Here is a 113,127-nt window from a genome sequence, read left to right as displayed (position 1 = left end):
GGGCCTGGACGGGCTCGGGGGGCAGTGGTTCGCCGATCCCTCCACCGTGATGGCCACCCTGTTCCTGGTCATGACCTGGAAGTACTTCGGCTTCCACATGATGCTCTACCTGGCCGGACTCCAGTCCATCCCGGCCGAGTTGACCGAGGCCGCGCTGATCGACGGGGCCGGGCCCTGGCAGCGGTTCCGCAGCGTCACCCTGCCGCTGCTCGCGCCCACCCTGCGGATCAGCGTGTTCCTGTCGGTGATCGGCTCCATCCAGCTCTTCGACCTCGTGTGGATCGTCACGGCCGGCGGCCCCGACCATCACTCCGAGACGATGGCCGTGACCATGTTCCAGTACGGCTTCAAGCGCTACCAGGTCGGCTACGCCAGCGCGATCAGCGTGGTCATCTTCGGCATCAGCCTCGTCTTCGCCCTCGCCTACCAGCGGTTCGTGCTCCGCCGCGATCTCCAGGGCGCCACCACGACCCTGCGAGGAGGCGGCTCGTGAGCGTCCGCAGAAGAGGCCGGACCCTTCCCGTGCACGCCGTGCTGGTGGTCGTCGGCGCCGTGATGGCCGTACCGCTGCTGTACGCCGTCCTGTCCGGCTTCAAGTCGACCGACCAGCTCTCCCGCAACCCCTTCGGGCTGCCCGACCCATGGGTGACCTCCAACTACACCGACATCCTCGGCTCGGGCTCCTTCTGGCGACTGCTCGGCAGCAGCACCGTGATCGCGGTCGGTACGACGGTGGTGGTGGTCGCGGTGTCCGCGCTCGCCGCGTTCTCCTTCGCCCGGTTCGCCTTCCGGGGCCGCGAACTGCTGTTCACGCTGTTCACGATGGGGCTGATGTTCCCGTTCGCGGTGGCGGTCCTGCCGCTGTTCCTGCTGCTGCGCTCGATGGACCTGCTCGACAACCCGCTCGGAGTGATCCTGCCGCAGGCGGCCTTCGGGGTGCCGATGACGATCGTCATCCTGCGCGGCTTCTTCCGGGAGATACCGGCCGAGCTGGAGGAGGCGGCGACCCTCGACGGCTGCGGGCCGTTCGGCTTCTTCTGGCGGATCCTGCTGCCGATGGCCCGGCCCGCGCTCGGCACGGTCTCCGTGCTCGCCGTCGTCGCCAGCTGGAACAACTTCCTGCTGCCGCTGCTGGTCTTCAACGAGCCCTCCTGGTGGACGCTCCCGATCGGCGTGCAGCAGTTCCAAGGCCAGTACTCCTCCGAGTACGCCCGGATCTTCGCCTATCTCGTCCTCGCCATGGTTCCCGCCCTGGCCTTCTACTCCGTCGCCGAGCGCCAGCTCGTCGGCGGTCTCGCCGCCGGCGCCACCAAGGGATGACCGGCGCCTGCCCCTACCCATGTCCCGCGCCTGCCCACGCCCCAACGACCGTGAGGAGTCGCACCATGCCCAGCACCGTCCGCACCCGGCTGAGACTCGCCGGAGCACTCGCCGCCGTCCTGGTCGCCGCCGGGATCGCCCAGGGCCCCGCCGCCCAAGCGCACGAGAAACCGCATCGGACCACCCTCGCGGACCTGGCCCAGCGCCACGGCCGCTACTTCGGCAGCGCCACCGACAACCCCGAACTCACCGACACCGCCTACACACGGATCCTCGGCGACGAGTTCGACATGATCACCCCCGGCAACGGCATGAAGTGGTACGCCACCGAGCCCCAGCAGGGCGTCTTCGACTGGACCAAGGGCGACGAGATCGTGAACCTCGCCCGGGCGAACCACCAGAAGGTCCGCGCCCACACCCTGGTCTGGCACAGCCAGGTGCCCGGCTGGCTCACGGGCAGGGAGTGGACGGCCGACGAGCTGCGCGCCGTGCTGAAGAACCACATCCAGACCGAGGTGCGCCACTACCGCGGCAAGGTCTACGCCTGGGACGTCGTCAACGAGGCGTTCAACGAGGACGGCACCTACCGTGAGACGGTCTTCTACAAGACCCTCGGCCCCGGCTACATCGCCGACGCCCTGCGCTGGGCCCACCAGGCCGACCCCAAGGCCAAGCTGTACCTCAACGACTACAACATCGAGGCCGTCGGCGCGAAGAGCGACGCCTACTACCACCTGGCCAGGGAACTGAAGGCGCAGGGCGTCCCGCTGCACGGCATCGGCCTCCAGGCCCATCTCGCCCTGCAGTACGGCTATCCGACGACCCTGGAGGACAACCTCCGCCGCTTCGCCCGCCTCGGCCTCGACACCGCGCTCACCGAGGTCGACATCCGGATGCTGCTCCCCGCGACCGAGGAGAAGCTGGCCCAGCAGGCCGAGTGGTACGGCGATCTGACCGAGGCGTGCCTCGCGGTGCGGCGGTGTGTGGGCATCACCGTCTGGGACTACACCGACAAGTACAGCTGGATTCCGGCCTTCTTCCCCGGTCAGGGGGCCGCCCTGCCCTGGGACGAGCAGCTCGCGCCGAAGCCGGCGTACACCGCGATCAGGGAGGCGCTCAGCTAGCGCTCCGGGGTGGTGCGGTGCTCGACCGGACCACCAACTCCGTGCCCAGTTCCACCCGCGGTGAGTCGGGGCGCTCACCGCGGGCCAGGCGCAGGACCGTGCGGACGGCCAGTTTGCCCATGTCGGCGAGGGGTTGGCGGACGGTGGTCAGGGGCGGCGCCGACCAGCGGACCTCCGGAAGGTCGTCGAAGCCGACCACGCTCATGTCCTCCGGGACGCGCAGACCGCGCCGGCGCAGCGCCTCGATCGCGCCGAGGGCCATCTGGTCGCTGGCGGCGAAGAGCGCGGTGGGCGGCTCGGGCAGGTCGAGGAGGGCCGTGCAGCCGGTGAAGCCCGACTCGGGGTGGAAGTCGCCGGGGACGACGAGGGTCTCGTCGACGCAGAGGCCGGCCGCCTCCAGAGCGGCGCGGTAGCCGTCGTGGCGGGCGCGGGAGCACAGCAGCCGGGGCGGGCCCGCGATCAGGCCGATGCGGCGGTGGCCGAGGGCCAGCAGATGCTGGGTGGCGGCGAGGCCGCCGGACCAGTTGGCGGCGCCGATCGTCGGGGTGTCGAGGGCGGGGGAGCCCATCGGGTCGACGACCACCAGCGGGACGCTCAGGATGCGCAACTGCTCGTGCAGCGTGGGTTCCAGGGCCGAGGTGACCAGGATGACGCCGTCGGAGGCCCGGGCGCGCAGATTGCGCATCCACTCGCGGGCGTCCCCGGAGCGGCCGTGGATCGCCGAGACGACGGTGCCCACCCCGGCCGCGTGGGCGACCTCCTCGACCCCGCGGATGATCTCCACCGCCCAGGGGCTGTCGAGGTCGTTGAAGACCAGGTCGAGCAGGGCCGCGCGGGTCGCGGAGGGGGCGGTGGGGCGCTTGCGGTAGCCGTGTTCCCGCAGCAGCTCCTCGACGCGGGCGCGGGTGCGCGGGGAGACGTCGGAGCGGCCGTTGACCACCCGGGAGACGGTCGGCACCGAGACGCCGGCCCGGCGGGCGATCTCCGTGATGGTGACCTTGCCCGTCACCGCGGGTGCCGTGCCCTCCGCCGTCACGGCCGTGCCTTCCGCCCTCGCAGCCGGGTCGTCCGCGGTCATTCCCCCACCTCCGTCGCCTGTTCCGGGCGCGGTGCCGAAACTTCCAGGAGTCTTCCGGAAAACGGGTGCGTACGGAAGGGAAGACGGGCGCTACGAGGAGTGAGCGGCCCCGGACACGCGTCGGGGCCGGTTCGCAGCGACTGGCTGCGGTCCGGCCCCTCGAAGTCCCCGGACGGCGGTCCCGCGCCGTCCGGTGCTGCTCAGGCTGCGGTCGTGACCCGGTGCGGGGCGATGACCTGGCCGTCCGGCAGGAGCTCACCGGTGTCCTCGAAGAGGAGGACGCCGTTGCACAGCAGGCTCCAGCCCTGTTCCGGGTGGTGCGCCACGAGCCGGGCGGACTCCCGGTCGGCGGAGGTTGCTGTCGGGCACGGCGGCTGGTGCTGGCACATGGATGGGTTCTTCCGCTCTGGCGTGATGTGTGAGGTGGATGTTTTCGAGTCTGTCCCGCGGCGTGAAGCGTCGTGTACGTCGTTCATGGCCGCCCCCCGTTGTGATAAGTCGGTCGGAACCCAGTGTTGCCCCACGGACGTCGTTCCGCAGGGATTTCGCGGCACCGCCTCTCACAGGTTCATGACGCATCACCCGCGCGGGCGGTTCATCTCAACTGCACTGTCACTTCGGGTGGTTTCCAGTGGCCGGATAGGGCTAGTCCGGACGGGGACGTGGGGACGAACACCGCGAACACCGCGGACGGCACCGTACCCCGGCACCGGGGTCGTGGTGCCGGGGTACGGAGGTCCGCCGTGCGCGTGTCCGCGGTTACGGCGTCAGGCGGGCGAGCCCAGCAGGGGCGGCGGCGCCGACGGGGTCACCCTGAGGGTGAGCACGGGGAGCAACTCGGCGACGCGGTGGGCGCGATGGGCGGCGATCCCGGGCGGCGCCGGGGCCAGCGGCACCAGCAGATCGGTCGCGGCGGGGTGACCGGTGCTGCCGTCGCCGTCGGTGTCGCCGTGCAGCCAGAGCGTGAGCATGTAGAGCCCGGGGACCGACAGCAGCCGTGCCTGGTACGGCTGGGTCGCCGACTCGGCCTGCCGCAGGGCGCGTTCGGTGGAGGCGATGTAGGGGCCCTCGAAGAAATGGGAGAACGCCCAGCCGTCCGGGGTCAGCCGGGTCTCGGCCGCCGCCACGGCCCGGTCGCCGCAGCGGATCAGGAAGCGCCAGCCGGCCAGCCGGGTCGCGGACACGCCCTCGGGGGTGATCCGGTCCAGGACGTGCAGCGGCAACGGCAGTTCGGGGGTGGCCTCGTCCTGGGCGGAGCGCAGGGACGGAGTTCGGGCCTCGCGGACCGCGGTGGGGGAACCGAGGGCCGTGAGGACGGAGCGAAGGGCGGGCGCGGGAGCCGGAGGGACGTGCAGCGGCATGATGGGTCGCCTCTCATTCACAGGCGGTGGCGCGAGGGCGGGGGCGGACGGCGCTGTCAGCTAGCTCTCGTGAAGGTCGCAGAGGCAGGGGCCGGGGTCTTCGGACAGCCGGGGTGCGCGAGCGGCCTGCCGCCACCTGGACGACAGGCTCCTTCGGCCACCGGGCCCACCTTCTCCGCCTTGTGCGAGGAGTTTATACGACACGTGTTCAGACTGTGTTTCGTCTAGCCGATTCCGGGACACCCGGCAAGAGTCCATTCGGTCGGCGATACGTGTGAATCATCCCGATTCAGAGCGACCCGCGCCGCGATGACCTCGGGATATGCGAGCGCGATGGTCGGCCCATTCTCGTCGGATTTTTTCACGAGTTCCCGGGCACGAGTTCCGGAGTTCGTGAAAGAGCGGTCTGCCGCTTGCCCCGTGAATGTGCCTCCGGTCAGCCCGGACGCTTCCGGTCAGAGTAGCGGGTGGCGGGAACCGGCGGGGACGTTATCGATCGGCTCGGTTGGGCATCATCCCACCTGACCCGGGAGACCGGCGGCCGGATCACCGGCCCGCCCATGCGAGGAGGGACGCTTCGATGGGGGAGAAGGTCGTGGCGGGCGGGTTCGACCTGTCCGATCGGCAGCAGTACCGCGACAAGCTCCGAAGGTGCCTGACGGGGCTGGAGCGGCTTCTGGCCCAGGAGCGCTTCGACCGGCCGAAGAACCTCATGGGGCTCGAGATCGAGCTGAATCTCGCGGGCGCCGACGGCCTGCCGAAAATGCTGAATGGCGAAGTGCTCGAACGGATCGCGAGCCGAGATTTCCAAACAGAACTCGCCATGTTCAACCTGGAAGTCAACATAGCTCCACACCGATTGGGCGGCAGGGTATTCGACCGGCTCGCCGAGGAACTCCGTACGTCACTGGCATATGCCCATCGAAAGGCGGGCGAGGTCGACGCGGGAATCGTGATGATCGGTATTCTGCCGACCCTCGACCGTGACGATCTGGTCTCCACCAATCTTTCCGACGTCGACCGCTACACCCTTCTCAACGACCAGATCGTGGCCGCCCGGGGCGAGGACTTCGCCCTCGACATCGAGGGCGTGGAGCACCTGTCGTGCACCTCCAAGTCGATCGTCCCCGAGGCCGCCTGCACCTCCGTGCAACTGCACCTCCAGGTCACCCCGGCCCGCTTCGCCGACGTGTGGAACGCGGCGCAGGCCGTCACCGCCGCGCAGATCGCCGTGGGCGCCAACTCGCCCTTCCTGTTCGGCCGCGAGCTGTGGCGCGAGTCCCGGCCCCCGCTGTTCATGCAGGCCACGGACACCCGCCCGCCCGAGCTCCAGGCGCAGGGCGTACGGCCGCGGACCTGGTTCGGGGAGCGGTGGATCAGCTCGGCATACGAGCTGTTCGAGGAGAACCTGCGCTTCTTCCCGGCGCTGCTGCCCCTGTGCGACGAGGAGGACCCGCTGGAGGCGCTGGAGGCGGGCCGCATCCCGTCCCTCGCCGAGCTGGTCCTGCACAACGGCACCGTCTACCGGTGGAACCGGCCGGTGTACGGCATCGCCGACGGCGTCCCCCACCTTCGGGTGGAGAACCGGGTGCTGCCCGCCGGGCCCACCGTGACCGACGTGATCGCCAACGCGGCCTTCTACTACGGCGTCGTCCGCGCCCTCGCCGAGGACACCCGGCCGGTGTGGTCCCGGCTGCCGTTCGAGGCGGCCGAGGCGAACTTCGACGCGGCCTGCCGGTACGGCATCGACGCGCGCCTGCAGTGGCCGCGGCGCGGGCGGCTGGGGGGTGTGGGCGAGGTGGACGCGGTGAGTCTCGTACGGGAGGAGTTGCTGCCGCTCGCCGAGGCCGGGCTGGACGCGTGGGGAGTGGAGCCGGCCGACCGGGACTACTACCTCGGGATCATCGAGGAACGGTGCCGGCGGCGGGTGAACGGGGCGACGTGGCAGGTCGCGACGTTTCGGCGGGCCGTGGAGGCGGGGTTGTCCCGGGACGCTGCGCTGGCTGCGACCACGCGGCGGTATGCGGAGCTCATGCATGTGGGGGAGCCGGTGCATACGTGGCCTGTGGGGTTGCCGGTGCCCGTCGGGTGAGGTCCGGGATGGCGCGGTGGTGTGCCGGGTGCGGTCCGGTGGGGGCCGATCGCGCAGTTCCCCGCGCCCCTTAGGCCGGGGTGGTGGTCGTGGCTTTCGTGGCATCGGGCAAGCTGTTGTGTCCCTTGAACGGAAGCGGGTGTGCGGGTGGGCGAGGTGTATGACGAGCGGCCGTCTCGGCGGATCTTTCGGGACGAGACGCTGCTTGTGCTGGGGCTGTCGCTCGGCGCCAGCGGTGTGTCCGCGCTCATCAGCTTCATCGGGTCGGTCACCAAGCCGGGTGGGCTCAAGGACCAGGCGGCCACGCTCAACGCCTCGGCCGCGCCGGGGCGGCCCTGGCTGGATCTCGCCTGGCAGCTCTTCGGGATCGCCTCGGCGCTGGTCCCGGTGGCGCTCGTCGCGCATCTGCTGATGCGGGAGGGGCAGAGCGGGCTGCGCACGCTCGGCTTCGACCGCACCCGTCCCTGGTTCGACCTGGGCCGCGGTGCCGGGATCGCCGCCGTCATCGGCAGCACCGGCATCGCCTTCTATCTGCTGGCCCGCGAGCTCGGCTTCAACCTCACCGTCGTCCCCGAGGCGCTCCCGGACGTGTGGTGGAAGTACCCCGTGCTGATCATGTCGGCGCTGCAGAACGCGATCCTCGAAGAGGTCATCGTGGTCGGCTATCTGCTGCGCCGACTCGGCCAGCTGGGCTGGACCCCGGGCACGGCGCTGGTGGCCAGTGCCGTGCTGCGCGGGTCGTACCACCTCTACCAGGGCATCGGCGGGTTCATCGGCAACATGGTGATGGGCGTGGTGTTCGTCTACCTGTACCGGCGCTGGGGGCGGGTGGGGCCGCTGGTGGCGGCCCATTCGCTGCTCGACATCGGCGCCTTCGTGGGGTACGCGCTGCTGGCCGGGAGGGTGCCCTGGCTGCCGACCCACTGAGCCGCCGGGCGTTCACCAGGCCAGCAGTTCGCCCTCGACGACCGTCACCGCGCGGCCGGTCAGCACGGTCCGCTCGCCGCGCAGTTCGGTGCCGACCCGGCCGGAGCGGGGGGATGCCTGCAGACCGGTGAGCCGGGTACGGCCGAGCCGTTCGGTCCAGTACGGGGCCAGGGCGGTGTGGGCGCTGCCGGTGACCGGGTCCTCGTCGATGCCGACGTTCGGGAAGAAGCAGCGGGAGACGAAGTCGTAGCCGAGGGCGGGGTTCTCCGCGCGGGCGGTGGCGATGATGCCGCGCCGGGAGTGGGCGGCGAGCGCCCTGTGGTCCGGACGCAGGGCGTGCACGGTCTTCTCGTCGGCCAGCTCGACCAGCAGGTCGCCCAGGTGCGGACCGGTGTCGAAGGCGGTGAGCGGCTCGGCGCCCAGGGCCTCGGCGACCCCGGCCGGGAGCGCTACCGGGGTGAGCGGAGCGGTCGGGAAGTCCAGGGTGATCGAGCCGTCCTCGGCCGGGCTCGCGATCAGCACGCCGCTGCGGGTGGCGAACCGGACCGGACCGGTGTGGGCGCCCGTGCTGTGCAGGACGTGGGCCGTGGCCAGTGTGGCGTGGCCGCACTGGTCGACCTCGGCGACGGGCGTGAACCAGCGCAGCGCCCAGTCCGCCTCGCCGCCCGGCGGGAGGGGGTGGGCGAAGGCCGTCTCGGCGTGGTTGACCTCCAGAGCCACGTTCTGGAGCCGGTCGTCGCCCGGGAAGGCGTCGAGGAGCAGGACCCCGGCCGGGTTTCCGGCGAAGGGGCGGTCGGTGAAGGCGTCGACGATTCGAATCCGCATGGCGGTGACGGTAGGTGGTCGGCGGAACGGCCGGCCAAGGCCAATCCACGAGTCCTGGACCGGTTCTCCCGGGCCACCGGGAACCTGCGCCTTCGTCGCGGACGGCGGCAAGCACCCGGTGAGGAGTATCTGACCTGCGGTTTCCTCCCGCTGCGCGGGAGCGCGGTCCCTGCGATGCTGGAGGAGGCGAGCGCTACCCACGATCGACGCCGGGCGGTGAGCGCATGGCTGGATTCGAGGAAGACGGTGCGGAGTCGAAGGCTCCGGGGGCCGATCCGCAAGGGGATCCGTATCTGCGGACGCGGTTCGCGATCCCCGCGCGGCCTGCGACGTTCCTGCGCCGGACACGGCTCCTGCGGCATCTCGACGAGGCCCTGGGCACCCCGCTGACCATGGTGAACGGCTCCGCCGGAGCGGGGAAGACCCTGCTGGTCGCCGACTGGGCCGCCGAGCGGGAGCCGTCCGTCGCCTGGTTCACCACCGAGGCCGCCGACCAGGGCCCCGGAATGTTCTGGGCCTATCTGCTCCAGGCGCTGCGGGCCGCCGGGGTGCCGCCGCCCGCCGGGGTCGGCAGCCCGGCGGACGCCAGCCGGGTCACCCGCACCCTGCTGGCGCGGCTCGCCGCCGATCTCAGCGCGCGCGAACGGCCCGTCACCCTGGTCCTCGACGAGTACGACCAGGTGCGCGACCCCGACATCGCACAGCAACTGGAGTTCGTACTGCACCACGCGGGCGGCGGTCTGCGCCTGATCCTCGTCACCCGCACGGAACCCCTGCTGCCGCTGCACCGCTACCGGGCCGCCGGGCAGCTGACCGAGATCCGGGGCGCGGAGCTGGCCTTCACCCCGCGGGAGACGGCCGAACTGCTCGCGCTGCACGGACTGAACCTTCCCCTGCCCGCGGCGGGTGCGCTGGTGGAGCGCACCCGGGGCTGGGCCGCCGGCCTGCGGCTGTGCGCCCTCGCCGCGCAGGAGAGCCCGGATCCGCAGACGTATCTGAAGGAGTTCGAGGCCGACCGCAGCACCGTCGCCGACTTCCTGCTGGCGGAGGTGCTCAAGCAGCAGAGCCCCGAGGTCCAGGACCTTCTGCTGCGGGTCAGCGTCCTCGAACGGCTCTGTCCCGAGCTCGCCAACGCCCTGACCGAGCGCGCCGACTCCGAGCCGATCCTGGCCGGACTGCACCGGGAGAACGCGTTCGTCGAGGACCTGGGGCACGCCTGGTACCGCCTCCACCCGCTGTTCGGCGAGATCCTGCGGGCCCATCTGCGGGTGCGCGCGCCCGGTCTGGAGCCGGAGCTGCACCGGCGGGCCGCCCACTGGTTCGGGCGTTCCGGACTGCTCACCGAGACGCTCGGGCACGGGGCCGCCGCGGGCGACTGGGAGTTCACCGCGAGCGCCCTCGTCGAGGACCTCGCCATCGGCCAGCTCTTCACCGGGCTGCGCTCCGACGAGCTCGTCGAGCTGTTCTCCCACATGGGGCCCGAGGCCGGCAGCCCGGCGACGGAGCTCGTCCGGGCCGCGCGGGATCTGTCGCGCTGCGATCTGGAGCACGGTCTGGCGCATCTGCGCGAGGCCCAACGGGGGTTGGCGGAGAGGGAGGGGGTGGCGGGGGCGGACCTGCCGGGTGCGGACGCTCCCGATGCGGGTGCGGGTGCCGCTTCGCTCGCGGACGCTCTGGAGGCAGGCACCTCGGTGGGGCAGGGCGCCGCTTCGCGCGATGCCTCCGGCCCCGGAGATCCCGCCGCCCGGCTCAGCTGTGCCCTGCTGGAGGCCTCCGCCGCCCGGCTGACCGGCTCGCCCGCGCGCGCGGAGGCGGCCGCGGCGGACGCCGAGAAGGTACGCGGACAGGTCCCCGCCCATCTGCTGGACAAGCACCCCGAACTCACCGCCCTGCTGCTGACCCATCTGGGCTCGACCCGGCTGTGGGCGGGGCGGTTCGAGGAGGCGCGGGAAGCCCTCGCCCCCGCCGCCGACTGCCCCGGCGGTGCCTCGACGGCGCTGCTGCGCGAGGACGCCCTCGGCCGGCTGGCTTTGATCGACTGCCTGGACGGCTGGGCCGGCCGCGCCGAGCGCAAGGCCCGCGCGGCGATGGCCGAGACGGAACGGTTCGGGCTGCCCCGGTCGGCCGGCTCCGGCATCGGACTGCTCGTCCTGGCCGCGGTGGCCGTCGACCGCAACGAACTGGACGAGGCGCAGGCAATGCTCGACGCGGCGGCCGAGTCGCACCCCGCGCTGCGGGACCCGGTGCGGGAGGCCGGCCGTGCCCTCGCCACCGCCCGGCTCCATCTGGCCCGGGGCGACACACGGGGCGCGCTCGCGGCGGTGGAGCCGACCGTCGCCGCCGAGGTCGTCTCGCCCTGGGCGGCGGGGCAGTCGGCGGTGGTCGCCTCCGCCGCGCATCTCGCGGAGGGACGGCCCGAGGCCGCCGTACGCCTGCTGCGGGAGGTGCCGGAGGACCAGGTGGCCTGTGCCGTGGAGGAGGCCCGGGCCCGGCTGGCCGCGGGCGAGCCGGGCGCGGCGGTCGATCTGCTCGACCGGACGCACCCCGAGGACCGCTGCGGGCCCGCGGTCACCGTCCGGGCCGCGCTGGTGCGGGCCCGGGCCGCCGAACGGAGCGGCGATCCCGCCGCCGCGCGCCGGCTCGTCGCCCGGGCCCTGCGCGAGGCGCGCCGCGACCGGCTGCGCCGGCCCTTCCTCGAGACCGGCCCCTGGCTCCGGCCCCTCCTGCGCACCGACCCCCTGCGGGAACTGGCCGGCGGCTGGCTCACCCCCGGCGCGCCCCCGCCGCCCGCCGAGGAGGCGTCCCCGGTGGTCGTGGAGGACCTGAGCGGACGCGAGCGCGATGTGCTGCAACGGCTGGCGATGATGATGTCCACCGAGGAGATCGCGGCCGATCTGTATGTGTCGGTGAACACGGTCAAGACCCACCTCAAGAGCGCCTATCGCAAGCTGGGCGTCAACCGCCGTCACGACGCGGTACGCCGGGCACGCGAACTCGGGCTGCTTTGATGATCAATTAATAAAGTCGGGTTGTCGGGTAGTTGTGCGGATTGACGTCGGCTAATCACGGAAATCACGATGAGTGGTTGACCCTGACGCTGTGTGCATGTTACTTATGGTGTCGGTCGATATAGGTCGACCAAATCTCTCGGGGGAGGGGTACGGGGCAGGGGAATCTTCTTTCGGGTGTCGCTTCCATTCGCGTATTCGCGTCGCATATTCGTGTGCGATTTTTCAATGCATTGCCTGGGGGGCATAGCTGGGTGCCTCCATGCCTAAATCACAAGGAATGGAGAGGGTATGGCGACGTCCGTCTCGTATCCCGGGGTTTACATCGAGGAGCTGTCGAGCGCGGTTCGCACGATCACCGCGGTGACGACGTCGGTCACCGCGTTCGTGGGCGCGACCCGGCGCGGGCCGATCGACGAGGCGGTGACGATCACCAGCTTCGCCGACTTCGAGCGGCAGTACGGCGGCCTGGACGCGAAGAGCCTGGTCAGCTACGCGGTGCAGCAGTTCTTCCTGGCAGGCGGCTCGGTCGCGGTCGTCGTCCGGGTCGCGAAGGGCGCCGCGCCGGCGTCGAAGGACATCGCGGCGGGCGGCGAGCCGAAGGCGCTGACCGTGACCTCGCGGGACGCCAGCGACTGGGGCAACGGGCTGCGGGTGGCGATCGACCCGGGCGCGGCCGACGACACGTTCGGCCTGCGCGTGCTGGACGCCTCCGGAGCGGTGCTGGAGCGGTACCGCAACCTGTCGATGAGCCCCGACGCGCCCCGCTTCGTCGAGGCGGTCGTCAACGAGTCGTCGTACATCGACGTCAAGGCGACCGGTGACGCCGTGCCGGACTTCTCCGGCACGGTCTCGGGACCGGTCGACCGGCTGCCGGACCTGGCCGGCAAGAAGCTCACCGCGACCGTCGAGGGCGTCCCCGCGGTCGAGATCACGCTCTACACCCCCACCGAAACCAAGCCCGCGTCGCTGACCGCGCTCGGCCTGCTGCTGGAGCGCAAACTGCGAGCGGCGTCCCCCAACAAGGCCTTCACCAGGGCGGACGTCGATGTGGCCGGCAAACGGCTCCAGGTGCTGGCCGGGACGGCGGGCGCCACGATGACGCTCACCGGCGAGGTGGCGAACGCGCTCGGCCTGACCACCGCGCATGCGACCGCCTACGCGCTGGAGGGCGGCGACGACGGCGACCCGCCGACGGACGCCGAGTTCCGCGGCAGCGAGGCCGACAAGACCGGCCTGCAGGCACTGCGGGAGGTGCCGGACGTCAACCTCCTCTGCCTCCCCGACCTGGCCGGGCCGGACTACACGGGGGACGCGATCGGCGTGATCGCCATCGCCGAGGAGCTCTGCGAGGACAAGCGGATGCTGCTGATCGTCGACAGCCCGCCGGAGTGGACCGGCATCGAACAGGCCCGCGCCGGTCTGCCGGCGTACGACGCCGTCCGCAGCGACCACGCGGCGCTGTACTTCCCGCACATCACGATGACCGACCCGCTGACCGGACGGCTGCGCACCTTCCCGCCGTCGGGAATGGTCGCCGGGCTGATGGCCAGGACCGACGCCGAGCGCGGCGTCTGGAAGGCGCCGGCCGGCACCGACGTGCGGCTGACCGGAGTGCGCTCCATGAGCGTCAGGATGTCCGACACCGAGAACGGCCTGCTCAACCCGCTCGGGGTGAACTGCCTGCGGAGCTTCCCGATCGTCGGCCCGGTGATCTGGGGCGCGCGCACCCTCCTCGGCGCGGACGCGCTCACGTCGGAATGGAAGTACGTCCCCGTCCGGCGGCTGGCGTTCATGCTCGAGGAGAGCCTCTACCGCGGCCTGAAGTGGGTGGTGTTCGAGCCGAACGACGAGCCGCTGTGGGGCCAGATCCGGCTGAACGTCGGAGCCTTCCTGCACACCCTGTTCACCCAGGGCGCGTTCCAGGGCACGTCGTCGCGCGAAGCCTATTTTGTGAAGTGCGACAAGGACACCACGACCCAGGACGACATCAACCGCGGCATCGTCAATGTGATCGTCGGTTTCGCGCCGCTGAAGCCGGCCGAGTTCGTCGTGGTGAAGATCGAGCAGATGGCCGGCCGGATCGAGGTCTGAGGAATTAAAAATGGCAGAGTTCACTGTCAACGCGCAGCGGTTCGACCCTTACAAGAACTTCAAGTTCCTGGTGCTCTGGGACGGCAAGACCGTCGCCGGGTGCAGCAAGATCAGCCCGCTGAAAAGAACGACCGAGGTGATCAAACACCGTAACGGCGGCGATCCCAGCTCACCCAGGAAATCCGCCGGCCGGACCGAGTTCGAGGCGATCACGATCGAGCGCGGCGTCACGCACGACCCGGAGTTCGACCGCTGGGCGAACAAGGTCTGGATGGTCGGCCAGGGCCTCGGCAGCGAGTCCTCGCTGAAGGACTTCCGCAAGGACATCGTGATCCAGGTCCTCAACGAGGCCGGACAGGTGGCGCTCGCCTACAAGGTGTACCGCGCGTTCCCGTCGGAGTACCAGGTGCTCGGTGAGATGGACGCGAACGCGAACGCGGTCGCGATCCAGCACCTGAAGCTCGAGTGCGAGGGCTGGGAGCGGGACCTGGAGGTCGCCGAGCCGGACGAGCCGTCGTACCGGATTCCGTAAGGGGCGCGAGGTGGCTGCCCCGACGGAACTGCTCGCCGCCTGGGAGATCGGGCTCACGCTGCCCGCCTCCTCGGCCCAGCGGGCGGTACTCCTGCACGCGCTCGCCCGGCCCGGGCGGGCGGCCGACGACCTGCTCGGTGTCCCGGTCGGGACCAGGGACGCCGACCTGCTCGGCCTGCGCGCCGAACTGTTCGGCGATGTCCTGTCGGTCAGGATCGGCTGCCCGGCGTGCGGAGCGGACCTGGAGTTCGACGTCGACACGACCGGCCTGGCGGCCGCCGCGCCCGCGGCCGAGCCGAAACCGCTGACCGACGGCGACTGGACCGTGCGGTTCCGGCTGCCGACCCCCGCCGATCTGCTCGCGGTGCACGACCGGGCCGCGCAGGATCCACGGAGCGGGCTCGCGGCCCGGCTGGTGCTCGAGGCGCGGCGCGGTGACCGGGCGGTCCCCGCGGACCTGCTGCCGGAGCGCGTCGTGCACCTCCTCGCCGAGGCGGTCGCGGCGGCGGATCCGGCCGCCGACATCTCGTTCGCCATGGCGTGCCCGGACTGCGGCGCCCAGGTGCGGGCACAGCTCGACATCGCGACCTACCTGTGGGACGAGCTCGACTCGTGGGCCCGTACGACGCTCGCCGACGTGCACGCGCTGGCCTCGAGCTACGGGTGGACCGAACCCGAAGTGCTGGCGCTCTCACCGCTGCGCCGCCGCTACTACCTGGAGCTGGCCGGACATGGCTGAGACACGGACACCGGACCTGTTCGACCGGCTCCTCGCCCGCACGGGGGCGGCCAGCCGACCGGACGCCGTGGTGCCGCTGGCACGGCCGCGGCTGGCGATGCCGTTCGAGCGGCTGCCCGCGGCGGCGCCGACCGAGACCGAGGTCGAGATCGACGCCGCCGCCCCGGCGCGGCCGGAGACTTTCCCCGTACCAAGGCCGACGGCGCAGGCCGCTCCGCAGGGGGCGCCGGCGCCACCAGCCTCGGTGCTGAGCCGCATCGAGCGGACCGTGCGGTCGATCGAGACGGTGCGCACCCTGTCCGCGGAGTCGCCGAGAGCGGCGCAGCCGGCCGCGCCGCCCGTCCTGCACAGCGACGTGGAGCGGCTGGTGCCGGCGGCGGAGGCGGTGGCGCGGGCCGTCGAGCAGCCGGTGGATCGGCGACCCGCCGCGGACATGCCGGCGCCAACCCCGTCCGTCCGGACCGCGCCCGCCGCGCGGACGGGGTCCGCGGCGCTTCGCTCCGTGCCGCGGAGCGCCGGTGAGGTCCGGCGGCGCGAGCCGCAGACCGCGCCGGCCGAGCCGTCGGTCCAGGTCACCATCGGCCGGCTCGAGGTGACGACAGCGCCGCACGAACCGAAGCGGGAACGGAACGGCCGGACCGGACGGCCCCAGCCGGCCGTCGGCCTTGATGCCTTCCTCGACCGGCGGGAGGCGACGTGAGCAACTACCTGGCGATCGCCCAGGCCACCGAGGCGCTGCGCGGCCTGCTGGCCCGCTCGGTGCAGTCCGACGTGCCCTACGCCGTGCAGGTCGAGGCGCGCAAGCCGCCGAGCGAGCCGGTGACGGAGCCGACCATCACGGTGTTCTGTTACCGGATCACCCCGAACGCCTCCCGGCGCAACGCCGACACGCCCACCCGCGACGGTGCCGGGCTGCTGCTGCGGACGCCCACCGCGGCCTACGACGTCCACTACCTGATCAGCTGCTACGGCAACGAGACCCAGCTGGTGCCGCAGGCGCTGCTCGGCTCGGTGGCGCGCACGCTGCACGAGCAGCCGGCGCTGTCCGCGCAGGACCTGGAGACGGCCGCCGGGCAGGCGTTCCTGGCCGGCGCCGACCTCGCGGCCTCACCGCAGGCGGTCCGGCTGACGCCGTCGAAGATGGATGTCGACGACCTGTCGAAGCTGTGGTCGATGCTGATCCAGACGCCGTACACGCCGTCGATCGCGTTCGAGGCGTCCCTGCTGCTGCTCGAGAGCCGACAGACCCCCGCCGCCGGCCGCCCGGTCCGGGAGCACCGGATCCGGGTGGTCCCGGGCCGCCGCCCGGTGGTGGAGGAACTGCGCGGCCGCCCCGCCGGCTCGGACGCCGAACCGCGCCCCGGCCCGGTGCCGCTGGGCCACGAGGTGGTGCTGACCGGGCACGACCTGAACGGCGAGAAGGTCACCGTCGACGTCGGCGGCGAGCCGGTGGAACCGTCCGCCGTCGACGACGGCCGGGTGGTGTTCACCCCGCCCGCCGACCTGGCGCCGGGAGTGCACCCGGTACGGGTCCTGCACGCGATCGCGCTCGGCGACTCGGTCCGGATCCTCGACTCGAACGAGATCGCGCTGGCCCGGCAGGCCACCGTGACGGCGTCCGAGGTCACCGCCGGCCGGGTCGTCGCCACCCTGGACCTCGCGGTCGGCGACCGGCAGCGGGTGTCGGTGCTCCTGGACGAGCTGGACGGGCCCGGCAGCCACCGGTTCGACGCGGAGTACCCGCTGCCCGGTCCGCGGGACCCGAGGACGGTCGCGGTCACCGCGCCGGGCGTCGCCGCCGGCAGCTATCTGCTGCGGGTGCGGATCGACGGCGTCGACACCGTGGTCGGCGAGGACCTGCGCACGCCGGCGGTGGAGTTCTGATGGACGACGACGGGCGCGAGGCCGACGCGGCGGTCATGGCCAGGGCCGTGGCCGATGTCCTCGCACGCCTTGACGCGCACGCCCGGGCCGCCGCCGACCGCGCGGCCGACACCGGCACCGCCGGACGGCTGCGGCGCCGGTCCCGGCACCCGGCGGCGGACGCCGGTGAGGGAGCGGCCCGGGAGGACGACGGTCGCGGCGGGGCGTCGTACGACGAAGGCTCGCTGGCGACGGTGGTCGCCTGCTTCGGGCTGACGTCGTTCGAACGGGACCTGCTGGTGCTGTGCGCGGCGATGGAGCTGGGGCCGACGGCGGCGGCGCGCTGTGCGGCGGTGAGCGGGCGGGCGTTCCCGACCTTCTCGCTGGCCCTCGCCGCGCTGGCCGAGCCGCACTGGAGCGCGCTGACGCCGGACGCGCCGCTGCGCCGGTACCGGCTCGTCGAGGTCGCCGACGACGGGGTGCTGACCACCGCGCGGCTGCGGATCGACGAGCGGGTGCTGCACTTCCTGCTGGGGGTCTCGCAGGTCGAGCCGCGGCTCCAGGGACTGGTCGCGCGCACCGCCGTACCCGGCCGCCTGCCCGAGTCGCAGGAGCGGCTGGCGGCGGAACTGGCGGCGGCGGTGAGCACCGACCGGGTGGCGGCGCTGTCCGGAGGCGATCTGCAGACCCGGCGGGAAGTGACGGTCACCGCGGCGCGGGCGGCCGGTTTCGCGACGTTCACGCTGGCAGCGGCCGACCTGCCGGCCGAGCCCGCCGACCGCGCGGTGCTGGCCCGGCTCTGGGAGCGCGAGGGCGTGCTGCTGCCCGCCGCGCTGCTCGTCGAGGTCTCCGAGACGACGCAGGCGGCGGCCGTGGAGGCGTTCGTGGCGATGCTCGGCGTGCCGGTGGTGCTGTCCAGCCAGGACCCGCTCGCCGCAGCCGCGACGCACCGCGCGCAGCTGGTCGTCGAGCCGCTGGAGCAGGCGGAGCAGCGCGAGCTGTGGCGCGCCGCGCTGGACGGCCGCGGCGACGACGTCGACGTGGCGGGACTCGTGGCCCAGTTCAGCCTGCCGGGGCATGTGATCCGGTCCGCCGGCGCGGTCGCCCGCGAGGCCGACGGCGATGTGCGGGCCGCGGCCTGGCGTGCGGGCCTGGCGCACGCGCGCATCGCGCTCGACGAGCTCGGCCGCCGGGTGGAGCCGGGGGCCGGCTGGGACGACCTGGTGGTGCCGGAGCGGCAGCGCAGGATCCTGCGCGAGATCGTCGCGCACGTCCGGCAGCGCGCCACCGTCCACCAGGACTGGGGCTTCGAGGACGTGCTGCGGCGCGGGCTCGGCGTCACCGCGCTGTTCGCGGGCAGCAGCGGCACCGGCAAGACGCTGGCCGCCGAGGTGGTGGCGGGCGAACTCGGGCTGGACCTGTTCGTCATCGACCTGTCCCAGGTGGTCAGCAAGTACATCGGGGAGACCGAGAAGAACCTGCGCCGGATCTTCGACGCGGCCGAGCGCGGCGGCGCGGTGCTGCTCTTCGACGAGGCGGACGCGCTGTTCGGCAAGCGGAGCGAGGTGAAGGACTCGCACGACCGGTACGCGAACCTCGAGGTCAGCTATCTGCTGATGCGGATGGAGTCGTACCGGGGCCTGGCGATCCTGACCACGAACCAGAAGAAGGCCCTGGACCACGCGTTCATGCGGCGACTGCGGTTCGTGGTGGACTTCCCGTTCCCGGACGCGGCCGAGCGGGCCGAGATCTGGCGGCGGGTGATCCCGCCGCGGGTCCCGGTCGACGGGGTCGCGGTCGAACGGCTGGCGCAGCTGACGGTGGCCGGCGGGAGCATCCGGAACGTCGCGCTGTCGGCCGCCTTCCTGGCCGCCGACGAGGGCACCGAGCTGCAGATGCGGCATCTGCTCGCCGCCGCGCACACCGAGTACGCCAAGCTCGAGCGCTCGGTGACGTCCACGGAGGTGGCCGGATGGGTGTGAGCCTGCACGTGGACGAGCTGGTGATCCGCGGCGTCGACGGCGTACGACGCGCCGACGCGGACCGGATCGCGAGCGCGTTCACCCGTGAGCTCACCCGGCTGCTGACCGAGCAGCCGCCGGCCGCCGAGGCCGCGTCGTACGACGTGCTGAGCGGCCTGCGTCCGTTGCCCGCCACCACCTCCCCGCGCCGCCTCGGGCGCGAGCTGGCCCGTGCCGTGCACCGGGAGCTGATGCGATGAGCGCCGTCACGCCGGTCCGGCAGCAGCAGCCGGAGCCGCCGCGCCGCAAGCGCGCCAATCGGTCCGTGCCGCTGCGGGACCGGTGGGCACGGCGCACGCCGCCGGCGCCGGACGCGGTGCTCGCGCAGGCCGGGAAGCCGCTGGAGCCGGGGGTCGGGCGCGCGATGGAGGAGTGGCTCGGCCACGACTTCAGCGCGGTCCGGATCCACAGCGACCGGGACGCGGCCGCGCTGGCCGAGCTGGTCGGCGCGGACGCCGTTGCCGTGGGCCAGGACATCTTCTTCGCCGCGGGCGCCTACCGCCCGGAGACCGCCCAGGGGCTGCGGCTGCTCGCGCACGAGCTGCTGCACACCGTGCAGGTGCCGGACGCGCCCGGCCGGCTGCGGCTGGGCCGGCAGGACGGCTTGCTGAGCCGGCCGCTGGACGGGGTCGAGCGCGAGGCCGAGGCGCGGGTGGACCGTGCCTTCGGCGACCGGGGCGCGGCGGCGGCCGGGGGCGGCGGCGAGCGGGCGGTGGCGCGGCGGGGCGCGCAGCCGGTGTCGTGGCTGCGGTTCATCAGCGTCGACGTGTCCCAGCTGCGGGCCGAGCAGCTGGACCCGGCGGCGCTGGTGGACCGGATCGTCGCCGGGGTGGTGCGTACGCTGCGCGGTGACCCGGCGGACGCGGCGGGGCGCGTGCGGCAGCAGCTGGTACGGCTGGCGCCGGAGCTGCGGACCGCCGTACTGGACCGGCTGCGGCAGCGGCTGCCGTCGGCCGACTGTCTGCGGGTCGAACAGCTGGTGGTCGCGGCCGAGACGTCCGCGGGCCCGCCGGTGGACACCGCCGTCGTACCGGAGCCCGTGGTGGAGCCGGCCGAGCGGGAGCGGACCGAGCGGCGCGACCGGGCCGAGCAGAAGGCGGCCGACGAGCGCGGCCGCGCGGACCGGGAGCGCGACGCCGGCGACGAGGAGCGGCAGGGCGCGGAGGACCGGGACCGGGAGCGGGCCGACGAGGACGCGGCGAACAAGGACGAGCGGAACAAAAGGGACGCCGAGCGCGAGAAGGGTGCGGCGCTCGACGACCAGCGCCGCAAGGACTCCGCCGAGGAGGACGAGCAGAAGAGCCAGGACGAGGAGCACCGCAAGGCCACCGAGAAAGGTGCGAAGCCGGGGGCGGAGGGTGCGGAGGGTGCGGAGGGCAAGGAACAGCCCGCCGCCGAGGGTGCACCGGCTTCGGTGAGCAGTACACCCGCGCCGTCGGCGGTGGCCGAGCCCGGGGCCGCGGCGGGCGGGGCCGGGGCGGAGCCGATCGGTCGGGCGCCGGTGGTCGGGGCCCAGGTCGCAACGGCTGCCCCGGTCGGCAGCGGGGGTGCGGACCCGGTGCGCGAGGACCGCGCGGAGGCGGTCGCCGACGACCCGCAGGGCCCGCTGGCCCAGCACGGCCTGGTGAAGGAACAGGGCAGGCGGGACGAACCGCCGGAACAGGAGAAGCCGCTCGACACCGAGGCCGGTGCGGAGTCCGAGGTACCGGCGCCGGAGGCGGCCGCCGAGCCCGAACCGCCGCAGCGGGCCGCCGACCGGGCCGAGCAGGAGGCCGGGGCGGACAGGCCGGCGCCGGACCCGGTCCCGAAGACCGACCCGGACCTGTCCGCGGTGCCGACCGCCGACGACGAACTGAAGGCCGCGCAGGGGACCACGCCGCCGAAGCCGCGAGAGCTGCCGAGCATGCCCGCGCCGCCGCCGGTCGAGGCGGAGCCGCAGGATCTGGACCTCGCCGAGCAGGCCGAGCGGGCCGCCGAGCCGGAGCTGGAGCGCGCGGACGCGGAGGGCCCACAGGGCAGGGCGGTCGAGGCCGAGGGCGCACCGGCCGCAGGTGAAGAGGCCCCGGGTGACCGGGCCGAGTCCGACACACCGGGGACGACGTCCGAGGCCGACGCCACCGTGACCGCGGGCGCGCCCGGCGGGTCGGCCGAAGCCGCATCGGCCACCACGACCGCCTCTCGGGAGCCCGCCGCCGCGAACCCGGCCGCCGCCCCGGCCCCGGCCGCCGCCGCGCCCGCCATGGCCGAGCCCGCAGCCGCCGGGGACGCCGTCGGCCCGGCGACCGGACCCGACCCCCTCGGCCGGGAAGCGGACGGCGCCGGCCCCGGTTCCGCCGGCTCCTCGGCCGTATCGGGCGGTACGGCGCTCGGGCCGGGCGCGCGCGTCCCGGGGGAACCAGGGCCGGCCGAAGCGATGCCCGGCGACCCGCAGCTCGCGGAGGCCGCACCCGGCGGCGGCGCGGCGGCGGCGCAGTCGGCGGCGCCCGGACGGCCGGGACCCGAAGGCGCCGCTCCCGGCGCCGGACCCGAGGGCTCGCTCGAGACCGGTGGCGGGGGATGCGCAGGCGCGCCGGCGGCCACTACGGAGGCCGACGCCCAGGGCGGTGAGGGCGGCGGAGGCGGCTGCGGCGGTGGCGCGCCGGCCCCGGCCGCGGTCGGGAAGACGCCACCGGCACAGCCGCCGGACGTCTCCGCCCAGGAGCCGACGGCCGCGCTCGCGACGATCTCGTCCCAGCCGCCGGCCCGGATGCCGCAGGCCCTCGGCGGCGTCGACCAGGCCGTGGGCACCACGGTCGGCAAGGAGCACCAGGACCTCCGGGGCGCCCCGCCGACGCTCGAACGCCCGAGTGGCGCCCCCCGGACACAGGCCGGCGCCCCGCAGACCGGTGGGCCGGTGTCCACCGCGGTCGAGCCGATGACGGAGGTGACCCCGCAGACGCTCGCCCGGCAGCGCGAGGCCAACCCGCCGCCGACCGCGAACACCCCGAACCCCGCGACCAGGGTCAAGGACCCGGTCGTCGCCGGGGGCAGTGAGGAGAAGGCGAGCGACGCCGAGATCCAGCAGCTCCAGGGCGCGGTCAACGGCGTACCCACCAGTGACGACCGGCTGTACACCACCGTCGGTGCCGCGCCCAGGGTCAGGCTGGAGGGCGAGACCGACCCGGCGCTCGCCGACGAGCAGCACCGGCAGACCGAGGACCGGATCAACCGGACGCACGCGCTCGGCCGGCAGGACGCGGCGGTCGGGCTCGGCGAGGACCAGGTCTACCCGGACGCGCCCGCCGAGACGCTCACCGCCTCGGTGCCCGGCCGCACCCCCGCCGGCGGCGCGCCCGCCGCGCCGGGTGCGCCGGGCGCCGGCGGGACGGATCCGGACACGGTGTCGGCGGTCGCCGTTCAGGAGCGCGGCCCGCAGATCCGGGCGGGCTTCGACGACGGCCAGGGCCGGATGGGCCAGGCCCGGCAGGACAGGCAGACGCAGTCCGACCAGGCGAAGGCGGACAACCGGGCCCAGGTCCGGCAGGCGATCGCGGAGAACGGCGACCAGCAGGCCGCCGTACGCCAGGAAGCGCGCGAGGACGCCGCCGGCAGGCGCGGCGAGTGGCGTGACGAGCAGGACAGGGCGGTCGAGGACCACACCAGGACCGCGACCGGCGCGCACACGAAGGCCCGCGAGGACACGGGCGCGAAGAAGACCGAGGCCGACGCCGACATCGACCGGCGCAGGAACGAGGACAACGACCGGATCGGGAGGGAGCGCAAGGCCGCCGAGGAGAAGGCCCGCAAGGAGCGCCAGGCCAAGAAGGAGGAGTCCTCCGGCTGGTGGGGCTGGGTCAAGTCCAAGGTCAAGGCCGCGTTCGACGCGCTGGTCTCGGTGATCAAGGGTCTGTTCGACCTGGCGGTCAAGGCGATCGACGCGATCAAGGAAGGCTTCAAGAAGGCGGTCGACGGTCTGATCGACCTGGCCGCGAAGGCGATCACCGGCATCATCAAGGGCCTCGCGAACGTGCTGCTGGCCGTGGTGAGCGTGATCGGCACGGTCTTCCCCGGCATCGCGGAGAAGATGCGCAAGGCGATCGTCTCGCTGCGCGACGCCGCCGTCGCCAAGGTGCAGCAGCTCGCCGACCGGCTGAAGAAGGCGGTCAACGCGCTCATCGACGCGCTGGCCGGCGCGTTGGTCGCGGTGCTGCGGTTGTACGAGAAACTGCTGCTCGCGGCCGTCGAGGTGGTCCGCGGCGCGGTGATGAAGGCGATCGAGTTCGTCGATTCCGCGATCAAGCTGCTGGGTGAACTGGCGGCCCTGGTCAAGGACATCGCGCCGGACCCGATCGGCTGGATCCGCAAGCTCGGCGGCGCGGCCAGGGAGGGTGTCCGCACCTTCCTCTGGGGCGCGATCAAGACCGCGGTCAAGGCGTGGTTCAACGAGAAGGTCGAATCCGTCGTCGGCATCGGCAAGCTGCTGTGGAACGTGCTGGTGAAGGGCTGTATGTCGGTCGCGCAGATCGGCAGGATGGCCTGGCAGGCGATCGTCAAGTCGCTGCCCGCGATGATCATCTCGATCGTCGTCGAGAAGCTGATCGGGCTGATCGTCCCGGCCGCCGGCGGGATCGTCGCGATCGCCCAGGGCGTGATGGCGGCCTACCGGAGCATCAGCAGGATCATCGCCGTGTTCAGCGCGTTCCTGACCTTCCTGAAGGCGGTGAAGGCCGGTGGTGTGACGGCGGCGTGCCTTTTCGCGAAGGCCGTCGCGGCCGGTGCGGTGGCGCTGCTGGAGTTCATCACGAACTTCCTGACGGCGCGTATCGCGGGGGCCCTGAAGGGCGTCGGCACGAAGCTCAAGGGCATCGCCGAGAAGATCATGAAGGGCCTCGGCCGCGGCGCCCGTTCCGTCAAGCAGGCCGCCGGCCGTGCGGTCAACGCCGCCCGTGAGGCGCTACGACGCGGGGGCGCGGCCGTCAAGGGTGGCGCCGTCGCGACTGCTCGCGCGGTCAGACGCGGGGTCACCGCGGGTGCGCGGGCGGTGCGTTCGGGCGCGCGCCGGGTGGGCGCCGCGGCCAGGAGCGGGCTGCGCGGGGCGGCCGACGGCGTACGACGTGCGGCGGGCGCGGTCGGCCGGGTGGTCGGGCCCGCGCTGAAGACGGTCAACCGGACGATCAGGCGGTTGGGCGGGAAGCTCGCGAACAGCAGGCTCGGCCGCGCGCTGAGGGGGAGCGCCCGCAGGCTGAAGAACCTGGTGGCCAAGGGCAGGGAGAAATTCAAGGACTGGCGCAGGAAAGTCGCCGACCGCCGCAAGCAGAACCGCCAGAACCGGAAGAAGAAGCCTCAGGAGTCCAAGGACGTCCGGCTGGAGCGGATCGTGGAGCGGATCAGGCCGCTCGTGCGGGGCCGCCTCGTGAAGGGCGTCAGGGCGGGGCTGCTCCGAGCCGTGCTCGCCGGCCTGCGGCTGTGGTACCGGATGACCGGCCTCGCGCGCGAGGGCGGCGACGCGTTCCGGGTCCGGGGGTGGCTCAACCCGAGCCGGTCGGTGATCGACGGTGTCGATTCGGACTTCGCCAACCGGCTGCTGCACTACATCCACCAGCTCGGCGCAGAGCTCAAGGACGAGGCGGAGCGCCGGGCCGAGACCATGACGGACCGCGACGGCAGACCGATCGAGCTGGGCGAGCCGGGCATCAACGTGCAAGCGGCGATGCGTGCCCAGCCGACGAAGGGCCCGCGCGGCACGAACATCATGAGTTACAAGGCGGACGACGGAAAGATCGTCGACGTCCACTCGATGCAGATGATGGGGCCGCGGACGAACCCGCACGCGACCGATCCGAGTAATCAGCTGGTCGGTTGGACGGTCGAGAAGAACGGTAAACCGATCCGCAAATATCTGAGCTATCCGGATTTCGACAAATTGTTGCAGGGAATGACGCCCGAACAGCGCTCCAGTATTGCCCATCATGCCGGGCAGGCGATGCAGGGGAAGGTGACGTCGACGCTGAGCGGCACGAATGGCGCGGAGTTGGTCCAGTGGTTCGTCCACCAGGAGGGCCGGCGTTCGGCGGCGACGTTCGTGACCGGTGCCATGTCGATGGATCTCGCGGCGCGTGGAAAGAAGGATCTGCTGGAGGTGGCGGCGGAGTATCCGATGCGGCCCGTCGGGGCGAAGAAGACCGCGGAGCGCGTGAGTGCGCACTTGCGGGACGTCGAGGCGCATCGGCAGGACCCCGCTTCAGGACGTCGGCCGCGCGTGCTGGCGTCCGGCCGGAAGCCGGACCAGATGCGCCGCCGTGAGCTCGCGGTCGTGCGCGGCTGGCTCGCGCACACCGCGGGACTGGAGGCATGGGTGCGCACGCTCGAAAATATCGACTTCACGGACAAGGCGGCTGCCGATGCTAAATTGGATTACGTCAAAAAGGTGATCCGAGAGCGACTTTTCAAAGCGTGGGGTATCGACCCGGCTGCACGCCAGGGTGATTGACATGCCAGGAGTGAAAATGCCGGTTGAAAAATCGTACCAGACACGGAATGTCGTTCTCCGTCATTACCCCGCGCGTAACGACATATTGCGCCGGGTCGAGGCCTTGCGGGCGACATTCCTGGACGAGAGCCTGGACGATCAGTGGTACGAGGCGCGCTGGATCATCAGTGCCGCGGCGACGTTCCACTATGTGGAGGACGTGGTGGCGTCCGAGTGCTACGTCTCGGTGTCCGGCGACGTGCCCACCGTCGTCGAGGGAACCCTCCGGATGGTCGTCGAGGATCTCGACGTGTGGTCACGGGACGAGCTGATCGCCGCGGTGGACGACGCGACCGATCCGGTCGGACGCGGATCGGCGCTGATCCGCCTGGCCATCGGTTCGCCGGTCCACTACGACGCGGAGATCGCCGAGCGTATGTACGCCGGCTTCGACGATCCGGATCACCGGGTACGCGAGATGACCGTCTGGGCGTCGTCGTACCGCGCCTTCCCCCGCTATCGCTCGCAGTTGCGCGAACTCGCCGAGCGTGATCCGGAAGGCAGCGTGCGAGACAGCGCGCGGGAGATGCTCGAGTTCTACGACCAGGCGGGGGTTGCGCAGTCATGACCCGGTACGCGGATCTCCCCAAACCGGTCCAGGCCGGGATCGTGATCGTGGACCCCGAGCGGGGGACGCCGCAGCGGGTGGTCGTGCTGCAGTTCAATCCGGACTCGCTGGAGCGCAGCATCGCGCCGCAGGCGGGCGGCGGGGAGCAGCAGGGGGACCGGACCGAGGCGCTGCGGCTGAAGGGGCCGGCGGTCGAGTCGTGGAAGTTCACCGCCGAGCTGGACGCCACCGACCAGCCGGCCGTGCCCTCGCCGCTCGGCATCCACCCGCATCTGGCGGCACTGGAGATGCTGATCCAGCCGCCGGCCGCGCAGGTGCGTGCGAACAGTCGGCTGTCCGGCCTGGGCATGCTCGAGATCACGCCCGTCGAGCAGCCGCTGACGCTGTTCGTCTGGGGCCCGCGGCGGGTCGTACCGGTCCGGCTGACCGAGCTCTCGGTCACCGAGGAGGCGTTCGACCAGCAGTTGCAGCCGATCCGGGCCACGCTCGCGGTCGGTCTGCGGCTGCTGACGGTCAGCGACCTGCCCGCGGGGCACCGCGGCGCGGAGCTGTACCTCGCCCATCTGGCACAGAAGGAACGCCTGGCGGGGCAGCTCGCCGGGGGCCGGCTCGCGCAGCTCGGACTGACCGGCATCTGAGCGTCGTACGACCGAGGACGACGGACGACGCACGACGCACGAAGGACGAAGGACGAAGGGGGAAGCACATGGCAGGGGTGCTGGACGGCATTCCGGCGCCGGACCCGTATCCGCGGACCAGCAGGTACCACGGCATCGGGCAGTCGGTGCACACGACGGCGGACGGGCGGGAGATCCCGTACACACCGCGGCGGATCCTGCCGCGGCCGGAGCGGCTGGTGCAGATCGACGAGCACGTGGTGGCCGACGGGGACCGCGCCGACAACCTGGCGAACCGGTACCTGGGCGACGCCGAGCAGTGGTGGCGGATCGCGGACGCGAACCCCGTCATGGACCCGGCCGACCTGACCCGGACCCCGGGCCGGGTGCTGCGGATCACGCTGCCGGACCAGACCGGCTGACGAGGGCGACGGCGGCACGCCGGGTCGCGACGGCCCGGTGAACGGAGAGGGAGGGGACGGATGGCTGAGGCGCCCGTTCGGTTGTTGCTGATGATGGGGCGGCAGATCGCGGTGCCGGCGCCCGAGGCGGTGACCGAGGCGTTGCTGTCGGCGCAGATCACGGTCAGCGCGGGGCAGCGCAGCGGGTTCCAGCTGGCGTTCGACCTGTCGAAGAGCGGGCTGATCGGACGGACCCTGCTGCCGTCCGGGTTCTTCGACCCGCCGACCCGGGTGGTGCTGACCGCCATCGTGCGGGGGACGCCGACGGTGCTGATGGACGGGATCATCCTGCGGCACGAGGTCGGCGTCAGCGGGGTGCCGGGGCAGTCGACGCTGACGCTGACCGGCGAGGACCTCACGGTGCTGATGGATCTCGAGGAGCGCGAGGGTGTGCCCTATCCGGCGATGGGTCCGGCGATCCGGGTGGCGACGATCGTCGCGCAGTACGCGCAGTACGGGATCGTGCCGCTGATCGTCCCCGAGCTGGTGCCGCAGACTCCGCTGCCGACGCAGCGGGTGGACTTCCAGAAGGGCACCGACCTCGGGTACCTCAACGAGCTGGCCAAGGCGAACGGGTACGTGTTCTACCTCGACCCCGGTCCGGTGCCGGGTATCAGCAAGGGCTACTGGGGACCCGAGGTGCGGCTCGGCGTCCCGCAGCACGCGCTGACCGTGAACTCCGACCATCTGTCGAACGTGGACCAGATGACGTTCGGGTTCGACGGCTCGGCCAGGGAGCAACCGGTCGCCCGCATCCAGATCCCCGCCACCAAGGTGGCGCTGCTGCTGCCGGTGCCCGAGGTGAGCGTGCTGCGGCCGCCCCTCGCGGCCCGGCCGGCGCCGGCGCTGAAGAAGAAGGTGATCGCGGACACCGCGAAGAAGGAGCCGGCGCAGGCGGTCGCCGAGGCGCTCGCCAAGGCGGTCGAGTCGTCCGACGCGGTGAGCGGCTCCGGCCAGCTGGACGTCACGCGGTACGGGCATGTGCTGCGGCCGCGCGAGCTGGTCGGCGTGCGCGGGGCGGGCCTGACATACGACGGCCTCTACTACGTGAAGTCCGTGACGCACAACCTGCAGCGCGGCTCGTACACCCAGAACTTCACCCTGGCCCGTGAGGGCCTGGTGTCCCTGACCCCGGCCGTGCTCCCGTGAGGACGACAGATGCCAGAAGCGACGAAGTACCTCGGCAAGTACCGCGGCACGGTGGTGAACAACGTCGACCCGTTGCAGCAGGGCCGGATCCAGGCGGTGGTGCCGGACGTGCTCGGCGACACACCGTGCACGTTCGCGATGCCGTGCCTTCCGGTGGCCGGTCCGCAGACCGGGGTGTACGTCGTGCCGGTGGTCGGGGCCGGGGTGTGGATCGAGTTCGAGCAGGGCGACCCCAGCTACCCGATCTGGACGGGCTGCTGGTTCGGCTCGGTGGCCGAGGTGCCGCCGGCCGCGCTGGCCGGTCCGCCGGGGCAGCCGAACATCGTCCTGCAGACCCGCGGCCAGTACAGCGTCCTCATGTCCGACCTGCCCGGCGGCCCGGGCATCACGCTGCGCTCACCGGGCGGGGCGGTGATCACGGTCAACGACGCCGGGATCCTGATCAGCAACGGCAAGGGCGCGACGATCTCGCTGGTCGGCAATGTGGTGGACGTCAACACCGGCGGGCTCACGGTGACTTGACCATGACGAACATGCTGCACGTGAACGCGACCGTGAGCTGCCCGCACGGCGGGCGGGCGTCGTACCTGCCCGCGTCCCCCCGGGTGATCCTGTCCGGCCAGCCGGCCGCCACCGTGGCCGGCGCCTGGCTGATCGCGGGCTGCCCGTTCACCGTCGGGCCCAAGCCGCAGCCGTGCGTGACGATCCGCTGGGTGACACCGGCGGCGCGGGTGACGGTGGCGGGGGCGCCGGTGGTGACCCAGGCGTCGACCGGGCTGTGCCTCAGCGCGGAGCAGGTCCCGCAGGGGCCGCCGCTGGTGACGGTCGTACAGCAACGAACCAAGGGGGTCTGAGCAAGTGACCGAGCGGATCGACATCGACTTCCCGTTCCGGGTGGACAGACGGGGGCGGACCGCCGACGTCGGGTACGACGGCCACATCGGGGACCTGATCGAGCTGGTGCTGTTCACCAGCCCGGGCGAACGCGTGATGCGGCCGGACTTCGGCTGCGGCCTGCTGGACCTGGTGTTCGAGCCGAACAGCCCGGAGCTGGCGGCCACCCTGCAACTGGCCGTCCACGCCCAGCTGGAGCGCTGGCTGGGGGACGTGATCCAGATCGAGGCGGTGGTGGTCGAGAGCGACGACAACGTGCTGCGGGTCCGGGTGGCGTACGTCGTCAGGGCGACCGGAGACCGCCGTACCGAGACGTTCGAGGGGAGGACCGCATGAACACCGGGGAGACGGCACCGTGCGGGACCGGGCACCGGCGCCGGGACGTCCGGGCCGCTCGGCTCAACGGCGTCGATGCCGTGGAGGCCCAGGACGACGGGCTGACGCTGGTGGTGACGTTCCTCGGCAAGGCGCCGAAGCGGCTCGCCCCGGGGAACGTCCGGATCGACGGCGGTCGCCGGATCACCGGCGTGCACGTCACCGAGGTCACCATCGAGCGCGAGGACGACGCTGACCTGGACGACCGGGCGTTCGTCGTGGTCGACCGCACCGGCGACACCTCGCCGTACACGCTCTCCCTGGTGGAACCGGACGCCTACGGACGGCCGGGGACCGAGCCGCTCACCGGGTTCGACCCGCGCTACTCCCGTGCCGGGTTCGTGTTCCACCCGCAGTGCCCGGCGCGGTCCGACTGCGCGTGCGGGTGCGCCGGGGAGCACGACATGCGGCCGGCGCCGGTGATCGACTACACGGCGCGGGACTACGCGACGCTGCGCCGGCAGCTGCTGGACCGGATGACGCTGGTCGCGCCCTCCTGGGTGGAGCGGCATGTGCCGGACCTCGGCACGACCGTGGTCGAGCTGCTCGCGTACGTCGGCGACCAGCTGGAGTACCAGCTGGACGCGGTGGCGACCGAGGCGTATCTGCACACCGCGCGGCGGCGGACCTCGGTGCGCCGGCACGTCCGGCTGGTCGACTACCCGATGCACGACGGGTGCAACGCGCGTGCCGCGGTGACGCTGAGCGTGGACGACGAGGTGACGCTGCGGCCCGGCAGGTTCCGGTTCGCGGCGATCGACGTCAGCCAGGTGGACCCGGTGGAGCGGCCGGACCTGGGGGCGGTCGTGACCGAGAGGGCGCTGGCCGCCCTGCCGCCGGCCGTGCGGACCGATGTCTTCGAGCCGGTCGCGAGCGGGGAGACCGAGCTGCGGCCGACGCACAACCGGATCCGGTTCCACACCTGGGGCGACGAGGAGTGCTGCCTGCCGAAGGGCGCGACGTCGGCGACCCTCGTCGACGAGGGGCTGTACCTGGTGCCCGGTGACCTGCTGGTGATCGAGGAGGTGCTCGGCCCGCGCACCGGCGCGGCGGCCGACGCCGACCCGACGCACCGGCAGGTGGTGCGGCTCACGTCGGTGACGCCGGCGTGCGACGAGCTCTACGACCAGGCGGTCATGGAGGTCACCTGGGCGGACGAGGACGCGCTGACCTTCGGCGCCTGCCTGACGACGACGGGCGGCCCGGCGTGCGAGCGGCTGGCCGACGTGACCCTCGCGCGGGGCAACGTCGTCCTGGTCGACCACGGGCGGGACCCGACGTTCTGCGGCGGGCATCCGCAGGAGTACGACGTCCCGTCGGCGCCGGTGCCCCCGCTGGTGTGCGAGCCCGGCTGCTGCCCGGACCGGCCCGAGCAGGGGCCCGCCGGGGCGGCGATCGTGGGGCTGATGACGGTGGCGCGGCGCGGTGAGCAGCTCACCGAGGAGCAGGTCACGACCGTGCGCGCCCTGGTCGGCCAGGCCGCGCTGGACCGGGCCGGGCTGGACGCCGGCGCGCCCGCGGCCGACCAGGCGGCGAGCCTGGACACGCTGCTGGCGCAGCTGAGCCACCCGGGCACGGTGGAGCCGTTCCACCCCGAGCTGACCGACACTCCGGTGACGCACCGGACGGCGTACCCGGATCCGGCGCTGGTGTCGTCCGGGCAGGCGGACCTGCTCGACGGCATCGCGGCGCGGGCCCGGGCGCGGGTCACCGAGCTGTGGCGCGCGGCCCGGCCGCTGACCGACGAGGAGATCGCCGAGCTGCGGATCCTGGTCGGGCAGGCGGCGCTGGACCGGCTCGGTTTCGCCGACGACGAGGCGCGGGCCCTGCGTGACCTGCTGCTGCGCCACACCTCGCTGCTGGGGGCGAAGATCCGGCGGCTGGCGAGGTTGTCCCGCCGGGCACGCGACGGCGAGGTGCTCGGTGACTGGCTGACGGACGAGCTCGCGCAGACCTGGGGGCCGTCGTACGCCGAGGGACTGCGGGCCGACGACCCACGGCTGGCCGGGCCGGCCTCGGCCGCGCTCACCCAGGACCCACGCGCCGCGCTGCCCGCGGTGACCGTCACGGGGTACGCGCCGGACGGCACGCGGGCGGGGGAGTGGACGCCCCGCCGCGACCTGCTGACCGCGGGGCCGGACACGAAGGCGTTCGTCGGCGAGGCCGAGCAGGACGGCCGGCTGGCCCTGCGGTTCGGCGACGGAGTGAACGGCGAGCCACCGCCCACGGGCGGGCGGATCGCGGTCCGCCACCGGGTGGGGAACGGCACCGCGGGCAACGTCGGCGCCGAGGCGATCGGTCACCTGGTGCTGTGCGACGGCACCGACGACGCCGTCACGCTGGTGCGCAACCCGCTGCCGGCGCGCGGCGGGACCGAGCCGGAGCCCCTCGACGACGTACGACGGCTGGCACCGCTGCAGCCGCACCGGGTCAGGCTCCGGGCGGTGACCGCGGACGACTACGCCGAACTGGCCTCGGCGGTGCCGGGGGTGCAGCGGGCGGCGGCCGACTTCCGCTGGACCGGCACCGGCCAGGAGGTGCACGTCGCGGTCGACGCCCTCGGCAGCGGGGCGCCGGGCGCGAAGCTGCTGGCCCGGGTGGAGCACACGCTGGACGGCGTGCGGCGGATCGGGCACGACGTGGTCGTGCGGCCCGCGACGGCGGTGCCGGTGGACCTGGAGCTGCAGGTCTGTGCCGCCGCCGGCCACCAGCGCGGTCATGTGCACGACGCGGTGCGGCGGGCGGTGCTGGCGCTGTTCGCGCCGGACGGGGTGACGTTCGGCGATCCGGTGCGGATCAGCCGGGTGGTCGCGGCGGCGGCCGTCGTACCGGGCGTGACGAGCGTGCTGGTGACCCGGCTGCGGAGGCTGTTCGCGCCGGACGCCGGCGAGCTGGACGACGGGCTGCTGCGGATCGGGCCGCTGGAGGTCGCGCAGCTGGACGACGACCGGGACCGGCCGGAGAACGGCCGGCTGCACATCGAGATCGGGGGAGGCCGATGACCGGGGGATGTCGGTGCGGCGCGGGCAGCGGGGACTGCTGCGCCGGAACCGAGCTGGAGACGCCGTTCGGCCGGGCGAACCCGCCGGGCCTGCCGCAGATCGCGTACCGGACCGGCGACCACCACGCGTTCTGGTCGTCGATGCTGGCGCGGCTGTCCAGCCCGGCCTACCCGGAGCTGCGCGACCTGCTGGTGCGCACCCCGGACGACCCGGCGCTGTCGTGGCTGGACGCGTGGGCGGTGCTGGGCGACCTGCTCGGGTTCCACACCGAACGGGTGGCGAACGAGGGCTATCTGCGCACCGCGACCCGGGCGGACTCGCTGCCGCTGTTCGGCCGGCTGGTGGGGCACACGCCGCGGCCGGGGGTCGGCGCGGGCGTGTATCTCGCCTACCAGGTGGACCGGGACCGGGCGGTGACGATCCCGGCCGGGTCACGGGCGCAGAGCGTGCCGGGGACGGGACAGGAGCCGCAGTCGTTCGAGACCGTCGAGGACCTCGCGGCACGGGCGGCCTGGAACGACCTGAAGGTGCGGCTGCGGCGGCCCTACCCGGTACGGCTGCGGGCGGACCGCACGATCGACCGGCGCGAGGTGCATCTGGCCGGCGCGGGGGCGCGGCTGCAGACCGGTGACCGGCTGCTGTTCGTGTTCGGCACCGAACCGGGGCGGCAGGCGCTCGACGTGGTGCAGACGAGCACCGTCGACGCGGTCGAGGGGATCACCTCGGTGCTCATGCCGGGCGCGAAACCGCCGACGTTCGCCGCGCTGCAGGACAGGTTCCGGGACAAGGTCGCAGCCCTGCTGCAGGACGGCACGTATCGCACGAGCAAGATCGTCAAGCGGTATGTCGACGCCGTGCTCGTACCGCTGCGCGACCGGCTGCCGTCGGAGCCCGGCGCCCTCCCGGCCCTCCCGGGCGGCGCGGTCGGCGCGGTCGGCCGCGACGAGGACGGCGCGGACCCGGACGCGATCACGACCCCGACCGAGTTCGCGCGGGCGCTCGACAACGCCCTGCAGCTGCTGGAGGAGTCGCTGGCCGCGGCGGCGCCGTACCGGGCGGTGCAAGCCTTCCTCGCCGCGCTGCGCACGGACCTGACCGAGATCCGCACCCTGGCCGGCCGGCTGGAGCCCGAGCAGGACCGGCCCGCGGACGAGGACGAGACGCTGTTCGACACGCTCGCCCTCGCCCGCTTCGTCGCCACCGGCGACGGGTCCGGCGCCGCGCCGCCCGCCGAGGACCCGGCACTGCTCGGGCTGGCCGCGCTGCTCGGGTCGCTGCGCAAGCCGCTCACTCCGCAGCCGTCGTCCGCCCGCGCGCTGCGGCTGGACCCGGCCGAGGTGTTCCGCACCGGCTCCGACGCCGGTGTCCGGCTGCTGACCGCGCTCGACCCGCGGCTCGCCTCGCTGTACGAGGCCTGGCGCAACGTCAACCTCACCAAGCCGCTGCCGCTCGCCGGGCTGCAGGCGCTGCGCACGGTGGCGACCCCGTTCGGCGCGACCGCGCCGCTGCAGCCGCAGTACGACGACAACGGGCGGATCGTCGGGCACGTCGAGTGGCCCCTGACGGGTTCGCGGTCGCTGACCTTCACCGTCGAGTACCGGAACGGCAAGCCGAAGACGCTCGTCCCGCGGTGGATCGAGTCCGGCAGCCCGGTCGGCGCGTCGAAGACGCTGCCGTTCGACGGTTTCCTCCTGGTGGGGCCGTTGGTGGTCTGGGTCACCACCACGACACCGGCCGAGGGACCGGCCACCGTGACACTGCAGTGCTGGGGCAACGACGTCGCACGCAAGGTCACCTTCACCGGGCCGAAGCCGGACAGCGGCACACCGGACGGCAGGATCACCGTCGAGGTCGCCCCGACGTTCGGGACCGACCCGGCGCCGGTCGGCAAGGACCTCGAACCCGGCGACGAGGAGACCACCACCCACGGCGGCGTCAACGTCGTCCTCGGCCGGGCCGAGCGGGCCGACGACCCGGACAAGGTCACCGTCGCGCTGACCACCACCAGCACGGTGTCGACGAAAGTGCTCGTGCTGGACGCCGTGTACCCGGGGATCGGACCGGAGAGCTGGGTCGTGATCGAGCGGCCCGGCGCCGTACCGTCGCTGCAGCAGCTGGTCACCCGGGTCGAGACCGCCCGGGTCATCTCCCAGGCCGACTTCGGCATCACCGGCAAGGTCACCGAGCTGACCCTGGCGGACGCCTGGCTCGGCCCGGAGGACACGCAGCTGTCCCAGATCCGCAAGACCACGGTGTACGCCGGCGGCGAGCCGCTCACCGTCGCCACCGAGCCGATTCCGGACGACGTGGCCGACCGCGTCATCGAGTTGGCCGAGCTGTACGACGAGCTGGAGCCGGGGCGCTGGGTGATCGTGGCCGGCGAGCGCACCGACATCCCGGACACACCGGGGGTGCGGGCCGCCGAGCTCGCGATGATCGCCGGCGTCTCGCACGCCGTGGACCCGGCCAAGCCCGGGGAGCCGGTGCACACCACGATCACCCTCGCGGGACCACTGGCGTACACCTACCGCCGCACGACGGTGACGATCCACGGCAACGTCGTACGGGCCGACGCCGGCGCCACCCGGGACGAGCCGATCGGCAGCGGCGACGCGGGGCAGGCCGGGCAGAGCTTCACGCTGTTCGCCGGGCCGCTGACCTGGCTGCCGGCCGACAACCCGCGCGGCGCGCGCAGCACGCTGCAGGTGCGGGTCGACGGGGTGCTGTGGCAGGAGGTGGACAGCCTCGCCGGGCAGCCGCCCACCGCGAAGGTCTACGTCACCGGCACCGGCGAGGGCGGCCGCACCACGGTCGGCTTCGGCGACGGCGTGCACGGCGCCCGGCTGTCGACCGGCCACGAGAACGTCCGGGCCCGCTACCGGGTGGGGATCGGGGCCGCGGGCAACGTCGCCGCCGACACCGTGACCACGCCGCTGACCCGCCCGCTAGGCGTCACCGGTGTCACCAACCCGCTGCCGGCCGGCGGCGGGGCCGACCCGGACGGGCTGCGGCAGACCCGGCGGCAGATCCCACTCGCGGTGGCGGCGCTGGACCGGCTCGTCGGGATCACCGACTACGAGGACTTCACCCGGTCGCGGGCCGGGATCGGCCGGGCCGCGGCACGGCGGATCCTCGGCGGCCGCGAGCTGATGCACGTCACCATCGCGGGCGCCGGCGACATCACCCTCGACGAGGACGGCGAGATCGTCCGGTCGCTGCGCTCCGCGCTCGCCCTGTACGGCGACCCGCAGCTGCCGGTCCGGGTGGACGTGCGCGAGCTGGTGCTGCTGGTGATGTCGGCCGGGCTGAAGATCGCGCCGGACCACTCCTACGACCTGGTCGAGCCGAAGGTCCGGCGCGCGCTGCTGGAACGGCTCGGGTTCGACAACCGCGAGCTGGGCCAGCCGGCGTATCTGTCCGAGGCGATCGCCGCCGCGCAGGCGGTGCCGGGCGTCGAGTACGTCGACGTGGACGTGTTCGCCGGTGTCCCGGGCAGCATGACGCCGGCCGGGCTGCAGAAACTGGCGTCCACGCTGACGACGCCGAACCCCGTGGTGCCGGCCCGGCAGGCGTCCTCCACCGTCGAGTACCACGACGTGCGCTTGCCCGACGGCGGCGACCCCGCGTCGTACGGCGAGTCGCTGACGTCGGTCGCCGCGCAGGGCGGCATCACCGTCGCCGAGCTGCTCCGGCTGAACCCCGGGCTGGCACCGGCCGAGCCGCTGCCGGCGGGCACCCGTGTGGTGGTGTTCGCCGGTGTCCGGCCCGCGCAGCTGGTGCTGCTGTCCCCCGCCGTCCCGAGCACGTTGATCCTCAAAGAGGTACGCCGATGAGCCGCAGGCCGGACCGACTGAGCGAGCTGGTCGCGCTGCATCTGCGCAGGACCGATGCCGAGAACGGGTCCGCGCTGCGGGCGCTGCTCGCGGTGATCGGCGAGCAGGTCGACCTGGTGCAGAGCGACCTGGAGCGGCTGTACGACAACTGGTTCGTGGAGACCGCCGAGAGCTGGGCGGTGCCCTATCTGGGTGACCTGGTGGGCTACCGGCTGCTGCCCGGGCACGAGGAGGCGCTCGCGACGGCGACCACGGACCGGTTGGTGGCCCGGCTGGCGCCGCGGCGGGATGTCGCCGCGACGGTGGGGTCGAGGCGGCGCAAGGGGACGCTGCCGATGCTGGAGGAACTGGCGTCGTCGGTGGCGGACTGGCCGTCGCGGGCCGTCGAGTTCCATCGGCTGCTGCTGCGCGACCAGCCGGTCCGGCTGTACCCGTCCTCGGACGAGGCCGCGGTGCGGCGGGCCCAGGCGTCGCCGGGGCTGGTCGACGTACGCCACGACGCGGAGCTGGTGGGGATCGGCGGGCCGTTCGAGACGCAGGGCCGCATCGCCGAGGCCGCGCGGATCGGCTCGGCGCGGCGACGGGGACGGTACCGGCCGGCGAACGTCGGGGTGTACGTGTGGCGGCTGAGGCCGCAGCCGCTGACCCACGCGCCGGCGTACTGCATCGACCGGGCCCGCAACCAGTTCACGTTCTCGATCCTCGGCAACGACGTGCCGCTGGCGACGAAGCCGGTGCCCGAGCCCTCGCCGGAGCACCTCGCGGGACGGGAGCACGTCCCGGCGCCGATCACCCGGCGCGAGCTCGCCGACCGGCTGCCGGACTTCTACGGCCGGGACAAGAGCTTCGCGATCTGGCGGGACGGGCACCGGGACCCGGTGCCGGTGAGCGACATCGTGGTGGCCGACCTGTCCGGCTGGTTCTACCGGGCGCGGCGCGGGCAGGTGGTCGTCGACCCGGAGCTCGGGCGGATCGTGTTCGGGGCGCGGTCGGCGCCGCGCCGCGGCGTGTGGGTGAGCCACCACTTCCTGCAGCCGTCCGAACTCGGTGGCGGGGAGTACCCGCGGGACGTGACGACGCCGGGTGCGGCGAAGGTGTACCGGGTGGGGCCGCACGAGGAGTTCGAGCGGATCCAGCAGGCCTACCGGGCCTGGCAGCACGACAACTCCGGTGGCGCCCAGCCGGAGGCGGTGATCGAGATCGCGGACTCCGGGGCGTACCAGGAGCAACTGGAGTTCGTGCTGTCGCCGGGAGAACGGCTGGAGGTGCGCGGCGCGGAGCGCAGGCGGCCGGTGCTGCGGCTGCTGGACTGGTACAGCAACCGGCCGGACTCCCTCCAGATCCGGGCGCTCTGCGCGGAGGAGGGCGACGACCGGCCGCCGCCGCGGTTCGTGCTCGACGGGCTGCTGATCACCGGCCGTGGGGTGAGCGTGACCGGGCCGATGGGTGCGGTCGTCGTACGGCACTCGACGCTGGTGCCCGGGTGGTCGCTGGAGCCGCACTGCCGTCCCACGCACCCGGAGGAGCCCAGCCTGGTGCTGGAGAACACCACGGCGTGCGTGGAGATCGCGCACAGCGTCGTCGGATCGATCCTGGTGGTGAACGACGAGGTCCGGACCGATCCGCTCAAGGTGTGCGTAACCGACTCGGTGCTGGACGCGACCGCCCCGGACCGCGAGGTGGTGTCGGCGCCGGAGTGCCGGCACGCGCACGCGGAGCTGACGGTGCGGCGCTCGACGGTGATCGGCGAGGTGCACGCGCACGCGGTCCGGCTGGGGGAGAACTCGGTCTTCGACGGTCTGATGCACGTCGCGCGCCGGGGGATCGGGTGCCTGCGGTTCTGCTACGTGCCGCCGGGGTCGCGGACGCCGCGCCGCTACCACTGCCAGCCGGACCTGGTCGCGGAGGAGCTGCGGCGGCTCGCCGAGTCCGGTGACGTGGACCCGGCCGACCTGCCGCGATTGCGCTCGCTGGAGGCCGCGCGGGTCGGGCCACGGTTCACCAGCAGACGGTACGGGACGCCGGCCTACCTCCAGCTGGCGCCGTCGTGCGCGGTGGAGATCGGCCGGGGCGCGGACGACGGCTCCGAGCTGGGCGTGCTGCACGACCTGTTCCAGCCGCAGCGGGAGGACAACCTGCGGGCGCGGCTCGCGGAGTTCTCACCGGCCGGCCTGGACGCCGGGATCGTCCCGGTCAACTGACACAGCGTCAATCGAGGATTCGGAGGGAAAGATGCACGGCGACTTCTCGCGCCGCACGTACCGGCCGGAGGAGCACTATGTCGCGGTGGTCGGCCAGCAGGGCCGGGTGTCGCTGGACGCCGAGGCCAACGAGCAGGCCGATCTCGCTCTGTCGGCCGATCGGGCACTGGCCGCCGACCTGATCGGCCGGCACGGCGGACCCGGCGACGGCTTCAAGATCGAGTACGACGCCGGGTCCGAGGGCGAGAAGGCCTCGCTCAGGATCGCGGCCGGCCGGTACTACGTGGACGGAATCGCGGTCGACGCCACCCGCCCGGAGCCGTTGTGGGCGGTGGACGAGTGCGGCGGCGGAACGGACACCGCCGCGAAGACGACCGTCGCAGCGAAGACGACCGACGCGGCGAAGAAGACGGCGTCCGTGAAAGCCGGGGCGACGGCCGGGGCGCGGGCCGACGACGGTACGGAAGCCGGCCCTGCGTGGACGTACTGGGACCAGCCGTACGCCTACCGCGATGTCGAGCGGGACACCGACGAGCTGCCGTCCGGCCCGTTCCTGGCCTACCTGCGGGTGCACGACCGGCTGGTGACGGCCGTACAGGACCCGCTGCTGCGGGAGACCGCGCTCGGCGCCGCGCTGCCCGACACCACCGCGCGGGTACGGGTCGACTGGGAGGTGCTGCCCCTGGAACTGGGGGAGGACCAGCGGCGCGACCCTGCGGGGGCGTTCGACGAGTGGGTAGCCGCGCAGCAGGACCGCACCTGCCGGCTCGCGGCACGTGCCGAGCGGCCGGCGCGGGTCGAGAACGACCCGTGTCTGGTTGCGCCGGACGCGCGCTACCGGGGCCCGGAGAACCAGCTGTACCGGGTGGAGATCCACCGCGGCGGCGAGGCGGGCGAAGCGACGTTCAAGTGGTCGCGTGAGAACGGGTCGGTGGTGCTGCCGCTGACCGCGATCGACGAGTGGGTCACCCTGGAGGCGCTGGGCCGCGACGACAAGCTCGACCTGGACGTCGGCGACTTCGTCGAGGTCGGTGACGACGCGTCCGTCGGGCGCGGTGAGATCTCCGACCTGCTCCAGGTCGTCGAGGTCGACCTGGCCGGGCGGCGCGTACGCCTGTCGGCGGAACCGGACGGTACGGTCGGGCGGCAGCCGGGGCGCCATCCGTACCTGCGGCGCTGGGACCAGCTGGAGAGCCGCCGGCGCGGTGCGCCCAGGCTGGAGGGCGGCGCGGTGAAGCTGGTCGAGGGCGAGTGGATCGACCTCGAGGACGGGGTGCAGGTCTACTTCGCGCCCTGCGGACGGTACGTGTCCGGTGACTACTGGACCGTCGCCGCCCGCACCGTCACCGGCGCCGTCGAGTGGCCCACGGACGCCGGGGGGCGGCCGCTGCTGGCCCGTCCGGCAGGCGTCGCCCACCACTACGCCCCGCTGGCGTGGATCGACGACGGCCAGGCCCTGGACCTGAGGAAGGTCTTCCGGCAGCTCACGGCGTGATCTGCCCCGAGCGGCCCGCCCGAGAAGGCCCGCGCAGACTCGCCCGTGGCGGGTGAGGCACCGCACCCGCCCCTGAGCTGCGATGGAGTGGCGGCCGGTCGGTCGCGGTCGCCGCCCGGCCGACGCCCACCGGCGTCCCGGGCCCACTCGGCGAGGTGGACACCGTGGCACACTGGCGGGCTCTGATCGTCCTCGGCACGGCCCAGTTCCTGATGGTGCTGGACACGTCCGTCATGAACGTCTCCATCAGCCAGCTGGTCGAGGACTTCGACACCGAGGTGACCACCATCCAGGCCGTCATCACGCTGTACGCGCTGGTCATGGCGGCCTTCATGATCGTGGGCGGTCGATGCGGGGACATCCTCGGACGGCGCCGGATGTTCCTGTTCGGCCTCGTCGTGTACGCGGTCGGCTCGGCCCTGACCGCCGCCGCCCCCACCGTGTGGGTCCTCGCCCTGGGCTGGTCGGTCATCGAGGGGCTGGGCGCCGCGATGGTGCTGCCCGCCATGGCCGCGCTCGTCGCCGCCTCCTACCGGGGACGGGACCGGGCCGTCGCGTACGGCGTCATCGGCGGGCTGGCCGGCGCGGGCATCGCGGTCGGACCGCTGCTGGGCGGCTGGGTGACGACGTATCTCACCTGGCGGCTGGTCTTCGCCGGTGAGGTCGTGGTCGTCCTGGCGATCCTCGCCTTCCGCCGTGCGATCACCGACATCCCGCAGACCGGGCCCCGGCCCCACCTGGACGGGATCGGCGCCGCGCTCTCCGCGGTGGGCCTGGCGCTGGGCGTGCTCGGGGTGCTGCAGAGCGGCACCTGGGGCTGGGTGCAGCCGCGCAACCCGCCCTTCACCGTCCTGGGCTTCGCGCCGACCCTCTTCGTGATCGGCCTCGGCGCCGCCGTCCTGGCCGCCTTCGTCCGCTGGGAACGGCACCAGGAGCAGCGCCACGCCGACCCGCTGGTCCATCTCGACCTGCTGCACAAGCCCGCCCTGCGCTCCGGCCTGCTGTGTCTGCTCAGCCAGAACCTCATCCTGCTCGGGCTGTTCTTCGCCATCCCGCTCTACCTCCAGGTCGTCCAGGGCTTCGACGCCTTCGAGACCGGACTGCGCCTGCTGCCCGTGTCCGTGACCATGCTCGTGGCGTCAACACTCGCCGCCCGGCTCGGGCGGACGGCGGGTCCGCGCCTGGTGGTACGGCTGGCCCTGCTGACCCTGGTCGCCGCCATCGTGTGGCTGCTGGCCACCATCGACCCGGACATCGACGACGTGCAGTTCGGCTGCGCCATGGGGCTGCTCGGCATCGGGATGGGCCTGCTCGCCTCGCAGCTCGGCAACGTCGTCCAGTCCAGTGTGGGCGAGGAGGAGCGCAGCGAGGTCGGCGGGCTGCAGTTCACCGCCCAGAACCTCGGGTCCGCGCTGGGCACCGCGCTCATCGGGTCCCTGCTCGTCGGTGCCCTCGCCCAGGCCTTCACCACCCAGGTGGAGAACGATCCCCGGCTTTCGGAGGAGACCGTACAGCGGACGAGCGTCGCGCTGGAGGCCGGGATCTCCTTCGTGCCCACCGACCAGGTGCGCTCGGCGGCCGAGCAGGCCGGGCTGCCGCCCGCCGAGGTCGACGCGCTCACCGACTCCTACGCCGAGGCGCAGCTCGACGGACTGAAGGCGGGCATCCTCGCCGCCGGCGGCATCACCCTGGCCAGTCTGCTGGTCACCTCGAAGCTGCCCGCCCGGCCGTCCACCCGTCCGCAGCCGTCGCGCGTCGGCGCGGCCTGACCTGCGAAGGAGCCCGATCATGTCCGACACCGAGCGGATGACGGCCAGGGATCCCACCTCCGAGCGCCGGGCCCGGTCCGACTACACCGGAGGCGTCTACGGCTCGATGCTCGCCGCCTCCGTCGTCGTCGGCGCCGGAGCGCTGGGCGACTTCCCCCGCCTGGAGCTGGTGGGGCTGCTGTTGCTGACGGGTGTGGTGTTCTGGCTGGCGCATGTGCACGCCCAGATGTTCGGGGCGCGGCTGGCCCAGCGACGCCAGGACCGCGGCGCCGTCCTGCGGCAGGTGTGCCGGGAGGAGTGGCCGATCGTCGAGGCCGCGGTCCCGCCGGCCGTCGCGGTGGCCGTCAGTCCCGTCCTCGGGCTCGATCTGGCGGGCGCGCTGTGGCTGGCGCTGTCGGTCGCCGTGGCGGGCCAGGTCGGCTGGTCGGCGGCCGCGGCACGGCGGGCCGGGGCCGGCTGGCGGCTGGTGGCGGTCACCGCCTCGGTGAACCTGCTGCTGGGCCTGCTGATCATCGCCTTCAAGCTGCTCATCACGCATTGACCGCGCCGTGTTCCGGAGGCATCGCCGCAGATCAGCCGGGTGGGCGGGACGGCGTCTCACCTCTGGAGGGTGAGGCTCCGCGGCCCGCCGCGACGGACGATCGCAGGGAGACCACAAGGAAGGCTCATGCGCTACGAGATCCGTGTCGACGGACAGATGTCGGAGACGTTGATCAAGGTCTTTCCCGAGCTGGACCACGTCGTGATGTCCGGCCAGACCGTCCTGTTCGGACACGTCGTCGACGAGGCGCATCTGTACGGCCTGCTGGCCCGCTGCCAGTCCCTGGGTCTGCACGTCCTGGAGATGCGGCAGATGCCGGACTGACGCCAGTGGACCCCCGTTGGGAGAAGAAACCATGACCGTGCCGCCCGGCGGGGACCCCGCCGCCGTACTCTCCGCCCTCGGCCGCTCCTGGACCTGGCTGCTCGGGTCGGCCGTCGCCATGCTCGTCCCCGGCGTCCTGGTGCTGGTCTGGCCGGACGAGACCCTGCACGTCCTCGCCGTGCTGATCGGGCTCTATCTGCTCGTGACCGGGCTGTTCCGGTTCGTCGCCGTCTTCGCCCGGGAGGATCACGGCGAACGGCTGCCCGGACTCCTGCTGTCCGTGCTGTACGTCCTGGCCGGTGTGCTGTGTCTGCGCAACCCGCTGCAGACCATCGCCGCGCTCTCCCTGATCGTCGGGGCCGTCTGGCTGGTGTCGGGCGTCCTCACCCTCTACACGGCCCTGGCCGCCCGGGATCTGCCGCACCGGGGCTTCGTCCTGGCCGCCGCCCTGCTCGCCGTCGTCGCGGGCATCGTCGTCCTGGCCCTGCCCACCGAGTCGGCCCGGGCGCTGACCCGGCTGCTCGGGCTGTGGCTGGTGCTGCTGGGCCTCGCCGAGGTGGCGCTGGCCCTCGCCTGGCGGGCGGCCCTGCGCCGGGCGGGGCTCACCCGCTCGGGGTGAGGCGCCCCCCGCTTGCCGTACGCACGCTGAAGACGGCAGTCAACCGCCGACGGGCGAAGGGCCCGGAACGGAGGACGGAGATGACCGGGGACACGTACCTCGCGTACGACTATCCGCTGCTCAGCGCCTTCTGGACCATGCTGATCTTCTTCCTGTGGATCATGTGGTTCGTGCTGCTGTTCCGCGTCATCGTGGACATCTTCCGCGACGACGACCTCAGCGGCGGGGCCAAGGCCGGCTGGCTGGTGTTCTGCATCTGCCTGCCCTTCCTGGGCGTGTTCGTCTACGTCGTGGCCCGGGGGAAGAACATGGGCCGCAGGGAGACCGCCCAGGCGAAGGAACAGCAGCGGCAGTTCGACGACTACATCCGGGAGACCGCCAAGGGCTCCGGCGCCCCCACCAGCAGCGTGGACGAACTCGCCAGGCTCTCCGAGATCAAGGCCCGCGGGGACATCACGGACGAGGAGTTCGACCGGGCCAAGAAGCTGGTCCTGAGCGGGCACGGCTCCACGGGCCACAGCTGAGCCGCCGGACGACACCGAAGACAGCGAAGACAGCGAATCGAGGCAGGGCATGACGACCAATCCGACGCGCGCGCACGAGGCCCGGCGGCACTGGGCCGAGGGTCTGACGGCGTTCGCCGCGGTCACGCTCATGATCGCCGGGGTGCTGGACATCTTCCGCGGGATCATGGGGATCGCCGAGGACGACATCTTCATCACGACGCGCAGCTACGTCTTCCGGTTCGACGTCACGGGCTGGGGCTGGGTCCATCTGATCCTCGGGGCGGTCGCGGTGATCGTCAGCCTGGGACTGTTCCAGACGGCCATGTGGGCCCGCGTCGGCGGTGTGGCCATCGCGAGCCTCATCATCATCGCCAACTTCCTCTCCCTGCCGTACTACCCGGTCTGGTCGGTGGTGATGATCGCTTTCTCCGCGTTCGTCATCTGGGCGCTGTGCGTCGTACGACCCGACCGGTACGCCTGACAACTCCGCGCGATCAGGAAGGCTTTCGACATGTGCCGATGGCTGGCCTACTCGGGGACGCCCATCCTTCTCGACACGATCCTGTACAAGCCCCAGCACTCGCTGATCGACCAGAGCCTGCACTCCCGGTTGGGCGTGGAGACGACCAACGGCGACGGCTTCGGCATCGGCTGGTACGCGCCCGAGTCGGACGACGAGGTCCCGGCGGTCTTCCGGGACGTCGGACCGGCGTGGAGCAACCGCAACCTGCGGGAGATCGCCCGCCATGTCCGCTCCCCGCTGTTCTTCGCCCACATCCGGGCCACGACCGGCACGGCGGTGCAGCAGACCAACTGCCATCCGTTCCGGCACGGCCGCTGGCTGTGGATGCACAACGGGGCGATCACCGACTTCCACCGGATACGGCGCGACCTCGCCCTCGCCGTCGACCCGCAGCTCTTCCTCGACATGGAGGGCTCGACGGACTCCGAGATGATGTTCTACCTGGCCCTCACCTTCGGTCTGGAGAAGGATCCGCCGGCCGCCGTGGAGCGGATGGCGGGGCTCGTGGAGCAGGTCGGGCACGATCACGACGTGGAGTTCCCGCTGCAGATGACGGTCTCCGTCGCCGACGGCGAGCGGCTGTGGGGCTTCCGCTACTCCAGCCAGGGGAACTCCCGCTCGCTCTTCTACAGCACCGCGGTGGAGACCCTGCGCCAGCTCCACCCCGACCTCACCTTTCTGCACGGGGTCTCCGACGACACCCGGCTCGTCGTCTCCGAACCCCTGGGCGACCTCCCGGGCGCCTGGAACGAGGTGCCCGAGAGCAGTTACGGCGTCGTCGAACCGGGCGCCGACCAACTGCACCACTTCGCGCCCCAGGCGGCGTAGCGGTTCGGGGCCGGCCGGTTCAAGGGCAGGCGGTTCAGTGGACGGAGAATCCGCCGTCGACGAAGATCGCCTGCCCGGTGACATAGCCGGAGGCGCGGGACGCCAGGAACACCGCCGCTCCGGCGAAGTCCTCGGCCAGCCCGTTGCGGCCGACCATGGTGCGCGCGGCCAGCGCCGCCACCCGCTCCGGGTCGGCCGACAGCCGTGTGTTGAGCGGGGTCATGACGAAGCCGGGCACCAGGGTGTTGCAGGTGACGCCGTGCGGCGACCACGCCTCCGCCTGGGAGCGGGCCAGCGACTCCAGCGCCCCCTTGGAGACCCCGTACGCGCCGCTCTGGACGAAGGCCCGGTGCGCCTGCTGGGACGTGAGGTGGATGATCCGTCCGAAGCCCCGCTCGGCCATGCCGGGACCGAACCGCAGGCCCAGCAGATAGGGCGCCTCGAGGTTCACGGCCATCGTGGCGTCCCACACGTCCTCGCCCAGCTCGCCCATCGGCGGCCGCAGGTTGACGCCCGCGCTGTTGACGAGGATGTCCGGCTCGCCGAACACGGCGGCCGCGTTCTCCGCCGCAGCGCGCACCCCGTCGCGCGTGCTCAGATCCGCGCTCACCCAGGCCGCCCGCGCGCCCGCCGCCGTCAACTCCTCGACGGTGGCGGCCAGTTCCGGCTCCCGGCGGGCCACGACCACCACCCGCGCCCCGGCCCGCGCGAGCGCGCCGGCGATGGCCCGGCCGATGCCGGAACTGCCGCCCGTCACCATGGCGACCAGGCCGTCCAGCGAGAACAGTTCGGAGAGGTACGCGTGTGACCCGTCCGGCGATGTCATGCCCGTATGTCCTTTCTCGACGAAGTCGGGCGGTCGCGTTCCGTCGCCAGAAGGCCGGCGTTCCACGCCTGGCCTCGGATGAAACCGCCCCCGCCCCGTAGCAGTATGGAAACACGCAAGCGTCAAAGGCGGGGCCGATGAAACAGCGGCGCACTCCCGATGCCGGGACTCCGACGAGTCCGGAGGACGAGGCCGACGAGGCCGGCACGGCCCTGGCCGTCGTCAGCGACGAGGGCGTCGTGACGGGCTGGAGCGAGGGCGCGCGGGCGCTGCTGGGATATCCGTCCGAGGAGATCGTCGGCAGGCCGGCCGGTCTCCTCCTCGACACCGTGGTCGGCCCGGAGACGCTGAGCGAGATCCGTCACCTGCAGCGATGGATCGGCCGGATCCCGCTGCGGCACCGGGACGGCCACCGGACGGCAGCCCATGTCCTCGCCCACCATCGAACGGCCGGCCTGACAGCGCCCGAGTGGCTCCTCGTCTCGGCGCTCCCGGTCGGGGGCGTGCACCCGAGCGACGACACCCTCGCGCTGTGGACCTTCGAACAGTCGCCTCAGTGCTCCCTGGCCGTGTACGACACGCGCCTGCGCATGCGCCGGTCCAACACCTACGCGACCGACGCCGCGCAGCTGCCCGAGGAGGGGATCCGCGGCCTGCGGATCTCCGAGATCCTCGCGAACCCGATCGGCGACAGCCTCGAAGAGGCCATGATCCAGGTCCTGGAGACCGGTGAACCGCAGTACCGGGAGTTCGGACGCCAGGCCATCGACCTCCACGCCCGGGCCTGGTCCACCCAGCTCTACCCGGTACGGGACGGGGAGGGGATCGTCCGCGGCGTCGGGATGGCGTCCCACGACAACACCGAGCAGGACCGTGCCCGCAGACGGCTCCAGCTGCTGAACGACGCCAACAACCGGATGGGAGGCACGCTGGACGTGGCGGTGGCAGCTCAGGAACTGGCGGGCGTCGCCGTACCGGAACTCGCCGACTTCGCCGCCGTGGACCTGCTGCCCGACCCGGACTCCGCCCGGGTGGCCACGGACGGGGAAGCCCCGGCGGGGACCGCGCCGCTCCCCGTTCGGCTGCGCCGGACAGCCCACCGGTCCGTACTCCCCGGAACGCCGGAGGCGGTCGTCGCGGTGGGCGAAGTGGACCGTCACACGGCGGCGTCCGCGACGGCGGAATGCCTGGCCACCGGCCGGCCCGTGCTGCGCGACGCTTACGACCGGCTGCCCGCCGACTGGTTGGAGGGGGACACCCGACGCGAGGAGACGGTCCGCGCGTTCGGCATCCACTCCGTCCTGGCCGTGCCGCTGCAGGCCAGGGGAACCACCCTCGGAGTCGCCCTCTACGCCCGCCACCGCCGGCCCGTCCCCTTCGCGCAGGAGGACGTGCTGCTCGCCCAGGAGATCACGACCAGGGCCGCGCTCTACATCGACAACGCCCGCCGGTACACCCGGGAGCGGGGAACCGCAGCCGCCCTGCAGCGGACGCTGCTCCCCCAACGGCTGCCCCACCACGCCGCCGTGCTGGCCGCCTCCCGGTACCTGCCCGCCGGCGCGCTCGGCGGAGTGGGCGGCGACTGGTTCGACCTGATTCCCCTGTCCAGCGCCCGGGTGGCCCTGGTCGTCGGTGACGTCGTCGGGCACGGCGTCCAGGCCGCCGCCACGATGGGCCGGCTGCGCACCGCCGTACGCACCCTCGCGGACGTGGACCTTCCACCGGACGAGTTGCTCACCCATCTCGACGATCTGGTGATCCGTCTGTCGGCCGAGACGGACGCGGAGGGCACCTCGTCCTCCCCGCAGACGTCGGCTGCCACCGGGGGCTTCGGCGCCACCTGCCTGTACGCCGTCTACGACCCCATCTCGCGCGTGTGCACCCTGGCCGACGCGGGCCACCCGGTGCCCGCTCTCCGCACCCCCGCCGGCACCGTCGACTTCCTCGACGTACCCGCCGGGCCTCCGCTCGGCCTGGGCGGTCTGCCCTTCGAGGCGGTGGAGTTCACCCTCCCCGAAGGCAGTGCGCTCACCCTCTACACCGACGGTCTGATCGAGTCCCGGACCCTGGACATCGACGAAGGCATGGCGCGACTGCGGGAGGCTCTGGCCGGGCCCGCGGCCTCGCCGGACGAACTGTGCGACGCCGTACTCGGCATGCGGCCGCCCCCACACCGAAGCGACGACGTCGCCCTGCTGATCGCCTTCACCCGGGCCCTCGACTCCGCCCACGTCACCACCTGGGACCTGCCCGCGGAGCCGTCCGTGGTGGCTCGGGCACGCAGGCTCGTCAGCGCCCGGCTCACCGCATGGGGACTCGAGGACGCCGCCTTCGTGACCGAACTCGTGGCCAGCGAACTCGTCACCAACGCGATCCGGTACGCGGCTCCGCCGATCCAGCTGCGCCTCATCCTCTCCGAACCCCCCGGGGAACCGGAAGGAAATCCGATGCGCCGGCTCATCTGCGAAGTCTCCGACGCCAGCAGCACCGCTCCTCATCTACGCCGTGCCCGCACCTACGACGAGGGCGGCCGAGGCCTGCTGCTGGTGGCCCAACTGACCCAGGCCTGGGGCACCCGCTACACCACCGCCGGGAAAACCATCTGGGCCGAACAGAACATCGACGAAACGGCGGACTGAGGCGGCGGGGCCGGCGGACCGAAGCGGCGGGGAGGCGGGACTGAGGCGGCGGGGCTGGCGGACCGAAGCGGCGGGGGCGGTGGACCGATGCAGCGGGGCGTGTGGACCGAAGCGGCGGGGGCGGTGGACCGATGCGGCGGGGGCGGTGGACCGATGCGGCGGGGGCGGTGGACCGATGCAGCGGGGCGTGTGGACCGAAGCGGCGAGTGCGGTGGACTGAGGCGGTGGGGCCGGCGGACCCAAGCGGTGGGGCCCGTGGACCGAAGCGGCGGGGCCGGCGGACCCAAGCGGTGGGGCCCGTGGACCGAAGCGGCGGGGGCGGTGGACCGATGCGGTGGGGCCGGTGGACTGAGGCGGTGGAGCCGGCGGACCCAAGCGGCGAGGGCGGCGGACCGATGCGGCGGGGGGTGTGGACCGAAGCGGCGGGGCGTGTGGACCGAAGCGGCGAGGGCGGTGGACCGAAGCGGCGGGGGCGGCGGACGGAAGCGGCTGGGCCCGTCGGTCGGCGGTCGGCCCGGGGCTGGTCGACGAGGCCGCCCACCTTCCGGGCGGCCTCAGCGTCCCACGGATCCCGGCCCGCGCGCCGTCCCGGTCAGGACGGCTGGACCTGGTCGAAGAGGGCGAGGGCTTCGGCGGGGTCCGGGCTCACCAGGCGTTCCAGACCGGCCGTCGTGATCTTCGCCCATCTGCCGGCCCGTGCCCACATCCGTTCCTCGAAGGCCCGGACGGCGTCGTCCACATCCGCGGGGCCGGTGGCGAGGGCCTCGGCGAGTTCGGCGCCGTCCAGCATCGCGAGGTTCGCGCCCGCCCCCAACGGGGGCATCAGATGGGCGGCGTCGCCCAGCAGCGTCACCCCGGGAACGTGGGTCCAGGTGTGGGACACGGGCAGGACGTGGAGGGGGCGTTGGACGAAAGCGGTGCCGTGGCGGAGGAGGTCGAGGACGGGAGCGGCCCAGCCGTCGAACCGGGCCAGCAGGCTCGATCGCACGGTCTCGGCGTCGGCCCCGTCCGGGTCCGTGTGCCCGTCCAGCGGCGCACGGAACCGGGCGTACACCTTGACGTGGCCGCCGCTGTTGCGCTGGGCGACGAGGGCCCGGTTCACGCCGTACACGGCCAGGGAACCGTCGCCGATCAGCCGGGCGAGGTCGGGGTGGCGGGTGTCGACGTCGTCCAGGGAGGTCTCGACCGAGGTCACGCCGGTGTAGTGCGGCGTCACCGCCGAGACGGCCGGACGGACGCGGGACCAGGCGCCGTCCGCGCCGACCACGAGGTCGTACGTCTCCTGGCGCCCGTCCGCGAAATGGACCCGTACGCCGTCCCGGGTCCCCGGCACCACCCGCGTCACGCCCCGCCCCCACTGGACGTCGAGAGGGCCGAGCAGCAGGTCACGGAGTTGCCCGCGGTCGATCTCGGGATTGGCCCGGTCGTCCGGGCGGGGTCGCCAGTCGCGCAGGACGGTCCCGTCCGTGTCCAGGATGCGCATGGCCTGCCCCTCGGGACGGGACAGCTCCTGGAACTCCGTTAACAGCCCCGCCTTGTCCAGCGCGAGCTGGCCCAGCCCTTCGTGCAGGTCCAGCGTGCCGCCCGGGGGTCGGGCGTCGGGGCCGGGATCCAGTTCGAGGACGGCGACGGGGTGATCATGGCGATGCAGGACGCGGGCGAAGGTAAGGCCGGCGGGACCGCTCCCGACCACGGCGATGCGGTGTCTCATGTCGATACACTGTATTTTCCCGGGACGGTGTATCGCAACAGTACGGTGTGACCATGACTGTGTGGGACCGGCCGGAGCCGCCGATTCGCCCCGTGCCGCTCGACCGGAAGCGGATCGTCGCCGCCGCCGTCGCGCTGGCCGACCAGGGCGGACTCGATGCGGTGTCGTTGCGCAAGGTCGCCGGCCGGCTGGATGTCGGCCCGATGCGGCTGTACGGATACATCTCCACCAAGGAGGAGCTGTTCGACCTCATGGTGGACGAGGTCCAGGCCGAGATCCTCCCCGAGGAGCAGCCCGGCGAGTGGCGGGAGGCGCTGCGCGTCCTCGCCCACCGCACCCGGCGGACCGCACTCCGGCACGAATGGCTGGCCGACCTGCTCGGCGGCCGCCCGACCCTGGGCCCGAACGGCCTCGCCGTGACCGAGGCGACGCTGGCCGCCCTCGACGGCCTCGCCGACGTCGACACCGTCCTGCGCGCCGTGGAGACGGTCAGCGCCTACTTCACCGGCGCGATCAGGCGCGAGATCGCGAACCTGCGGGCCGAGCGGGCCACGGGCCTGTCCAAGCGCGACTGGCAGCGTGCCTCCGGCCCCCATGTGACGAAGATGCTGGCCACAGGCCGCTTCCCGGCACTGGCCAAGGCGGTGTACGACGGCACGGACGTGGAAGCCGAGACGTCCTTCGCGACGGGCCTGGACTGGGTCCTCGACGCGGTGGCCGCCAAACTCACCCAGCCGCCGGCATAACACCCACCCGACTCGGCCGCTCCTCGGCCAGGAGGGAGGGCCGACCGGCTTGCCGACGGGCAGGCCGTGCGCCGCCTTTCCGCGAACCGAACCACCGTCGACGTAGGGCACCCTTGCCATCCGAACTGTTCCGATATATCGTTGACGCATCGCGACAGATCAACGATGGAATGGAGTGATGGCGATGCGCAGCCACGGATTCGAGCGTGGACATGGTGAGGACGGCCCCTGGAGCGGCCGCGGCGGACGGGGTGGCCGGCGTGCGGCCTTCGGGCCCTTCGGTCCGGGTGGCCCCGGCTTCGGCCCCGGCGGTCCCGGTTTCGGCCCGGGTGGACCGGGCGGACCGGGCTTCGGTCCCGGCCCCTGGGGCGGACGAGGGCGCGGCGGGCCCAGGGGAAGGGCACGGCGCGGTGATGTACGGGCCTCGATCCTGGCCCTGCTCAAGGACCGTCCGATGCACGGTTACGAGATGATCCAGGAGATCGCCGAGCGCAGCGGCGGGGCGTGGAAGCCCAGCCCCGGCTCGGTGTACCCGACCCTCCAGCTGCTGGAGGACGAGGGTCTGATCAGCAGTGAGAGCGAAGGCGGCAAGAAGCTGTTCTCGCTCACCGAACAGGGTCGTACGGCGGCCGAGGAGGGCCCGGAAGCCCCCTGGGAGGAGGCCACGCGTGGCGTCGACTGGGAGGCGCTCGGCGAGATCCGCCAGGCCGGGTTCGGTCTGATGGAGGCCTTCGGGCAGGTCTGGAAGACCGGCAGCAAGGACCAGCGCGACAAGGCGCTCACGGTCATCAACGAGGCCCGCAAGAAGCTGTACCTGATCCTCGCCGACGAGGACTGACAGCAGGCGTACGACGACGAAGGCGCCCCGTGGAGCGATCCGCGGGGCGCCCTCGCGTGCCGTACGGCGGCCGTGGCCGGGCCGGGTCAGGCCACCAGGCCGCCCAGCTTGCGCAGCGACTCGTTCAGGGCGGCCGTTCCCGAGTCCTTGAGCTTGCCCGCCATCAGCGACACGGCCGCGCCCGTGAACTCGCCGTCGATGCGGACCGTCGTGGCGTCCCCGTCCGGGGTGAGGGTGTAGCGGGTGGCCACGGACACCGCCATCGGGCCCTTGCCGCGGATCACCAGCACCCGCGCCGGTTCCAGCTCCGCGACCGTCCACTCGACCTCGGCCGGGAAGCCCATCAGCTTCATGTTCTCCTGGAAGGTCGCGCCCACCTCGAGGCTCTCGGGTCCGCCCTGGGGGAAGTTGGTGTGCGTCGCGTTCCACTCCCCGTAGGCCGGCCAGTCGGTGAGCTGGGCCCACACCTTCTCGGCCGGTGCCTGGATGCGTGCCTCCGCGCTGACTTCGGCCATACGACCACCCTCCTCGTGTCGGGCAACTGGGCTGCGGTGTCGCGGAACGTAGCCCCAGGGCCTCGAACATTCAATACTGATGAACCGTCAGGGATTGTGGAGGGCGTCCTTCACGGCGCGAGGCCGTCAAGGCGGCGCGCGCCCCGACGGGTGTGTGGCCTGATCTCATCCGTAAGGAGGAGATTCCGTCCGCCTGTGTCCGCTCTGCGTGGGACGCGCAGATGGTTCCCTCCGGGGATGACTCGGCCGTCCGGGACTGATGAGGTGGGGATGTGCAACCCCGTATCCCCCGGCAGTCGACAGGTGACCAGGCGACGCACGGGACGGACGACGACCCGAGACTCGACGCCGAGTCCGCGGCGGTACTCGCCGCTGCCCGCCGCCGGGCGGTGCGCGACGGGGACCGGCAGATCGACACCGCCCACCTCCTGCACTCCCTCCTCGAACACGACCCCCGGGTCCGGGCCGCCTTCGGCGAAGGGCCCCAGCTCGCGCGGCTGCTCGGCTATCTCGTCCAGCGCAGCATCGGCTACGGCCTGCGCTGGCAGAGCGGTGTCGAGGACTCCGGGGCCCTGCCCGTCGTCCCGGCGGTGGAGGGGTTCTCGCCGCTCGCCGCCGCCGCGCTGGAGCAGGCGTGCGCGCGGGCCGGCCGGCCGGGCGGTACACGGGCCCGCGGACTCGACCTCCTCGTCGCGATCGTCGCGGACCCCCAGGCCCGGGCCGTCGAGGTCCTCGCCCACGCCGGGGTGGACGTGCGGGATCTGCGTGCCCGCATCGAGGAGGACCCGGCGGCGGAGGAGTGGGAGGAGTACGCCGGGGGCACCGGCCCGACCCACTGAGATCCCCCTGGCCGCCGCCCCTCCCGTCCCGTGCCTGTCCTGTGCCTGTCCCGTGTCCCGTCTGGTGCCTTGTCTCGTCTTGTGCCTTGTCTCGTGTCTGTCCCGGCCTGTCCGGTTCTCGAGACAGGTGTCATCGGGGATGACGGTCATGTCATCGCCTGTCATCATGTGCCGGTGCGTACCTCTGGAACCAGTCAGGGCAGCCGCGGCAAGGGCATCGGGCTCGGGCTGGCGGTCGGGTCGGCGATCGCCTTCGGCGGATCGGGGGTCGCGGCCAAGCCGCTGATCGAGGCGGGGCTCGACCCGCTGCACGTGGTGTGGCTGCGGGTGACCGGCGCCGCCCTGGTCATGCTGCCGCTCGCCGTGCGGCACCGCGCGCTGCTGCGCCGCCGCCCCGCGCTCCTCGCCGGGTTCGGTCTGCTCGCGGTGGCCGGCGTACAGGCCTTCTACTTCGCCTCGATCTCCCGGATGCCCGTCGCGGTCTCCCTGCTCCTGGAGTACCTCGCGCCCGCCCTGGTGCTCGGCTGGGTGCGGTTCGTGCAGCGCCGGCCGGTGACCCGGGCCGCCGCGCTCGGTGTGGCCCTCGCGGTGGGCGGCCTGACCTGTGTCGTGGAGGTGTGGTCGGGACTGCGCTTCGACGCCCTCGGGCTGCTGCTCGCGCTGGCCGCCGCCTGCTGTCAGGTCGGCTACTTCGTCCTGGCCGACCAGGGCGGAGACGCCGGCGACGACGCCCCCGACCCGCTCGGTGTGATCGCCTACGGCCTGCTGATAGGCGCGCTGGTGCTGACCGTCGTGGCCCACCCGTGGAACCTCGACTTCTCCGTGCTCGCGGGCTCCGCCGACCTGAACGCCGGCCGGGTCCCGGCCTGGCTGCTGCTCGGCTGGCTCGTGCTGATCGCCACGGTCGTCGCGTACATCACCGGAGTGGTCTCCGTGCGCCGGCTCTCCCCGCAGGTGGCCGGGGTGGTGGCCTGTCTGGAGGCGGTCGTCGCGACCGTGCTGGCCTGGGTCCTGCTGGGCGAGCACCTTTCGGCGCCGCAGCTCGCCGGTGGCGCGCTGGTGCTGCTCGGCGCGTTCATCGCCCAGTCGTCCGCGCCCGCCAAGGGGTCCCCGCAGCCGGTCGCCGGCGGCGAGCCCGAGCGGGATCCGTCCGCCCGGGAAGCCGCCGCCTGACGAGGGCGGGGCGGCGCGTCAGCGCGTCACAGCGCCGCCAGGTAGTCCGGCACCTCGGCGCCGGGGGCGAGGTCGGTCTCCGGGAGCGGGGTTCCGTACCCCTTGCGCAGCGGGAGCACTCCGGCCCAATACGGCAGGGCGAGGTCCTCGGGCTCGTCGTTCACCCCGCCGGTGCGGGTCTTGGCGGAGACCTCGGTCAGGTCGAGGCGGATCACCGCGGTCGCCGCCAGTTCCTTCTTGTCCGCCGGGCGGGAGTCGGCGGCACGGCCCGGGACGACATGGTCGACCAGCGCGTCGAGGGCGGCGCGCTTCTCCTCCGGGTCGGTGACGTCGTACGCGAGGCCGTGCACCACGACCGAGCGGTAGTTGACCGAGTGGTGGAAGGCCGAGCGGGCCAGCACCAGACCGTCCACGTGCGTCACCGTCAGGCACACCGGCAGCCCCGGGTCGGCCCGGCCCGCCATCCGCAGCGGACGCGAGCCCGTCGAGCCGTGCACGTACAGGGTCTCGCCGACGCGTCCGTACAGCGTCGGCAGCACGACGGGCGCGCCGTCGCGGACGAAGCCGAGGTGGCAGACGTACCCCTCGTCGAGTATCGAGTGCACCAGGTCCTTGTCGTAGGAGGCCTTCTGCGGGGCGCGCGTGGGGACCGTGCGGTCGGTCGCGGGATACGCGGCGGGCTGCGGTGTCGGCTGGGGAGTCCCCTGCATTGGTGTTCTCCATTGCACTAGTGCATAATCTTCTTTGTGCTAGGAGAGTATCGGATCGAAGGCCGGCGCGCAGCGGACATTTCCGCGAGTATCGAGCGCGCGGTGGGCGAAGGCGCCCTGGAACCGGGCCAACTGCTGCCGCCGATGCGGGAGTTGGCGGTGACGCTCGGGGTGAACCCGAACACGGTCGCGGCCGCCTACCGCACCCTGCGCGAGCGCGGCGTCATCGAGACACACGGACGCCGGGGCAGCCGGGTGCGGCCCAAGCCCGCCACCACCGGCCGTGAGAAGGTGCGCCTCGATGTGCCGGAGGGGGTCCGTGACCTGGCGGACGGCAACCCCGACCCGGCCCTGCTGCCCCCGCTCGCGGGCGCCTTCGCGGCGGCCGCCGAACGCGCCGACCGCGAGCCGGTCCTGTACGGGGCCGATCCCGTCGACCCCGGTCTGGCCCGAGCGGCCCGCGCCGCGCTGGACGCGGACGGCGTGCCCGCCGGACCGCTCACCGTGGCCTCCGGCTCGCTGGACGCGGTGGAACGCGTCCTCGTCGCCCACCTCAAGCCGGGCGACGGGGTCGCGGTGGAGGACCCCGGCTGGGGGCGCACCCTCGACCTCGTCCCGGCGCTCGGGCTGCGCACGGTCCCGGTCGGCGTCGACGACGAGGGCCCGCTCCCGGGCGATCTGCGCGCCGCCCTGGAGGGCGGGGCGCGAGCCGTCCTGATCACCGACCGCGCCCAGAACCCCACCGGCGCCTCCGTGACCGCGGCACGCGCGCGTGCGCTGCGTGAGGTCCTCGCCGAGCACCCCGGGGTCCTGCTCATCGAGGACGACCACGGGCACGGCATCGTCGACCTGCCCCTGCACCCCCTCGCCGGCGTCACCCGGCACTGGGCCTTCGTCCGCTCGGTCGCCAAGGCCTACGGCCCCGACCTGCGGCTCGCCGTGCTGACCGGCGACGAGATCACCGTGGACCGGGTGCGGGGGCGCCAGCGGCTGGGACCCGGGTGGGTGAGCCTGCTCGTCCAGCGGGCCGTGGAGCGGCTGTGGGCGGACGGGGCGGTGGACGGCCACGCGGTGGCCGCGGCCTATCGGGGGCGACGCGAGGCGTTGATCGGCGCGCTCGCCGAGCGGGGGGTCGCCGCGCACGGGCGCAGCGGTATGAACGTGTGGGTGCCCGTGCCGGACGAGACCGGGGTGGTGGCCAGGCTGCTGCACGCGGGGTGGGCGGTGTCACCGGGGGCGCGCTTCCGGCTGAGCGCCGGGCCCGGGGTGCGGATCACCGTGTCGACGTTGGGGGAGGAGGAGGTCGGCCCGCTGGCGGACGCGGTGGCCTCGGCGGTGGGCCCGGCGCCGGTGCGGAGTTATGTCTAGCGCGGTCGGGTGCGGGTGCGGGTGCGTTGTGGCTGGTCGCGCAGTTCCCCGCGTCCCTTCGGGCGCGTCACCTCGTCCTCGCTTGAGTGAGCGCCGCCCCCGCCAGCACGATCACCGCCCCCACCGGCGTCGACCAGCTCAGCGGCTCGCCGAGGAGGGCGACCCCCGCTGCCGTCGCGATCACCGGGATGAAGTACGTGACCATCTGCGCGGTCGTCGGGCCCACCTCGGCGACCAGGCCGTACTGGATCAGCAGGGCCAGACCCGTGCCGAGGGCGCCCAGCGCGGCGATCGCCAGCAGCGGCAGCAGGGCGAGGTGGTCCGGGACCCCGGCGAACAGCGGGGTGACGACCGCCAGTTGGAGGCTGGCCACGCCCAGTTGCGCGCCCGTCATCGACAGGGCCGAGGCCCCCGTGCCGGCCAGGGTGCGCCGGACGTATATCCAGCCGATCGGGTAGCTCAGCGAGGCCAGCAGGGCCATCGCCGTGCCGCGGGCGTCCAGGCCGTGGAAGCCCTGCCAGGCGCCCAGGACCGTCAGGACACCGAGGAAACCCAGGCCGAGGCCCGCGACCCGGAGCCGGGTGGGCCGGTCCTCGGACAGGGCGACCAGGGAGAGGGCCATGCCCCACAGGGGGGAGGTGGCGTTGCAGATCCCGGCCAGGGTGGAGGGGATCGTCAGCTCGGAGTAGGCGAAGAGCGAGAACGGCAGGGCGTTGAGCAGGAACGCGGCGACCGTCAGATGCGCCCAGGTACGGGCCCCGCGCGGGAGCCGCTCCCGCCGCACCGCCATCGCGACCGCCAGCACCGCCGTCCCGAACACCAGCCGGCCCAGGGTGACCTGGAAGGGGGCGTAGCCGTGGGTGCCCACCTTGATGAGCAGGAAGCTGAAGCCCCAGATCAGCGAGAGCGCGCCGAACCGCAGACGCCAGTCCAGGGTGCGGCGGGTGCGGGGGACGGCGGGGGCGGCGGAGGTGCGGGCGGCGGCGGTGTCGGCGGCGGTGGTCATGGCCGTAACGATGCGGCACAGGACCTCGTAGCACAATCGATAATTCGCACCGGATACCTCGTAGCATTGCTTATATGTTGAACCTGGAGCGCCTACGGACTCTCGATGCCCTCGCCCGGCACGGCTCGGTCAGTGCCGCCGCGGCGGGCCTGCACATCACGACCTCGGCCGTCTCGCAGCAGCTGGCCAAGCTGGAGCGGGAGGTCGGGCAGCAGCTGCTGGCCAAGCACGGCCGGGGGGTGCGGCTGACCGACGCGGGGCGGCTGCTCGCCGACCACGCTGCCCGGATCCTGTCCCAGGTCGAGCTGGCGCAGTCCGATCTGGAGGCCCGGCGCGGGCAGGTGGCGGGGGAGCTGCGGATCTCCGCGTTCCCGACCGCCGCACGCGGGCTGTTTCCCAGGGCGCTGGCCGAGCTGCGCAAGGCGCACCCCGGGCTGCGGCTGCGCTCCTGCGAGCTGGAGCCGGAGAACGGCGTCGCGGGGGTCGTCCGCGGCGATCTCGATCTCGCCGTCGTCCTGGACTGGTACAACAAGCCGATGCCCGTGCCGGACGGGCTGGTCAAGGCGCCACTCCTGGACGACCCCGCCCAGGTGGCCATGCCGGCCGGGCATTCGCTCGCGGACCGGGACGAGGTGGATCTCGGGGAGTTCGCCGGGGACGAGTGGATCACCTGGGGCGAGGGCGAGTTCTGTCACGAGTGGCTGATGTTCACCCTGCGCTCGCGGGGTGTCGAACCGATCGTCGGCCATCGGGCCGCCGAGACCCACACCCAACTCGGACTGGTCGCAGCGGGGTTGGGCGTCTGCATCGTGCCGCTGCTCGGGCGCGACCCCGTGCCCGAGGGGGTCGTCATGGTCCCGCTCAAGCAGCGGGTGCGCCGCCATGTGTATGTGGTCTGGCGGGCGGACGCGGACCGCCGTCCGTCGATCCGGGCGGCGGTCGAGGCCCTCAAGTCGGCGGGAGCCGAGGTGAGTTGACCGGCCGGTCGGCTATCCGTCGACCAACTTGCGGAAGTCCCAGGAGACGACCTTCTCCGGCCGCAGCCGCACCCACGCGTGCCGCCCGTCGTGCGGCATCGAGTCCAGGCCGAAGTTCTTGCGCGCGAACAGCGTCTCCACGGCGTCGAGTTCGGCGCACAGCTCACCGGTACGCGGAGCCTCGCCCACGAACTCCACGGCACCGGACAGCTCGACGCCCCGCAGCGACTCGTACTCCTCACCCGTGTCGACCACGATCGCGACCCGGGGGTCGCGGGTGAGCTGCGTCCAGCGCTTGCTGCGCACGACCGAGTACAGCCACAGCGCGCTGCCGTCCCACAGGAACCACAGGGCGCTCACATGCGGGGCGCCGTCGGCGGAGACGGTGGCCACCCGGCAGGTGCGCTGGGTGGTGAGGAACGCGTCCAGCTCACCCGACGACATCATGATCTTCCGGCCCCGACGCTGAGTGACGGTCATCCGGCCCCCTCATCCTTCTTCTCTTGTCACTGCTTCCCGTGTACTGCTTACCAGTACGACTTTTCTGACACTGTGTCAGAAAAGCAAGTGTCCCGACATCAGGGGGAGCCGTGCCGTCGTCCGAAGAGCTCCGGGACATCCTCGACCCCGATTCCACCGTGCTGCTCACCGTGGAGTGCCAGCGGGGTGTCGTCGGCCCCGGTGCGGCACTGCCTCAACTCGCCGCCGCCGCAAGGGAGTCGGGCGCCCTCGCCAACGTGGCCCGGCTGGTCGGCGCCGCACACGAGGGCGGGATCCAGGTCGTCCACGCCGTCGCCGAGCGCCGCCCCGACGGCCGGGGCGCCAGCCGCAACGCGCGCCTCTTCCGCGCCGCCGAGCGCCTGCCCGTCCAGCAGCTCGCCGGTACGGACGCGACCCGAATCGCGCCCCCGATCGAGGTCGCCGAGCAGGACCTCGTCGTACGACGGCTGCACGGGCTGTCGCCGATCGAGGGCACCGACCTCGACGCCCTGCTGCGCAACCTCGGCTGCCGCATCCTGGTCGTGACCGGGGTCTCGGCCAACGTGGCGATCCCGAACACCGTCTTCGACGCGGTCAACCGGGGCTACACGGCCGTCGTGCCGACGGACGCGATCGCGGGGGTGCCTGCCGACTACACCCCCGCGATGATCCGCCACACCCTCGCATTGGTCGCCACGGTCGCGACCACGGACGAGGTGCTGGCGGCCCTGAGGCAGCCGGACGTCAGGCCAGCGTGATCGAGTCGCCGCTGACGGTGATCTTCACCTCGGGCAGCGCCTGGGTCGCCGGACCGCTCTTCACGCTGCCGTCCTCGATCGAGAAGTTGCTGTTGTGGCAGGGGCAGTTGATGACCCCGTCCGAGATGCTCTTCACCGCACAGCCCTGGTGGGTGCACACGGCCGAGAACGCCTTGTACGTGCCCGCCGCCGGCTGGACGACGACCACCTTCTGGGAGTCGAAGATCTTGCCGCCGCCCTCCGGGATGTCGGCGGTCGTGGTCAGCGCCGCGCCGGCCGCGCTGTCCCCGCCGCCCGTGCCGCCGGTGCTCGCGGACTCACTGGCCCCCGTCGAGCCGGTCGACCCCGTCGTGCCGCCGGTCGAGGCCGACGACGAGGAGGAGTCGTCGTCGGACCCTCCGCACGCGGTCAGCGCGACGGAGAGCCCCGCGGCTCCGGCGGCCGCCATGACGGTGCGGCGGGCGGGTTGCGACGCGGAGTTGATCGATGCGCTGGTCATGCTGAGGATTCCCTTCCAGGGGGGTGCGTGGACCTGCCGAGTGGTACGGGCGGTGGGCGCCGCTTGTTCAGAGCCCCCGCCAAGTCCGGACAGTGTCGAGATATTGACCGTTTCGAGATCAGACCTGCGTAAGCCAGAGCTGTCGCGGAGCTGTCGACCGCCGCCGCACCCGGCCCCAGTAACCTGGGGCGATGCTCAAGGAAGTCATCGCCACCCGCTACATCACGGCGTTGCGTGAGGGCGGCTCGCTGCCGGGGCTCGTCGAGGCCGACGACCTCGGAACGTACGTCATGAAGTTCACCGGCGCCGGACAGGGCCGAAAGACGCTGGTCGCGGAGGTCGTCTGCGGCGAACTCGCCCGCCGCCTCGGCCTGCGGATGCCCCGCCTCGTGGCCATCGGCCTCGACCCCGTGCTCGGCCTCGGCGAACCCGACCCGCAGGTGCAGGAGCTGCTCAGGTCCAGCGGCGGCACCAACCTCGGGATGGACTTCCTCTCCGGCGCCCTCGGCTACGACCCCCTCGCCTTCCCGGTGAGCCCCGCGGAGGCCGGCGCGATCGTCTGGTTCGACGCGCTGGTCAACAACGTCGACCGTTCCTGGCGCAACCCCAACCTGCTGCGCTGGCAGGGCGACCTGTGGCTCATCGACCACGGCGCCACCCTGATCTGGCACCACAACTGGCCCACGGTCGAGACCTCCGCGGCCCGCCCCTACGACGCGGCCGACCACGCCCTCGCCTCCTTCGCCCCGGACATCGCGGGCGCGGCCGAGCGGCTCGCCCCGCTGGTCACCGCCGATCTGCTCGCCGAGGTCACCGCCGAGATCCCCGACGTCTGGCTCGCGGACGAACCCGGCTTCGACACCCCGGACGACCTGAGGCGGGCCTACGCCCGGCCGCTGCTCGCCCGGGCGGCCGTCATCGCCGACCGCATCACCGGCATCGAGGAGGGCAAGTGAGCGAGCGCCACATCCACATGGCGGGCCATGTGACCGAGCGCCACATCACCCGGGCCGGCCAGGGCGGCGACCGGGACGTCTTCGAGTACGCCCTGCTGCGGGTCGTCCCGAGGGTCGAGCGCGGCGAGTGCATCAACGCGGGCGTGCTGGTCTACTGCCGCGCCCGGGCCTACGTCGGCGCCCGCACCCACCTCGACGAGGCACGGCTGCTCGCCCTGGACCCGGGCGCCGACGTGGCCGGGATCAGGGCGGCGCTGGCGGCCGTCGAGGGGGTGTGCGGCGGTGGCGCGGGGGCCGGTCAGGCCGCGGGAGACGACGCCGGGCGGCGGTTCCGCTGGCTGGTCGCGCCGCGCTCGGCGATGGTGCAGCCGGGGCCGGTGCACACCGGGCTCACCACGGATCCGGCGGCCGAGACCGCACGGTTGCTGGAACTCCTGGTGAGGTAATGGATCACACCGGCGCCGTGTGGCGTTGACACCGGGTGCCAGGGCTTCTAGCGTCACGTGCGACGAAGGTACTAAGCGGTCGCTCACCGCACGACAGGTTCTCTCAAGGGCGAGGAGACAGAGGAATGTCCACCATTGAACAGCGGGTCGCCGTGGTCACGGGCGCGGCGCGCGGCATCGGAGCCGCCACCGCCGTACGGCTGGCCGCCGAGGGCCGTGCCGTCGCCGTGATCGACCTCGACGAGGCCGCCTGCAAGGACACCGTGGAGAAGATCACCGCGGCCGGCGGCAGGGCCGTCGCGATCGGCGCCGACGTCTCCGACGAGGCCCAGGTCGAGGCGGCGATCGCCCGTGTCGTCGCGGAGCTCGGCGCCCCGACGATCCTCGTCAACAACGCGGGCGTGCTCCGCGACAACCTGCTGTTCAAGATGAGCGCCTCCGACTGGGACACGGTCCTGAACGTGCATCTGCGCGGCTCGTTCCTGATGTCCAAGGCCATCCAGAAGCACATGGTCGACGCGGGCTTCGGCCGGATCGTCAACCTGTCCTCCTCCTCCGCGCTCGGCAACCGCGGCCAGGCCAACTACTCGGCCGCCAAGGCCGGTCTGCAGGGCTTCACCAAGACCCTCGCCATCGAGCTCGGCAAGTTCGGCATCACCGCCAACGCCGTCGCCCCCGGCTTCATCGCCACCGACATGACGGCCGCGACCGCCGCCCGCGTCGGCATGGGCTTCGAGGAGTTCAAGGCCGCCGCCGCCACCCAGATCCCCGTGGCCCGCGTCGGCGAGCCCGACGACATCGCCAACGCGATCGCCTTCTTCACCAACGAGGCCGCCGGCTTCGTCTCCGGCCAGGTGCTGTACGTCGCCGGCGGACCGCTCGACTAGGGATCAGGAACCATGACCGTGGAACTCTCCGGCAAGGTCGCGCTCATCACGGGCGCGAGCCGTGGCATCGGCTACGGCGTCGCCGAGGCCCTCGTCGCCCGCGGCGACCGGGTCTGCATCACCGGCCGCAACGAGGACGCGCTGAAGCAGGCCGTCGAGCAGCTCGGCGCCGACCGGGTCATCGGCGTCGCCGGCAAGGCGCACGACCTCGACCACCAGACGGCCGCCGTCGAGGCCACGATGGAGGCCTTCGGCCGCGTCGACTACCTCGTCAACAACGCGGGCACCAACCCGGTGTTCGGGCCGATCGCCGACCTCGACCTCGAGGTGGCGCGCAAGGTCTTCGAGACCAACGTGGTCTCCGCCCTCGGCTTCGCCCAGAAGACCTGGCACGCCTGGCAGAAGGACAACGGCGGCGCGATCGTCAACATCGCCTCCCTCGCGGGCCTGTCGGCCTCGCCCTTCATCGGTGCGTACGGCATCAGCAAGGCCGCGATGATCAACCTGACCCAGCAGCTGGCGCACGAGTTCGCGCCCCGCGTACGGGTCAACGCGATCGCCCCGGCCGTCGTGAAGACCAAGTTCGCCCAGGCCCTGTACGAGGGCCGGGAGGCGGAGGCGGCAGCCGGCTATCCGCTGGGCCGGCTGGGCGTGCCGTCCGACATCGGTGGCACCGCCGCCTTCCTCACCTCCGAGCAGTCCGACTGGATCACCGGTCAGACGCTCGTCGTCGACGGCGGCATCCTGCTCAACGCCGGTGTGGCCTGAGTCTCATCCCACACCGCCGCGGGCCCCGTTTCCTTGACGGAAGCGGGGCCCGTGTCCATCCCCGGGCGCGCCCGGCGGCATGACAACGTCGTCACGATTTCTCCCTGATCAATAACGCTTTCCTCTCGCCGGTTGAGCGTTTCCAGGCCTGCGGTATGGTCTGGCCACTCTTGGCATGGCGTTTACGAGGAGCGTGTGCGTGTTCTACCGGAATCGATCGTTGCAGCATGTGGCGGTGATCGCGTCCATATCCCTGGTGAGCGGATGCGGTCTTCTGGGAGACGAGAGCTCCGATGACGCCGGACCGATCGTCGTGGGCACCACCAGCGCTCCCAGCACGCTGGACCCCGCGGCCTCCTGGGACAGCTCCTGGGAGCTGTTCCGCAACGTCTACCAGACGCTGCTGAACTACAACCCCGGTGGAACCACCCCCGAACCCGACGCCGCCGAGAACTGCGAGTTCACGGACAGCAAGAGCACCGTGTACAGCTGCACGCTGCGCGAGGGCCTGAAGTTCTCCAACGGGCACACGCTGGACGCCGAGGCCGTCAAGTACTCGTTCGACCGGATCAAGAAGATCAACGTCAACGGCGGACCCGCGGGCCTGCTGGGAACGCTCTCCCAGGTGCAGACGAAGGGCGACCGCGAGGTCGTCTTCCGGCTCAGCCAGCCCGACGCCACGTTCCCCCTGGTGCTCACCACGCCCGCCATGTCGATCGTGGACCCCGAGGAGTACCCCGCGAACGCGCTCCGCAAGGACGACGGGATCGTCGGCTCCGGACCGTACCGGCTCCAGTCCTACGACGAGGGCAAGCAGGCGGAACTCGTCCGCAACGACAGCTACAAGGGCATAGCGGACCGGAAGAACGACGCCGTCACCATCCGCTACTTCCAGCAGTCGGACGAGCTGGTCAAGGCCCTGAAGAACAAGGAGATCTCGGTCGTCTACCGCGGTCTCGGCGCCTCCGACATCGTGGACATCGACACCAACCAGAACGCGGAGGGGCTCCAGCTCGTGGAGAACCCCACCACCGAGATCAGCTATCTGGTGTTCAACCCCAGCGACCCGTGGGCCGCGAAGCCCGCGGTGCGCAAGGCCATCGCCCAGATCGTCGACCGCTCGGCGCTCGTGCACAACATCTACAAGGACACCGTCGAGCCGCTGTACTCGATGGTCCCGGCCGGACTCACCGGCCACACCACGGGCTTCTTCGACGACTTCGGAAACCCCAGCGTGACCAAGGCCAAGGCGCTCCTCACGGCAGCGGGGATCACCGAGACCGTCCCGCTGACCCTCTGGTACACCACCGACCGCTACGGCTCGACGACCAAGCCCGCCTTCGAGGAGCTGAAGCGGCAGCTGGAGGCCTCCGGCCTCTTCAAGATCACCCTCAAGAGCCGCCCGTGGAAGACCTACGTCAAGGGCTACCAGGACGGCGAGTACCCGGTGTTCGGGCGTGGCTGGTTCCCCGACTTCAACGACGCCGACAACTTCATCGCGCCCTTCGTGGGCGAGCAGAACGCGCTCGGGACCCCGTACAAGGCCCCCGTGATCACCGACAAGCTGCTGCCGGAGTCGCGCGCGGAGAGCGACCGCGGGGCGGTGTCGCAGGAGATCGAGGAGGCTCAGCAGATCTTCGTGAACGACGCGCGCCTGCTGCCGTTGTGGCAGGGCAAGCAGTACGTGGCCGGGGACGAGGAGATCTCCGGCCTGGAGAAGGTCATCGACCCGGCGACCATGATGACGATGTGGGAGCTGTACCGGAAGACGAGCTGGTAGCGGGCCCGAAGCACGGTCCGTGGCCCCGTTGTCAGTGGTCGGCTGTAGGTTCTGTGGTGAGTAAGTGACCGCACAACGGAGGACGTTGACGTGACCGACATCGCCATGCTGCCCGAGTCCTGGCGCGGGGTCCTGGGCGACGAGCTGCAGCAGCCCTGGTTCAAGGAGCTGACCGAGTTCGTCGAGGAGGAGCGAGCGAAGGGTCCCGTCTACCCTCCGCGCGAGGAGGTCTTCGCCGCGCTCGACGCGACGCCGTACGAGCAGGTGAAGGTCCTCGTCCTCGGCCAGGACCCGTACCACGGCGAGGGCCAGGGCCACGGCCTGTGCTTCTCCGTGCGGCCGGGCGTGAAGATCCCGCCCTCCCTGCGCAACATCTACAAGGAGATGCACGAGGAGCTGGGCACGCCCGTCCCGGACAACGGCTATCTGATGCCGTGGGCCCAGCAGGGCGTCCTGCTGCTCAACGCGGTCCTCACGGTCCGCTCCGGCGAGGCGAACTCGCACAAGGGCAAGGGCTGGGAGAAGTTCACGGACGCGGTGATCCGCGCCGTGGCCGACCGGCCCGACCCGGCGGTGTTCGTCCTGTGGGGCAACTACGCGCAGAAGAAGCTCCCGCTGATCGACGAGTCCCGGCACATCGTGGTCAAGGGCGCGCACCCCTCCCCGCTGTCGGCGAAGAAGTTCTTCGGCTCCCGCCCGTTCACGCAGATCAACGAGGCGATCGCGCAGCAGGGCCACACCCCGGTCGACTGGACGATCCCGAACCTGGCCGACTGAGCCCGTGCCGCCGGGCCGGTTCCTCCGGGGGCCGGCCCGGTGCCGCCTGACCGGGATCACCGCCCGCTGCCGTTAGCGTCGTGCCATGGGCGCGGTGCCGTCCCGGGGATGCGGTGTCGTCGCGGGACGCGAAGGAGGACGCGGTGGCGGAGCGACAGGAACAGGCGGCGCCCGACGCCGTGCTGACGCGGATCGGGCAGGTCGTGATGCTGCATCACGGGGGAGACCGCGAGGAGGCCCGCCGCAGACTCCTCGACCTGTGGACCGAGCTCGGCGAGGACGGCGATCCGCTGCACCGCTGCACCCTCGCGCACTACCTGGCCGACACCCAGGACGACCCGTTCGACGAACTCGCCTGGGACCTGCGGGCCCTGACCGCCGCCGAGGAGCACGACGAATCGCCCGCAGTACGGGCCCTGTACCCCTCGCTCCATCTGAACCTGGCGGCGGACTACGTCCGACTCGGCCGCGCCGGCGCCGCCCGCACCCATCTGCGCAGGGCACGCGGGGCGGCCGGTGTCCTGGGGGACGACAGCTACGGCGACGGCGTGCGGGCGGCGATCAGCAGGATGGAACTACGCCTGGGCGAGGGCGGCGTGGAGAGCTAGGTCGTGTCCGCAAAGTCCCGTCGTCCGCCCGAAGGGCGGGCCCCGCGGCGTCGTGGGGGCCCCTCCCGCGCGAGCGAAGCCGAGCGTGGGGGAGCGTGCTCTCGGCGTGCCGGGCGGAGACCCTCGTACTGGATGTACTTGGGGCTTCGCCCGGGGCGGCGAGTGGGGGTGCTCCCTCTGGGGGAGCGTGCCGGGCGTCGCGGGGCTGGGGGTACCCCCTCTGGGGGAGGGACTTTGCGGACACGGCCTAGGGCCTCGGGGCGCTAGCGGTGCCCGTACACCTGTCGGCAGGCCACCGCCTCCGGGCTGTCGCTGCGCCAGCCGCCGTACTTTCTGCCCAGGGCGCACACATCGGTGACGTCCGGGACGTCGACGTGCGGCTGGGTGCGCCGACGCGGGTCCGGATGCGCCGGCCGGGGATGCGGGCGCGGATGCTGCGGATGGGAGCGGTACGCCGGCGGGTGTCCGTCCGGGACGGTCGACGGGGCCGGCCCCTGCCGTTGCCGGAGCGTCGTGGCCGCGCGGTCCCGGGCCGGTCCGACCATCTCCAGTGCCTCGCGGGCCGGCGCCTGGACGACCTGGGGCTCGGCATCCCCCTTCGGGCGGGGCGCCGGCGGCGGGGACGGCACGGCGGCGGGCGGGCCGGAGACGGGCGGGCGCTGGACGGTGACGCAGCCGGAGAGGGCCGAGAAGGCCATCACCAGCAGCGCCGCGGTTGTCGTCGTCGTTCGATGCACCCGCGCAACTCTGCTGGTTCCGGCCGGGCGCGCGACATCGGACGAGCGCAGGTTGCCCCGCACGGGTGAACGCGTCCCCCTCAGGGAGGGCGCGGACCCGCCGACGCTGACGTCACTCGCCGGTCGCGCCGTCGATGCGCTCGCGCAGCAGGTCGGCGTGGCCGTTGTGCCGGGCGTACTCCTCGATCATGTGGGTGTAGATCCAGCGCAGGTTGAACGGCTCCTTCGTGTGCCTGCTGGTGCCGCGCGAGAGGTCGTCCAGCGCGAAGCCGGCCGCACACCGCCGGGCCTCCGCGATCTCGGCCTGCCAGGTGGCGTACGCGGCCTGCCAGGTGTCGTCCTCGGTGAGGTGGAACTCGCCGTCGGGATCGGCCTCGCTGTAGTGGATCGGGTCGACGTCCTCGCCCACGAGGACCTTGCGGAACCAGCCGCGCTCCACGTCCGCCATGTGCCGGACCAGCCCCAGCAGCGAGAGCTCGGAGGGCGGCACGGCGGCCGTGCGCAGCTGGGCGTCGGTGAGCCCCTCGCACTTCCACTCGAGCGTCTGGCGGTGGTAGTCCAGCCAGCCTTCCAGCATGGCGCGTTCGTCGGCGTTCTGGGCGGGCTCGGTGCGCTGATTCGTCATCCCCGCATGATCGCTCACCACATCGACCCGGGACCACGGGATTTTCGACGCCGGCTTGTCAGCCGCCCAGCATCCCGCCGAGCAGCTCCCGCAGTCCCGTGCGCACCTCGTCCAGGTCCGGGGGCCGGGTGCTGTGGGACCCGGCGACGCAGGAGAACATCAGGCCGTCCGCCCAGGCCGTCAGCGACCGCGCGTGCCGGGCCGGCTCGGGTGAGCCGAACGCCGCCGCCAGCGCCGTGAGCCGGTCGCGGAAGACGGCGCCGGTCGTGTCGTAGAACGCGCGCAGATCGGGGCGCCGGGTCGCCTCCAGGGCGAGTTCGTAGCGGGCGACGAGCAGTTCGCGGTGGCCCGTCAGCGAGCGGTGCACCGCCAGGGCCAGCGCGGCGGCCAGTCCGTCGAGGCCATGGGCCGGATCCGGCATCTCGTCCAGCCCCAGCACCCGTGCCTCCCGCTCGGCGAGCCGGCGGACGGCGAGGCCGAGCAGGGCCTCGCGGGTGCGGGCCAGATTGGAGGTCGAGCCCTGGGGCAGCCCCGCGGCCTCGTCGACCGCCCGGTGCGTCAGCCCGCGCATCCCCCGCTCGGCGAGGAGCGCGAGGGCGGTGTCGGCGACCAGCTCGGCACGGGAGGGCCCGGGAGCGGCGGGCGCGGTGGTGCGTACGGACATGAGCACAACCTACCGCCCTCACTACAGCCGTAGTCTCCGCCTGCCGCTCCACCTACCGCTCTCACTACAGCCGTAGTATCGTCGACCCCGTCCGGATTACTACAGCTGTAGTGAGGGGTGCGTCATGGCGGAGTCACGCACGGCGGTCGTGGTGGGCGGCGGGATCGGCGGGCTCACCGCCGCCGTGGCCCTGCACCGGTGCGGCTGGCAGGTCACGGTCCTGGAGCGGGCCGCCACGCTCGCCCCCGTCGGCGCGGCCATCTCCCTGGCCCCCAACTCCCTGCGCGCCCTGGACGTCATCGGCGTCGGCGACGAGATCCGCGACCTCGCCGCCTGGCAGGGCGACGGAGGGGTGCGCACCCCGCGCGGCCGCTGGCTCTCCCGCACCGACGCGGACGCGGTCGCCGCCCGCTTCGGCGGTCCGCTGGTCCTGCTCCACCGCGCGACCCTCGTCGCCACCCTGACCGCACGGCTCCCGCGCGACGCCGTCCGCACCGGCACGCCCGCGACCCTCGCCGACCCGGGCGACGCCCGCCGCCCCGCCCGGGTCAGCGTCCCCGGCGGCGCACTGGAGGCCGACCTCGTGGTCGCCGCCGACGGCATCCACTCCGCCGTACGCCGCACCCTCTTCCCCGACCATCCCGGGCCCGTGTACTCCGGCTTCACCACCTGGCGGGTCGTGATCCCGCTGCCCGGCGTGGCGTTCGCCTCGCACGAGACCTGGGGGAGGGGCCGTATCTGGGGCACGCACCCGCTCAAGGACGGCCGGGTCTACGCGTACGCCGCCGCCCTCGCCCCCGCCGGGGAACGCGCCCCCGACGAACGCGCCGAACTCCAGCGCCGCTACGGCGACTGGCACCGCCCGGTCCCCGAGATCCTCGACGCGATCCGCCCCGACGACGTCCTGCGGCACGACGTGCACCACCTCGCCCGCCCGCTGCCCGCCCTCCACCGCGGCCGGGTCGCCCTCCTCGGCGACGCCGCGCACGCCATGCCCCCGACCCTCGGGCAGGGCGGCAACCAGGCCGTCGAGGACGCCATCGTGCTCGCCCACCACCGCACCGACCTCCCCGCCTACACGGCGGCCCGGCTGCCCCGGACGACCGCGGTCGCCCGCAAGGCGGTGCGCACCGCGAGGCTGGTCCTGGCGGCGAACCCGGCCGCCGTCGCCGTACGCGACGCTCTGATCGCCACGCTGTCGGCTGCGGGACCCGCGCTGTTCCTGCGCAGCTTCGACGGGATCGCCGACTGGCGGCCGCCGCAGCCCCCGTATGCTGCGGTGGAGGCACGCGGTTCGAGGTGAGGGAGCGCCCGTGAAGGTCGGCTGCATCGGACTCGGTGACATCGCGCAGAAGGCGTATCTGCCCGTCCTCGGCGCGCTGCCCGGCATCGAACTGCACCTGCAGACCCGTACGCCGGCCACGCTCGACCGGGTCGCCGACGCCTTCCGGCTGCCCGCCGACCGGCGCCACCGCGACCTCGACGCACTGCTCGCCGCAGGCCTCGACGCGGCCTTCGTGCACGCGCCCACCGGTGCCCACCCGGAGATCGTCACCCGGCTGCTGGAGGCGGGCGTCCCGACGTACGTCGACAAGCCGCTCGCGTACCGGCTCGCCGACTCCGAGCGGCTGGTACGACTCGCCGAGGCCGAGGGCGTGTCGCTGGCCGTCGGCTTCAACCGCCGCTTCGCGCCCGGGTACGTGCAGTGCGCCGACCATCCGCGCGACCTGATCCTCCTGCAGAAGAACCGGATCGGGCTGCCCGAGGAACCCCGCACGATGATCCTCGACGACTTCATCCACGTCGTCGACACCCTGCGCTTCCTGGCCCCGGCCCCGGTCGACGACGTCACCGTGCGCGCCCGGGTCGAGGGCGGGCTGCTGCACCACGTCGTCCTGCAGCTCTCCGGGTACGGCTTCACCGCGCTCGGGGTGATGAACCGGCTCAGCGGCTCCAACGAGGAGATCCTCGAGGTCTCCGGGCAGGACACCAAGCGTCAGGTCGTCAACCTCGCCGAGGTGATCGACCACAAGGGCCAGCCGACCGTGCGACGGCGCGGCGACTGGGTGCCGGTGGCCCGGCAGCGCGGGATGGAGCAGGCCGTGCTGGCCTTCCTGGACGCGGTCCGGGCCGGCAAGGTGCTCAGCGCCCGGGACGCGCTGGCGACCCATGAACTGTGCGAGCGGGTGGTCGAAGCGGTCCGGGAACGCCCCGCCGCGGCCTGATCGCCCGCGCCCCCTCCGTCAGCCCCAGCGCCACCAGCACCAGCAGGGCGCCGTGCACCGGCCAGTCGCCGTAGCGGACGTACGGGGTGACGCCGTCGGCGAGCGGGACGTCGTACACGGCCGCGGTGGACGCCTCCGTGCCCAGCCGGGGTCCCAGGCGCCGCCCGCTCGCGTCGTACACCGCGGACTCTCCGGTCAGCGTGGCGTGCACGAACGTCCGACCCGTCTCGGCGGCGCGCAGTGCGCCCAGGGAGGCGTGCTGCGCGGGCGCCCAGCTGTGCTGGAAGGTCGAGGTCGAGGACTGTGCGACGAGGAGATCCGCGCCGTCGTCCGCGAGATGGCGGCTCATGTCGGGGAACGCGGTCTCGAAGCAGATCATCGGCCCGATCCGCAGCCCCGGCCCGATGTGCATCACCACCTGCTCGGTGCCGCGCCGCCGGTCCTCACCGGCCGCCTTGCCGACCGAGGTCGCCCAGCCGAGCAGCGAACGCGCCGGTATGTACTCCCCGAAGGGCACCAGCCGCATCTTGTCGTACCGGTCGCCGGTCGGGCCGTCCGGACCGACGAGGATCGAACTCTTGTAGATACCGGGCCGGTCCGAGCGGCGCGCGTCGACGTCGACGAGGATGTCGGCGCCCGTGGCCCGCGACAGCTCCGCTATCCGCGCGGCCAGCTCGGAATGCTCCCCGAGGTCGTACCCGACACTGCTCTCCCCCCAGACGATCAGATCGACGTCCTGCCCGATCAGCCGCCGGGTGAGCCGCTCCTCGACATCGAACCGGCGCTCCGGCCCCTCCACCACCCCCGGCTGTACGACGGCGATGCGCGCCCTTCCCTCGACCTCGGGGCGCGGCGCCCACGCCCAGGCCGCCGAGGCGGTGGCCGCGGTCGCGACGAGCCCGGCGAGGGCGGGCGTCCGCGAGCCCGGCACGGAGACGATCACGGCGACGGCCGCATTCACCGCCACCACCAGGAAGCTCAGCAGCCACACCCCGCCCACCGAGGCCAGCCGCAACGCGGGCTCCACCTGCCACTGGCTGGAGCCGAGCATGCCCCAGGGCCCGCCCAACCCCTGCCAGGAACGCACCAGTTCGACGGCCAGCCAGGCGGAGGGCAGGACGAGGAGGGCGCAGACGATCCGCCCCCGGGTCGGCGTCCCGGACCCGTCCGGGGCCAGGAAACGCCGCACCAGCCAGCCCCAGGGCGCCCACAGGGCGCCGAGCAGCGCGGCGACGACGAGGGTGAACACATGCAGGCTCGGCAGCAGCCAGTGATGCATCGCCAGCATGAAGCCGAACCCCCCGCACCAGCCGTCCAGGGCCGCGCGCCGCCCGGTCGGCGCGGAACGGGCGAGCAGCATCCAGGGGACGAGGGCGACGTACGCCCACCACCACAGGGCGGGCGCCGGGAAGGCGAGCACGGGCAGCGAGCCCGCACCCGCCGCGACGACCGAGCGCCGCTTCGGGGAGGCGAGCCAGCGGGCGGCGGCCGGGTGGGAGGTGAGCGACGAGAAGGCGGCCGGACGGGAGGCGAGCGGGCGGCCGGACGCGTTCATGAGGCACCTCCTTGGTGCCTCCAGTGTGCGCCCCGACGGACGATCTCCGACAGGGCACTTTCGGGCGCGCCCGCCGTCACGCGGTCGGCAGGCGCCGCCACTTCTCCTCGACGACCACCTCGCGCAGTCGCCATCCGTCGTCCGTGCGCAGCAGCCCGAAGGAGTAGCGGCCCCCGCAGACGAAGTCGGGTGCGCCGCCGTCCCCGTCGCCGGCCAGCCGCATCGGGTTGACGTAGTCGGCACCGACCCGGGCGGTGTCCCCCGTGTCCTGCTCCAGCACCCCGAACCGCACGCGCCGGTTGACGATGAGATGCTGCCGCATCGAGAACAGGCGCAGATTCTCCGCGAGCCACGCCGCGACGCTGCCGACGTCCCCCTCGATCCCGCCCGCCGAGCGGTAGTCCGCCCGGCCGTCCGCGGTGAACAGTTGCCGGTACGCCGCCCAGTCGCCGTCGTCCACGGCCACCGCGTAGTCGGTGACCAGGCCGTCGACGGCCAGCCGGTCCATCACTGTGGCGAGCTCCACACGCTGCGTCATGGGCCGAGTGTTGGGCATGCGCGCCCCGGAGCCAAGGGGGCGTGCGAGGACCCGGGGCTGTTCGGTTCAGAGCTTGACGGCCGCGGAGCAGTTCCCGATTCCCGTCCGGCAGATACGGACGGACCACAACGAGCGGGCTCCCGTCACGTACTGATCGGCGTAGGTGCAGACCATGTCGCCGTACCACCGCCAACTGGTGTCGTCCGTGTCCTTCACCTGGAAGCGGGCGCAGTGGCCGTCGGTGAGAGGGTCATGGGCGTGCAGCGACCAGTCGCCGTTCCCGACATAGGTGACGGTGCCCGCGGCGCCCGTCGTACTCAGGCTGTAGGTCAACGCCTGGGCAGGAGCGGCCGAGAATCCGATGAGCGCGGCGGCGGCCGACACGGCGACCACGGCCAGCCTCTTCGGCACCGAAACCGGCGTTCTGAATTTCACGATGCGTCCCCCTTCACTGGGTACTTCTTCATCTCTTCGTCGGTGCATGACCTTGTGTGGATCAGCTGGATCCGGACGGCGGTCACCGTGACGGGCTTGGCCGCGGACGGGGCACTCGCCTTTGGACGCCGGCCGGGTGCGCTCACGGCGGTCAGGGGCAGGACGCGGTTCCCTGGTCCAGGACATGTGCGTCCGCGTTGTCCCCGACCTTCACCCAGAGCGCTGTGGTGCCCCGCCGGTCGTAGGTGCGGGTGAACTGGGGCTGCCCGGTGCGGATGAACTTCACCTTGTAGCACCAGCCGGCGTCCACGCGGAAGGCGTCCCAGTCCTGGCTGTACGGCGTGTGGCCGCCTCGCGCCGTGAGGTTCTGGGTCTTCTGCTTCACCCCGTCGGACGCGCACTTCGGCTCGGTGGCCGTCGAGTCGCCCGTGCTGTCGCCGCCCCGGCACCAGTTGAAGAAGGCCGTGACCCCGTACGCGCTGTCGTTCACCGTCGTCGAGCACAGGGTGAGCGTGCAGCCCGGGCCCGCTTGCGCGGTCGGCGCCGTGCCCAGTACGGCGGCGAAGCCCAGGGCCGCGACGACGGCGGCCGACCGGGCCCGTCCGGTGCCGAACCGCTGGGAGACCATCTCGTTGAGGTGCATGTTCACGCCTTCCCTGACCGGCGGCGACCACTCGGGACGCGACCGTCCGTGCTTGATGACGCCCACGCTGACCCACGAACCTTGCGAAAACCTTGCCCAAGACGCCAGGTCCTCCCAAGCCTCCCCGGAGATGCGAAAGACGCTCCTCGCAGCCCCCGTCGTACCGGCGCCCGAGCCCTGGCAGCGCGTAGGACAGCACTCCTGACGCCGTCGCCGATCTCTCGTGTCCCGGGCCCTCTGCGGGGGCGGACTGCACACCACGACCGGGGACGGCTGGATCCTGGAGGTCGTCGTCTCCGCCTGGCCCCACGAGCGGGTCCTGCTCTCCCGCGACGGTGGACTGCCGCACCGTGGCCCGTACGGAGAGCGATGGTGGCACATCTTCCACTCCGACCACTCCGATGGGGTTTCCCTTTGGACACGCGAGAATGAGCCGGGTCCGCTGTCGTAGAGAAGGCATGGAGATGGACGAGGACGAGAGTCTGCACCGCTACGGCCTACGCCCCGTGGGCCCGAGCCTCGAAGAAGTCCGAGGCGTGCTCACCACCCACATCCGGTGGGAACGGGAAGCCCAGGGGAACGGTGACACGGAGCTGATGAAACTGTGCTGCGTGCAGTTGTTCAACGCCGGCTCCCTCGACGACGTACTGCTCATCTGGCAGGCCAAGTCCGCCAGCATGGACGCAAACTGCTCGATCGACGTTCAGTTGCTGTGCGGCAGCGGACTGGACAGGACGAAGGCGTACCTGTCCCGCCAGGGCCGGCCTGAGGCGGACGCGGCACTGCAACGACTGATCCGGTGCGAAGCCGCCGGCGACTTCGAGGACTTCACCCCCGAAACGCAGTCCGCGCAATACGCCGCCTACTACGCGCCGTGACGCTGGCCCTGTGCGGCTGCTCCGGGCCGGGTTCCCCGCAGGACCGTGCCGACTGGGGCAGAAGAGACGCAGGAGCGCACGTCCTGCGTAGCCGAGTCGGCTGGCCGCAGTGAACTGTTCGGGGGCCGGCAGACTGATCGCGTGAGCCGCGACGACCTGGAATCCGTATGCCGCTGCGCGAACGCGATTTCCCCTTCGATCGATGCTTCCGTCCTGACCCGGTTCGCGAGGCGCTCGATCTCCGGGAGGTAGTCCGGACTGCTGAGCCCGGGTGAAGTCATGGCTCGAAGTGTCACACCGGGTTCTCAACGGTCCGTTGCCCGGGGCGGGTTTCTGCGGGGGTCACTCGGGCGAGTACCTGGTCGGCCGGCTCGCGTGGGGTCAGTTCGCCGTTCAGGAACACGGTGTCGCCGGGCAGGGTGTCGGCCGCGGCCATGCATGGCTCGATCCGGTCCTTGACCCAGCTCCGGAGCCGGTCTTCCCGTTCGGGATCGTCGGGGAAGAAGACCCGGCCTTCGATGCGCTTCTCCAGCTCCTCCCGGGGACCTCGAGGAAGAAGTGGTGCAGCTCGACACCGGCGTCCTTCAACACGTCGAAGATCTCACCGACATAGCCGGGGTCGACCAAGGTCATGGGGACCAGGACCGGGCGGCGGTACTCCTCGACGAGTCCCACCGCCAGGTCGGCGACCTGGCGCCGCCACAGCCGAAGGTCCTGGAAGTCGCCGGTCGGCACCTCCACGATCTTCCGCAGTACGAAGCCGACCATCTCCGGGTCATGGACCAGTGCCTCGGGCCAGCGTCGGCGCAACGCGTCCACCAGCGTGGTCTTCCCGCTGCCGAACGCACCGTTCACCCAGACGATCAACGCGATCCCCCCGCTCCGTCGCCCCGCCCGCGCATCGGGCCCGGGGGCAGTGGCTGCACTACATCACGTTGCCGCGATCCCAGTAATCGGCCTGGAGGACAGGGGAGTTGCGGTAACGCTGTACCAGCCGCTCGAAATGCACTCCTTCGAGAGGGGAGGCCTGGGCTCGTCGATTCAGTATGTAGGGTCCGACGGCGTTCCAGACGCGCGGCGGAGAGCGATGGAAGCAGGCCAGTACCAGATCGAAGGCCAGCAGTTTCTGCTCGACCAGAACACCCAGCATCTCCAGCTGATCGTGGAGCTGCCAGAAGGAGTGGAAGTCGTCGTCGGACATATGGGCCGGATCGAAATGCTCGGGTGACCCGAACTCGCCGCTCAGCAGACGGTGTCGGAAAGTCCGTGCCGCCGGGGAGTGGTATTTCTCCTGGAAGGAGAGGAGGAGTTGTACGTGCCTGGCGAGACGGGCCTCCTTGATCTGTGAGTGAGCGAAGAACGACGCCGCGATCACGACGACGGTTCCGATCGCCGTACTCACCGCGCCGACGGCTGTCCAGACATCCCCCATCCGTTCAGTACAGCACCGAGTCGGGCCCGTTGGACAGGTGGCCCTTCGGGACCTGCGCACAGGGGTTTGGAGCTGCCGCCGCTGGAGTGCGTTCAAGAGCGTTCGGGTGAGTGGGAGTGAGTGTGTGGGGGCGGTGTCGTGTCGCGCACCTTGTCCGTGGGGTTGGTTCAAGTGGCGAACTGAAGTTCTCGCATCGAATGCGTGGCCTTCATGGGTGGTGCTCGTTTCCCATGGCGACGGGGTGATCCTGGGGGTGCCGCTGGTGCTTCCGCTGGCGGTGCTGACCTTCGTCTCCGCGTTCGTGCCGATCGTGGGGGCCCTGTTCGCCGGTTTCGTGGCCGTGCTCATCGCGCTGGTGTCGAACGGTCCGACGGACGCCCTCGTCGTGCTGGCGATCATCGTCGTGGTGCAGCAGCTGGAGGGCAATGTGTTCCAGCCGATGATCCAGAGCCGGGGGCTCGGTCTGCACGCGGCGGTCATCCTGCTCGCGGTGACGCTGGGCGGCAGTCTGGCCGGGATCGTGGGCAGTCTGCTGGCCGTTCCGCTCGCCGCGCTGATCGGGGTGGTCTGGAACTACGTACGGGAGCAGCTCGGGGAGCCGCTTCCGGCCGGGGCGGACGGGTGCGACGGGGGAGGCGGAGAGCCGGGAGAGGGCGGGGAGCCCGGTGCGGCGCCGGTTCCGGTGGTCGCGGGGTGAGGCCGGGCGGGCTCGCCCGCGATGCTCAGGCCGCCGTGACCACCTCGCCGCGGATCGCCGCGGCCCACTCCACCACCAGCAGCTCGTACTCCGCCCGCTCCTGGGCGGACAGCGAGCCGCCCGCGCGCAGCCACAAGGACCGGATCCGCTCGTTCACCTCGGAAGCGGACCGCACGGAACCAGGGGCATCAGAATTGGGGGACATGGCTGTCAGCGTAGGGGCAGCAACTGACAGCGCGCCATGCCTCGGCTGCGTGAACCGTTATGGGCTTGGTCACGGTTGATCGATCAACCGGAGGGCTCCGCAGGGGAGTTCGCGATCTTCGCGGGAGTGGTGTGGTGGTGCCGGGCTCAGCCCGCCGACTCCGCCGCGTGGGGGCTCAGCGAGCCCGTCGCGACGAGGGCGATGATCACGACACCGAGGGCGACCCGGTAGTAGACGAACGGCATGAAGGACTTGGTCGAGATGAACTTCATGAACCAGGCGATCACGGCGTAGCCGGACGCGAACGCGATGACCGTCGCGAAGAGGGTCGGGGGCCAGTCCACATGGCCGGTCTCCAGCGCGTCCTTCGTCTCGAAGAGGCCGGAGGCGAGGACGGCCGGGATGGCGAGCAGGAACGAGTAACGGGCCGCCGCCTCCCGCTTGTAGCCCATGAACAGGCCGCCGCTGATGGTGGCGCCGGAGCGGGAGACGCCCGGGATCAGCGCGCAGGCCTGGCAGAGGCCGAAGATCAGACCGTCCCTGACGCCCAGGTTCTCCAGCGTCTTGCGCTGCTTGGGCGCGCGGTGCTTTCCGCCCGACTCGTCGCGTGCGGCCAGTCGGTCGGCGACGCCGATGACGATGCCGATCACCACGAGCATGGTCGCGGTGATCCGCAGGTCGCGGAAGGGGCCCTCGATCTGGTCCTTGAGCGTGAGGCCCAGCACACCGATCGGGATCGAGCCGACGATCACCAGCCAGCCCATCTGGGCGTCGTGGTCCTTGCGCATCGTCTTGTCGAACAGCGACTTCGACCATGCGGCGATGATCCGCCCGATGTCCTTGCGGAAGTAGATCAGCACCGCTGCCTCCGTGCCGATCTGGGTGATCGCCGTGAAGGCGGCGCCGGGGTCCTTCCAGCCGGAGAAGGCTGCGGTCAGCCGCAGATGCGCGCTGGAGGAGACGGGGAGGAACTCGGTCAGCCCCTGGACGAGTCCGAGGATGAGCGATTCAAACCAAGACATGAGGTTAAGGAGTCCAAGCGCCGATCGGAGCGGGGCGACGGGGCGACGGCCGCCCGCGCGCGGTGATCAAGGGTGTGCGAAGGAAGCGTAGCGGTCCCGGAGGACAGCCCCGCCACAGGGGTTTCGTAGCCGCCCGGGAAGCCCCCGGCGCCCACCCCGTCCCCCCCGACCGGCCCATTGACTCCCACGTCGGCGCACGCTCAGAGGTGCGGATGGTTGACCGCCCCCAGGGCCGCCGCATAACTTGCTGCCGAGCGGAAAGCGCTTGCTGAGCGTGCTTGCTGCTCCGTTTGCCGCTCACCGGTCCTTCGGGCCGTACCTCGGAGGAGTGCTGATCACGCCCATGTCCCCAACCACTCCGCTCCCCGGCCGCCCGGTCCGGGCCGCCGTCGTCGGGACCGGTGCCATCGGGCGCGGCTCCCATCTCTCGGCCCTCAAGCAGCTCGCCGCCGAGGGCGAGACCGAGGTGGTCGCGGCCGTTGACATCGATGCCGCGGCGGTCGAGGCGTTCTGCGCGGAGGGCGGGGTTCCGCACGCCTACACCGATCTGGAGCGGATGCTCGCCGAGCAGCGCCCCGACCTGGTGACCATCTGCACCCCGCCGACCCTGCACCGCGAGCAGAGCGTGGCCGCGCTGCGGGCGGGCGCCTGGGTGTGGTGCGAGAAGCCGCCGGTGCCGACCCTCGCCGACTACGACGCCGTACAGGCCGAGGAGGGCGCGGAGCACGGGCCGTACTCCTCGATCGTGTTCCAGCACCGGTTCGGCTCCGGCACCCGGCATGTGAAGCGGCTGCTCGCCGAGGGCGCCCTCGGGCGGCCGCTCGTCGCGCACTGCCAGACCACCTGGTACCGCGACACCGCCTACTACGCCGTGCCGTGGCGGGGCCGCTGGCAGACCGAGGGCGGTGGTCCCGCGATGGGCCACGGCATCCACCAGATGGATCTGCTGCTCGACATCCTCGGGCCGTGGAGCGAGGTGCGCGCCATGGCCGGACGGCTCGTCCACGACGTCGAGACCGAGGACGTGTCGACGGCCCTGCTCCGTTTCGAGAACGGCGCGATGGCGACGGTCGTCAACAGCGTCCTGAGCCCCGACGAAATCAGCCGCATCCGCATCGACTGCGAGCGCGCGACCGTCGAGCTCACCCACCTGTACGGCCATTCCAACGCCGACTGGCGCATCACCCCGGCCCCCGGTGTGAGCGGTGACGAGGTGGCCGCCTGGCAGGACTTCGGCACGGACGTGCCCAGCTCGCACCTGGCGCAGCTGCGGGAGCTGATCGCGAGCATGCGCGCCGGGGAGCGGCCGCGCAGCAGCGGTGCCGACGGGCGGACCAGCCTGGAGCTGATCACCTCGCTGTACAAGTCCGCCTTCACGGACACCACGGTCAGGCGCGGCGAGATCGGGCCCGGCGACCCGTACTACACGGCCCTGCACGGCGGCGCCCCGGGCTGGGCGCCCCGCACGGCCGCGGTGGACGTGGAGGTGCCCGCATGAGCGGCGCCCTGCGTCTCGTGCACGCCCACGGCGACCGGATCACGGTGACCGACCCGGCCTCCGGCGTCGAGCTGCTGGCCTACGTCTACCGGCCCGAGGCGGCCTGGGAGGCGCCGAGGCCGTATCTGCACCCGCTGCGCACCCTCGCGGGCGACGTCGTCACCGACTACCGGCCCAACGACCACCGCTGGCACAAGGGGCTGTCGCTGACCGCCTCCCACCTCTCGGGCGCGAATCTGTGGGGCGGCAATTCCTACGTCCACGGCGAGGGGTACGTCGCCCTCCCCGAGCGCGTCGGCTCGATGGCCCATGTCGGGTTCGACGAGGTCTCCGCCGGTGAGGGGCGCGCCGTCATCGCCGAGCGGCTGACCTGGCACCCGTACAGCGGCGAGCTCTGGGCGGAGGAGACCCGTCGGATCGAGGTCCACGACGTGGACGCGGAGTCCGGATCCTGGGCGCTCACCTGGACCAGCGCGATCACCAACCGGCGGGACGAGCCGCTGCGCTTCGGCAGCCCGACCACCGCCGGACGCGAGCTGGCCGGCTACACCGGACTGTTCTGGCGCGGTCCGCGCGCCTTCCGCGACGGCCGGATCATCGGCCCCGAGGGCGAGGGCCCGGGTCTGATGGCCTCGCAGAGTCCGTGGCTCGCCCTCTCCGGCGAGCACGACGGCACCGACGGCCACGCCACCGTCGTCCTCGCGCACGCCCCGGAGAACGACCACTCCGGCGCGCACGGCGCGCACCCCGCGCACTGGTTCGTCCGCAACGAGCCCTTCGCGGGCATCGCCCCGTCCTGGGCCTTCTTCGACGAGCTGGAGCTCGCCCCGGGCGACACCCTCACCCGCCGCTACCGTGTGGTCGTGGCCGCCGGCGCCTGGGAGCGGGAGGAGATCGCCAAGTACCTGGACACCCACCCGTGGTGACCGCGTACGGCGGACTGCCCGGCGGGGTCGGGCTCTCGCACCTGTGCGTGTACGACTGGCCCGCCGCCGACGGTCTGCACGGCGGAACCCCCCATCTGCATCTGGTCTGTTCGGAGGGGTACGTCGTCACAGGCGGCCGGGGCGCGGTCCAGACGCTGACCACGTCCGGGTACGAGGTCACGCCCCTCGCGCCCGGCACCGTCGCCTGGTTCACACCGGGGACGATCCACCGGCTGGTCAACGAGGGCGATCTGCGCATCACCGTGCTGATGCAGAACAGCGGCCTCCCGGAGGCCGGCGACGCGGTCCTCACCCTGCCCCCCGACCACCTGGCAGACCCGCAGACGTACGCCGCCGCGACCACGATCCCGGCCGACGCCCCCGAGGAGGAGCAGGCCCGGATCGCCCGCGCCCGGCGCGACCTCGCCCTGGAGGGGTACCGCGCGCTGCGGGAGGCCCCCGAGGGGCTGGCCGCCTTCCACCGGGCCGCCGCCGCGCTCGTACGGCCCCGGATCGACGAGTGGCGGGAACGCTGGCGGCGTGGCGCGCGGGCGGCTGCCGAGGCCACGGGGGAGCAGCTCGACCGGCTGGCGCGGGGCGACGCCTCCCACCTCGCCGACGCCGTCGTACGGGCCGAACAACCCTCCCGGCACGGGAAGTTCGGTATGTGCGGACGGCTGGACGTGTATCCGCAGGGCTGACGTCATCTCGTCCGTGCACAATGCCGGCCATGACGCACGCCACGACCGACTGGTCGAAGCTCAGCCACGCCTCCGGGCCCGCGGACGACATACCGGCGCTGTTCGCCCGGCTCGACGGCGGGCCGGGCGACAAGGAGATCTGGGACGACATCTGGTCGGACCTCTACCACCAGGGGAGCGTGTACGGGGCGAGCTTCGCCGCGCTGCCGCTGCTCACGGACGTGGCCACGGGGCGGTCGGCCGGCGACCGGGTCGACGCGGTCTCGCTGGCCGGGTTCATCGTCGGCGAGGCCGATCCGGAGGACCGGTACCGGTACGAGACGGAGATCGCCGAGCTGCTCGCGGTGTGCCGGGAGTGCATGGGCCGGGTTCCGGCCGACGACCCGAGGGAGTTCGTCTACTTCGTGCAGTTCCTGCTCGCCTTCGAGGGGGTGCCGTTCTGGGGAGCGGAACTGGAGCGGCTGCTGGAGGAGTTCGAGGCCGAGTGCCCGGAGTGCGAGGCGTACACCGAGGTCATGGTGGGGGAGTACCTGGACGACTGCGCGGCCGTGTTCCATCCGGCCGACCCCGCCGCGCTGACCGGCATCGGCGCCCGGCTGCACGCGATGGCCCTGCGGGCCGGACAGGACGCCGTGGCCGAGTGGGTGGCCCGTCTGTTCGGCCGGGTGACGTGCTCCGCGTGCGAGACGGTCTTCGATCTCGCGGAGAGCGCGGCGCGGTCCTGAGACCTGGCCCGGAGAGCGCCGGGCCGGTGAACCCGCCCTGGTGGGTCCGAGGCCTCGGCCGGGAAGCGCGGCCGGCGCCCGACGCCTAGCCTGAAGGCATGGCGACGGTGCTGGTCTGCGGCGTCGAGGTGGCCTATGCGCGGCAGGGGCACGGGCCGCCGCTCGTGCTCGTGCACGGGGCGGGGCTCGACGGCCGGCTGTGGCAGCCGCAACTCGACGCCCTCGCCGACGAGTTCACGGTCGTCGCCTGGGACGAACCGGGAGCGGGGCGGTCCTCGGACCTGCCGGCCGGCTTCGGGCTCGTGGACTTCGCGGACTGCCTCGCCGCGCTGATCGAGGAGCTGGGGCTCGGCCCGGCCCGGGTCGCGGGGCTGTCCTGGGGCGGCACGGTCGTCCTGGAGCTGTACCGGCACCACCCGGCGCTGGTCGGCGCGCTGATCCTGGCCGACACCTACGCGGGCTGGAAGGGGTCGCTGCCGCCCGAGGAGGTGGCGGCCCGTGTCGAGGGCACCCGGCGGATGCTCGCGGTGCCGCCGGAGCGGTTCGATCCGACGATGCCGGGACTGTTCGCCGGCGATCCGCCCGCCGCGTTCGTACCGCTGCTCGACGCGATGGCGCGGGACGTCCGGCCCGGGACGCTGGGGGCGCAGCTCTCCCTGATGGCCGAGGCCGACCAGCGCGACCTGCTGCCCTCGATCGGTGTGCCGGTGCTGCTCGTGTGGGGCGAACACGACGCGCGCTCACCGCTGGGCGTCGCGCGTGCCTTCCAGGAGGCCCTGCCCGACAGCGAGCTGGTGGTGCTTCCGGGCGCGGGCCACGTCAGCAATCTGGAGGCGCCGGAGCTCTTCAACCGGGCCGTGCGCGCGTTCTGCCACGCCCACGACGTGTGAACCGGCCCGTCGGCCGCCGTGCTCGCGTGACGGCTACGCCGCCGTCGGTCCCGTCACCGTCCAGCCCGGTGCCTGCGGATGCGCGGTGAGGTCCTCGTGGTGCACCACCTCGCCGCAGGCCCGGCAGGTGACGACCGGGAGCAGTTCGTGGCCGCAGACGTGCTCGACGACCATCGGCCGGTCGGTGTCCTCGCGGAGGTGGCGGTCGCCCCAGGCCATCAGGGTCATCAGGACCGGCTCCAGTTCCAGCCCCGCCTGCGTGGGCCGGTACGCGAAGCGCTGCGGGCGCTCGCTGTAGGCCTGCTTGGTGAGGATCCCGGCGTCGACGAGCCGGCGCAGCCGCGTCGCCAGGATGTCGCGCGGGGCGCCGATGTTGCGCACCAGCTGGTCGAAGCGGCCGTTGCCCAGGCACACCTCCCGCAGGACGAGCAGCGAGTACTTCTCGCCGACGAGGGCGAGGGCGTCCGCGATCGAGCAGGGGCGCGGTTCTCTGGGGCTCCGGGAGGCGGCCATGCGGATCAGTCTAGGGGAGGGTTGGAAAAGCGGACCGTAGTGAGTTGGATTTTCCAACTTACCGGGCTATGGTGGGTTCGGATTTCCTACTCACCAGTAGTCGCGGAGGCCCGCACATGCGTGACGCAGTCGTCGTCGAAGCCGTACGCACCCCGATCGGCAAGGGCAGGCCGAACGGTTCCCTCGCGCACGTCCACCCCGTCGAACTCCTCGCCCACACCCTGCGCACCCTCGTCGAGCGCTCCGGCGTCGACCCCGCGCTGATCGACGACGTCATCGGCGGCACCGTCGACCAGGTCGGCGAGCAGGCCATGAACACCACCCGCTACGCCGCCCTCTCGGCGGGCTTCCCGGAGACGGTCCCCGCGACCACCGTGGACCGCCAGTGCGGCTCCTCCCAGCAGGCCGTGCACTTCGCCGCGCAGGGGGTCATGGCCGGGGCGTACGACCTGGTCGTCGCCTGCGGGGTCGAGTCGATGAGCCGGGTGCCGATGTGGTCCAACGTGCCGCCCGGCAAGGACCCCTTCGGCCCCGGCATCGCCGAGCGGTACCCCGACGGACTCGTCCCCCAGGGCATCAGCGCCGAACTCATCGCCGCGAAGTGGTCGATCACGCGCGAGCAGCTGGACACCTTCGCCGCGTCCTCCCACCACCGGGCCGCCGACGCCTGGCAGCGGGGACTGTTCGACGCCGAGGTCGCCCCCCTCGACGGAGTCTCGCGCGACGAGAGCGTACGGCCCGCCACCACCCCCGAGATCCTCGCCGGACTCAAGCCGGCCTACCACGACCCGGAGTTCGCCGCCCGCTTCCCGCAGATCGAGTGGAACGTCACCGCGGGCAACGCCAGCCCCGTCAACGACGGCGCCTCCGCCGTCCTCATCACCTCGTCCGAGACCGCCGCCCGGCTCGGCCTGCGGCCGCTCGCCCGCCTGCACAGCTTCGCCGTCACCGGCTCCGACCCCCTGCTGATGCTCACCGGCGTGATCCCGGCGACCGACAAGGTGCTGAGCCGGGCCGGACTGCGCCTCGACGACATCGACCTCTTCGAGGTCAACGAGGCGTTCTCCAGCGTCGTCCTGGCCTGGCGTCAGGAGACCGGCGCCGACCTCGCCAAGGTCAACGTCCACGGCGGAGCCATCGCGCTCGGCCACCCCCTCGGCGCGAGCGGCACCCGCCTGACCACGACGCTCGTCCACGCCATGCGCGAACGGGGCGCCCGCTACGCCCTGCAGACGATGTGCGAGGCGGGCGGGCTGGCCAACGCGATGATCCTGGAGTCGGTGTAAGGGCTCACCGGCGACGCAGGTGGTGGCGCTTGCGCCAGGCCACCACCGCGCCCGCCACCGTCGGCAGGGCGATCGAGGCCAGCGCGATCACGAAGACCGGGGACGTCGGCGTCGAGGCCCGGGCCCCGGCGACGACGTACGCGGCCGTGTTCGGGATCGAGCCCAGCGCGGTCGCGACCAGGTACGGCGTCCAGCGCATCCGGGAGACGGCCGCGGCGTAGTTCACGCCCCAGAACGGCAGCCCGGGGAACAGCCGCGCCCCCAGCATCGACCGCATCCCGTGCCGGCTCAACTGGCCGTCCGCCGCCTTCAGCAGCCGGCCGCGCAGCAGGGGCCTCAGCGCGTCCTGACCCAGCACCCGGCCGAGGCCGAAGGCGAGCCCGGCGCCCAGCACGGTGCCCGCCAGCGCCGCGGAGAGCCCGACGGCCGAGCCGAACACCGCGCCCGCCGCCAGGTTCAGCAGCGGCCGGGGCACGAACGCGACCGTGCACAGCCCGTACGCCACCGCGAACACCACGGCGGCCGTCACCCCGCCCACCTGCGGCGGCCAGCCGTGCGCGAGGAGTCTCTGGGGTTCGAACAGCAGCACGCTCGACCCGGCCAGCGCGAGGAGGGCGACGAGCAGCGCGAACCGCGACCAGGGCGACAGCAGCACTCTGCCGAGGCGCGCCGGCGGACGGGCGGGCGCGGCGGCGGTGACGGCGGCGGTGACGAGAGGCACGGGAACGAGGAGCTCCGTGGCGGCGGCCCGGGGAGTGGCCGCGGCGGTGCCCCCAGAGCGGGTGGTGGCATCGAGCATCCCGCGACAGTAGCCGACGGACATGTGTGATCGCCGTATGGTTCGTCTCATGACCGTCACAGGCGCGGGCGCGACCGACGTACCGCACAGCGCCCTCGCCGACACCGTGCTGGAGCGGCTCACCGCCGTGTACGGGGGCGCGGCCGACGCCGAACGGGCCGCCGCCATGCGGGCGTACATGAAGGACGTGGCCCCCTTCCTGGGCCTGCCCACCCCCGAGCGCCGCGCCCTGTCCCGGACCGTCCTCGCGGGCACGCCCCGGCCCACCGAGGCCGACTGCACGGCCGTCGCCCTGCGCTGCTGGGCCCTGCCGCAGCGCGAGTACCACTACTTCGCCGTCGACTATCTGCGCCGCCACGCCGGACGCTGCTCGTCCGCGTTCCTCCCGGTCACCCACCGGCTGATCACCACGACCTCGTGGTGGGACACCGTCGACCTGCTCGCCGCGCATGTCGTCGGCGCCCTGGTCGAGGCCGACCCCCGGCTCACCGCCGCCATGGACGACTGGATCGCCGGCGACGACCTGTGGGTGGTCCGCACCGCCCTGCTCCACCAGCTCCGCTACAAGGACCGCACCGACGCCGACCGCCTCTTCGCCCACTGCCTGCGCCAGTCCGGCCACCCGGACTTCTTCATCCGCAAGGCCATCGGCTGGTGCCTGCGTGAGTACGCCAAGACCGACCCGGACGCCGTCCGCGCCTTCCTCGCCCGCGAACGGGGCCGCTTCGCCCCGCTGACGGTCCGTGAGGCGCTCAAGAACATCGGGGGCGCCGGCTAGTCCGCGTTCCGGATGGCGCGGCGACGGGTTTCCGTGAGGTGGATGTCGATGGACCGGGCGAGGACCAGCCCCTCCTTCGGGTCGTCCGCCCGGAAGGAGGGGTGGCGGAGCAGGGAGACGCCGTCGAGTGCGACGCCTTCACGGGCGAGGACGAAGACGAGGGTCAGGAAGGCGGACCGGGCGTTGCCGTTGTCGAACGGGTGGAAGAAGCAGACGTCCAGACACGCGCGGGCGGCGCGGGCGGTCAGCGGGAGCGGCCGGTCGCCTCGCGCCGGGCTCTGCGCGAGGCAGGCGTCGAGACGGGCGCGAGTGTCCGGGCCGATGCCGTAGCGTTCCCGGCCCCGCTTGGCGAAGGCGGGCAGGGCGCGGAAGCCGGGCGGCTTCGGTGTGCCCAGGACATGGCGCTGCCAGCCGCGCAGCAGCTCGAAGTCGAGCTCTGCGCCGCGTGCCGCGTCGGCCCGCACCCGCTCCAGCGCGGCGAGCAGACCCTGCGCGCGGGCGGGGTCCAGGGCGCCGTCGAAGGCCCGTACGCAGTCCGCCGCGCCGTCGGAGACCGGGGTGACCGGCCCGTCCTCGCCGCCGGCCGGCGCCTCCCGCCACGGCACGGCCTCCCGCACCGCGAGCCAGCTCTCCAGATGGTCCGGCAGCGGCGCGGGGGACCACGCCCCGTCGTCCGGCCGCAGCGACCCGGCGATCCGCTCCGCCACGTCGTCGATCAGCACCCGGTCCGGGCCGGTCCAGCTCTCGAACCGCCCCCCGATCGCCTCGTCGACCAGCTCCCGCGCGTCGTCGGGTTCGAGCCCCCAGCGCGTGAGGAACCAGGTGAGCACCTGACGGCAGTGTCCGTACCAGCCGCTGCCGCAACCGGTGCGGTCGGTCACCTGGACGATCAGGTTCCGGGCGGCGCACTCCCACAGGATCCGCTGGTCGTCGACCGACGTGAGAGCCAGCGGATACGCCTCGAAGCGCCCGGCGAGGCCCTCCAGCCACCCGCGCCATTCGCACAGCGCCGAGGCCACCCGGGTGAGGGTCTCCTCCGGGGTGGTGATCGAGTGGGGCGGACAGCACCAGCTCCCGACCGGGCCGCCGTCGAAGTCCCCCTCGTCGAGCGCCCAGCGCCAGCCCGCGGCCCAGAGCCCGTAGTGCTCGACCAGGGCGTGCGACATGGCGTCGGCCCACGGCCGCGCCACGTCCCAGTCCCAGGCGTGCACGGCGGGGTCGGCCGGGGAGGCGTCCGGCCGGTGCGGCACCCTTCGGGCCGGGCCGAGCGAGCGCACCACCGCCGCCGCCGACGCACCGTCGAAGGGATGACGGGCGGGATCCACCTCGTCCCAGCTCAGAGAACCGGGAATCAGATCGACGATCACCACGCAAGCCTCCGCGCCCGACCCGCCCCCGTTCAACCGAATTAGGGCCGCCACCGGGGCGCTGTGTCGTCCGGGGTGTGCGGGCTCGCGAAGTGGAAGGGGACGCCGAGCCGGGCGGCGACGGCCCGGCCCACCGCGTCGGCCACCCCCGCGGGGCGGCGAAGAGAGCCGGGGTGGACGGGAGTCGCCTGGTACAGGGTGGCCAGCCGGTGCTCGTCCTCGGGGTCGTCCGTGAGCGCCAGCAGGTCCACGAACCAGTCGTGCACCGTGTCCCCGTCCCACACGGCCTCGATCGCCACCACCCGCCCGGGCAGCACGGCGGCCTCGGCCGCGAGCGCCTCGGGGTCGGGCGCGACGGCGGGGTCCCGGACGACCCGGTCGCCGTGGTGGACGTACCGCTCCTCGACGACGCGTTGGGCGTCGAGCAGGGGCAGCCCGCCCGGTCTGCCCGCCTCCCACACGACGCGCACCGCCTGGAACACGGCGTCCCGCAGGACCAGTTCGTCGGCCCGCGCCCGTGTCTCCTCCGGCAGCCGCTCCCACCACTCGGCCGCGCCGAACCCGCTCACCAGGAACCGCGTCCGCTCTCCCACCCGCCCGAAAACCATTCGACGCCGAACGAACCATCGGCGAGGATCGACACCATGTTCCGGTACGCCTTCGCCACCACAGCATCCGCCGTCGCGGATGCTCCGAAGGCTGCCGTCCCGCTGTACCCGGCCGTTTTCGGCGGCGCCCGAAGCTGACCCTCCCCGGATCGTCCGGCGGACCCCGCAGGGGGAGGGTCGGCCGGTTTCCCCGGGGTCCCCTCTCCCAACGGAGAACTTCCACGCAGACGCTTCGAGGTACAGCCATGTCCAAGACCGCGTACGTACGCACCAAGCCGCATCTCAACATCGGCACCATGGGCCACGTCGACCACGGCAAGACCACCCTGACCGCCGCCATCACCAAGGTCCTCGCCGACCGCGGCGCCGGCACCTTCGTGCCGTTCGACCGCATCGACCGCGCCCCCGAGGAGGCCGCCCGCGGCATCACCATCAACATCGCGCACGTCGAGTACGAGACCGACACCCGCCACTACGCGCACGTCGACATGCCGGGCCACGCCGACTACGTCAAGAACATGGTCACCGGCGCCGCGCAGCTCGACGGGGCGATTCTCGTCGTCTCCGCGCTCGACGGGATCATGCCGCAGACCGCCGAACACGTCCTGCTCGCCCGGCAGGTGGGCGTCGACCACATCGTCGTCGCGCTGACGATGGCCGACCGGGCCGACGACGAACTGGCCGAACTCGTCGAGCTGGAGGTCCGTGACCTGCTCACCGCGCACGGCTACGGCGGCGACGCCGCCCCCGTCGTACGGGTGTCGGGGCTGAAGGCACTGGAGGGCGACCCGCGCTGGACGGCGTCGATCGACGCGCTGCTCGACGCGGTGGACATCTACGTGCCGATGCCGGAGCGGTATCTGGACGCGCCGTTCCTGCTGTCCGTGGAGAACGTGCTCACCATCACCGGGCGGGGCACCGTCGTCACCGGTGCCGTCGAGCGGGGCACGGTCCGGGTGGGCGACCGGATCGACGTGCTCGGCACCGGGCTGGAGTCCGTCGTCACCGGCCTGGAGACCTTCGGCAAGCCGATGGAGGAGGCGCAGGCCGGCGACAACGTGGCGCTGCTGCTGCGGGGCGTGCCCCGGGACGCCGTACGGCGCGGGCACGTGGTGGCGGCGCCGGGGAGCGTCGTGCCGCGACGGCGGTTCTCCGCGCAGGTGTACGTGCTCTCCGCGCGCGAGGGGGGCCGTACGACGGCGATCGCCACCGGCTACCGACCGCAGTTCTACATTCGCACGGCTGACGTCGTGGGGGACGTGGACCTGGGGGACGCGGGGGTCGCGCGGCCGGGGGAGAGGGTCGTCATGACCGTCGAGCTGGGCCGGGAGGTGCCCTTGGAGCCGGGGCTGGGGTTCGCGATCCGTGAGGGCGGGCGGACCGTGGGGGCGGGCACCGTGACGGCCGTTCTGTGAAGCGCCCGCGCCCGTGAGGTCTCTGCACCCGGGCACAATGGAGAAGTGAACGACGAGCCCATACCCGTCAGCCGTGCCGTCGACCACGGCACCGCCAAGCTCATGCCCGATGTCGATCGGGAGCGGGCCTGGCTGCTGACGGTCGACGGGGCGCCGCAGTCGTACGTCGATCTCGACGAGCCGGAGCATCTCGAGTTCGAGTACGCGCGGCGGCTCGGGCATGTCCTCGACGTCGTGGCGGAGCCCGGGCTGCCCCTCCACGTGCTGCACCTCGGGGGCGGGGCGCTCACCCTGCCCCGGTATGTGGCCGCCACCCGGCCGGGCTCCCGGCAGGACGTCGTCGAGGCCGACCGGGCGCTGCTGGAACTGGTCGTCGAGCAACTGCCGCTCCCGGCCGGCGCCGGTGTCGTGCTGCACCCGGCCGACGCCCGCGCCTGGCTGGAGGCGGCGCCCGAGGACTCGGCCGACGTGCTGGTGGCCGATGTCTTCGGCGGCTCCCGGGTCCCGGCGCACCTGACCTCCCTGGCCTACGCCCGGGAGGCCGGCCGGGTCCTGCGCGGCGACGGCGTCTACCTCGCCAACCTCGCCGACGCGGCGCCCTTCGGCTTCCTCCGCTCCCAACTGGCCAACTTCGCGGCGGTGTTCGAGGAGCTCGTACTCATCGCCGAGCCGGCCGTGCTGCGGGGGCGCCGGTTCGGCAACGCGGTCCTCGTCGCCGCGCACCACCCCGTCGACGTGACCGCCCTGGCCCGCCGCACCGCCTCGGACGCGTTCCCGGCCCGGGTGGAACACGGCCCCGGGGTGCGGCGGTTCATCGGCGACGCGCGTCCGGTACGGGACGAGGACGCCGTACCGTCCCCCGAGCCGCCGGACGGGGCGTTCGGCATCGGCTGAGCCGGCCGGGCCCGGGGAACCGTGGTGCGGGCCGTTCAGTTCGCCGTGGGCTCCCCGTGCCAGCGCACGGTGCTCAGGATCTGCATGACCGTCGCCTTCGGGACCTCGTCCTTCACACCCTTGGCCCCGAGCCAGTTCCACGACACGTAGTCGCCCTTGGAGTTCTTGAAACCGAACGTGATCGCCTTGCCGTCGCTGTCGCACTTGCCCTTCTGGGGCGTGTTCGTCGACTGCGCCCAGGCGTAACTGCCCTTGATGCCGGAGGCGGTGGTGAAGGGGGTCGCCTTCTCGTCGAAGGTGAGGCTCTTCTTGTCCGGCTCGGTGTAGCCGCCGAAGACCCACCACGCCGGGGTGTTGACGGCGATCTCGTCGGTGTTCTTGGCGCCCTCGGCCCCCTTGGTGCCGACCATCGCGAGCGACGTGTAGTCGGTCTTGCCGTCCTTGTCGCTGTCGGTGCCGCACCACTTGGACTTGTACTCGGCCACGCCCGACATGAGGATCGAGCCGTAGCCGCTGGGCTCCTTCTTGTCCTCCCACTCGAAGCCGCGGCCGACGCCCGGCTTCTCGACCTCCCAGTCCGCCGGCACGTCGAAGGCGAGGCCCCACTTGGGGTTCACCACGACCTTCCAGCCGGAGATCGTCGCCTTCTCCTCCTCGTTGTCACGAGGGTTGTCGTCGGTGCCGGCGGACGAGGAGGCGGAGGCGGACGCCGAGGGGCTGGTGCTGCCCTTGGCCACCCCGCCCTTGTCGTCGTCCTTGGCGCCCAGCACCAGATAGCCGGTCACACCGGCGGCCACGACCACGGCCGTGGCGGCGATGATCGCGACCACCTTCGTGCGTTCGCCGCCGCCCGCGCCCCCGCCCCCGCCGCCGGGTGCGGGCTGGGGGCCGCCCACGGCCGTCGGGGCGCCCCACTGGGGCTGCTGTCCATAGGGGTTGGGCTGCCCGGTCTGCTGATAGCCGGGCTGCTGGTACGGATTCGGCTGCTGGTATCCCGGCTGCTGGTACGGATTGTTCTGCGCCTGCGGGTTCTGCTCTCCCCCGGGCGGCTGATTTCCTGGCCACATGGCCTGAAACCCTAGTGCCGTCCGGGGCGCGGTGTGGTCACCGCCCCTCATCGTACGGCGATCGGCACATCGGCCCTGGCCAGTCAGGCTACTCGTGGGTAACATCGCGCTCATGAGCGCAGACCAGATGTCCATCGGCGAGATCCTCGCCGCCACCGTGCCCATGGCCAGGACCCTCAACCTGGAGTTCCTGGAGACCGGCCGGGACCGGGCCGTGGTCGCCCTGCCGGACCAGGGCGACTTCCACAACCACGTGGGCGGCCCGCACGCCGGTGCGATGTTCACGCTCGGCGAGTCCGCCAGCGGCGCGATCGTGCTGGCCGCGTTCGGGGACCAGCTCTCGCGCGCGGTGCCGCTCGCCGTCCGCGCCGAGATCGTCTACCGGAAGCTCGCGATGGGCGCGGTCACCGCCACCGCGACCCTGGGCCGCCCGGCCGCCGACGTCGTCGCCGAGCTGGACGCGGGGGAGCGCCCCGAGTTCCCGGTGACGATCGAGATCCGGCGCGCCGACGGCGCGGTCACCGGCGAGATGACCGTCGTATGGACGCTGCGTCCCAACGGCTGAGCGACGCGGACGGGTGACGGGCCGGGGAGCGGCGCACGGCTCGTGGTGCACGCCGTCCCCCGGGCCTTCCCCGGCCTTCCCCGGTCCTTCCCCGGCCTTCCCCGGTCCTTCCCCGGCCTTCCCCGGGTCTTCCCCCGGTCCTTCCCCGGGTCTTCCCCCGGTCCTTCCCCGGCCCTTCCCCCGGCCCTCCCCCGGCCTTCGTCGGGACTTCGTCGGGACTTCGTCGGGACTTCGTCGGGCAGGCTCAGGCCGCCAGCCGCTCTCGTGCGGAGCCGGTCTCGCCGCCCTCGCCGTCCGTGCCGTCCTCGCCCTCCGTGGCGTTCGTGCCGTCCCCGCCGTTCTCCAGACCCGCCACGAACTCCTTCAGCCAGGCCACGAACTCCGGTCCCAGGTCGGGTCGGTCGCAGGCCAGTCGGACCACCGTGCGCAGGTAGTCGGCCTTGTCGCCGGTGTCGTAGCGGCGGCCGGAGAAGACCACGCCGTGCACCGTGCCGTCCGCGGCGAGTTCCTGCAGCGCGTCGGTGAGCTGGATCTCGCCGCCGCGCCCGGGCTCGGTGCGCTCCAGGACGTCGAAGACCGCGGGATCGAGCACATAGCGTCCGATGACCGCGTACCGGCTCGGCGCCGCCTCCCGTGAGGGCTTCTCCACCAGGCCCGTGACCCGCACGACGCCGTCCTCGTCGGACGGTGCGACCGCCGCGCAGCCGTAGAGATGGATCTGCTCCGGCGGGACCTCCATGAGGGCGACGACACTGCCCGCGTACCGGTCGCGGACCTCCAGCATCCGGCTGAGCAGGGTCTCGCGCGGGTCGATGAGGTCGTCGCCGAGCAGGACGGCGAAGGGCTGGTCGCCGACATGATGGCGGGCGCACAGCACCGCGTGGCCGAGGCCGAGCGGGTCGCCCTGCCGGATGTGGTGGATGTCGGCCAGCCGGGCCGGGTCGCGCACGGCGTCCAGCCGTACGGTGTCGCCCTTGGCCGCCAGGGCCTGCTCCAGCTCGAAGGCGTGGTCGAAGTGGTCCTCGATGGCCCGCTTGTGGCGGCCGGTGACCATCAGGACGTCGTCCAGACCGGCCGCGGCGGCCTCCTCGACGACGTACTGGATGGCCGGCTTGTCGACGACCGGGAGCATCTCCTTCGGGGTCGCCTTCGTCGCGGGCAGGAAGCGGGTGCCGAGGCCCGCCGCCGGGACGACCGCCTTGCGGACCGTGGGTGCGGAGTGGGGGGTACTCATGGGGATCAGGGTGGACGAAGGGGATGGGAGAACCCCGGGAGTCCCCTTTGGGATTCCTGTGCAAGAGAAGTTGAAGATTTCGTGTGCCAACGGCCTTTGCTCGTCCACAAGTTGAGTCGCGCAGTCCGGGCCGGATATCGAATGCGGGTGCGGATACCCGCGGTAACTTTTCTGAAATTACCTCGCTTTGAACTCCGGTCGATCGAACTCCTTGTTTCCTGTGAGACGCATGTGCGAAGGTGAGCCTCCCCTTACGACGGCCACGCAATGCGCGGGCGGTCCGTCGGCTTGGAAGGAATTGGTTCCGTGCAATCCCCGAACCCCCCGCGACCCCCCTACCCGCCCCGCCCCGGATGGCCCCCCGGGGATTCCGACCCCCATCTCGCCGCCCGGTTGGCCGAGGGCGACACCAGCGGGCGCGCCGTCGCCCTGCTGCTCGCCCGGCACTGGCGGGCCACCCATGACTACGCGGCCGTCTGCCTGGCCGACTCCGGGGACTCGGCGCGGCTCGTGGCCGCCGCCGCGTTCCACACGGTGTTCGGCCGGCTCGCCAAGGGGCACAGCGGCGGCGCCCTTCGGCCCCAACTCCTCGTCGCCGTGAGGAACACGGTCCGGGAATGGGCCGGGACCGAAGGACTTTCCGCCGTCCTGCCGGAGTTGCGCAAAACCGTCGGCGGCCGCGGACTGCGCGCCGCCCGGCCCGTCACCCCCGAAAGGCGGCAACTCGCCGAGCGGGCTTTCTCGTTGCTTCCCGCCGCCTCCCAATGCCTGTTGTGGCACGCCGAGGTGGAAGCGGAACCCCTATCCGTACCGGCCGGTCTGCTGGGCGTCGACGACATCACCGCGAGCGCCGGACTGGAACAGGCGCGGGAGCAATTCAGGGCGGGCTGCGTCCGCGCGCACCGTGAACTCGCGCCCACCGCCGAATGCCGCTTCTACAACCGCCTCCTCGACGTTCCCCTGCGCCGCGGCGGAACCCTGCTGCCCGATGTCCGCCGCCATCTCGCGCAGTGCCGCTTCTGCCGGCACGCCGCCGAACAGCTCAGCCACTTCGACGGCGGACTCGACACCCTGCTCGCGGAGACCGTGCTCTCCTGGGGCGCGCACCGCTATCTCGACTCGCGCCCCGCACGCGTCGAGTCCGGCGCCCGGCCGTCCCGGCCCACCGCCGCGGCCCGGCCGACGGGCCGTCACCGCGTCGCACCGAACGGCCTGCTCGATCTGCCGGGCCGGCGTCCCAAGGCCGTGCTCGTCGGCGTCGGCCTCACCTCCCTCGTCCTGCTCGTGACCGTCCTCGTGGCGAAGAGCTGGTCCGACGACAACGGTGTCCCCGGCCCCCGGGCCACCTGGGGCGCCCCGGCCGGCGGCCCCGCCGCCCCGGGCGCCGGCACTCCCCGGGGCACCGGCACCCCCGGTGCCGAGGCCCCCTCGCCCTCCGGTTCGCCCTCGGCAGCCTCCGCCGCCCGCTCCGCCGCGACCGCCCACGGCCGACTGCGCAGCCCGGTGACCGGACGCTGCCTCGACGCCGCGGGCGGCAGGGCCGAGTCCGGTGCGGCGGCCGTCCTGGCGGTCTGTTCCCCGGCCGTCTCCCAGCAGTGGTCGTACCAGGACGACGGGCTGCTGCGCAGCGCCGCCGCGCCGGCCCTCTGTCTGACCGCCGACCCCGGCCGCGCGTCGGTCGCGCTGGGCGGCTGCGTGGTCCACTCCGGCGAGGTCTTCTTCGACCTGACCGTGCGCGGCGAACTCCTGCTGCGCCGCGACGGCGGCCTGGTCGTCGCCCCCGGCACCGGGAAGGCCGGTGCGAAGGCCGTCGTCACGGAGCGGGACGGCTCGCGGGCACAGCGGTGGGAGTTCGAGACGGCGGCGCCCAGGGAGAGGTCACCGGAGGCGCCACCGGCCCCCCACATCGCCCCGCCACTCTCCCGCGACACCGGGCCGGAGTCTCCCGCACCGCGCGACGCCGCACCGGCCGCGCCTCGACTCGCCCCACCCGCACCGGAGTCCGAGAAGAGGGCCGCCCAGGTGGACTGCTGCGGGGGACATGAACCGCCCCGGCTCCCGGAGCTCGTCGCGGCGCTACCGGAACCGATCGGCCTGCCGGACCCCACCGGGCCGAGGACGCGGACCCCGGCAGAGCCCGACGTCGTCGCACAGGTGAGGGCGGCACTCGTCCGCTGAGGTCGCACAGGGGCCGCCGCCGACACGGGGCGGCCCCTCGGGCTAGGAGGTGCAGACGTCCTTCAGTTCGTCGGCCGCCTTGTCGATCTCGGACGAGTCCGGGGTGTCCCCGTTCAGGATGTCCCGGTTGTAGTCCTCGATCGCCTGGTTGAGCTTGTTCACCGCCTTGTCGACCTCGCTGTCGTCCGACTTGTCGTTGATCTTGTCCAGGTTCTTCTCGATCGTGGCGATGGAGTCCTCGGTCTTCGTCGGGTCCTCGATCGCGTCCGCGCCCGCCTTGTTGATCGCCGTGATGCTGTCCGTGATGTCGTCGGCGTTCGACAGGCAGTCGACCGTGTCACCGAACTCGCAGCCGGTGAGCAGGCCGGTGGTCAGCGCGAGGGCTGCGACGGCGGAGGCGATGACGGCGGTACGGCGGCGGGGCCGGCGGGTCACGGGCATGGGAGGGGTCCCTTCTTCACTGCGCGGATCGCGTCTGCACTGCGCGGATCGCGTTGATGTCCTCACCGACCACGATCACGTGTGCGGGGCGCCGTCACGAGGGGCCGTACTCCCCGATGCGTGGTGTAGCCCGCTCCACCACGGACCCCGGGTGCGCCCGGGCGAACCGGTAGGCTTCCCGGCAGCAGGCGATGTTCAAGGAATGTCAAAAAGGAATGTCGAAGGGGAGGCCCGCCGGTGCACGTCCAGGAGTGGCTCGACACGGTACCCGCGGTGGCCGTCTACGCGGTGGTCGGTCTGGTCATCGGGCTGGAGAGCCTCGGCATCCCGCTGCCCGGCGAGATCATCCTGGTCTCGGCCGCGCTGCTGTCCTCCCAGCACGCCGGTATCAACCCCGTCGTGCTCGGCGCGGTCGCCTCCGCCGGCGCCGTGATCGGCGACTCCATCGGCTACGCCATCGGCCGCAAGGGCGGCCGCCCCCTGCTGGCCTGGCTGGGCAGGAAGTTCCCGAAGCACTTCGGCGAGGGGCACATCGCCACCGCCGAGCGGTCCTTCGAGAAGTGGGGCATGTGGGCCGTGTTCTTCGGCCGCTTCATCGCGCTGCTGCGGATCTTCGCCGGGCCGCTCGCGGGTGTGCTGCACATGCCGTACTGGAAGTTCCTCATCGCCAATGTGCTGGGCGGGATCGTCTGGGCGGGCGGGACCACGGCCGTCATCTACTACGTGGGTGTGGTCGCGGAGTCCTGGCTGAAGAGGTTCTCGTATCTGGGACTGGTGGCGGCCGTGCTCATCGGGCTGACGTCGTTCCTGGTCATCAAGCGCAAGGCGCAGCGCGCCGCACGGGAGGCCGAAGTGGAGACCGTGGGGGCTGCCGAGTAGTCCGGGCGCGGGTCCGTGGGGCTGGTCGCGCCCACGCGGCGGAGCCGCGTGTTGTGGCGCCCCGCGCCCCTCGGGCCGGCCGGTCTACTCGTGGATTTCCTTGTGGGCCTTGGCCAGGTCCGCGTACAGGGTGCCGTTCAACGTCACTCCCTGGCGCTCCTCCTCCGTCAGCTCCCGCTTCACCTTCGCCGGGACGCCCGCCACCAGTGAACCCGGCGGTACCTCCATTCCCTGCGGTACCAGGGCCTGGGCCGCGACCAGGGAACCCGCCCCGATCACCGCGCCGTTGAGGACCGTCGCACCCATCCCGATCAGGCAGTCGTCGCCGACGGTCGCGCCGTGGACGACCGCGTTGTGGCCGACGGAGACCCGCTCGCCGACCGTCACGGGGAAGCCGGGGTCCGCGTGCAGGGTCACGTTGTCCTGGATGTTGGCGTCGCGGCCGACGGTGATCCGCTCGACGTCCCCGCGCACGACAGCCCCGTACCAGACGCTCGCCCCCGCCTCCAGCGTCACGTCCCCGATGACCGAGGCCGTCGGCGCCACGAACGCCTCCGCGTCGACCTTCGGCTCCCTGCCGCCGATACCCACGATCAGCGCCTTGTGCGTCATCACCGTCTCACCGTCTCCCCGTTGTCTCGTTGTCCCGTTGTCTCGAATGGGTCGTACCGTCGCACCGTACGCCACCCCGGTGGGGCGAAGATCACAGGCCCGGGGCCCCGTCCCGGAGGTGACCGGTGAGTACGGTGAGCGGGTGCCGAAGCGCAAGAACACGTTCTCATCCTGGCGGGGCCGCCTGGCGCAGCGCGTCGTCCACGCGGGCTGGGCGTGGGCGCAGCGCGCCGGCTCCGTGACCGCCGAGCACCCCGGCCGGCTGCGCTTCGGCTCGATCGGTCCGGCGACCCGGCTGGCCTTCCCGCTCGGCACGGTCTTCGGCGAACCCTGGATCCACATCGGCTCGCACTGCATCGTAGGCGAGCAGGTCACCCTGACGGCCGGTCTGATGCCGGACCTCGACCTCGGGCCCGACCCGATCCTGCGTATCGGCGACGGTGTCGTCCTGGGCCGCGGCAGCCATGTCATCGCCGACACGACGGTCACCATCGGCAGCGACTGCTACTTCGGACCGTATGTGTACGTGACGTCGACGAATCATTCCTACGACGATCCGCACGAGCCCATCGGCAAGCAGTGGCCGCGCATGGAACCGGTGCGGATCGGGTCCGGCTGCTGGATCGGCACCGGTGCGGTGATCCTGCCGGGGGCGCGCGTCGGGCGGAACGTGGTCGTCGCGGCGGGGGCCGTGGTGCGCGGGACCGTGCCCGACCACGCCGTCGTCGCGGGCGCGCCCGCCAAGGTCGTACGACGCTGGACTCCCGCCGAGGGCTGGCAGCCGCCGCTGCGGACGCCCGCGCCGGTGCCGATTCCGGACGGGGTCACCTCGGACCAGCTGGTCGCGCTGTCGGAACTGGACGAGGAGACGGTGGAGCGGCTCGCGCAGCTGGAGCCCGAGGGCTGACTCAGCCGGTCGCCAGCAGCAGGGTGCCGAGCAGGGCCAAGCCCGCGCCGGCCGCCTGGACCGCCCGCAGGCGCTCCCGCAGGAAGCCCCGTGCGGCCAGGGCCGTCACCACCGGGTAGAGCGAGGCGAGCACGGCGGCCACGGTGACCGGACCGTGCTGGGCGGCGACCGCGTACATGCCGGTGGCTGCGATGTCCGCCAGCCCGACGAACGCGTATGTCGGCAGCGCGGCCCGGGGAAGGCCACCCTCGGGGAGCGCCGGCCGGCCGCGCCGGACCGCGACGCGCAGCGCGGCCCCGCCCACCGCCACATTCGTCACCCGCTGCACGAAGAGGCTGAGGAACAGGCCCGTGACGGTCGTGGACGCCTCGGTGACCAGGGCGAAGACGGTGCCGAAGCCGAGCGCCGAGACCAGGGTGAGGAGGATCGCCCGGCGCTGGACCGGGGCGCCCCGCAACTGGGGACCGCCCGCCAGGACGACGCCGACGACGGCGACCGCGATGCCGGCGAACTGCACGAGCCCGGGGCGCTCCCCGAGGAACAGGCCCACCGAGACCGGAACGGCCACGCTGAGGGTCGCCAGCGGGGAGACCACGCCCATCGGGCCGAGGGCCAGGGCCTGGTAGAAGGCGAGCAGGGCGACCGGGCCCACGAGTCCGGCGGCGACCGCGAACCACAGGCGGGGGCCCGCCTCGCTCCAGCCGCCGGTGGCGACCACCACCGCGCCGAGGGCCACGGCCGCCATCGACTGCGACACCACGACCACCGTCAGCGCCGGGGCGCGGCGCGTCAGCAGGCCGCCGCCGAAGTCGGCCAGTCCCCACAGCAGGCTGGTGGCCAGGGCGAAGAGTGCGGTCACGGTCCCTCGCAGTACAGTTCGGTGCACCATCGGGTGCACCCACGGTAGTGCAGCGTGATGAACCCTGTCATTCAGAATAGTGAACTTCGGGACATTGGACGGAATGTGGCGGACCTCGACCTGCTGACCCAGTCCCTGGCGCGCAACGTCAAGCACTGGCGCGCGGTACGCGGCTTCACCCTGGACGTGCTCGCCGCCCGCGCGGGGGTCAGCCGGGGCATGCTCATCCAGATCGAGCAGGCCCGCACCAACCCGAGCATCGGGACGGTCGTCAAGATCGGTGACGCGCTCGGCATCAGCGTCACCACCCTGCTCGACTACGCGCAGGGGCCGCAGGTCCGGATCGTCCCGGCCGACCAGGTGGTACGGCTCTGGCACACCGAGGCCGGCAGTTACAGCCGGCTGCTCGCCGGCACCGAGGCCCCCGGCCCGCTGGAGATGTGGGACTGGCGGCTGATGCCGGGGGACAGCAGCACCTCGGATCCGCACCCCGTGGGCACGTTCGAGATCATCCATGTCACGGCGGGCGAGCTGACCCTCACCGTCCAGGACGAGGAGTACCGCGTTCCGGCCGGGGCGAGCGTCACCTTCGAGGCCAACGCCCCGCACTCCTACGGCAATCGGGGTGACGTCCCGGCGGAGCTGGTGCTGGCCGTCTCGGTGCCGCCCGTGCGCTGAGACGCCGCAGCCGGAGCCGGGCGGATCTTGTTAGCGTGCGGGCATGCGCGCACCCATCGGAGACTTCGACACCGCCACCCCCGCCCCCGACTGCCTCGACGAGCTGACCGCGCCGGTGGCCGACGCCGTACGCAACTGGGCCGGGAGCGTGCCCGCCGAGCAGATCCTCTACGTCGAGACCGACCCGGAGTGGGCCGACACCGCCGTCTTCGTCGAGCACTACGGCCGGGACCTGCTGGAGACGTCCGCGAACTGCGTCGTCGTCGCCGGCAAGCGCGGCGGGGACACCACCCTCGCCGCGTGTGTCGTCCTGTCCACCACCCGGGTCGACGTCAACGGCGTGGTGCGCCGGCAGCTCAACGCGCGCAAGGCGTCCTTCGCCGCGATGGACACGGCGGTGGGGGAGACCGGCATGGAGTACGGCGGGATCACTCCGATCGGGCTCCCCGCCGCCTGGCCGGTCCTGGTGGACTCCGCCGTCGTCGACCTGCCCTGGGTACTGGTGGGCAGCGGCCGCCGCCGCGGCAAGCTCCTCGTCCCGGGCAAGGCGTTCGCCGAACTGCCGGGCGCGGTGGTGCTGGAGGGGCTGGGGAGCTGACTGCCTGCCGCGCTCCGGCGGGCGGTGACGGGGCTGTCGGTGCCGCTGGGCGTTTGGCTGCGGTGGGCGGTCGGGTGGTGTTGGCGGGGCCGGGCGTCGGGCTGCGGCGGGCGCTCGGCGTGGTGCTGGACGGCCTCCCTGGGCGACTGTGGCGGGTGGTTACGTGGTGACGCAAGGGCTCCCAGGGCGCCCGCGGCAGGCCCTCGCCCGGCCGTAGGGCTCAGCGTCCGGTGCCGGTCGGGCCGTCGCCCTGCCGTAGGGCTCCGGCGTCCGTCGCCGGTCAGGCCCTCGCCCGGCCGTAGGGCCCCGGTGTCCGTCGCCGGTCAGGCTGTCATGTGGTGGGCGAGGGGCAGGTGGGGATCCGTTTCGCCCGGTGCCGGTGCCGGATCCGCGTGGACCAGGGCCGCGGTGAGCCGGGGGACCGCGTGCAGCAGCGCGTGCTCGGCGTGCACGGCGATCGCGTGCGCCCGGCGCACCGTCGCCTCGCCGTCCACGACGACCGCGACCTCCGCCCGCAGCCGGTGCCCGATCCAGCGCAGCCGCAACTCGCCCACCCCGCGCACCCCTTCGACCTCCAGCAGGGCCCGCTCGGCCCGGTCCACCAGCGCCGGGTCGACGGCGTCCAGCACCCGCCGGAACACCTCCCGTGCCGCGTCCCGCAGCACCAGCGCGATCGCCGCCGTGATCGCCAGCCCGACCACCGGGTCGGCGAGCTGCCACCCCAGCGCCGAACCGCCCGCGCCGAGCAGCACGGCCAGGGAGGTGAACCCGTCCGTGCGCGCGTGCAGCCCGTCCGCGACCAGCGCCGCCGAGCCGATCGAGCGGCCGACGCGGATGCGGTACCGGGCCACCCACTCGTTGCCCGCGAACCCGGCCAGCGCCGCCAGCGCGACCGCGCCGACATGCTCGACCGGCCGGGGGTTCAGCAGCCGCTCGACCGCCGTCCACCCGGCGAAGGCCGCCGACGCGGCGATGGTCAGCACGATCGCGAGACCCGCCAGGTCCTCCGCGCGCCCGTAGCCGTAGGTGAAGCGGCGGGTGGCGGCCCGCCGGCCCACGACGAACGCGATGCCCAGCGGCACCGCGGTCAGCGCGTCCGCCGCGTTGTGCACGGTGTCCCCGAGCAGCGCCACCGACCCCGAGATCACCACCACGACCGCCTGGGCGATCGCCGTCACCCCCAGCACCGCCAGCGAGACCCACAGCGCGCGCATGCCCCGGGCCGAGGACTCCAGGGCCGGGTCGAGCTTGTCGGCGCTCTCGTGGGAGTGGGGGGTGAGGAGATGGGAGAGGCGGTGGCGCAGGTTCACGGAGGGATGCGGATGCGGGTGTTCGCGGCCGTGGTCGTGGTGGTGCCCGTGGTCGTGCTGCTCGCTCACGTCGGTCCCTTCCGGTGCGGCGGGGGTGGACGCGCGTGCGCCCACCCCCTCATTATGTGCGTATGAGCGCACGCATGCACCTATCACCTGCACACCATGCGCATCCGCGCACCCCCGGCGAGGAGCAGCTCGCGCTCGCCGCCGAACTGCTCGCCCTGCTCGGCGACCGCACCCGGCTCGCCCTGCTGCACGCCCTGACCTCGGGCGAGGCCGATGTGACCACGCTGACGGAGGTGTGCGGAGCGGCCCGGCCGGCGGTCAGCCAGCATCTGGCCCGGCTGCGGCTGGCCGGGCTCGTGCACACCCGGAAGGAGGGCCGCCGGGTGATCTACTCGCTCTCCGACGGCCATCTGCGCCGCCTCGTCGACGAGGCGCTGAACGTGGCCGACCACCGGCTCGGGGACAAGCCGGTGCACGACTAGGGCCTGTCGTTTGGATCATGCCGCGCGTCGCGGGGTGTGGCACGCGCGTCTGCGGCGTTGTCGTCGGTTGACGACTCCCCCACTCTGGCTGCGCTCGAGCGGGGGGACCCCCATCGCGTCGCCGCCCTCCTCCGCCTTGCAGCCGCACGCACCACACCCCGCTCAGGTCGGCCGAGAGGCCACGTCGGCTCAGCCGACCTGATCCAAACGACAGGCCCTGGGTCAGGAGCGCGGTCAGTAGCGCTCGGCCGCCCCGAGGTACTGCTCGGCGAAGGCCGCGGCGGCCACCGGCGAGGTGAACAGCCGGCGCAGCCGGGCGAACGTCGTGCCCGCCCGGAAGGGATCGTTGGCGGCCGTCCCGTGGTAGACCTCCGACAGCCACTGCGAGAACTCCTGGTAGTCCCACACCCGCCGCAGACACGCCTCCGAGTAGCCGTCCAGACCGTCCCCGTCCCCGCCGTCGAGATACGCCACCAGCGCGTCGCCGAGCAGGAACGCGTCGTGCAGGGCGAGGTTCATGCCCTTCGCGGCGATCGGCGCGACGAGATGGGCCGCGTCCCCGGCCAGGAAGAGCCGCCCGTACGTCATCGGCTCGACCACGTAGTCGTGCATGTCGAGCACCCGTTTCTCGACCAGCGGGCCCTCGGTGAGCGCCGGGGCGCCGGCGCCGCCCGCGAGCCGTACGTGCAGCTCGGACCAGATCCGGTCGTCGGGCCAGTTCTCCGGGTCGTCGCCGGGCGGGCACTGGAGGTAGTAGCGGGTCACCTCGGGGCTGCGGGCCATGTGCCCGGCGAACCCGTTCTCGTGCACGCCGAACAGCACGCAGTCGGAGGACGGCGGCGCCTCGGCGAGCAGCGCCAGCCAGCCGATGCCGTAGTCGTGCCGGGCGGTCCGGGCGTGCCCCGGCGGCATCGCGGCCCTGCTGACCCCGCGCGCCCCGTCGGCCCCGACCACGAAGTCACAGGCGAACATCCGCCGTTCACCGCTGTCCTCGCAGGTGTACGACACGGAGGGGTGCCCGGAGTCCAGGTCGTGCAGCTCGACGTCCCGCACCGAGAACCGGGCGTCCCCGCCGCGGACGTCCACGTACTCGCGGACCAGGTCGGTCACCAGCAACGGCTGCGGGTACACCCAGTGGTGCCGGCCCGTCAGATCGCCGTAGGAGAACCGGTACCGCTCGCCGCCGAAGCGGAACTCGCAGGCGGTGTGGCGCTGGGCGCGCGCCAGCAGATGGTCGGCCAGGCCCCGACGGCGCAGACCGTTGACGGCCCACTCCTCGATGACGCCGGCCCGCGGCCGCTGCTCGATGAACGCACGGCTCTCCGTCTCCAGGACGACGCAGTCGACGGACGCGGCCCGCAGGATGTTCCCGACCGTGAGCCCCGCGGGGCCCGCGCCGACGATGACGACCTGAGTGCGCTGGAAAGAAGGGGAGTTGGTGGTCACCCGGCCATTATCGACCGGCCCGCCGCCCCTCGGACGTCGCGCGCACAGCGGAAACCCGTGTGTCCGCTGGAGCTGTCGGGGGTGTTGGCGCTGCGGGCCGCCACACGGTAGCGATTGCAGTAGGAGGCGTGGCACAGATGCGAGCCGCCCCGGATCACCTTCTCCGCACCGCCCGCGGACCAGCCGTCCGCACACCATTCCCAGACGTTCCCGGACACGTTGTACAGCCCGAATCCGTTCGGTGCGAACGCGTCGACGGGCGCGGTTGCGCGATATCCGTCGGCGGCGGTGTTCCTCGTCGGAAAGGTGCCCCGCCAGATGTTGCAGCGGAACTCGCCGCCGGGATCCAGCTCGTCGCCCCAGGGATAGCGCTTCTGCTCCAGCCCGCCCCGGGCCGCGTACTCCCACTCGGTCTCGGTGGGCAGCCGGCCGCCCGCCCAGGTGGCGTAGGCGGCCGCGTCGAACCACGACACATGCACCACCGGATGGTCCCCGCGCCCCTCCAGAGCGCTGCCGGGTCCCTCCGGCCGGTTCCAGGCCGCCCCGGAGACCGCGCACCACCAAGGGGTCCGCTCGGGGCGCGGCGAGTCGCGGCGCAGCGCGCCCGGCAGGAACCCCGCGAACACATACGACCAGCCGAGCCGCTCGGCGTCCGTCACATGCCCGGTGTCCGCGACGAACCGCGCGAACCGGTCGTTGCTGACGGCGTACGCGTCGATCCGGAAGGGCGCCACCCGCACGGCCCGTACGGGCCCCTCCCGGTCCGCCGGAAAGCCCTCCGAGTCCTCCGCGCCCATCAGGAACTCCCCGCCGGGCAGCTCCACCATGCCGTCGGTGACGGCGACGGCAGCGGCGGCCGACGGCGGGGGCAGCGGACGCGAGGGTTCGGCGGGGCCGCCCGTGGACGGCATGCAGCAGCGGGCGGGCGCGGCGGAGGCCTTCTCGTTCCCGCTGTTCCCGCTGGGGTTCTCGTTCTCGGACATACGAGCGCCCAGCATGCCCGGGGAACCTGTGGACCCGGCGAGGCCCCCGTCCGGCGTCAGCCCAGCCGCGGGATCTCGATCGCCGGGCAGCGGTCCATCACCATCTCCAGACCCGCCGCGCGCGTCCGCTCGTACGCCGCCTCGTCGACCACGTCCAGCTGGAACCACACCGCCTTCGCGCCCTTGGCGACCGCCTCGTCCGCGACGGCGCCGGCGAGCTCGCTGTTGACGAACACGTCCACGACGTCCACGTCGAAGGGGATGTCCGCGAGGGAGGCGTAGCCCTGTTCCCCGTGCACCGTCTCCGCCTTCGGATGGACCGGCACGACCCGCTTGCCGTGGCGCTTCAGCACCTCGGCAACGCCGTACGCCGCACGCCGCCGGTTCGTCGACAGCCCCACCACCGCCCACGTGTCACCGAGCCCGGTGAGAATCTTCCGGATCGTCGCGTCGTCGCCGTACACCGTCGGCCTCCTGTGGGGTCGCGCACCATACCTGTCACGCACTCCAACACGCCACGCGTACCCCTGATTCCACCCCCCTCCCTGCGAATCCCCGACGGTCCCCCTAGGCTCGCCCCGTGCTGCGCATCACCGACGCCCGAACCGGCGAAGCCGTCGTCGCCGCCCCCGTCCGCCGTGGTCTGACCCGGGTCCAGGCGCATGCCTCCGGATACGGGGCGGGCTCGCTACGGGTCCTGCTCGTCGCCGATGTCCTCGTACGGGCGCTGGAGCTCGGCGGGACGCCGGTGTGGGCGCTGCTCACCGGCGAGCGCGAGCAGCCGGAGCTGCGGTCCGGCGCCACCGCGCTCGGCATGCACCCGTTCGAGGACGGCCAGGGCCTGGGCTCCGGGGTGGGGGAGGCGCAGATCCTGCACGTGGTGGGGGAGGACGGTCCGGAGCCCGACGGGGTGCGGATCGCCGTGGCCCCGGTGGACGGGGCGGTCCCGGCCGACCCCGCCGTGCTGCGCCTCGCGCTCCTGTCCCGGCCCCGCACCGAGCCCGTCCGGCTGGACGCGGCGCCGCTGGGCGAGGCCCGCGAGACCCTCGTACGCTGGCGGAGAGCCGTCGCCGACTGGGCGCGGCGGCCCTCCCGGCCCGTCCCCGACGCGGTCCGCGGACGGCTGCGCACCGCCTGGGAGGACGACCTGGACGTACCCGAAGTGCTGAGGGTGCTGCGGTGGGTGGAGGACGCCGGACCGGAGCTCCCGGACGGCGCCCGCTTCGAGACGTACGCCTACGCCGACCGCCTCCTCGGCCTCGACCTCACCCGCGATCTGGGAGCCCCGCTATGAGCGCACAGGACGGACCGCCGCGCAGGCTGGTGGTGCTGCGGCACGCCAAGTCGGACTGGCCGGACGGCGTCCCCGACCACGAGCGGCCCCTCGCGGCCCGTGGCCGCCGCGACGCCCCCGCCGCGGGCCGCGCCCTCGCCGAGACCGGCTGTGTGCCCGACCTCGCGCTGGTCTCCACCGCCGTACGCGCCCGCCAGACCTGGCAGCTCGCCTCGGCCGAGTGGGACGCCCCGCCCCCGGTCCGCCACGACCCGCGCCTGTACGCGGCCGACGTGCCGGAGCTGCTGGACGTCGTACGGGAGACCTCCGCCGGGATCGGGACGCTGCTGCTCGTCGCCCACAACCCGGGCCTTGAGGAACTGGTCCTGGAGCTCGCCGGGGACGACCTCGACCACGCGCTCGACGAGGTGCGGCTGAAGTTCCCCACCTCGGCGATCGCCGTGCTGGCCTGGCACGGTCCTGACTGGCGCTCCCTGGGCCCCGGCGCCGCGCTGCTGACCTCGGTGACCGTGCCCCGCGGGAAGAAGAAGGCCGGCTGAGCGAGTGCCCGGCCGGCGCATAGGGTGGCCGGATGCAGGACGAGTACCGCACCGTGGCCCGGGAGGGCGTGCACGAGACCGAGGTCAACCGCTCCCGCTTCCTGTGCGCCCTCGCCCCGGCGGCGACCGAGCGGGAGGCCCAGGAGTTCATCGCGTCCGTGCGCAAGGAGCACGCCGACGCCACCCACAACTGCTGGGCCTACGTCATCGGCGCCGACGCCGCCGTCCAGAAGGCCAGTGACGACGGCGAACCCGGCGGCACCGCGGGCGTCCCGATGCTCCAGATGCTGCTGCGCCGCGACATGCGGTACGTCGTCGCCGTCGTCACCCGCTACTACGGCGGCGTCAAGCTCGGCGTCGGCGGGCTGATCCGGGCCTACGGCGGCGCGGTCGGCGAGGCGCTCGACACGCTCGGCACCCTCACCCGCCGCCGTTTCCGCCTCGCCACCGTCACCGTCGACCACCAGCGCGCCGGCAAGGTCCAGAACGATCTGCGCGCCACCGGCCGCGAGGTCCGGGACGTCCGCTACGGCGAGGCCGTCACGATCGAGATCGGCCTCCCGGACGCCGACGTGGACGTCTTCCGCGCCTGGCTCGCGGACAGCACGGCCGGGACGGCACTGCTGGAGCTGGGCGGCGAGGCCTACGGGGACGCGTGACGGCTCCGCCTACCCGGGCTGCTCGGGGAGCCGGTAGACCGACACATGGGAGCCGGACTCGGCGGTGAACTCCGCTCCCGCCCAGTCCGCGTGCCGGCTCTCCCGCTCGAACCCGGCCAGCTGGGCCATGAGGTCGAGCTCGGCGGGCCAGATGTAGCGGTGCGGGGAGCGGCTCAGCCGGGCCTCGCGGCCCTCCTCGGCGAAGGTGAAGTGGTGCGAGACGACGTGCTGGCGCAGGACGTCGTAGGTGTCCAGACCGATGTACCCGGGCTCGGAGCGCCAGACCGTGGCCGGCGCCCCCGGCGGCAGCTTGCGCAGCTCGGGCACCCACAGCTCGATCACGAACCGCCCGCCGGGCGCCAGATGCCGGGCGGCGTTGCGGAAGCACGCGACCTGCTCGGCCTGGGTGAGCAGGTTGGAGATCGTGTTGAAGACCAGGTAGACGAGCGCGTACGTGCCCGGCGCCCGGGCGGTCGCCATGTCGCCGACGACCACGGGGATCGCCGTCTCGTCCGCCTTCGTCCGCAACCGCTCGATCATCGGGCGGGACAGCTCGATCCCGGTCACCGGCACTCCGCGCCCGGCGAGCGGCACGGCCACCCGCCCGGTGCCGATCGCGAACTCCAGCGCCGCCCCGCCGTCCGCGAGCGCGGCCAGCCGGTCCACGGTCGGCCCGAGCACCTCGGGCGCGAACATCCCCGTACCGGGGGTGTCGTAGCGCTGTGCGGTGTCCGCGTCCCAGATCTGCTCCTGATCCATTCCGTCAACGATCGCCAGGGGCAAGGGAGTTGTCCAACGGTTTTGCCGCCGGTCGCACCATGATCTCGGCAGGCCCGGAATGTTTACGGCGATTCGCTGTCGTATATGGACAAAAGTGTGCTGTGGGTGAGGGATCAGATGCCGAAGGCGTTAGCGTGGTCGGTGTTCACGGTCGGTTTCTGTACGTCGGAGCGGTTTCTTGAGATTGCTGCACACGTCCGACTGGCACCTCGGCCGGTCGTTCCACCGCGTGAACATGCTTGAGGCGCAGTCCGCGTTCATCGGCCGCCTCGTCGCGACCGTGCGGGAGCGCGAGGTCGACGCGGTGGTCGTGTCGGGGGACGTGTACGACCGCGCGGTGCCGCCGCTCGCCGCGGTCGAGCTGTTCGACGACGCCCTGCACCGCCTCGCGGACCTCGGGGTGCCCACCGTGATGATCTCCGGCAACCACGACTCGGCCCGGCGGCTCGGCGTGGGGGCCGGACTGATCGGACGGGCGGGCATCCATCTGCGCACCGACCCCTCGGCCGCCGGTACCCCCGTGGTGCTCGCCGACACCCACGGCGACGTCGCCTTCTACGGTCTGCCCTATCTCGAACCCGCCCTGGTGAAGGACGAGTTCGGAGTGGAGAAGGCCGGTCACGAGTCCGTCCTCGCCGCCGCCATGGACCGGGTCCGCGCCGACCTCGCGACCCGCGCGCCGGGCACCCGGTCCGTCGTCCTCGCCCATGCCTTCGTCACCGGCGGCGAACCCAGCGACAGCGAGCGGGACATCACCGTCGGCGGGGTCGCGTCCGTGCCCGCCGGTGTCTTCGACGGCGTCGACTACGTGGCACTGGGGCATCTGCACGGCTCCCAGACCCTCACCGAGCGCGTCCGCTACTCCGGCTCCCCGCTGCCGTACTCCTTCTCCGAGACCGACCACCGCAAGACCATGTGGCTGGTCGACCTCGACGCGGACGGCGCCGTCACCGCCGAGCGGATCGACTGCCCGGTGCCGCGCGCACTGGCCCGGATCTCCGGCACCCTGGAGGACCTGCTCGCCGATCCCGCGCTCACCCGCCACGAGGAAGCATGGGTGGAGGCGACCCTCACCGACGCCGTCCGCCCCGCCGAGCCCATGGCCCGGCTCACCGAGCGCTTCCCGCACACCCTCAGCCTGGTCTTCGCCCCCGAGCGGGCCCCGGACGACCCGGACGTGTCGTACGCCCGCCGCCTCGCCGGCCGCAGCGACCAGCAGATCGCCGAGGACTTCGTCGCCCATGTGCGCGGAGCCGGGCCCGACGCCCTGGAACGGGGTGTGCTGCGGGACGCCTTCGACGCGGTCCGCGCGGACGACGTCGTACGGGAGGTGGCCCGGTGAGGCTGCACCGACTCGACCTGACGGCCTTCGGGCCCTTCGGCGGCGCCCAGAGCGTCGACTTCGACGATCTGTCCGCCGCCGGGCTCTTCCTGCTGCACGGGCCGACCGGCGCGGGCAAGACCTCCGTCCTCGACGCCGTCTGCTACGCGCTCTACGGCTCCGTCCCGGGCGCCCGCCAGTCCGCCCACGGCCAGAGTCTCACCCTGCGCAGCGACCACGCGGCCCCCGGCACCCGCACCGAGGTCACCCTCGAACTCACCGTCGCCGGACGCCGGTTGGAGATCACCCGGCAGCCGCCGCACGAGCGGCCCAAGAAACGCGGCACCGGCACCACCGTCGAGAAGGCCCAGACCTGGCTGCGCGAGTACGACCCCGTCGGCACCGGCTGGAAGGACCTCAGCCGCTCCCACCAGGAGATCGGCGAGGAGATCACCCAGCTGCTCGGCATGAGCCGGGAGCAGTTCTGCCAGGTCGTGCTGTTGCCCCAGGGCGACTTCGCACGCTTCCTGCGCGCCGACGCCGAGGCGCGCGGCCGGCTGCTGGGCCGTCTCTTCGACACCCGGCGGTTCGACGAGGTGGAGAAGCGGCTCGCCGAGCGGCGCCGGGAGGCGCAGGCGCGTGTGCGGGAGGGCGATGCCGAGCTCGTCGCCGACGCCCACCGCATGCAGCAGGCCGCCGGGGACGCCATGGAGCTGCCGGAGCTCCAGCCGGGCGAGCCGGGTCTCGCGGAGGCCGTCGTCACCGCCGCCGCCGTGGCCCGCAGCACCGCCCGCGAGCAGCTGACGATCGCCCACTGCCGTCTGGCCGCCGCCGAGTCCGCCCAGGCGGGCGCCGAGCGCGCGCTGACGGACGCACGCGAACTCGGCCGGTTGCAGCGGCGGTTCGCCGAGGCGCGGGAACGGGCGGGGCGGCTGGAGGAGCGTGCCGGGGCGCACCGCGAGGACCAGGCGCGCATGGAGCGGGCCCGCAAGGCCGAGGCGGTCGCGCCCACGCTGGAGCTGCGGGAGTCCGCCGAGTCGGAGCACCGCAGGGCCGTCCGGGCCGAGACACGGGCGCGGGCACTGCTGCGCGAGGCCGTCGGCGGCGGACACGAGGGCAGCCGGCCCGGGGCAGGCGACGAGGTTCGGCGCGGGTCGGGGGAGGCGGGCCGGTCCGGCGCCGGTGATGAGGGCCGGCGCGGGGCCGGGCGGTCAGGAGACACGGGCCGGACCAGGACCGACGACGAGAGCCGACCCGGGGCCGGGCCGTCGGGTGACACGCTCGCGGAGTCCGACACGGGGCTCACGGACGCCTGGGCCGGGGTCGGGGACGAGGGTGCCGGGCTGGTGGGCGATGGCGCTGGGCGCCGGGATGCCGGGGTCGGGGTCGGGGGCGGGGGCGGGGACGAGGGTGCTGGGCTGGTGGGCGATGGCGCTGGGCGCCGGGATGCCTGGGCCGGGGGCGGGGACGACAGCGCCGGGCGCCGGGACGACAGCGCCGGGCGCCGGGACGACAGCGCCGGGCGCCGGGACGGCGGTGCCGGGCTCGTGGACCACGGTGCCGGGCGCCGGGACGACAGCGCCGGGTTCGGGGACGGCGGTGCCGGGCTCGTGGACCACGGTGCCGGGCGCCGGGACGACAGCGCCGGGCTCGTGGACCACGGTGCCGGGCTCGGGGACGGCGGTGCCGGGCTTGTGGACCACGGTGCCGGGCGCCGGGACGACAGCGCCGGGCTCGGGGACGACGGTGTCGGGATCGTGGACGACGGTGCTGCCGGACTCGCCGCCGCCGCTCGTCGCGCGGCCGAGGAGCTGGGCGGGCTGGAGTCGGCCCGCCGGGCCGAGCGGCGACTGGCCGGGCTCCTTGCCGAGCGCGCCGGGCTGGACCGCCAGGAGCGGGCCGACGCGGACGTCCTGCAGGAGGCCGAGGCCTGGCTGGCCGGCTGGGAGGAGACCCGTACCGGCCTGCTGGGCGCGGTCGAGTCCGCCCAGGACGCCGCCACCCGGGCCGAACGGCTCGCGGTGCAGCGAGAGCCCGCCCGCCGGCGGCTCGCCGCCGCCCGCCAGCGGGACCGGCTCGCCCGCGACGCGGACGACGCGCACCGACAGGTGCTCGCCGCCACCGAACGGTCCCAGCAGGCCCGCGCCGGGTGGCTGGACGTCAAGGAGCGGCGGCTGGAGGGCATCGCCGCCGAACTCGCCGCGCGGCTCAGCGACGGCGAGCCCTGCGCGGTCTGCGGTGCCGTCGACCATCCGGCACCCGCGCGCAAGGACGCCGGGCACGTCGGCCGGGAGACCGAGGACCGTGCGCTGGCCGTGTTCCAGCGGGCCGACGAGGAGCGCGCCGAGGCCGAACAGCGCCTGGGTCTCGTCCAGCGGGAACTGGCCGCCGCCGAGGGCGAGGCCGGTGACACCCCCACCGAACAACTCGCTTCTCTCGCGGACCAGTTGGAGCAGGAGTACACCCGGGCCCGGAGCGGCGCGTCGGCGCTGCACACCACCCAGGAGCGGCTGCGACAGGCCGAGCGGGAACGCGACCGGCGGGTCTCCGCCCAGCAGGAGGCCGCCGTGCGCACCGCCTCACGGGTCGCGCGCCGGGACGCCCTGGACGGTGAACGAACCTCTCTGGAAACGGAGTTGGCGCAGGCCCGGGGCGCGTCCGACACCGTGGCCGCCCGTGCCGCCCAGTTGGAGCGGCGGGTCGCGCTGCTCACCGAGGCCGCGGACGCGGCGCGGGCCGCCGAGGACACCGCACAGCGGCTCAAGGACGCCGACGCCCGGCTCGCGGACGCCGCGTTCCGCGCCGGGTTCGACACCCCGCAGGCGGCGGCCGACGCCCTCCTCGACGCCGGCGCCCATCGCGAGCTGCAACGGCGCCTGGACGCCTGGCAGTCCGAGGAGGCCGCGGTCCGCGCGGTCCTCGCCGAGGCCGACACCGCGGCCGCCGCCCAGCAGCCGCCCGCCGACCTCGCGACGGCGCAGGACGCGGCGGCCGTCGCCGCCCGGCGGCTGCGCGATGCCGCCTCCGCGCGCGACGCGGCCGCAGGGCGCTGCACGGAACTGGACCGGCTCTCGGCCCGATCGGCCGAGGGCGTACGGCGGCTCGCGCCCCTGCGTGAGGAGTACGACCGGGTGGCCCGCATGGCCGGCCTGACCGCGGGCACCTCGGCCGACAACGCACGCAGGATGCGCCTGGAGGCGTATGTCCTCGCGGCCCGGCTGGAACAGGTGGCCGCAGCCGCGACTGCGCGGCTGCAGCGGATGTCCGCGGGCCGCTACACCCTCGTCCACTCCGACGACCGCTCCGGACGCGGCCGCAGCGGGCTCGGACTGCACGTCGTCGACGCCTGGACCGGCCGGGAGCGGGACACGGCCACGCTCTCCGGCGGCGAGACCTTCTTCGCCTCGCTCGCCCTCGCGCTCGGCCTCGCCGACGTGGTGACCGACGAGGCGGGCGGGGTGCGGCTCGACACCCTCTTCATCGACGAGGGCTTCGGCAGCCTCGACGACCAGACCCTCGACGAGGTCCTCGACGTCCTGGACTCCCTGCGGGAACGCGACCGCAGCGTCGGCATCGTCAGCCATGTCGCCGACCTGCGCCGACGCGTCCACGCCCAGCTCGAGGTCGTGAAGGGGAGGTCCGGTTCGCAGGTGCGCCAGCGGGGCCGGGACACCTCATCCATGCCGTGACCCGTACCCGCCCGGGGAATGCGCGGTGCGGCTTGCC

The 113,127-nt window shown here is 72.8% G+C and carries 106 protein-coding genes and 2 pseudogenes (1 of these 108 only partly in view); 72 read left to right on the top strand and 36 right to left on the bottom strand.

What is annotated here, in order from left to right:
• From ABZ464_RS16335 to ABZ464_RS16325, 3 genes are all read left to right on the top strand, one after another.
• Positions 1-493, top strand: partial view of a sugar ABC transporter permease gene (locus tag ABZ464_RS16335; RefSeq protein ID WP_359276777.1) — the final stretch only. The gene continues 503 nt to the left of window position 1, outside the view; the window shows 493 of its 996 coding nt (coding positions 504-996); its start codon lies off the left edge, out of view; the stop codon is at positions 491-493.
• 62 nt (positions 494-555) lie between these two features.
• Complete coding sequence (locus ABZ464_RS16330; protein WP_359276842.1) at positions 556-1,320, top strand: carbohydrate ABC transporter permease; 765 nt, start codon at positions 556-558, stop codon at positions 1,318-1,320.
• Between the two features lie 65 nt (positions 1,321-1,385).
• Positions 1,386-2,444 carry an endo-1,4-beta-xylanase gene (locus tag ABZ464_RS16325; protein ID WP_359276774.1) on the top strand — a complete coding sequence of 353 codons (1,059 nt, stop codon included), beginning with the start codon at positions 1,386-1,388 and terminating at the stop codon, positions 2,442-2,444.
• Here ABZ464_RS16325 and ABZ464_RS16320 read toward each other — a convergent pair.
• The 3 genes from ABZ464_RS16320 to ABZ464_RS16310 all read right to left on the bottom strand — a co-directional run bounded on the left by ABZ464_RS16320 (position 2,437) and on the right by ABZ464_RS16310 (position 4,883).
• Positions 2,437-3,522, bottom strand: coding sequence for a LacI family DNA-binding transcriptional regulator (locus ABZ464_RS16320; protein WP_359276771.1), 1,086 nt, complete (start codon positions 3,520-3,522; stop codon positions 2,437-2,439). The two genes, ABZ464_RS16325 and ABZ464_RS16320, sit on opposite strands and share 8 nt — an antisense overlap.
• Before the next feature lie 200 nt (positions 3,523-3,722).
• Positions 3,723-3,911 (bottom strand): DUF5999 family protein, encoded by a 189-nt coding sequence (locus ABZ464_RS16315; RefSeq protein WP_133917929.1) that lies wholly within the window; start codon positions 3,909-3,911, stop codon positions 3,723-3,725.
• Between the two features lie 378 nt (positions 3,912-4,289).
• Positions 4,290-4,883 (bottom strand): hypothetical protein, encoded by a 594-nt coding sequence (locus ABZ464_RS16310; protein WP_359276767.1) that lies wholly within the window; start codon positions 4,881-4,883, stop codon positions 4,290-4,292.
• A gap of 580 nt (positions 4,884-5,463) precedes the next feature.
• Between ABZ464_RS16310 and ABZ464_RS16305 the strand changes: the two genes are divergently transcribed.
• Complete coding sequence (locus ABZ464_RS16305; protein WP_359276764.1) at positions 5,464-6,975, top strand: glutamate--cysteine ligase; 1,512 nt, start codon at positions 5,464-5,466, stop codon at positions 6,973-6,975.
• Between the two features lie 147 nt (positions 6,976-7,122).
• A complete protein-coding gene (locus ABZ464_RS16300; RefSeq protein WP_359276762.1) occupies positions 7,123-7,902 on the top strand; it encodes a CPBP family intramembrane glutamic endopeptidase in 780 nt (259 codons plus the stop codon).
• Positions 7,903-7,914: 12 nt separating this feature from the next.
• Here ABZ464_RS16300 and ABZ464_RS16295 read toward each other — a convergent pair whose 3' ends face one another.
• The gene (locus ABZ464_RS16295; RefSeq protein ID WP_359276759.1) at positions 7,915-8,727 is read right to left on the bottom strand and encodes a PhzF family phenazine biosynthesis protein; all 813 of its coding nucleotides are present in this window, start codon (positions 8,725-8,727) and stop codon (positions 7,915-7,917) included.
• Between the two features lie 224 nt (positions 8,728-8,951).
• Here ABZ464_RS16295 and ABZ464_RS16290 point away from each other — a divergent pair, with 224 nt between their 5' ends.
• From ABZ464_RS16290 to ABZ464_RS16160, 27 genes are all read left to right on the top strand, one after another.
• Entirely contained in the window at positions 8,952-11,735 is a 2,784-nt protein-coding gene (locus ABZ464_RS16290; protein ID WP_359276756.1) for a LuxR C-terminal-related transcriptional regulator, read from the top strand.
• Positions 11,736-12,026: 291 nt separating this feature from the next.
• Positions 12,027-13,829 carry a phage tail sheath subtilisin-like domain-containing protein gene (locus ABZ464_RS16285; protein WP_359276753.1) on the top strand — a complete coding sequence of 601 codons (1,803 nt, stop codon included), beginning with the start codon at positions 12,027-12,029 and terminating at the stop codon, positions 13,827-13,829.
• A 10-nt stretch (positions 13,830-13,839) separates the two neighbouring features.
• Positions 13,840-14,361, top strand: a complete 522-nt coding sequence (locus ABZ464_RS16280; RefSeq protein ID WP_359276750.1) for a phage tail protein — start codon at positions 13,840-13,842, stop codon at positions 14,359-14,361.
• 10 nt (positions 14,362-14,371) lie between these two features.
• Entirely contained in the window at positions 14,372-15,100 is a 729-nt protein-coding gene (locus ABZ464_RS16275; RefSeq protein ID WP_359276748.1) for a hypothetical protein, read from the top strand.
• Positions 15,093-15,800, top strand: a complete 708-nt coding sequence (locus ABZ464_RS16270) for a hypothetical protein (RefSeq protein WP_359276745.1) — start codon at positions 15,093-15,095, stop codon at positions 15,798-15,800. Before ABZ464_RS16275 ends, ABZ464_RS16270 begins: the two co-directional genes overlap by 8 nt.
• The gene (locus ABZ464_RS16265; protein ID WP_359276742.1) at positions 15,797-16,984 is read left to right on the top strand and encodes a DUF4255 domain-containing protein; all 1,188 of its coding nucleotides are present in this window, start codon (positions 15,797-15,799) and stop codon (positions 16,982-16,984) included. The genes ABZ464_RS16270 and ABZ464_RS16265 overlap by 4 nt, the downstream gene beginning before the upstream one ends.
• Positions 16,984-18,945, top strand: a complete 1,962-nt coding sequence (locus ABZ464_RS16260) for an ATP-binding protein (protein WP_359276740.1) — start codon at positions 16,984-16,986, stop codon at positions 18,943-18,945. The genes ABZ464_RS16265 and ABZ464_RS16260 overlap by 1 nt, the downstream gene beginning before the upstream one ends.
• Positions 18,942-19,184 carry a hypothetical protein gene (locus ABZ464_RS16255; protein WP_359276738.1) on the top strand — a complete coding sequence of 81 codons (243 nt, stop codon included), beginning with the start codon at positions 18,942-18,944 and terminating at the stop codon, positions 19,182-19,184. Before ABZ464_RS16260 ends, ABZ464_RS16255 begins: the two co-directional genes overlap by 4 nt.
• Entirely contained in the window at positions 19,181-25,453 is a 6,273-nt protein-coding gene (locus tag ABZ464_RS16250; RefSeq protein ID WP_359276736.1) for a DUF4157 domain-containing protein, read from the top strand. The genes ABZ464_RS16255 and ABZ464_RS16250 overlap by 4 nt, the downstream gene beginning before the upstream one ends.
• A 16-nt stretch (positions 25,454-25,469) precedes the next feature.
• Positions 25,470-26,060: a hypothetical protein gene (locus ABZ464_RS16245; protein ID WP_359276733.1), complete on the top strand. Its 591-nt coding sequence runs from the start codon at positions 25,470-25,472 to the stop codon at positions 26,058-26,060.
• The gene (locus ABZ464_RS16240) at positions 26,057-26,698 is read left to right on the top strand and encodes a hypothetical protein (protein ID WP_359276731.1); all 642 of its coding nucleotides are present in this window, start codon (positions 26,057-26,059) and stop codon (positions 26,696-26,698) included. Before ABZ464_RS16245 ends, ABZ464_RS16240 begins: the two co-directional genes overlap by 4 nt.
• Before the next feature lie 68 nt (positions 26,699-26,766).
• Positions 26,767-27,099: a tail protein X gene (locus ABZ464_RS16235; protein WP_359276730.1), complete on the top strand. Its 333-nt coding sequence runs from the start codon at positions 26,767-26,769 to the stop codon at positions 27,097-27,099.
• 60 nt (positions 27,100-27,159) lie between these two features.
• On the top strand, positions 27,160-28,287 hold the full coding sequence (locus tag ABZ464_RS16230; protein ID WP_359276727.1) for a hypothetical protein: 1,128 nt from the start codon (positions 27,160-27,162) through the stop codon (positions 28,285-28,287).
• A gap of 9 nt (positions 28,288-28,296) precedes the next feature.
• Positions 28,297-28,809: a phage baseplate assembly protein V gene (locus ABZ464_RS16225; protein WP_359276724.1), complete on the top strand. Its 513-nt coding sequence runs from the start codon at positions 28,297-28,299 to the stop codon at positions 28,807-28,809.
• Positions 28,810-28,820: 11 nt separating this feature from the next.
• Positions 28,821-29,141, top strand: coding sequence for a hypothetical protein (locus ABZ464_RS16220; RefSeq protein ID WP_359276722.1), 321 nt, complete (start codon positions 28,821-28,823; stop codon positions 29,139-29,141).
• A 4-nt stretch (positions 29,142-29,145) separates the two neighbouring features.
• Positions 29,146-29,517 carry a GPW/gp25 family protein gene (locus tag ABZ464_RS16215; RefSeq protein WP_359276719.1) on the top strand — a complete coding sequence of 124 codons (372 nt, stop codon included), beginning with the start codon at positions 29,146-29,148 and terminating at the stop codon, positions 29,515-29,517.
• On the top strand, positions 29,514-32,558 hold the full coding sequence (locus tag ABZ464_RS16210) for a putative baseplate assembly protein (RefSeq protein WP_359276717.1): 3,045 nt from the start codon (positions 29,514-29,516) through the stop codon (positions 32,556-32,558). The genes ABZ464_RS16215 and ABZ464_RS16210 overlap by 4 nt, the downstream gene beginning before the upstream one ends.
• The gene (locus ABZ464_RS16205; RefSeq protein WP_359276715.1) at positions 32,555-36,391 is read left to right on the top strand and encodes a putative baseplate assembly protein; all 3,837 of its coding nucleotides are present in this window, start codon (positions 32,555-32,557) and stop codon (positions 36,389-36,391) included. The genes ABZ464_RS16210 and ABZ464_RS16205 overlap by 4 nt, the downstream gene beginning before the upstream one ends.
• The gene (locus ABZ464_RS16200) at positions 36,388-38,592 is read left to right on the top strand and encodes a hypothetical protein (RefSeq protein WP_359276712.1); all 2,205 of its coding nucleotides are present in this window, start codon (positions 36,388-36,390) and stop codon (positions 38,590-38,592) included. The genes ABZ464_RS16205 and ABZ464_RS16200 overlap by 4 nt, the downstream gene beginning before the upstream one ends.
• A gap of 31 nt (positions 38,593-38,623) precedes the next feature.
• Entirely contained in the window at positions 38,624-40,087 is a 1,464-nt protein-coding gene (locus ABZ464_RS16195; RefSeq protein ID WP_359276710.1) for a DUF6519 domain-containing protein, read from the top strand.
• A gap of 164 nt (positions 40,088-40,251) precedes the next feature.
• Positions 40,252-41,856, top strand: coding sequence for an MFS transporter (locus ABZ464_RS16190; protein WP_359276708.1), 1,605 nt, complete (start codon positions 40,252-40,254; stop codon positions 41,854-41,856).
• A 19-nt stretch (positions 41,857-41,875) separates the two neighbouring features.
• Positions 41,876-42,397 carry a hypothetical protein gene (locus tag ABZ464_RS16185; protein WP_359276706.1) on the top strand — a complete coding sequence of 174 codons (522 nt, stop codon included), beginning with the start codon at positions 41,876-41,878 and terminating at the stop codon, positions 42,395-42,397.
• 126 nt (positions 42,398-42,523) lie between these two features.
• Positions 42,524-42,721: a hypothetical protein gene (locus tag ABZ464_RS16180; RefSeq protein WP_133917937.1), complete on the top strand. Its 198-nt coding sequence runs from the start codon at positions 42,524-42,526 to the stop codon at positions 42,719-42,721.
• 31 nt (positions 42,722-42,752) lie between these two features.
• Positions 42,753-43,340, top strand: coding sequence for a DUF308 domain-containing protein (locus ABZ464_RS16175; protein WP_359276703.1), 588 nt, complete (start codon positions 42,753-42,755; stop codon positions 43,338-43,340).
• 80 nt (positions 43,341-43,420) lie between these two features.
• Entirely contained in the window at positions 43,421-43,864 is a 444-nt protein-coding gene (locus ABZ464_RS16170) for an SHOCT domain-containing protein (RefSeq protein ID WP_359276700.1), read from the top strand.
• A 49-nt stretch (positions 43,865-43,913) separates the two neighbouring features.
• Positions 43,914-44,327 (top strand): hypothetical protein, encoded by a 414-nt coding sequence (locus ABZ464_RS16165; RefSeq protein WP_359276698.1) that lies wholly within the window; start codon positions 43,914-43,916, stop codon positions 44,325-44,327.
• Positions 44,328-44,357: 30 nt separating this feature from the next.
• On the top strand, positions 44,358-45,197 hold the full coding sequence (locus tag ABZ464_RS16160) for a class II glutamine amidotransferase (protein ID WP_359276696.1): 840 nt from the start codon (positions 44,358-44,360) through the stop codon (positions 45,195-45,197).
• A gap of 34 nt (positions 45,198-45,231) precedes the next feature.
• Here the strand turns inward: ABZ464_RS16160 and ABZ464_RS16155 are convergent, their stop codons facing one another.
• Positions 45,232-46,023 (bottom strand): SDR family oxidoreductase, encoded by a 792-nt coding sequence (locus ABZ464_RS16155; RefSeq protein WP_359276693.1) that lies wholly within the window; start codon positions 46,021-46,023, stop codon positions 45,232-45,234.
• 137 nt (positions 46,024-46,160) lie between these two features.
• Here ABZ464_RS16155 and ABZ464_RS16150 point away from each other — a divergent pair, with 137 nt between their 5' ends.
• A complete protein-coding gene (locus ABZ464_RS16150) occupies positions 46,161-48,662 on the top strand; it encodes a SpoIIE family protein phosphatase (protein WP_359276690.1) in 2,502 nt (833 codons plus the stop codon).
• A 592-nt stretch (positions 48,663-49,254) separates the two neighbouring features.
• On the opposite strand, the gene ABZ464_RS16145 is transcribed toward ABZ464_RS16150, so the two are convergent.
• Positions 49,255-50,373 (bottom strand): NAD(P)/FAD-dependent oxidoreductase, encoded by a 1,119-nt coding sequence (locus ABZ464_RS16145; protein WP_359276687.1) that lies wholly within the window; start codon positions 50,371-50,373, stop codon positions 49,255-49,257.
• Positions 50,374-50,426: 53 nt separating this feature from the next.
• On the opposite strand from ABZ464_RS16145, the gene ABZ464_RS16140 reads away from it, so the two are divergent.
• Complete coding sequence (locus ABZ464_RS16140; RefSeq protein ID WP_359276684.1) at positions 50,427-51,119, top strand: TetR/AcrR family transcriptional regulator C-terminal domain-containing protein; 693 nt, start codon at positions 50,427-50,429, stop codon at positions 51,117-51,119.
• Between the two features lie 184 nt (positions 51,120-51,303).
• Positions 51,304-51,957, top strand: a complete 654-nt coding sequence (locus tag ABZ464_RS16135) for a PadR family transcriptional regulator (RefSeq protein ID WP_359276681.1) — start codon at positions 51,304-51,306, stop codon at positions 51,955-51,957.
• A gap of 86 nt (positions 51,958-52,043) precedes the next feature.
• Here ABZ464_RS16135 and ABZ464_RS16130 read toward each other — a convergent pair whose 3' ends face one another.
• Entirely contained in the window at positions 52,044-52,472 is a 429-nt protein-coding gene (locus tag ABZ464_RS16130) for an SRPBCC family protein (RefSeq protein ID WP_359276678.1), read from the bottom strand.
• A 272-nt stretch (positions 52,473-52,744) separates the two neighbouring features.
• Between ABZ464_RS16130 and ABZ464_RS16125 the strand changes: the two genes are divergently transcribed.
• Both ABZ464_RS16125 and ABZ464_RS16120 read left to right on the top strand, forming a co-directional pair.
• The gene (locus ABZ464_RS16125; protein ID WP_359276675.1) at positions 52,745-53,311 is read left to right on the top strand and encodes a Clp protease N-terminal domain-containing protein; all 567 of its coding nucleotides are present in this window, start codon (positions 52,745-52,747) and stop codon (positions 53,309-53,311) included.
• Positions 53,312-53,479: 168 nt separating this feature from the next.
• Positions 53,480-54,484: a DMT family transporter gene (locus tag ABZ464_RS16120; protein ID WP_359276672.1), complete on the top strand. Its 1,005-nt coding sequence runs from the start codon at positions 53,480-53,482 to the stop codon at positions 54,482-54,484.
• 26 nt (positions 54,485-54,510) lie between these two features.
• Here the strand turns inward: ABZ464_RS16120 and ABZ464_RS16115 are convergent, their stop codons facing one another.
• Positions 54,511-55,194, bottom strand: a complete 684-nt coding sequence (locus ABZ464_RS16115; protein WP_359276669.1) for a pyridoxamine 5'-phosphate oxidase family protein — start codon at positions 55,192-55,194, stop codon at positions 54,511-54,513.
• A 36-nt stretch (positions 55,195-55,230) separates the two neighbouring features.
• Here ABZ464_RS16115 and ABZ464_RS16110 point away from each other — a divergent pair, with 36 nt between their 5' ends.
• Positions 55,231-56,562 carry an aminotransferase class I/II-fold pyridoxal phosphate-dependent enzyme gene (locus ABZ464_RS16110; protein WP_359276667.1) on the top strand — a complete coding sequence of 444 codons (1,332 nt, stop codon included), beginning with the start codon at positions 55,231-55,233 and terminating at the stop codon, positions 56,560-56,562.
• A 67-nt stretch (positions 56,563-56,629) separates the two neighbouring features.
• Here the strand turns inward: ABZ464_RS16110 and ABZ464_RS16105 are convergent, their stop codons facing one another.
• A complete protein-coding gene (locus tag ABZ464_RS16105) occupies positions 56,630-57,604 on the bottom strand; it encodes a DMT family transporter (RefSeq protein WP_359276665.1) in 975 nt (324 codons plus the stop codon).
• 38 nt (positions 57,605-57,642) lie between these two features.
• On the opposite strand from ABZ464_RS16105, the gene ABZ464_RS16100 reads away from it, so the two are divergent.
• On the top strand, positions 57,643-58,545 hold the full coding sequence (locus ABZ464_RS16100) for a LysR family transcriptional regulator (protein WP_359276662.1): 903 nt from the start codon (positions 57,643-57,645) through the stop codon (positions 58,543-58,545).
• 12 nt (positions 58,546-58,557) lie between these two features.
• Here ABZ464_RS16100 and ABZ464_RS16095 read toward each other — a convergent pair whose 3' ends face one another.
• On the bottom strand, positions 58,558-59,025 hold the full coding sequence (locus ABZ464_RS16095) for a pyridoxamine 5'-phosphate oxidase family protein (protein ID WP_359276660.1): 468 nt from the start codon (positions 59,023-59,025) through the stop codon (positions 58,558-58,560).
• A gap of 110 nt (positions 59,026-59,135) precedes the next feature.
• Between ABZ464_RS16095 and ABZ464_RS16090 the strand changes: the two genes are divergently transcribed.
• Entirely contained in the window at positions 59,136-59,783 is a 648-nt protein-coding gene (locus ABZ464_RS16090; protein WP_359276657.1) for a cysteine hydrolase, read from the top strand.
• On the opposite strand, the gene ABZ464_RS16085 is transcribed toward ABZ464_RS16090, so the two are convergent.
• Entirely contained in the window at positions 59,770-60,282 is a 513-nt protein-coding gene (locus ABZ464_RS16085) for a Rieske (2Fe-2S) protein (protein ID WP_359276656.1), read from the bottom strand. The genes ABZ464_RS16090 and ABZ464_RS16085 overlap by 14 nt on opposite strands.
• A 191-nt stretch (positions 60,283-60,473) precedes the next feature.
• Between ABZ464_RS16085 and ABZ464_RS16080 the strand changes: the two genes are divergently transcribed.
• The 7 genes from ABZ464_RS16080 to ABZ464_RS16050 all read left to right on the top strand — a co-directional run bounded on the left by ABZ464_RS16080 (position 60,474) and on the right by ABZ464_RS16050 (position 66,504).
• Entirely contained in the window at positions 60,474-61,238 is a 765-nt protein-coding gene (locus ABZ464_RS16080; protein WP_359276653.1) for a HipA family kinase, read from the top strand.
• Positions 61,235-61,684 carry a DUF3037 domain-containing protein gene (locus ABZ464_RS16075; RefSeq protein WP_359276650.1) on the top strand — a complete coding sequence of 150 codons (450 nt, stop codon included), beginning with the start codon at positions 61,235-61,237 and terminating at the stop codon, positions 61,682-61,684. Before ABZ464_RS16080 ends, ABZ464_RS16075 begins: the two co-directional genes overlap by 4 nt.
• Before the next feature lie 125 nt (positions 61,685-61,809).
• Positions 61,810-62,571, top strand: coding sequence for a 3-oxoacyl-ACP reductase FabG (gene fabG, locus ABZ464_RS16070; protein WP_359276647.1), 762 nt, complete (start codon positions 61,810-61,812; stop codon positions 62,569-62,571).
• A gap of 12 nt (positions 62,572-62,583) precedes the next feature.
• The gene (locus ABZ464_RS16065) at positions 62,584-63,339 is read left to right on the top strand and encodes an SDR family oxidoreductase (protein WP_359276644.1); all 756 of its coding nucleotides are present in this window, start codon (positions 62,584-62,586) and stop codon (positions 63,337-63,339) included.
• 199 nt (positions 63,340-63,538) lie between these two features.
• Entirely contained in the window at positions 63,539-65,119 is a 1,581-nt protein-coding gene (locus ABZ464_RS16060) for an ABC transporter substrate-binding protein (protein WP_359276641.1), read from the top strand.
• A gap of 90 nt (positions 65,120-65,209) precedes the next feature.
• Positions 65,210-65,896: a uracil-DNA glycosylase gene (ung, locus tag ABZ464_RS16055; protein ID WP_359276638.1), complete on the top strand. Its 687-nt coding sequence runs from the start codon at positions 65,210-65,212 to the stop codon at positions 65,894-65,896.
• Positions 65,897-66,039: 143 nt separating this feature from the next.
• The gene (locus ABZ464_RS16050) at positions 66,040-66,504 is read left to right on the top strand and encodes a hypothetical protein (RefSeq protein WP_359276637.1); all 465 of its coding nucleotides are present in this window, start codon (positions 66,040-66,042) and stop codon (positions 66,502-66,504) included.
• Between the two features lie 263 nt (positions 66,505-66,767).
• Here ABZ464_RS16050 and ABZ464_RS16045 read toward each other — a convergent pair whose 3' ends face one another.
• The 3 genes from ABZ464_RS16045 to ABZ464_RS16035 all read right to left on the bottom strand — a co-directional run bounded on the left by ABZ464_RS16045 (position 66,768) and on the right by ABZ464_RS16035 (position 68,530).
• The gene (locus ABZ464_RS16045; RefSeq protein WP_359276634.1) at positions 66,768-67,241 is read right to left on the bottom strand and encodes a hypothetical protein; all 474 of its coding nucleotides are present in this window, start codon (positions 67,239-67,241) and stop codon (positions 66,768-66,770) included.
• 112 nt (positions 67,242-67,353) lie between these two features.
• Entirely contained in the window at positions 67,354-67,866 is a 513-nt protein-coding gene (locus ABZ464_RS16040) for a DinB family protein (RefSeq protein WP_359276631.1), read from the bottom strand.
• Positions 67,867-67,924: 58 nt separating this feature from the next.
• A complete protein-coding gene (locus tag ABZ464_RS16035; protein WP_359276629.1) occupies positions 67,925-68,530 on the bottom strand; it encodes a TetR/AcrR family transcriptional regulator in 606 nt (201 codons plus the stop codon).
• A 124-nt stretch (positions 68,531-68,654) separates the two neighbouring features.
• Here ABZ464_RS16035 and ABZ464_RS16030 point away from each other — a divergent pair, with 124 nt between their 5' ends.
• Both ABZ464_RS16030 and ABZ464_RS16025 read left to right on the top strand, forming a co-directional pair.
• Positions 68,655-69,833, top strand: coding sequence for an FAD-dependent monooxygenase (locus ABZ464_RS16030; RefSeq protein ID WP_359276626.1), 1,179 nt, complete (start codon positions 68,655-68,657; stop codon positions 69,831-69,833).
• Positions 69,834-69,843: 10 nt separating this feature from the next.
• Complete coding sequence (locus ABZ464_RS16025; protein ID WP_359276623.1) at positions 69,844-70,755, top strand: Gfo/Idh/MocA family oxidoreductase; 912 nt, start codon at positions 69,844-69,846, stop codon at positions 70,753-70,755.
• Here the strand turns inward: ABZ464_RS16025 and lnt are convergent.
• The 4 genes from lnt to ABZ464_RS16005 all read right to left on the bottom strand — a co-directional run bounded on the left by lnt (position 70,673) and on the right by ABZ464_RS16005 (position 73,926).
• Positions 70,673-72,310 carry an apolipoprotein N-acyltransferase gene (lnt, locus tag ABZ464_RS16020; RefSeq protein ID WP_359276620.1) on the bottom strand — a complete coding sequence of 546 codons (1,638 nt, stop codon included), beginning with the start codon at positions 72,308-72,310 and terminating at the stop codon, positions 70,673-70,675. The two genes, ABZ464_RS16025 and lnt, sit on opposite strands and share 83 nt — an antisense overlap.
• A 76-nt stretch (positions 72,311-72,386) precedes the next feature.
• Positions 72,387-72,848 (bottom strand): nuclear transport factor 2 family protein, encoded by a 462-nt coding sequence (locus tag ABZ464_RS16015; RefSeq protein ID WP_359276618.1) that lies wholly within the window; start codon positions 72,846-72,848, stop codon positions 72,387-72,389.
• A 66-nt stretch (positions 72,849-72,914) separates the two neighbouring features.
• Positions 72,915-73,283 carry a hypothetical protein gene (locus ABZ464_RS16010; protein WP_359276615.1) on the bottom strand — a complete coding sequence of 123 codons (369 nt, stop codon included), beginning with the start codon at positions 73,281-73,283 and terminating at the stop codon, positions 72,915-72,917.
• Between the two features lie 151 nt (positions 73,284-73,434).
• Complete coding sequence (locus ABZ464_RS16005; RefSeq protein WP_359276612.1) at positions 73,435-73,926, bottom strand: hypothetical protein; 492 nt, start codon at positions 73,924-73,926, stop codon at positions 73,435-73,437.
• A gap of 458 nt (positions 73,927-74,384) precedes the next feature.
• Here ABZ464_RS16005 and ABZ464_RS16000 point away from each other — a divergent pair, with 458 nt between their 5' ends.
• Complete coding sequence (locus ABZ464_RS16000) at positions 74,385-74,804, top strand: hypothetical protein (protein ID WP_359276609.1); 420 nt, start codon at positions 74,385-74,387, stop codon at positions 74,802-74,804.
• A 292-nt stretch (positions 74,805-75,096) separates the two neighbouring features.
• Here the strand turns inward: ABZ464_RS16000 and ABZ464_RS15995 are convergent.
• Positions 75,097-75,671, bottom strand: a pseudogene (locus ABZ464_RS15995) (AAA family ATPase).
• Positions 75,672-75,729: 58 nt separating this feature from the next.
• Positions 75,730-76,236, bottom strand: a complete 507-nt coding sequence (locus tag ABZ464_RS15990) for a hypothetical protein (RefSeq protein WP_359276607.1) — start codon at positions 76,234-76,236, stop codon at positions 75,730-75,732.
• A 238-nt stretch (positions 76,237-76,474) separates the two neighbouring features.
• Between ABZ464_RS15990 and ABZ464_RS15985 the strand changes: the two are divergent.
• Positions 76,475-76,933: pseudogene (locus tag ABZ464_RS15985) on the top strand (AI-2E family transporter); the annotation flags it as partial.
• Between the two features lie 25 nt (positions 76,934-76,958).
• On the opposite strand, the gene ABZ464_RS15980 reads toward ABZ464_RS15985, so the two are convergent.
• Both ABZ464_RS15980 and ABZ464_RS15975 read right to left on the bottom strand, forming a co-directional pair.
• Complete coding sequence (locus ABZ464_RS15980; RefSeq protein WP_133915298.1) at positions 76,959-77,138, bottom strand: hypothetical protein; 180 nt, start codon at positions 77,136-77,138, stop codon at positions 76,959-76,961.
• A gap of 146 nt (positions 77,139-77,284) precedes the next feature.
• On the bottom strand, positions 77,285-78,160 hold the full coding sequence (locus tag ABZ464_RS15975) for an undecaprenyl-diphosphate phosphatase (protein ID WP_359276604.1): 876 nt from the start codon (positions 78,158-78,160) through the stop codon (positions 77,285-77,287).
• A gap of 343 nt (positions 78,161-78,503) precedes the next feature.
• Between ABZ464_RS15975 and ABZ464_RS15970 the strand changes: the two genes are divergently transcribed.
• The 5 genes from ABZ464_RS15970 (at position 78,504) to ABZ464_RS15950 (ending at position 82,900) form a co-directional block, all read left to right on the top strand.
• A complete protein-coding gene (locus ABZ464_RS15970) occupies positions 78,504-79,658 on the top strand; it encodes a Gfo/Idh/MocA family oxidoreductase (protein ID WP_359276601.1) in 1,155 nt (384 codons plus the stop codon).
• A complete protein-coding gene (locus tag ABZ464_RS15965) occupies positions 79,655-80,584 on the top strand; it encodes a PmoA family protein (RefSeq protein ID WP_359276598.1) in 930 nt (309 codons plus the stop codon). Before ABZ464_RS15970 ends, ABZ464_RS15965 begins: the two co-directional genes overlap by 4 nt.
• Positions 80,578-81,285 carry a cupin domain-containing protein gene (locus ABZ464_RS15960; RefSeq protein WP_359276595.1) on the top strand — a complete coding sequence of 236 codons (708 nt, stop codon included), beginning with the start codon at positions 80,578-80,580 and terminating at the stop codon, positions 81,283-81,285. The genes ABZ464_RS15965 and ABZ464_RS15960 overlap by 7 nt, the downstream gene beginning before the upstream one ends.
• Before the next feature lie 29 nt (positions 81,286-81,314).
• The gene (locus ABZ464_RS15955; RefSeq protein ID WP_359276593.1) at positions 81,315-82,010 is read left to right on the top strand and encodes a hypothetical protein; all 696 of its coding nucleotides are present in this window, start codon (positions 81,315-81,317) and stop codon (positions 82,008-82,010) included.
• A gap of 98 nt (positions 82,011-82,108) precedes the next feature.
• The gene (locus tag ABZ464_RS15950; RefSeq protein WP_359276590.1) at positions 82,109-82,900 is read left to right on the top strand and encodes an alpha/beta hydrolase; all 792 of its coding nucleotides are present in this window, start codon (positions 82,109-82,111) and stop codon (positions 82,898-82,900) included.
• Positions 82,901-82,933: 33 nt separating this feature from the next.
• On the opposite strand, the gene ABZ464_RS15945 is transcribed toward ABZ464_RS15950, so the two are convergent.
• A complete protein-coding gene (locus tag ABZ464_RS15945; protein ID WP_359276587.1) occupies positions 82,934-83,413 on the bottom strand; it encodes a helix-turn-helix domain-containing protein in 480 nt (159 codons plus the stop codon).
• 116 nt (positions 83,414-83,529) lie between these two features.
• Between ABZ464_RS15945 and ABZ464_RS15940 the strand changes: the two genes are divergently transcribed.
• A complete protein-coding gene (locus ABZ464_RS15940) occupies positions 83,530-84,699 on the top strand; it encodes a thiolase family protein (protein ID WP_359276585.1) in 1,170 nt (389 codons plus the stop codon).
• A gap of 4 nt (positions 84,700-84,703) precedes the next feature.
• Here the strand turns inward: ABZ464_RS15940 and ABZ464_RS15935 are convergent, their stop codons facing one another.
• Entirely contained in the window at positions 84,704-85,498 is a 795-nt protein-coding gene (locus ABZ464_RS15935; RefSeq protein ID WP_359276582.1) for a TVP38/TMEM64 family protein, read from the bottom strand.
• 49 nt (positions 85,499-85,547) lie between these two features.
• Between ABZ464_RS15935 and ABZ464_RS15930 the strand changes: the two genes are divergently transcribed.
• The gene (locus ABZ464_RS15930; protein WP_359276579.1) at positions 85,548-86,276 is read left to right on the top strand and encodes a DNA alkylation repair protein; all 729 of its coding nucleotides are present in this window, start codon (positions 85,548-85,550) and stop codon (positions 86,274-86,276) included.
• Here ABZ464_RS15930 and ABZ464_RS15925 read toward each other — a convergent pair.
• Together ABZ464_RS15925 and ABZ464_RS15920 are read right to left on the bottom strand one after the other, a co-directional pair.
• The gene (locus tag ABZ464_RS15925) at positions 86,273-87,643 is read right to left on the bottom strand and encodes a cell filamentation protein Fic (protein ID WP_359276577.1); all 1,371 of its coding nucleotides are present in this window, start codon (positions 87,641-87,643) and stop codon (positions 86,273-86,275) included. The genes ABZ464_RS15930 and ABZ464_RS15925 overlap by 4 nt on opposite strands.
• Before the next feature lie 41 nt (positions 87,644-87,684).
• Positions 87,685-88,236, bottom strand: a complete 552-nt coding sequence (locus ABZ464_RS15920) for a hypothetical protein (protein WP_359276575.1) — start codon at positions 88,234-88,236, stop codon at positions 87,685-87,687.
• Between the two features lie 260 nt (positions 88,237-88,496).
• Between ABZ464_RS15920 and tuf the strand changes: the two genes are divergently transcribed.
• Positions 88,497-89,666 (top strand): elongation factor Tu, encoded by a 1,170-nt coding sequence (gene tuf / locus ABZ464_RS15915; RefSeq protein WP_359276572.1) that lies wholly within the window; start codon positions 88,497-88,499, stop codon positions 89,664-89,666.
• Positions 89,667-89,768: 102 nt separating this feature from the next.
• On the top strand, positions 89,769-90,560 hold the full coding sequence (locus tag ABZ464_RS15910) for a fused MFS/spermidine synthase (protein ID WP_359276840.1): 792 nt from the start codon (positions 89,769-89,771) through the stop codon (positions 90,558-90,560).
• A gap of 35 nt (positions 90,561-90,595) precedes the next feature.
• Here ABZ464_RS15910 and ABZ464_RS15905 read toward each other — a convergent pair whose 3' ends face one another.
• Positions 90,596-91,627, bottom strand: coding sequence for a hypothetical protein (locus tag ABZ464_RS15905; protein ID WP_359276570.1), 1,032 nt, complete (start codon positions 91,625-91,627; stop codon positions 90,596-90,598).
• 127 nt (positions 91,628-91,754) lie between these two features.
• Here ABZ464_RS15905 and ABZ464_RS15900 point away from each other — a divergent pair, with 127 nt between their 5' ends.
• Positions 91,755-92,192 carry a DUF4442 domain-containing protein gene (locus tag ABZ464_RS15900; protein WP_359276837.1) on the top strand — a complete coding sequence of 146 codons (438 nt, stop codon included), beginning with the start codon at positions 91,755-91,757 and terminating at the stop codon, positions 92,190-92,192.
• Positions 92,193-92,436: 244 nt separating this feature from the next.
• Here ABZ464_RS15900 and galU read toward each other — a convergent pair whose 3' ends face one another.
• Complete coding sequence (galU, locus tag ABZ464_RS15895; protein WP_359276567.1) at positions 92,437-93,426, bottom strand: UTP--glucose-1-phosphate uridylyltransferase GalU; 990 nt, start codon at positions 93,424-93,426, stop codon at positions 92,437-92,439.
• Positions 93,427-93,732: 306 nt separating this feature from the next.
• Between galU and ABZ464_RS15890 the strand changes: the two genes are divergently transcribed.
• Positions 93,733-95,604 (top strand): RICIN domain-containing protein, encoded by a 1,872-nt coding sequence (locus ABZ464_RS15890; RefSeq protein ID WP_359276564.1) that lies wholly within the window; start codon positions 93,733-93,735, stop codon positions 95,602-95,604.
• A 42-nt stretch (positions 95,605-95,646) separates the two neighbouring features.
• On the opposite strand, the gene ABZ464_RS15885 is transcribed toward ABZ464_RS15890, so the two are convergent.
• Positions 95,647-96,045 (bottom strand): hypothetical protein, encoded by a 399-nt coding sequence (locus tag ABZ464_RS15885; RefSeq protein ID WP_359276561.1) that lies wholly within the window; start codon positions 96,043-96,045, stop codon positions 95,647-95,649.
• 237 nt (positions 96,046-96,282) lie between these two features.
• On the opposite strand from ABZ464_RS15885, the gene ABZ464_RS15880 reads away from it, so the two are divergent.
• A complete protein-coding gene (locus tag ABZ464_RS15880; RefSeq protein ID WP_359276558.1) occupies positions 96,283-96,924 on the top strand; it encodes a DedA family protein in 642 nt (213 codons plus the stop codon).
• Positions 96,925-97,008: 84 nt separating this feature from the next.
• Here ABZ464_RS15880 and ABZ464_RS15875 read toward each other — a convergent pair whose 3' ends face one another.
• Positions 97,009-97,536 (bottom strand): gamma carbonic anhydrase family protein, encoded by a 528-nt coding sequence (locus tag ABZ464_RS15875; protein ID WP_359276555.1) that lies wholly within the window; start codon positions 97,534-97,536, stop codon positions 97,009-97,011.
• A 142-nt stretch (positions 97,537-97,678) separates the two neighbouring features.
• Here ABZ464_RS15875 and ABZ464_RS15870 point away from each other — a divergent pair, with 142 nt between their 5' ends.
• Complete coding sequence (locus tag ABZ464_RS15870; RefSeq protein WP_359276552.1) at positions 97,679-98,443, top strand: acyltransferase; 765 nt, start codon at positions 97,679-97,681, stop codon at positions 98,441-98,443.
• Between the two features lies 1 nt (position 98,444).
• Here ABZ464_RS15870 and ABZ464_RS15865 read toward each other — a convergent pair whose 3' ends face one another.
• Entirely contained in the window at positions 98,445-99,302 is an 858-nt protein-coding gene (locus tag ABZ464_RS15865) for an EamA family transporter (protein ID WP_359276550.1), read from the bottom strand.
• A 105-nt stretch (positions 99,303-99,407) separates the two neighbouring features.
• Here ABZ464_RS15865 and ABZ464_RS15860 point away from each other — a divergent pair, with 105 nt between their 5' ends.
• Both ABZ464_RS15860 and ABZ464_RS15855 read left to right on the top strand, forming a co-directional pair.
• Positions 99,408-99,980, top strand: a complete 573-nt coding sequence (locus tag ABZ464_RS15860) for an XRE family transcriptional regulator (RefSeq protein WP_359276547.1) — start codon at positions 99,408-99,410, stop codon at positions 99,978-99,980.
• Positions 99,981-100,023: 43 nt separating this feature from the next.
• The gene (locus ABZ464_RS15855; protein WP_359276544.1) at positions 100,024-100,578 is read left to right on the top strand and encodes a YbaK/EbsC family protein; all 555 of its coding nucleotides are present in this window, start codon (positions 100,024-100,026) and stop codon (positions 100,576-100,578) included.
• A gap of 323 nt (positions 100,579-100,901) precedes the next feature.
• Here the strand turns inward: ABZ464_RS15855 and ABZ464_RS15850 are convergent, their stop codons facing one another.
• Positions 100,902-101,957, bottom strand: a complete 1,056-nt coding sequence (locus ABZ464_RS15850; RefSeq protein ID WP_359276541.1) for a cation diffusion facilitator family transporter — start codon at positions 101,955-101,957, stop codon at positions 100,902-100,904.
• Between the two features lie 62 nt (positions 101,958-102,019).
• Between ABZ464_RS15850 and ABZ464_RS15845 the strand changes: the two genes are divergently transcribed.
• Positions 102,020-102,379 carry a metalloregulator ArsR/SmtB family transcription factor gene (locus tag ABZ464_RS15845; RefSeq protein WP_359276539.1) on the top strand — a complete coding sequence of 120 codons (360 nt, stop codon included), beginning with the start codon at positions 102,020-102,022 and terminating at the stop codon, positions 102,377-102,379.
• A 234-nt stretch (positions 102,380-102,613) separates the two neighbouring features.
• On the opposite strand, the gene ABZ464_RS15840 is transcribed toward ABZ464_RS15845, so the two are convergent.
• From ABZ464_RS15840 to ABZ464_RS15830, 3 genes are all read right to left on the bottom strand, one after another.
• Positions 102,614-103,825 (bottom strand): 4-hydroxybenzoate 3-monooxygenase, encoded by a 1,212-nt coding sequence (locus tag ABZ464_RS15840; protein WP_359276537.1) that lies wholly within the window; start codon positions 103,823-103,825, stop codon positions 102,614-102,616.
• Positions 103,822-104,652, bottom strand: coding sequence for a formylglycine-generating enzyme family protein (locus ABZ464_RS15835; protein ID WP_359276835.1), 831 nt, complete (start codon positions 104,650-104,652; stop codon positions 103,822-103,824). Before ABZ464_RS15835 ends, ABZ464_RS15840 begins: the two co-directional genes overlap by 4 nt.
• Positions 104,653-104,864: 212 nt before the next feature.
• A complete protein-coding gene (locus tag ABZ464_RS15830) occupies positions 104,865-105,272 on the bottom strand; it encodes a CoA-binding protein (protein WP_359276535.1) in 408 nt (135 codons plus the stop codon).
• Positions 105,273-105,388: 116 nt separating this feature from the next.
• On the opposite strand from ABZ464_RS15830, the gene ABZ464_RS15825 reads away from it, so the two are divergent.
• From ABZ464_RS15825 to ABZ464_RS15815, 3 genes are read left to right on the top strand one after another with little or no spacing between them, the layout of a single operon-like run.
• Positions 105,389-106,102: a hypothetical protein gene (locus ABZ464_RS15825; RefSeq protein ID WP_359276533.1), complete on the top strand. Its 714-nt coding sequence runs from the start codon at positions 105,389-105,391 to the stop codon at positions 106,100-106,102.
• On the top strand, positions 106,099-106,641 hold the full coding sequence (locus ABZ464_RS15820) for a histidine phosphatase family protein (protein ID WP_359276530.1): 543 nt from the start codon (positions 106,099-106,101) through the stop codon (positions 106,639-106,641). The genes ABZ464_RS15825 and ABZ464_RS15820 overlap by 4 nt, the downstream gene beginning before the upstream one ends.
• A gap of 32 nt (positions 106,642-106,673) precedes the next feature.
• Positions 106,674-107,300 (top strand): YigZ family protein, encoded by a 627-nt coding sequence (locus ABZ464_RS15815; protein ID WP_359276528.1) that lies wholly within the window; start codon positions 106,674-106,676, stop codon positions 107,298-107,300.
• Positions 107,301-107,309: 9 nt separating this feature from the next.
• Here ABZ464_RS15815 and ABZ464_RS15810 read toward each other — a convergent pair whose 3' ends face one another.
• The gene (locus ABZ464_RS15810) at positions 107,310-108,059 is read right to left on the bottom strand and encodes a class I SAM-dependent methyltransferase (protein ID WP_359276527.1); all 750 of its coding nucleotides are present in this window, start codon (positions 108,057-108,059) and stop codon (positions 107,310-107,312) included.
• A gap of 199 nt (positions 108,060-108,258) precedes the next feature.
• Between ABZ464_RS15810 and ABZ464_RS15805 the strand changes: the two genes are divergently transcribed.
• Positions 108,259-109,422: an exonuclease SbcCD subunit D gene (locus tag ABZ464_RS15805; RefSeq protein ID WP_359276524.1), complete on the top strand. Its 1,164-nt coding sequence runs from the start codon at positions 108,259-108,261 to the stop codon at positions 109,420-109,422.
• On the top strand, positions 109,419-113,090 hold the full coding sequence (locus ABZ464_RS15800) for an AAA family ATPase (protein WP_359276521.1): 3,672 nt from the start codon (positions 109,419-109,421) through the stop codon (positions 113,088-113,090). Before ABZ464_RS15805 ends, ABZ464_RS15800 begins: the two co-directional genes overlap by 4 nt.
• Positions 113,091-113,127: the final 37 nt, after the last annotated feature.

It is taken from the genome of Streptomyces sp. NPDC005820 (genome assembly GCF_040630255.1).
Classification (GTDB): domain Bacteria; phylum Actinomycetota; class Actinomycetes; order Streptomycetales; family Streptomycetaceae; genus Streptomyces.
The sequence above is the reverse complement of the archived record's forward strand: the minus strand, read 5'-3'. Positions and strand labels throughout refer to the sequence as shown.

Coding starts and splice junctions, on each gene's coding strand:
- ABZ464_RS15940 (WP_359276585.1), top strand. CDS start 83,530: ATGCGTGACGCAGTCGTCGTCGAAGCCGTACGCACCCCGATCGGCAAG.
- ABZ464_RS16235 (WP_359276730.1), top strand. CDS start 26,767: ATGGCAGGGGTGCTGGACGGCATTCCGGCGCCGGACCCGTATCCGCGG.
- ABZ464_RS15910 (WP_359276840.1), top strand. CDS start 89,769: ATGCCCGATGTCGATCGGGAGCGGGCCTGGCTGCTGACGGTCGACGGG.
- ABZ464_RS16315 (WP_133917929.1), bottom strand. CDS start 3,911: ATGTGCCAGCACCAGCCGCCGTGCCCGACAGCAACCTCCGCCGACCGG.
- ABZ464_RS16150 (WP_359276690.1), top strand. CDS start 46,161: ATGAAACAGCGGCGCACTCCCGATGCCGGGACTCCGACGAGTCCGGAG.
- ABZ464_RS16195 (WP_359276710.1), top strand. CDS start 38,624: ATGCACGGCGACTTCTCGCGCCGCACGTACCGGCCGGAGGAGCACTAT.
- ABZ464_RS16165 (WP_359276698.1), top strand. CDS start 43,914: ATGACGACCAATCCGACGCGCGCGCACGAGGCCCGGCGGCACTGGGCC.
- galU (WP_359276567.1), bottom strand. CDS start 93,426: ATGAGTACCCCCCACTCCGCACCCACGGTCCGCAAGGCGGTCGTCCCG.
- ABZ464_RS16140 (WP_359276684.1), top strand. CDS start 50,427: ATGACTGTGTGGGACCGGCCGGAGCCGCCGATTCGCCCCGTGCCGCTC.
- ABZ464_RS16245 (WP_359276733.1), top strand. CDS start 25,470: ATGCCGGTTGAAAAATCGTACCAGACACGGAATGTCGTTCTCCGTCAT.
- ABZ464_RS16310 (WP_359276767.1), bottom strand. CDS start 4,883: ATGCCGCTGCACGTCCCTCCGGCTCCCGCGCCCGCCCTTCGCTCCGTC.
- ABZ464_RS16225 (WP_359276724.1), top strand. CDS start 28,297: ATGCCAGAAGCGACGAAGTACCTCGGCAAGTACCGCGGCACGGTGGTG.
- lnt (WP_359276620.1), bottom strand. CDS start 72,310: ATGAACGCGTCCGGCCGCCCGCTCGCCTCCCGTCCGGCCGCCTTCTCG.
- ABZ464_RS16100 (WP_359276662.1), top strand. CDS start 57,643: ATGTTGAACCTGGAGCGCCTACGGACTCTCGATGCCCTCGCCCGGCAC.
- ABZ464_RS16185 (WP_359276706.1), top strand. CDS start 41,876: ATGTCCGACACCGAGCGGATGACGGCCAGGGATCCCACCTCCGAGCGC.
- ABZ464_RS15970 (WP_359276601.1), top strand. CDS start 78,504: ATGTCCCCAACCACTCCGCTCCCCGGCCGCCCGGTCCGGGCCGCCGTC.
- ABZ464_RS16170 (WP_359276700.1), top strand. CDS start 43,421: ATGACCGGGGACACGTACCTCGCGTACGACTATCCGCTGCTCAGCGCC.
- ABZ464_RS16290 (WP_359276756.1), top strand. CDS start 8,952: ATGGCTGGATTCGAGGAAGACGGTGCGGAGTCGAAGGCTCCGGGGGCC.
- ABZ464_RS15810 (WP_359276527.1), bottom strand. CDS start 108,059: ATGGATCAGGAGCAGATCTGGGACGCGGACACCGCACAGCGCTACGAC.
- ABZ464_RS15955 (WP_359276593.1), top strand. CDS start 81,315: ATGACGCACGCCACGACCGACTGGTCGAAGCTCAGCCACGCCTCCGGG.
- ABZ464_RS16320 (WP_359276771.1), bottom strand. CDS start 3,522: ATGACCGCGGACGACCCGGCTGCGAGGGCGGAAGGCACGGCCGTGACG.
- ABZ464_RS16180 (WP_133917937.1), top strand. CDS start 42,524: ATGCGCTACGAGATCCGTGTCGACGGACAGATGTCGGAGACGTTGATC.
- ABZ464_RS16205 (WP_359276715.1), top strand. CDS start 32,555: ATGACCGGGGGATGTCGGTGCGGCGCGGGCAGCGGGGACTGCTGCGCC.
- ABZ464_RS16035 (WP_359276629.1), bottom strand. CDS start 68,530: ATGTCCGTACGCACCACCGCGCCCGCCGCTCCCGGGCCCTCCCGTGCC.
- ABZ464_RS16295 (WP_359276759.1), bottom strand. CDS start 8,727: ATGCGGATTCGAATCGTCGACGCCTTCACCGACCGCCCCTTCGCCGGA.
- ABZ464_RS16285 (WP_359276753.1), top strand. CDS start 12,027: ATGGCGACGTCCGTCTCGTATCCCGGGGTTTACATCGAGGAGCTGTCG.
- ABZ464_RS16330 (WP_359276842.1), top strand. CDS start 556: ATGGCCGTACCGCTGCTGTACGCCGTCCTGTCCGGCTTCAAGTCGACC.
- ABZ464_RS16160 (WP_359276696.1), top strand. CDS start 44,358: ATGTGCCGATGGCTGGCCTACTCGGGGACGCCCATCCTTCTCGACACG.
- ABZ464_RS15975 (WP_359276604.1), bottom strand. CDS start 78,160: ATGTCTTGGTTTGAATCGCTCATCCTCGGACTCGTCCAGGGGCTGACC.
- ABZ464_RS16040 (WP_359276631.1), bottom strand. CDS start 67,866: ATGACGAATCAGCGCACCGAGCCCGCCCAGAACGCCGACGAACGCGCC.
- ABZ464_RS16145 (WP_359276687.1), bottom strand. CDS start 50,373: ATGAGACACCGCATCGCCGTGGTCGGGAGCGGTCCCGCCGGCCTTACC.
- tuf (WP_359276572.1), top strand. CDS start 88,497: ATGTCCAAGACCGCGTACGTACGCACCAAGCCGCATCTCAACATCGGC.
- ABZ464_RS16115 (WP_359276669.1), bottom strand. CDS start 55,194: ATGCAGGGGACTCCCCAGCCGACACCGCAGCCCGCCGCGTATCCCGCG.
- ABZ464_RS16200 (WP_359276712.1), top strand. CDS start 36,388: ATGAGCCGCAGGCCGGACCGACTGAGCGAGCTGGTCGCGCTGCATCTG.
- ABZ464_RS15820 (WP_359276530.1), top strand. CDS start 106,099: ATGAGCGCACAGGACGGACCGCCGCGCAGGCTGGTGGTGCTGCGGCAC.
- ABZ464_RS16015 (WP_359276618.1), bottom strand. CDS start 72,848: ATGACGCAGCGTGTGGAGCTCGCCACAGTGATGGACCGGCTGGCCGTC.
- ABZ464_RS15990 (WP_359276607.1), bottom strand. CDS start 76,236: ATGGGGGATGTCTGGACAGCCGTCGGCGCGGTGAGTACGGCGATCGGA.
- ABZ464_RS16155 (WP_359276693.1), bottom strand. CDS start 46,023: ATGACATCGCCGGACGGGTCACACGCGTACCTCTCCGAACTGTTCTCG.
- ABZ464_RS16250 (WP_359276736.1), top strand. CDS start 19,181: ATGAGCGCCGTCACGCCGGTCCGGCAGCAGCAGCCGGAGCCGCCGCGC.
- ABZ464_RS16325 (WP_359276774.1), top strand. CDS start 1,386: ATGCCCAGCACCGTCCGCACCCGGCTGAGACTCGCCGGAGCACTCGCC.
- ABZ464_RS15900 (WP_359276837.1), top strand. CDS start 91,755: ATGTCCATCGGCGAGATCCTCGCCGCCACCGTGCCCATGGCCAGGACC.
- ABZ464_RS16080 (WP_359276653.1), top strand. CDS start 60,474: ATGCTCAAGGAAGTCATCGCCACCCGCTACATCACGGCGTTGCGTGAG.
- ABZ464_RS15980 (WP_133915298.1), bottom strand. CDS start 77,138: ATGTCCCCCAATTCTGATGCCCCTGGTTCCGTGCGGTCCGCTTCCGAG.
- ABZ464_RS16000 (WP_359276609.1), top strand. CDS start 74,385: ATGGAGATGGACGAGGACGAGAGTCTGCACCGCTACGGCCTACGCCCC.
- ABZ464_RS16065 (WP_359276644.1), top strand. CDS start 62,584: ATGACCGTGGAACTCTCCGGCAAGGTCGCGCTCATCACGGGCGCGAGC.
- ABZ464_RS16085 (WP_359276656.1), bottom strand. CDS start 60,282: ATGACCAGCGCATCGATCAACTCCGCGTCGCAACCCGCCCGCCGCACC.
- ABZ464_RS16135 (WP_359276681.1), top strand. CDS start 51,304: ATGCGCAGCCACGGATTCGAGCGTGGACATGGTGAGGACGGCCCCTGG.
- ABZ464_RS16280 (WP_359276750.1), top strand. CDS start 13,840: ATGGCAGAGTTCACTGTCAACGCGCAGCGGTTCGACCCTTACAAGAAC.
- ABZ464_RS16210 (WP_359276717.1), top strand. CDS start 29,514: ATGAACACCGGGGAGACGGCACCGTGCGGGACCGGGCACCGGCGCCGG.
- ABZ464_RS16220 (WP_359276722.1), top strand. CDS start 28,821: ATGCTGCACGTGAACGCGACCGTGAGCTGCCCGCACGGCGGGCGGGCG.
- ABZ464_RS16260 (WP_359276740.1), top strand. CDS start 16,984: ATGGACGACGACGGGCGCGAGGCCGACGCGGCGGTCATGGCCAGGGCC.
- ABZ464_RS16005 (WP_359276612.1), bottom strand. CDS start 73,926: ATGCACCTCAACGAGATGGTCTCCCAGCGGTTCGGCACCGGACGGGCC.
- ABZ464_RS15875 (WP_359276555.1), bottom strand. CDS start 97,536: ATGACGCACAAGGCGCTGATCGTGGGTATCGGCGGCAGGGAGCCGAAG.
- ABZ464_RS16030 (WP_359276626.1), top strand. CDS start 68,655: ATGGCGGAGTCACGCACGGCGGTCGTGGTGGGCGGCGGGATCGGCGGG.
- ABZ464_RS16270 (WP_359276745.1), top strand. CDS start 15,093: ATGGCTGAGACACGGACACCGGACCTGTTCGACCGGCTCCTCGCCCGC.
- ABZ464_RS15935 (WP_359276582.1), bottom strand. CDS start 85,498: ATGCTCGATGCCACCACCCGCTCTGGGGGCACCGCCGCGGCCACTCCC.
- ABZ464_RS16095 (WP_359276660.1), bottom strand. CDS start 59,025: ATGACCGTCACTCAGCGTCGGGGCCGGAAGATCATGATGTCGTCGGGT.
- ABZ464_RS15885 (WP_359276561.1), bottom strand. CDS start 96,045: ATGCCCGTGACCCGCCGGCCCCGCCGCCGTACCGCCGTCATCGCCTCC.
- ABZ464_RS15905 (WP_359276570.1), bottom strand. CDS start 91,627: ATGTGGCCAGGAAATCAGCCGCCCGGGGGAGAGCAGAACCCGCAGGCG.
- ABZ464_RS15815 (WP_359276528.1), top strand. CDS start 106,674: ATGCAGGACGAGTACCGCACCGTGGCCCGGGAGGGCGTGCACGAGACC.
- ABZ464_RS16305 (WP_359276764.1), top strand. CDS start 5,464: ATGGGGGAGAAGGTCGTGGCGGGCGGGTTCGACCTGTCCGATCGGCAG.
- ABZ464_RS15930 (WP_359276579.1), top strand. CDS start 85,548: ATGACCGTCACAGGCGCGGGCGCGACCGACGTACCGCACAGCGCCCTC.
- ABZ464_RS15835 (WP_359276835.1), bottom strand. CDS start 104,652: ATGGTGGAGCTGCCCGGCGGGGAGTTCCTGATGGGCGCGGAGGACTCG.
- ABZ464_RS16175 (WP_359276703.1), top strand. CDS start 42,753: ATGACCGTGCCGCCCGGCGGGGACCCCGCCGCCGTACTCTCCGCCCTC.
- ABZ464_RS16240 (WP_359276731.1), top strand. CDS start 26,057: ATGACCCGGTACGCGGATCTCCCCAAACCGGTCCAGGCCGGGATCGTG.
- ABZ464_RS16130 (WP_359276678.1), bottom strand. CDS start 52,472: ATGGCCGAAGTCAGCGCGGAGGCACGCATCCAGGCACCGGCCGAGAAG.
- ABZ464_RS15845 (WP_359276539.1), top strand. CDS start 102,020: ATGAGCGCACGCATGCACCTATCACCTGCACACCATGCGCATCCGCGC.
- ABZ464_RS15945 (WP_359276587.1), bottom strand. CDS start 83,413: ATGGCCGCCTCCCGGAGCCCCAGAGAACCGCGCCCCTGCTCGATCGCG.
- fabG (WP_359276647.1), top strand. CDS start 61,810: ATGTCCACCATTGAACAGCGGGTCGCCGTGGTCACGGGCGCGGCGCGC.
- ABZ464_RS16230 (WP_359276727.1), top strand. CDS start 27,160: ATGGCTGAGGCGCCCGTTCGGTTGTTGCTGATGATGGGGCGGCAGATC.
- ABZ464_RS15965 (WP_359276598.1), top strand. CDS start 79,655: ATGAGCGGCGCCCTGCGTCTCGTGCACGCCCACGGCGACCGGATCACG.
- ABZ464_RS15855 (WP_359276544.1), top strand. CDS start 100,024: ATGCGCGCACCCATCGGAGACTTCGACACCGCCACCCCCGCCCCCGAC.
- ABZ464_RS15950 (WP_359276590.1), top strand. CDS start 82,109: ATGGCGACGGTGCTGGTCTGCGGCGTCGAGGTGGCCTATGCGCGGCAG.